The 112,776-nt window shown below is 69.1% G+C and carries 112 protein-coding genes and 1 tRNA gene (1 of these 113 cut by a window edge); 77 read left to right on the top strand and 36 right to left on the bottom strand.

Annotated features, from left to right (window positions below; all coding sequences use genetic code 11):
* Positions 1-5, bottom strand: partial view of a hypothetical protein gene (locus tag ACZ3HL_RS28585; RefSeq protein WP_465534708.1) — the beginning only. It extends 1,120 nt beyond the left edge of the window; only the first 5 of its 1,125 coding nucleotides appear in the window; its start codon is at positions 3-5; its stop codon lies off the left edge, out of view.
* Between the two features lie 145 nt (positions 6-150).
* Here ACZ3HL_RS28585 and ACZ3HL_RS28580 point away from each other — a divergent pair, with 145 nt between their 5' ends.
* From ACZ3HL_RS28580 to ACZ3HL_RS28560, 5 genes are all read left to right on the top strand, one after another.
* Positions 151-657 (top strand): hypothetical protein, encoded by a 507-nt coding sequence (locus ACZ3HL_RS28580; protein WP_465534707.1) that lies wholly within the window; start codon positions 151-153, stop codon positions 655-657.
* 75 nt (positions 658-732) lie between these two features.
* On the top strand, positions 733-1,341 hold the full coding sequence (locus ACZ3HL_RS28575) for a hypothetical protein (RefSeq protein WP_465414510.1): 609 nt from the start codon (positions 733-735) through the stop codon (positions 1,339-1,341).
* A 187-nt stretch (positions 1,342-1,528) separates the two neighbouring features.
* Positions 1,529-2,077, top strand: a complete 549-nt coding sequence (locus ACZ3HL_RS28570; protein ID WP_465534706.1) for a DUF2716 domain-containing protein — start codon at positions 1,529-1,531, stop codon at positions 2,075-2,077.
* Between the two features lie 10 nt (positions 2,078-2,087).
* Complete coding sequence (locus tag ACZ3HL_RS28565) at positions 2,088-2,489, top strand: immunity 7 family protein (protein ID WP_465534705.1); 402 nt, start codon at positions 2,088-2,090, stop codon at positions 2,487-2,489.
* 66 nt (positions 2,490-2,555) lie between these two features.
* On the top strand, positions 2,556-2,849 hold the full coding sequence (locus ACZ3HL_RS28560; RefSeq protein WP_465414516.1) for a YiaA/YiaB family inner membrane protein: 294 nt from the start codon (positions 2,556-2,558) through the stop codon (positions 2,847-2,849).
* A 227-nt stretch (positions 2,850-3,076) separates the two neighbouring features.
* On the opposite strand, the gene ACZ3HL_RS28555 is transcribed toward ACZ3HL_RS28560, so the two are convergent.
* Positions 3,077-3,149 (bottom strand) — tRNA-Gly (locus tag ACZ3HL_RS28555).
* Positions 3,150-3,346: 197 nt separating this feature from the next.
* Between ACZ3HL_RS28555 and ACZ3HL_RS28550 the strand changes: the two genes are divergently transcribed.
* From ACZ3HL_RS28550 to ACZ3HL_RS28540, 3 genes are all read left to right on the top strand, one after another.
* On the top strand, positions 3,347-4,903 hold the full coding sequence (locus tag ACZ3HL_RS28550; RefSeq protein WP_465534704.1) for a sigma-70 family RNA polymerase sigma factor: 1,557 nt from the start codon (positions 3,347-3,349) through the stop codon (positions 4,901-4,903).
* A 105-nt stretch (positions 4,904-5,008) separates the two neighbouring features.
* Positions 5,009-5,449 carry a DUF983 domain-containing protein gene (locus ACZ3HL_RS28545; protein WP_126732525.1) on the top strand — a complete coding sequence of 147 codons (441 nt, stop codon included), beginning with the start codon at positions 5,009-5,011 and terminating at the stop codon, positions 5,447-5,449.
* 32 nt (positions 5,450-5,481) lie between these two features.
* Positions 5,482-6,345 carry an Fpg/Nei family DNA glycosylase gene (locus ACZ3HL_RS28540; protein WP_465414520.1) on the top strand — a complete coding sequence of 288 codons (864 nt, stop codon included), beginning with the start codon at positions 5,482-5,484 and terminating at the stop codon, positions 6,343-6,345.
* Positions 6,346-6,422: 77 nt separating this feature from the next.
* Here ACZ3HL_RS28540 and ACZ3HL_RS28535 read toward each other — a convergent pair whose 3' ends face one another.
* The gene (locus ACZ3HL_RS28535) at positions 6,423-7,538 is read right to left on the bottom strand and encodes a serine hydrolase domain-containing protein (RefSeq protein ID WP_465534703.1); all 1,116 of its coding nucleotides are present in this window, start codon (positions 7,536-7,538) and stop codon (positions 6,423-6,425) included.
* Between the two features lie 169 nt (positions 7,539-7,707).
* Here ACZ3HL_RS28535 and ACZ3HL_RS28530 point away from each other — a divergent pair, with 169 nt between their 5' ends.
* From ACZ3HL_RS28530 to ACZ3HL_RS28480, 11 genes are all read left to right on the top strand, one after another.
* Positions 7,708-9,003: a histidine kinase gene (locus tag ACZ3HL_RS28530; protein WP_125679199.1), complete on the top strand. Its 1,296-nt coding sequence runs from the start codon at positions 7,708-7,710 to the stop codon at positions 9,001-9,003.
* Between the two features lie 19 nt (positions 9,004-9,022).
* Positions 9,023-9,868 (top strand): S49 family peptidase, encoded by an 846-nt coding sequence (locus ACZ3HL_RS28525; protein ID WP_034309569.1) that lies wholly within the window; start codon positions 9,023-9,025, stop codon positions 9,866-9,868.
* A gap of 173 nt (positions 9,869-10,041) precedes the next feature.
* Positions 10,042-11,445 (top strand): carbohydrate-binding protein, encoded by a 1,404-nt coding sequence (locus tag ACZ3HL_RS28520; protein ID WP_465534702.1) that lies wholly within the window; start codon positions 10,042-10,044, stop codon positions 11,443-11,445.
* A 144-nt stretch (positions 11,446-11,589) separates the two neighbouring features.
* Entirely contained in the window at positions 11,590-12,426 is an 837-nt protein-coding gene (locus ACZ3HL_RS28515; RefSeq protein WP_465415017.1) for a LytR/AlgR family response regulator transcription factor, read from the top strand.
* On the top strand, positions 12,423-12,938 hold the full coding sequence (locus tag ACZ3HL_RS28510; RefSeq protein ID WP_457958894.1) for a DUF485 domain-containing protein: 516 nt from the start codon (positions 12,423-12,425) through the stop codon (positions 12,936-12,938). Before ACZ3HL_RS28515 ends, ACZ3HL_RS28510 begins: the two co-directional genes overlap by 4 nt.
* 159 nt (positions 12,939-13,097) lie before the next feature.
* Positions 13,098-14,951, top strand: coding sequence for a sodium/solute symporter (locus ACZ3HL_RS28505; RefSeq protein WP_465534701.1), 1,854 nt, complete (start codon positions 13,098-13,100; stop codon positions 14,949-14,951).
* Positions 14,952-15,063: 112 nt separating this feature from the next.
* The gene (locus ACZ3HL_RS28500; protein ID WP_465534700.1) at positions 15,064-15,417 is read left to right on the top strand and encodes a DUF485 domain-containing protein; all 354 of its coding nucleotides are present in this window, start codon (positions 15,064-15,066) and stop codon (positions 15,415-15,417) included.
* A complete protein-coding gene (locus tag ACZ3HL_RS28495) occupies positions 15,414-17,045 on the top strand; it encodes a solute symporter family protein (RefSeq protein WP_465414532.1) in 1,632 nt (543 codons plus the stop codon). Before ACZ3HL_RS28500 ends, ACZ3HL_RS28495 begins: the two co-directional genes overlap by 4 nt.
* 47 nt (positions 17,046-17,092) lie before the next feature.
* On the top strand, positions 17,093-17,443 hold the full coding sequence (locus ACZ3HL_RS28490; protein WP_465414534.1) for a rhodanese-like domain-containing protein: 351 nt from the start codon (positions 17,093-17,095) through the stop codon (positions 17,441-17,443).
* A 35-nt stretch (positions 17,444-17,478) separates the two neighbouring features.
* The gene (locus ACZ3HL_RS28485) at positions 17,479-18,414 is read left to right on the top strand and encodes a DUF4328 domain-containing protein (RefSeq protein WP_465534699.1); all 936 of its coding nucleotides are present in this window, start codon (positions 17,479-17,481) and stop codon (positions 18,412-18,414) included.
* Positions 18,415-18,721: 307 nt separating this feature from the next.
* Positions 18,722-19,030 carry an antibiotic biosynthesis monooxygenase family protein gene (locus tag ACZ3HL_RS28480; RefSeq protein ID WP_465534698.1) on the top strand — a complete coding sequence of 103 codons (309 nt, stop codon included), beginning with the start codon at positions 18,722-18,724 and terminating at the stop codon, positions 19,028-19,030.
* A gap of 12 nt (positions 19,031-19,042) precedes the next feature.
* On the opposite strand, the gene ACZ3HL_RS28475 is transcribed toward ACZ3HL_RS28480, so the two are convergent.
* Together ACZ3HL_RS28475 and ACZ3HL_RS28470 are read right to left on the bottom strand one after the other, a co-directional pair.
* Positions 19,043-20,212, bottom strand: a complete 1,170-nt coding sequence (locus ACZ3HL_RS28475) for a cytochrome P450 (protein ID WP_465534697.1) — start codon at positions 20,210-20,212, stop codon at positions 19,043-19,045.
* A gap of 49 nt (positions 20,213-20,261) precedes the next feature.
* Positions 20,262-20,468, bottom strand: a complete 207-nt coding sequence (locus ACZ3HL_RS28470) for a hypothetical protein (RefSeq protein ID WP_465414540.1) — start codon at positions 20,466-20,468, stop codon at positions 20,262-20,264.
* 289 nt (positions 20,469-20,757) lie between these two features.
* Here ACZ3HL_RS28470 and ACZ3HL_RS28465 point away from each other — a divergent pair, with 289 nt between their 5' ends.
* The 4 genes from ACZ3HL_RS28465 to ACZ3HL_RS28450 all read left to right on the top strand — a co-directional run bounded on the left by ACZ3HL_RS28465 (position 20,758) and on the right by ACZ3HL_RS28450 (position 23,594).
* On the top strand, positions 20,758-21,639 hold the full coding sequence (locus tag ACZ3HL_RS28465; RefSeq protein WP_465414542.1) for a DUF5926 family protein: 882 nt from the start codon (positions 20,758-20,760) through the stop codon (positions 21,637-21,639).
* A gap of 72 nt (positions 21,640-21,711) precedes the next feature.
* Positions 21,712-22,065, top strand: coding sequence for a DUF952 domain-containing protein (locus ACZ3HL_RS28460; RefSeq protein ID WP_457958886.1), 354 nt, complete (start codon positions 21,712-21,714; stop codon positions 22,063-22,065).
* A 180-nt stretch (positions 22,066-22,245) separates the two neighbouring features.
* The gene (locus tag ACZ3HL_RS28455; protein ID WP_465415021.1) at positions 22,246-22,758 is read left to right on the top strand and encodes a SigE family RNA polymerase sigma factor; all 513 of its coding nucleotides are present in this window, start codon (positions 22,246-22,248) and stop codon (positions 22,756-22,758) included.
* Positions 22,755-23,594 (top strand): hypothetical protein, encoded by an 840-nt coding sequence (locus ACZ3HL_RS28450; RefSeq protein WP_465534696.1) that lies wholly within the window; start codon positions 22,755-22,757, stop codon positions 23,592-23,594. Before ACZ3HL_RS28455 ends, ACZ3HL_RS28450 begins: the two co-directional genes overlap by 4 nt.
* Before the next feature lie 75 nt (positions 23,595-23,669).
* Here ACZ3HL_RS28450 and ACZ3HL_RS28445 read toward each other — a convergent pair whose 3' ends face one another.
* The 3 genes from ACZ3HL_RS28445 to ACZ3HL_RS28435 form a co-directional block, all read right to left on the bottom strand.
* Positions 23,670-24,221, bottom strand: coding sequence for a ferritin (locus tag ACZ3HL_RS28445; RefSeq protein WP_465414547.1), 552 nt, complete (start codon positions 24,219-24,221; stop codon positions 23,670-23,672).
* Positions 24,222-24,378: 157 nt separating this feature from the next.
* Entirely contained in the window at positions 24,379-25,590 is a 1,212-nt protein-coding gene (locus tag ACZ3HL_RS28440) for an arginine deiminase (RefSeq protein WP_465414549.1), read from the bottom strand.
* A gap of 13 nt (positions 25,591-25,603) precedes the next feature.
* Positions 25,604-26,401 carry a CPBP family intramembrane glutamic endopeptidase gene (locus ACZ3HL_RS28435; protein WP_034309615.1) on the bottom strand — a complete coding sequence of 266 codons (798 nt, stop codon included), beginning with the start codon at positions 26,399-26,401 and terminating at the stop codon, positions 25,604-25,606.
* A 23-nt stretch (positions 26,402-26,424) separates the two neighbouring features.
* Here ACZ3HL_RS28435 and ACZ3HL_RS28430 point away from each other — a divergent pair, with 23 nt between their 5' ends.
* Entirely contained in the window at positions 26,425-26,886 is a 462-nt protein-coding gene (locus tag ACZ3HL_RS28430) for a PPOX class F420-dependent oxidoreductase (RefSeq protein ID WP_465534695.1), read from the top strand.
* Here the strand turns inward: ACZ3HL_RS28430 and ACZ3HL_RS28425 are convergent.
* Positions 26,883-27,674: a DUF2470 domain-containing protein gene (locus tag ACZ3HL_RS28425; RefSeq protein WP_410647186.1), complete on the bottom strand. Its 792-nt coding sequence runs from the start codon at positions 27,672-27,674 to the stop codon at positions 26,883-26,885. The genes ACZ3HL_RS28430 and ACZ3HL_RS28425 overlap by 4 nt on opposite strands.
* Before the next feature lie 94 nt (positions 27,675-27,768).
* On the opposite strand from ACZ3HL_RS28425, the gene ACZ3HL_RS28420 reads away from it, so the two are divergent.
* On the top strand, positions 27,769-28,776 hold the full coding sequence (locus ACZ3HL_RS28420) for a hypothetical protein (RefSeq protein ID WP_465414553.1): 1,008 nt from the start codon (positions 27,769-27,771) through the stop codon (positions 28,774-28,776).
* A 2-nt stretch (positions 28,777-28,778) separates the two neighbouring features.
* Here the strand turns inward: ACZ3HL_RS28420 and ACZ3HL_RS28415 are convergent, their stop codons facing one another.
* From ACZ3HL_RS28415 to ACZ3HL_RS28405, 3 genes are all read right to left on the bottom strand, one after another.
* Positions 28,779-29,519, bottom strand: a complete 741-nt coding sequence (locus ACZ3HL_RS28415) for a hypothetical protein (RefSeq protein ID WP_465534694.1) — start codon at positions 29,517-29,519, stop codon at positions 28,779-28,781.
* Between the two features lie 11 nt (positions 29,520-29,530).
* Positions 29,531-31,348 (bottom strand): substrate-binding and vWA domain-containing protein, encoded by a 1,818-nt coding sequence (locus tag ACZ3HL_RS28410; protein ID WP_465534693.1) that lies wholly within the window; start codon positions 31,346-31,348, stop codon positions 29,531-29,533.
* Between the two features lie 187 nt (positions 31,349-31,535).
* A complete protein-coding gene (locus tag ACZ3HL_RS28405; RefSeq protein WP_465414557.1) occupies positions 31,536-32,708 on the bottom strand; it encodes a homogentisate 1,2-dioxygenase domain-containing protein in 1,173 nt (390 codons plus the stop codon).
* Between the two features lie 85 nt (positions 32,709-32,793).
* Here ACZ3HL_RS28405 and ACZ3HL_RS28400 point away from each other — a divergent pair, with 85 nt between their 5' ends.
* Together ACZ3HL_RS28400 and ACZ3HL_RS28395 are read left to right on the top strand one after the other, a co-directional pair.
* Positions 32,794-33,648: a hypothetical protein gene (locus tag ACZ3HL_RS28400; protein ID WP_465415023.1), complete on the top strand. Its 855-nt coding sequence runs from the start codon at positions 32,794-32,796 to the stop codon at positions 33,646-33,648.
* Positions 33,645-34,286, top strand: coding sequence for an IclR family transcriptional regulator (locus ACZ3HL_RS28395; protein ID WP_465414559.1), 642 nt, complete (start codon positions 33,645-33,647; stop codon positions 34,284-34,286). The genes ACZ3HL_RS28400 and ACZ3HL_RS28395 overlap by 4 nt, the downstream gene beginning before the upstream one ends.
* Before the next feature lie 4 nt (positions 34,287-34,290).
* Here the strand turns inward: ACZ3HL_RS28395 and ACZ3HL_RS28390 are convergent, their stop codons facing one another.
* On the bottom strand, positions 34,291-34,953 hold the full coding sequence (locus tag ACZ3HL_RS28390; RefSeq protein WP_465534692.1) for a DUF998 domain-containing protein: 663 nt from the start codon (positions 34,951-34,953) through the stop codon (positions 34,291-34,293).
* An 88-nt stretch (positions 34,954-35,041) separates the two neighbouring features.
* Positions 35,042-35,629, bottom strand: coding sequence for a TMEM165/GDT1 family protein (locus ACZ3HL_RS28385; RefSeq protein WP_465415025.1), 588 nt, complete (start codon positions 35,627-35,629; stop codon positions 35,042-35,044).
* Positions 35,630-35,817: 188 nt separating this feature from the next.
* Here ACZ3HL_RS28385 and ACZ3HL_RS28380 point away from each other — a divergent pair, with 188 nt between their 5' ends.
* From ACZ3HL_RS28380 to ACZ3HL_RS28335, 10 genes are all read left to right on the top strand, one after another.
* The gene (locus ACZ3HL_RS28380; RefSeq protein ID WP_465534691.1) at positions 35,818-36,771 is read left to right on the top strand and encodes a S41 family peptidase; all 954 of its coding nucleotides are present in this window, start codon (positions 35,818-35,820) and stop codon (positions 36,769-36,771) included.
* An 81-nt stretch (positions 36,772-36,852) separates the two neighbouring features.
* Positions 36,853-38,364: a cytochrome ubiquinol oxidase subunit I gene (locus tag ACZ3HL_RS28375; RefSeq protein ID WP_465534690.1), complete on the top strand. Its 1,512-nt coding sequence runs from the start codon at positions 36,853-36,855 to the stop codon at positions 38,362-38,364.
* 333 nt (positions 38,365-38,697) lie between these two features.
* On the top strand, positions 38,698-39,705 hold the full coding sequence (gene cydB / locus ACZ3HL_RS28370; RefSeq protein ID WP_465414567.1) for a cytochrome d ubiquinol oxidase subunit II: 1,008 nt from the start codon (positions 38,698-38,700) through the stop codon (positions 39,703-39,705).
* Positions 39,702-42,938, top strand: coding sequence for a thiol reductant ABC exporter subunit CydD (gene cydD / locus ACZ3HL_RS28365; protein WP_465534689.1), 3,237 nt, complete (start codon positions 39,702-39,704; stop codon positions 42,936-42,938). Before cydB ends, cydD begins: the two co-directional genes overlap by 4 nt.
* A 14-nt stretch (positions 42,939-42,952) precedes the next feature.
* A complete protein-coding gene (locus ACZ3HL_RS28360) occupies positions 42,953-44,098 on the top strand; it encodes a GAF domain-containing sensor histidine kinase (RefSeq protein ID WP_465414571.1) in 1,146 nt (381 codons plus the stop codon).
* A 108-nt stretch (positions 44,099-44,206) separates the two neighbouring features.
* Positions 44,207-44,815: an excalibur calcium-binding domain-containing protein gene (locus ACZ3HL_RS28355; RefSeq protein WP_465534688.1), complete on the top strand. Its 609-nt coding sequence runs from the start codon at positions 44,207-44,209 to the stop codon at positions 44,813-44,815.
* A complete protein-coding gene (locus ACZ3HL_RS28350) occupies positions 44,812-45,447 on the top strand; it encodes a class F sortase (RefSeq protein ID WP_465534687.1) in 636 nt (211 codons plus the stop codon). The genes ACZ3HL_RS28355 and ACZ3HL_RS28350 overlap by 4 nt, the downstream gene beginning before the upstream one ends.
* 9 nt (positions 45,448-45,456) lie before the next feature.
* A complete protein-coding gene (locus tag ACZ3HL_RS28345; protein ID WP_465534686.1) occupies positions 45,457-46,065 on the top strand; it encodes a histidine phosphatase family protein in 609 nt (202 codons plus the stop codon).
* Positions 46,066-46,107: 42 nt separating this feature from the next.
* Entirely contained in the window at positions 46,108-47,361 is a 1,254-nt protein-coding gene (locus tag ACZ3HL_RS28340) for an HAD family hydrolase (RefSeq protein WP_465534685.1), read from the top strand.
* 73 nt (positions 47,362-47,434) lie between these two features.
* Positions 47,435-49,654, top strand: a complete 2,220-nt coding sequence (locus ACZ3HL_RS28335; RefSeq protein WP_465534684.1) for a hypothetical protein — start codon at positions 47,435-47,437, stop codon at positions 49,652-49,654.
* On the opposite strand, the gene ACZ3HL_RS28330 is transcribed toward ACZ3HL_RS28335, so the two are convergent.
* The 4 genes from ACZ3HL_RS28330 to ACZ3HL_RS28315 form a co-directional block, all read right to left on the bottom strand.
* Positions 49,644-51,248, bottom strand: a complete 1,605-nt coding sequence (locus ACZ3HL_RS28330; RefSeq protein ID WP_465534683.1) for a hypothetical protein — start codon at positions 51,246-51,248, stop codon at positions 49,644-49,646. The genes ACZ3HL_RS28335 and ACZ3HL_RS28330 overlap by 11 nt on opposite strands.
* A 48-nt stretch (positions 51,249-51,296) precedes the next feature.
* On the bottom strand, positions 51,297-51,923 hold the full coding sequence (locus ACZ3HL_RS28325; RefSeq protein WP_016330621.1) for a response regulator: 627 nt from the start codon (positions 51,921-51,923) through the stop codon (positions 51,297-51,299).
* 9 nt (positions 51,924-51,932) lie between these two features.
* Positions 51,933-54,455 carry a M14 family zinc carboxypeptidase gene (locus tag ACZ3HL_RS28320; RefSeq protein ID WP_465534682.1) on the bottom strand — a complete coding sequence of 841 codons (2,523 nt, stop codon included), beginning with the start codon at positions 54,453-54,455 and terminating at the stop codon, positions 51,933-51,935.
* Positions 54,456-54,540: 85 nt separating this feature from the next.
* A complete protein-coding gene (locus ACZ3HL_RS28315) occupies positions 54,541-55,371 on the bottom strand; it encodes a thermonuclease family protein (protein ID WP_465414588.1) in 831 nt (276 codons plus the stop codon).
* A gap of 187 nt (positions 55,372-55,558) precedes the next feature.
* On the opposite strand from ACZ3HL_RS28315, the gene ACZ3HL_RS28310 reads away from it, so the two are divergent.
* Entirely contained in the window at positions 55,559-57,085 is a 1,527-nt protein-coding gene (locus tag ACZ3HL_RS28310) for a 3'-5' exonuclease (RefSeq protein ID WP_465534681.1), read from the top strand.
* Here the strand turns inward: ACZ3HL_RS28310 and ACZ3HL_RS28305 are convergent.
* Positions 57,075-57,401, bottom strand: coding sequence for a nucleotide pyrophosphohydrolase (locus ACZ3HL_RS28305; RefSeq protein WP_465414592.1), 327 nt, complete (start codon positions 57,399-57,401; stop codon positions 57,075-57,077). The two genes, ACZ3HL_RS28310 and ACZ3HL_RS28305, sit on opposite strands and share 11 nt — an antisense overlap.
* A 121-nt stretch (positions 57,402-57,522) precedes the next feature.
* Here ACZ3HL_RS28305 and ACZ3HL_RS28300 point away from each other — a divergent pair, with 121 nt between their 5' ends.
* From ACZ3HL_RS28300 to ACZ3HL_RS28280, 5 genes are all read left to right on the top strand, one after another.
* Positions 57,523-58,413 carry a nitrate- and nitrite sensing domain-containing protein gene (locus tag ACZ3HL_RS28300; RefSeq protein WP_465534680.1) on the top strand — a complete coding sequence of 297 codons (891 nt, stop codon included), beginning with the start codon at positions 57,523-57,525 and terminating at the stop codon, positions 58,411-58,413.
* Positions 58,410-59,717: a hypothetical protein gene (locus tag ACZ3HL_RS28295; protein WP_465534679.1), complete on the top strand. Its 1,308-nt coding sequence runs from the start codon at positions 58,410-58,412 to the stop codon at positions 59,715-59,717. The genes ACZ3HL_RS28300 and ACZ3HL_RS28295 overlap by 4 nt, the downstream gene beginning before the upstream one ends.
* 166 nt (positions 59,718-59,883) lie before the next feature.
* Positions 59,884-61,440, top strand: a complete 1,557-nt coding sequence (locus ACZ3HL_RS28290; protein ID WP_465534678.1) for a DUF1841 family protein — start codon at positions 59,884-59,886, stop codon at positions 61,438-61,440.
* A 67-nt stretch (positions 61,441-61,507) separates the two neighbouring features.
* Positions 61,508-61,807 (top strand): type II toxin-antitoxin system Phd/YefM family antitoxin, encoded by a 300-nt coding sequence (locus ACZ3HL_RS28285; protein WP_465534677.1) that lies wholly within the window; start codon positions 61,508-61,510, stop codon positions 61,805-61,807.
* Positions 61,804-62,220: a PIN domain-containing protein gene (locus ACZ3HL_RS28280; protein ID WP_465414604.1), complete on the top strand. Its 417-nt coding sequence runs from the start codon at positions 61,804-61,806 to the stop codon at positions 62,218-62,220. Before ACZ3HL_RS28285 ends, ACZ3HL_RS28280 begins: the two co-directional genes overlap by 4 nt.
* A 92-nt stretch (positions 62,221-62,312) precedes the next feature.
* Here ACZ3HL_RS28280 and ACZ3HL_RS28275 read toward each other — a convergent pair whose 3' ends face one another.
* The 3 genes from ACZ3HL_RS28275 to ACZ3HL_RS28265 all read right to left on the bottom strand — a co-directional run bounded on the left by ACZ3HL_RS28275 (position 62,313) and on the right by ACZ3HL_RS28265 (position 64,666).
* Positions 62,313-62,483, bottom strand: a complete 171-nt coding sequence (locus ACZ3HL_RS28275) for a hypothetical protein (RefSeq protein ID WP_167551706.1) — start codon at positions 62,481-62,483, stop codon at positions 62,313-62,315.
* Between the two features lie 451 nt (positions 62,484-62,934).
* Positions 62,935-63,867: a type I pantothenate kinase gene (gene coaA / locus ACZ3HL_RS28270; protein WP_465414607.1), complete on the bottom strand. Its 933-nt coding sequence runs from the start codon at positions 63,865-63,867 to the stop codon at positions 62,935-62,937.
* 157 nt (positions 63,868-64,024) lie between these two features.
* Positions 64,025-64,666 (bottom strand): macro domain-containing protein, encoded by a 642-nt coding sequence (locus tag ACZ3HL_RS28265; RefSeq protein ID WP_465414609.1) that lies wholly within the window; start codon positions 64,664-64,666, stop codon positions 64,025-64,027.
* Between the two features lie 97 nt (positions 64,667-64,763).
* Here ACZ3HL_RS28265 and pheA point away from each other — a divergent pair, with 97 nt between their 5' ends.
* From pheA to ACZ3HL_RS28250, 3 genes are all read left to right on the top strand, one after another.
* Complete coding sequence (gene pheA, locus ACZ3HL_RS28260; RefSeq protein ID WP_465414612.1) at positions 64,764-65,672, top strand: prephenate dehydratase; 909 nt, start codon at positions 64,764-64,766, stop codon at positions 65,670-65,672.
* Entirely contained in the window at positions 65,669-66,289 is a 621-nt protein-coding gene (locus ACZ3HL_RS28255; RefSeq protein WP_465534676.1) for a histidine phosphatase family protein, read from the top strand. The genes pheA and ACZ3HL_RS28255 overlap by 4 nt, the downstream gene beginning before the upstream one ends.
* Before the next feature lie 236 nt (positions 66,290-66,525).
* Positions 66,526-67,164 carry a DUF4232 domain-containing protein gene (locus ACZ3HL_RS28250; protein ID WP_465534675.1) on the top strand — a complete coding sequence of 213 codons (639 nt, stop codon included), beginning with the start codon at positions 66,526-66,528 and terminating at the stop codon, positions 67,162-67,164.
* On the opposite strand, the gene ACZ3HL_RS28245 is transcribed toward ACZ3HL_RS28250, so the two are convergent.
* The 4 genes from ACZ3HL_RS28245 to ACZ3HL_RS28230 form a co-directional block, all read right to left on the bottom strand.
* Complete coding sequence (locus ACZ3HL_RS28245; RefSeq protein WP_465414622.1) at positions 67,161-67,598, bottom strand: hypothetical protein; 438 nt, start codon at positions 67,596-67,598, stop codon at positions 67,161-67,163. The genes ACZ3HL_RS28250 and ACZ3HL_RS28245 overlap by 4 nt on opposite strands.
* Positions 67,599-67,659: 61 nt before the next feature.
* Complete coding sequence (locus ACZ3HL_RS28240) at positions 67,660-68,919, bottom strand: MFS transporter (RefSeq protein WP_465534674.1); 1,260 nt, start codon at positions 68,917-68,919, stop codon at positions 67,660-67,662.
* Positions 68,920-69,130: 211 nt separating this feature from the next.
* Positions 69,131-69,481: a metallopeptidase family protein gene (locus ACZ3HL_RS28235; protein ID WP_034309691.1), complete on the bottom strand. Its 351-nt coding sequence runs from the start codon at positions 69,479-69,481 to the stop codon at positions 69,131-69,133.
* Positions 69,482-69,485: 4 nt separating this feature from the next.
* Entirely contained in the window at positions 69,486-70,466 is a 981-nt protein-coding gene (locus ACZ3HL_RS28230; RefSeq protein ID WP_465414627.1) for a septum formation family protein, read from the bottom strand.
* A 94-nt stretch (positions 70,467-70,560) separates the two neighbouring features.
* Between ACZ3HL_RS28230 and ACZ3HL_RS28225 the strand changes: the two genes are divergently transcribed.
* Genes ACZ3HL_RS28225 through ACZ3HL_RS28210 form a run of 4 tightly spaced genes read left to right on the top strand, consistent with a single transcriptional unit; the run spans position 70,561 to position 73,790 of the window.
* Complete coding sequence (locus ACZ3HL_RS28225; RefSeq protein ID WP_465414629.1) at positions 70,561-71,169, top strand: hypothetical protein; 609 nt, start codon at positions 70,561-70,563, stop codon at positions 71,167-71,169.
* Positions 71,170-72,336 (top strand): glutathionylspermidine synthase family protein, encoded by a 1,167-nt coding sequence (locus tag ACZ3HL_RS28220; RefSeq protein ID WP_465414631.1) that lies wholly within the window; start codon positions 71,170-71,172, stop codon positions 72,334-72,336. It abuts the gene before it with no gap.
* A gap of 48 nt (positions 72,337-72,384) precedes the next feature.
* A complete protein-coding gene (locus ACZ3HL_RS28215; RefSeq protein WP_192747454.1) occupies positions 72,385-72,837 on the top strand; it encodes a DUF350 domain-containing protein in 453 nt (150 codons plus the stop codon).
* A 47-nt stretch (positions 72,838-72,884) separates the two neighbouring features.
* Positions 72,885-73,790, top strand: coding sequence for a haloalkane dehalogenase (locus ACZ3HL_RS28210; RefSeq protein ID WP_465534673.1), 906 nt, complete (start codon positions 72,885-72,887; stop codon positions 73,788-73,790).
* A 52-nt stretch (positions 73,791-73,842) separates the two neighbouring features.
* Here ACZ3HL_RS28210 and ACZ3HL_RS28205 read toward each other — a convergent pair whose 3' ends face one another.
* Positions 73,843-75,126, bottom strand: coding sequence for an aspartate aminotransferase family protein (locus ACZ3HL_RS28205; protein ID WP_465414636.1), 1,284 nt, complete (start codon positions 75,124-75,126; stop codon positions 73,843-73,845).
* Positions 75,127-75,259: 133 nt separating this feature from the next.
* Between ACZ3HL_RS28205 and serS the strand changes: the two genes are divergently transcribed.
* Both serS and ACZ3HL_RS28195 read left to right on the top strand, forming a co-directional pair.
* Complete coding sequence (gene serS, locus ACZ3HL_RS28200) at positions 75,260-76,528, top strand: serine--tRNA ligase (protein ID WP_465414638.1); 1,269 nt, start codon at positions 75,260-75,262, stop codon at positions 76,526-76,528.
* Positions 76,529-76,555: 27 nt separating this feature from the next.
* Positions 76,556-77,548 (top strand): DUF3558 family protein, encoded by a 993-nt coding sequence (locus ACZ3HL_RS28195; RefSeq protein WP_465414640.1) that lies wholly within the window; start codon positions 76,556-76,558, stop codon positions 77,546-77,548.
* Here the strand turns inward: ACZ3HL_RS28195 and lhgO are convergent.
* On the bottom strand, positions 77,545-78,795 hold the full coding sequence (lhgO, locus tag ACZ3HL_RS28190) for an L-2-hydroxyglutarate oxidase (RefSeq protein WP_465534672.1): 1,251 nt from the start codon (positions 78,793-78,795) through the stop codon (positions 77,545-77,547). The genes ACZ3HL_RS28195 and lhgO overlap by 4 nt on opposite strands.
* A 14-nt stretch (positions 78,796-78,809) precedes the next feature.
* On the opposite strand from lhgO, the gene ACZ3HL_RS28185 reads away from it, so the two are divergent.
* Together ACZ3HL_RS28185 and ACZ3HL_RS28180 are read left to right on the top strand one after the other, a co-directional pair.
* A complete protein-coding gene (locus ACZ3HL_RS28185; RefSeq protein WP_465534671.1) occupies positions 78,810-79,406 on the top strand; it encodes a TetR/AcrR family transcriptional regulator in 597 nt (198 codons plus the stop codon).
* Positions 79,403-79,891: a nuclear transport factor 2 family protein gene (locus ACZ3HL_RS28180; protein ID WP_465534670.1), complete on the top strand. Its 489-nt coding sequence runs from the start codon at positions 79,403-79,405 to the stop codon at positions 79,889-79,891. The genes ACZ3HL_RS28185 and ACZ3HL_RS28180 overlap by 4 nt, the downstream gene beginning before the upstream one ends.
* A 63-nt stretch (positions 79,892-79,954) precedes the next feature.
* Here the strand turns inward: ACZ3HL_RS28180 and ACZ3HL_RS28175 are convergent, their stop codons facing one another.
* The gene (locus tag ACZ3HL_RS28175) at positions 79,955-81,505 is read right to left on the bottom strand and encodes an MFS transporter (protein ID WP_465534669.1); all 1,551 of its coding nucleotides are present in this window, start codon (positions 81,503-81,505) and stop codon (positions 79,955-79,957) included.
* Entirely contained in the window at positions 81,502-82,593 is a 1,092-nt protein-coding gene (locus ACZ3HL_RS28170) for a C45 family autoproteolytic acyltransferase/hydolase (protein ID WP_465534668.1), read from the bottom strand. The genes ACZ3HL_RS28175 and ACZ3HL_RS28170 overlap by 4 nt, the downstream gene beginning before the upstream one ends.
* 141 nt (positions 82,594-82,734) lie before the next feature.
* Between ACZ3HL_RS28170 and ACZ3HL_RS28165 the strand changes: the two genes are divergently transcribed.
* Both ACZ3HL_RS28165 and ACZ3HL_RS28160 read left to right on the top strand, forming a co-directional pair.
* Positions 82,735-82,932 carry a hypothetical protein gene (locus tag ACZ3HL_RS28165; protein ID WP_465414654.1) on the top strand — a complete coding sequence of 66 codons (198 nt, stop codon included), beginning with the start codon at positions 82,735-82,737 and terminating at the stop codon, positions 82,930-82,932.
* Positions 82,929-83,597: a hypothetical protein gene (locus tag ACZ3HL_RS28160; RefSeq protein WP_465534667.1), complete on the top strand. Its 669-nt coding sequence runs from the start codon at positions 82,929-82,931 to the stop codon at positions 83,595-83,597. The genes ACZ3HL_RS28165 and ACZ3HL_RS28160 overlap by 4 nt, the downstream gene beginning before the upstream one ends.
* Before the next feature lie 89 nt (positions 83,598-83,686).
* Here the strand turns inward: ACZ3HL_RS28160 and ACZ3HL_RS28155 are convergent, their stop codons facing one another.
* Positions 83,687-86,800 (bottom strand): AfsR/SARP family transcriptional regulator, encoded by a 3,114-nt coding sequence (locus ACZ3HL_RS28155; RefSeq protein ID WP_465534666.1) that lies wholly within the window; start codon positions 86,798-86,800, stop codon positions 83,687-83,689.
* 102 nt (positions 86,801-86,902) lie between these two features.
* Here ACZ3HL_RS28155 and ACZ3HL_RS28150 point away from each other — a divergent pair, with 102 nt between their 5' ends.
* The 4 genes from ACZ3HL_RS28150 to ACZ3HL_RS28135 are packed head-to-tail and all read left to right on the top strand — an operon-like array spanning position 86,903 to position 90,806.
* Entirely contained in the window at positions 86,903-88,033 is a 1,131-nt protein-coding gene (locus ACZ3HL_RS28150; RefSeq protein WP_465534665.1) for a DegT/DnrJ/EryC1/StrS family aminotransferase, read from the top strand.
* Between the two features lie 7 nt (positions 88,034-88,040).
* On the top strand, positions 88,041-88,970 hold the full coding sequence (locus ACZ3HL_RS28145) for an NAD-dependent epimerase/dehydratase family protein (protein ID WP_465534664.1): 930 nt from the start codon (positions 88,041-88,043) through the stop codon (positions 88,968-88,970).
* Positions 88,971-88,996: 26 nt separating this feature from the next.
* On the top strand, positions 88,997-90,193 hold the full coding sequence (locus tag ACZ3HL_RS28140) for a glycosyltransferase family 4 protein (protein WP_465414666.1): 1,197 nt from the start codon (positions 88,997-88,999) through the stop codon (positions 90,191-90,193).
* The gene (locus tag ACZ3HL_RS28135) at positions 90,180-90,806 is read left to right on the top strand and encodes an acyltransferase (protein WP_360958690.1); all 627 of its coding nucleotides are present in this window, start codon (positions 90,180-90,182) and stop codon (positions 90,804-90,806) included. Before ACZ3HL_RS28140 ends, ACZ3HL_RS28135 begins: the two co-directional genes overlap by 14 nt.
* A gap of 1 nt (position 90,807) precedes the next feature.
* Here the strand turns inward: ACZ3HL_RS28135 and ACZ3HL_RS28130 are convergent, their stop codons facing one another.
* Complete coding sequence (locus ACZ3HL_RS28130) at positions 90,808-91,398, bottom strand: hypothetical protein (RefSeq protein WP_465534663.1); 591 nt, start codon at positions 91,396-91,398, stop codon at positions 90,808-90,810.
* A gap of 148 nt (positions 91,399-91,546) precedes the next feature.
* Here ACZ3HL_RS28130 and ACZ3HL_RS28125 point away from each other — a divergent pair, with 148 nt between their 5' ends.
* The 5 genes from ACZ3HL_RS28125 to ACZ3HL_RS28105 all read left to right on the top strand — a co-directional run bounded on the left by ACZ3HL_RS28125 (position 91,547) and on the right by ACZ3HL_RS28105 (position 95,506).
* Positions 91,547-92,122, top strand: coding sequence for a Uma2 family endonuclease (locus ACZ3HL_RS28125; RefSeq protein WP_465534662.1), 576 nt, complete (start codon positions 91,547-91,549; stop codon positions 92,120-92,122).
* 77 nt (positions 92,123-92,199) lie between these two features.
* Positions 92,200-92,763: a copper resistance CopC family protein gene (locus ACZ3HL_RS28120; RefSeq protein ID WP_465534661.1), complete on the top strand. Its 564-nt coding sequence runs from the start codon at positions 92,200-92,202 to the stop codon at positions 92,761-92,763.
* Between the two features lie 91 nt (positions 92,764-92,854).
* Positions 92,855-94,195 (top strand): hypothetical protein, encoded by a 1,341-nt coding sequence (locus ACZ3HL_RS28115; protein ID WP_465534660.1) that lies wholly within the window; start codon positions 92,855-92,857, stop codon positions 94,193-94,195.
* A gap of 67 nt (positions 94,196-94,262) precedes the next feature.
* Complete coding sequence (locus ACZ3HL_RS28110) at positions 94,263-94,772, top strand: SigE family RNA polymerase sigma factor (protein WP_465415027.1); 510 nt, start codon at positions 94,263-94,265, stop codon at positions 94,770-94,772.
* Positions 94,769-95,506 carry a hypothetical protein gene (locus tag ACZ3HL_RS28105; RefSeq protein ID WP_465534659.1) on the top strand — a complete coding sequence of 246 codons (738 nt, stop codon included), beginning with the start codon at positions 94,769-94,771 and terminating at the stop codon, positions 95,504-95,506. The genes ACZ3HL_RS28110 and ACZ3HL_RS28105 overlap by 4 nt, the downstream gene beginning before the upstream one ends.
* A gap of 70 nt (positions 95,507-95,576) precedes the next feature.
* On the opposite strand, the gene ACZ3HL_RS28100 is transcribed toward ACZ3HL_RS28105, so the two are convergent.
* On the bottom strand, positions 95,577-96,536 hold the full coding sequence (locus ACZ3HL_RS28100) for a Gfo/Idh/MocA family protein (protein WP_465534658.1): 960 nt from the start codon (positions 96,534-96,536) through the stop codon (positions 95,577-95,579).
* Positions 96,533-97,639 (bottom strand): DegT/DnrJ/EryC1/StrS family aminotransferase, encoded by a 1,107-nt coding sequence (locus tag ACZ3HL_RS28095; protein ID WP_465414680.1) that lies wholly within the window; start codon positions 97,637-97,639, stop codon positions 96,533-96,535. The genes ACZ3HL_RS28100 and ACZ3HL_RS28095 overlap by 4 nt, the downstream gene beginning before the upstream one ends.
* A 158-nt stretch (positions 97,640-97,797) precedes the next feature.
* Here ACZ3HL_RS28095 and ACZ3HL_RS28090 point away from each other — a divergent pair, with 158 nt between their 5' ends.
* The 7 genes from ACZ3HL_RS28090 (at position 97,798) to ACZ3HL_RS28060 (ending at position 104,393) form a co-directional block, all read left to right on the top strand.
* Positions 97,798-98,529, top strand: a complete 732-nt coding sequence (locus tag ACZ3HL_RS28090; protein WP_465534657.1) for a UDP-N-acetylglucosamine acyltransferase — start codon at positions 97,798-97,800, stop codon at positions 98,527-98,529.
* 10 nt (positions 98,530-98,539) lie between these two features.
* Positions 98,540-98,776 carry an acyl carrier protein gene (locus ACZ3HL_RS28085; RefSeq protein ID WP_465534656.1) on the top strand — a complete coding sequence of 79 codons (237 nt, stop codon included), beginning with the start codon at positions 98,540-98,542 and terminating at the stop codon, positions 98,774-98,776.
* 40 nt (positions 98,777-98,816) lie between these two features.
* On the top strand, positions 98,817-99,542 hold the full coding sequence (locus ACZ3HL_RS28080) for an SDR family NAD(P)-dependent oxidoreductase (RefSeq protein WP_020632875.1): 726 nt from the start codon (positions 98,817-98,819) through the stop codon (positions 99,540-99,542).
* 148 nt (positions 99,543-99,690) lie between these two features.
* The gene (locus tag ACZ3HL_RS28075; RefSeq protein WP_465534655.1) at positions 99,691-101,097 is read left to right on the top strand and encodes an AMP-binding protein; all 1,407 of its coding nucleotides are present in this window, start codon (positions 99,691-99,693) and stop codon (positions 101,095-101,097) included.
* Positions 101,094-102,146: a LuxE/PaaK family acyltransferase gene (locus ACZ3HL_RS28070; protein ID WP_020632877.1), complete on the top strand. Its 1,053-nt coding sequence runs from the start codon at positions 101,094-101,096 to the stop codon at positions 102,144-102,146. Before ACZ3HL_RS28075 ends, ACZ3HL_RS28070 begins: the two co-directional genes overlap by 4 nt.
* Positions 102,143-103,384, top strand: a complete 1,242-nt coding sequence (locus ACZ3HL_RS28065) for an acyl-CoA reductase (protein WP_465534654.1) — start codon at positions 102,143-102,145, stop codon at positions 103,382-103,384. The genes ACZ3HL_RS28070 and ACZ3HL_RS28065 overlap by 4 nt, the downstream gene beginning before the upstream one ends.
* A gap of 34 nt (positions 103,385-103,418) precedes the next feature.
* The gene (locus ACZ3HL_RS28060) at positions 103,419-104,393 is read left to right on the top strand and encodes a lysylphosphatidylglycerol synthase transmembrane domain-containing protein (RefSeq protein ID WP_465534653.1); all 975 of its coding nucleotides are present in this window, start codon (positions 103,419-103,421) and stop codon (positions 104,391-104,393) included.
* Positions 104,394-104,454: 61 nt separating this feature from the next.
* Here the strand turns inward: ACZ3HL_RS28060 and ACZ3HL_RS28055 are convergent, their stop codons facing one another.
* Positions 104,455-106,398, bottom strand: a complete 1,944-nt coding sequence (locus ACZ3HL_RS28055) for a DUF6541 family protein (protein ID WP_465534652.1) — start codon at positions 106,396-106,398, stop codon at positions 104,455-104,457.
* Positions 106,399-106,648: 250 nt separating this feature from the next.
* On the opposite strand from ACZ3HL_RS28055, the gene ACZ3HL_RS28050 reads away from it, so the two are divergent.
* Genes ACZ3HL_RS28050 through ACZ3HL_RS28035 form a run of 4 tightly spaced genes read left to right on the top strand, consistent with a single transcriptional unit; the run spans position 106,649 to position 110,747 of the window.
* Positions 106,649-108,259: a hypothetical protein gene (locus tag ACZ3HL_RS28050; protein ID WP_465534651.1), complete on the top strand. Its 1,611-nt coding sequence runs from the start codon at positions 106,649-106,651 to the stop codon at positions 108,257-108,259.
* Between the two features lie 50 nt (positions 108,260-108,309).
* Positions 108,310-109,683: a glycan biosynthesis hexose transferase WsfD gene (gene wsfD, locus ACZ3HL_RS28045; protein WP_465534734.1), complete on the top strand. Its 1,374-nt coding sequence runs from the start codon at positions 108,310-108,312 to the stop codon at positions 109,681-109,683.
* Positions 109,684-109,736: 53 nt separating this feature from the next.
* Complete coding sequence (locus tag ACZ3HL_RS28040) at positions 109,737-110,471, top strand: lysophospholipid acyltransferase family protein (protein WP_126732442.1); 735 nt, start codon at positions 109,737-109,739, stop codon at positions 110,469-110,471.
* 9 nt (positions 110,472-110,480) lie between these two features.
* Positions 110,481-110,747: a DUF7683 domain-containing protein gene (locus ACZ3HL_RS28035; RefSeq protein WP_465414700.1), complete on the top strand. Its 267-nt coding sequence runs from the start codon at positions 110,481-110,483 to the stop codon at positions 110,745-110,747.
* Here ACZ3HL_RS28035 and ACZ3HL_RS28030 read toward each other — a convergent pair.
* Complete coding sequence (locus ACZ3HL_RS28030) at positions 110,744-111,544, bottom strand: HAD family hydrolase (protein ID WP_465534733.1); 801 nt, start codon at positions 111,542-111,544, stop codon at positions 110,744-110,746. The genes ACZ3HL_RS28035 and ACZ3HL_RS28030 overlap by 4 nt on opposite strands.
* 82 nt (positions 111,545-111,626) lie before the next feature.
* Between ACZ3HL_RS28030 and ACZ3HL_RS28025 the strand changes: the two genes are divergently transcribed.
* Positions 111,627-112,520 carry an LLM class flavin-dependent oxidoreductase gene (locus ACZ3HL_RS28025; RefSeq protein ID WP_465534650.1) on the top strand — a complete coding sequence of 298 codons (894 nt, stop codon included), beginning with the start codon at positions 111,627-111,629 and terminating at the stop codon, positions 112,518-112,520.
* Positions 112,521-112,776: the final 256 nt, after the last annotated feature.

The raw sequence follows: 112,776 nt of genomic DNA, 5'->3' as shown, positions 1-112,776 counted from the left end.
CTCATTCAGCCCCCTGCCGCTGGGTGTGGGCAGCCAGTGTCGCATGACCCGGACGGGTGGTTGATAGTGGTCTTTCCCATTCTTGCGTCCGTTTCGGCGCAGGTCCAGCACTGTCCGGAGCGGTACGGTGGCGGACGTGGGAAGTGCCGGGTGACGGAAATCGACGCGTGTCGCGGCGCGCTGCGCGAGCTGGCCATCGGCAGGCTCGCCGGACGTGACGTCCGCACCTCCCATCTGGTGGAGGCCGGCCTGGACGCGATCGTCGCCGGACTCGACACCCCGTCCCTCGCCTTGCTGGCCGGGCTCGAATCCTCCGCCGAAGCCGCCGTCGACAAGGCGTTCGGCCAGGTCGTCGACGAACTCGGGCTCGAACTGCCCGCCGACCCGACGGCCGCCCGCTGGCTGCTGATCCACGGTTGGCTCACCGCGATGGTCGAAGGCCGTCTTTCGCCCGCGTCCGGCGGCGCGCTGGTCAGCGAGGTGGGCGAGTTGCTCGGGTCGCCGCCGTCGCTGCGCGGGATCGCGCGGTGGTCGGCGATGCTCGACGGCTGGATCCCGACCGACCTCACCCCGAGAGACGTCTGCGAGGTGCCGATCCTCGAGGAATCGGCCGAGCTGCTCGATGGACCCTGGCCTCCTTCGCCGCGTCACCCGTAAAGCCCCGTTTTCTGTCGTACATGTGTTCTAAAATGGTCGTTGTACAGCAGGAACAGCGGCGAAAGGCAGACACGGATGGCCTACATCACCCTGCCCACGTTCGTGGGGTACAGCACGAGCTCGGGTCCTTCGCGTTCCTCGTTCGTCCGGCGCTGGCGTCGTCAGTACGAGGACCCGGCCCGGGGCGGCTTCAACTTCTACCTCCGCGCCGCGAACGCGATCCGTGCCGGGCGGATCTCCGGCCGGGATCGCGAGGTGCTGCGGGCACTGGTCGAGAACGCGGACGAGCGCACGCGGCCGCACTACACCGACATCGCCAACGGCTGGCTGCGTTACGTCGGGCGGCGTGACCTCCGGCTGGCTGAGGTCGGCCGGTCGCGATGGCGGCTCGGCTCGCTCGAGGTGGGTATCAATCCCCATCTCGGCCTGCGCAAGGGCGATGGCCCCGTGTACGTGACCTGGCTCTACTTCAAGGAGGAGCCGTTGAGCCGGGACGCCGCGCAGATGGTGCTGTGGTTGCTCGAACAGACGATGGACGAGCTGCGGCCGGGCGGGCGGCCGCTGGTGATCGACGTCCGGCGCTCGAAGGAGTTCGCGTTGTCGCCGCGTGATCGCGACAAGGTGCGGCCGTGGGTGCGGAGTGAGGCTTCGGCCTTCATGAGTCTTTGGGAGGCGGCCGCGTGATCGAACGACGGCGAGCCCGCGTTCGGTGGGCTCGCCGTTCACGCACCGTCATTCTCACGGTTCCGACGCCGACGCAAGACACCTGATCAGGTGACAGTTTCGCGGAGAATGCCCACGAGCTGGACAACTTGGGCCCCGAACACGAAGCTTTCCCAGTCTTAACCGGCCGAACCACCGAGGGTCGCTCGTGAACAACGCTTGGGAAGCCATCTCCAGGGTCGCAGATGAGCCCGCCTGGTACTGGGTCTACGACAAGCTCGCGTTCTGGCCGAGCACTTACGCGCACGCCTGGCCCGGCTTCCGTGAACCCGCGCCGTCCGTCGCGTGGGATCTCGCGCCAGGCGGCCTCGACCGTTCGTCGCCCGAATTCCGGCTCGGCCCGTACGCCGTCGAGCAGAACGACGTGGCCCGCGTCGCGCTCGCGGCGTTGAAGGACTGCGTCGCCGAGGACGAGTGGGTCTGGGTGCTGCACTGGCAGCACCAGTCGTACCGCTTCTACCCGCATCGGCACGCCGCGCTCGACCCGTGGCCGGTCCCGGTGTTCCCGCGCACGGACTACCACATGTTCCTGGCGAACGACTTCCGCTTCGGCACGCTCGGGCACCCGTGGGAACGGACGTTGTGCGTGTACGGCGAGAAGCTCGTGCCCGCCTTCGAGAAGCACGGCGGACAGGTTTTCAAGAACGTGCTCCGGCGAGACGGGGCGCCGGCCGTGATGGCGGGCGGACCTGCCTAAACTCAGGCGGGTGTTCGAATACCACGGGTGGGTGACCATCCAAGCGAGCCCTTCCGGCGACGACGACGCGGCGCTGCTCGAGCGCATCGTCGAGCGGGTGCACCGAGCGGTGCGCGACTTCGGCGACGCCGACCTGCTCGACCTCCGCTGGGCGGCCGGGGTGCCGGTGCTGCACCTGGGCGGCATGGACAAGCACGGCACCGCGATCGCGCCCGAGCTGGTGGACCTGTTCACCCGCGTCGGCGATCTCGCGCCAGGGTCCTACGGTCTCCTGCACGTCTGGGACGACCAGGATCCCGACCACGACAACGAGTTCAAGGTGTACCGGATGGCCCGCGGCCTGGTCACCGAACGCGGCGACGAGCACCTGTCGCCGGTCGCGCCGACCGTGCTGGACGGCTACGAGATCTGAATCGCAACACTTCTTGAGTAGCCGTACTCAAGACATCGCGGGGTGCTCGGCGCGACCTTGGTACGCATGACGAAAACCTCCGCAGCGCCGCCCACCACCGTCGCGTTCTTCGTCCAGGCCGCCCTGTCGTTCGGCCTGGCGCTGCTCGCGGTCGTCATCGGCATCTGGTACCTGCCGGTCGACGGCTGGGTCCGCGGCTTCCTCGCCCTCGGCATGCTCTTCCTGACGACCTCGGCGTTCACCCTCGCAAAATGCATCCGTGACCGGCAGGACGAGAACTCCGTCGTCGGCCGGGTCGACCAGGCCCGCGTCGACAAACTGCTCGCCGAGCACGATCCGTTCAAAACGCCCGCGCTCTGAGCCGGCCCAGATGGCCTCGGCCCATGCCCGAATCCGAATTACTACAGGCGTGTGACCCCACTCAGCGAACCTGTAGCACTTAGTAACCAAAAAGATCAACGTGCCCAATAACCCCATCGCAAAGGCGAGGGACAAGCACCGTGGGGGTCCGGGGGCTCGGGCCCCCGGGAATTATGGTGAGCAAGCCACGGTCCAGGCGTTCCCTGGACACACCGCGCCCACTTGCGAGCGGATGACGGGATTCGAACCCGCGACCCTCACCTTGGCAAGGTGATGCGCTACCAGCTGCGCTACATCCGCATGTGTTGCTCTGCTCCGGCACTCGTTTGAAGCAGTGGAACAACCATACACCGACCGTCTGTAGCGGTTTCGACCCACCCCTGCAGGTGCTTCGGTGTCACACCTGGCGTACAAGGGGTGACGACGGCTGCATACCTCCGTATGGTGTCCCCATTCGACCGAATGGTGAGTCCTTCGGGGAGGAGGTGCCTGGCCGGATGACCGAGCAGGGCACGGTGCCGCTTCAGGCGGCCTCGGAATCCGACGAGCAGGCATTGCTCCAGCGTCTCCGTGATGGGGAGGACGCCGCCTTCGGGGAGCTTTTCGAACTCCACGCCGCCGCCGTGCGGCGGCTGGCCCGCAGCCTGGCCTCCGACCGGTCGGAGGCGGAGGACATCACGGCCGAGACCTTCTTCCGGGTGCTTCAGGCGTTGCGCCGGGGTGCCGGGCCGCGGGATTACGTCCGGGCGTATCTGCTGACGGTGGCTCGCCGGGTCTCGTGGGAGTGGCACGGCGCGCGTCGTGACGTGCCGGTGAGCGACGACGAGCTGACCTTCCGGGCCGGGGCTGGGGCGGACACGCATGCCCGCACGGCCGAACATTCGCTGATCACGACGGCGTTCACGAGTCTGCCGGAGCGGTGGCGTTCGGTGCTGTGGCAGACCGAGGTCGAAGGCGAGCAGCCGGCGATGGTCGCGCCGCATTTCGGGTTGAGCGCGAACGCGACGGCGGCGCTGGCCCGTCGCGCGCGGCAGGGGCTGCGGGCGGCGTACCTCCAGGCGCATCTGTCGGTGAACCGCGGGCCGGATTCGTGCCGGGCCGTGGTGGAGAAGCTGGGCGGGTTCACCGCGGGCAGTGTCACCGGGGCCGAGGCCCGCCGGATCAAGACCCACCTGATCGGGTGCCAGTCGTGCCGGGCGACGCACGACGAGTTGCGTGACGTCTGTTCTTCGCTGCGGGCGCACGCCGGTGTCGTCGCCTTGCTGGTGCCGGCGGCCGCCGGTGCCCACGCGAGCGGGGCGTTGTCCGGGCTCGCCGCGTCGGTCAAGGGGCTTCTGCTCGGGTCGAAGGTGAAGGTCGGCCTCGCGGTGGCGTCGACGGCCGCCGCGGGCGCGGTCGGGATCGTCGCCGGTCCGGCCGTGTTCGGTACCGACGTGACGCACACCATCGGCCTGCCCGGGGGCGGCCAGCCGGAGCTGGCGTTGCTGCCGGAGCAGGTCGCGCCGCCCGCCGACGGCAGGCCGGTGGAGCTCCCGCCGCAGCGGATCGCCGAGGACCGGATGCACGGCAAGGGCGACCGGCCCGCCGTGAACGGGCAGGGCACGGGCACGGAACTCGGGGTCTCCGACCTGCCGAGCCTGCCGGGTGTGGGCACGTCGGGGAGGAAGGACGCCGGCGGCGGTGACAGTGGCGCCGACGGCGCCGATAACGCCGTGCAGCCGCCTGACGAGCAGAATCCGACGCAGGAGGAGACCTCGCCGCGGAACGAGGTCCCGGAACCGGGCACCGGCACGAACCAGACCACCTCGAAACGGGACGACATCCCGCCAGGGGAGTCGCTGAGCCCGACCACGACGACCTCCAGGGACGAGACGGACCCGTCGAACACGCCGGAGTCGACGACTGACCCGGAAGGGTCCACTTCGCCGGAGACGAGCACGCCCGAGAGCGAGACCGGGACCCCGTCCGGCGAGCCGTCGAAAGACGAGCCGAGCCCGGTCGAACCGACTTCCCACTATCCGGAACCGGGTATCGACTACCCGACGTGCCCATAACGCCCGAGCGGGCATATCACCTTCGAACTCTCGCGAATCCGGCTCCGGTCACGGTACGGTGGAGCTCGCTCACGACGAGCGAGCGGCCGCGCGGGAGGCGACTGAATGAACCGGCTGGTGCACGGCGAGGACGGCCGTGACTGGGTGGTCCGAGCCCAGATGGAATGGCGTGCTCCCGCGACAGCGGACGATTTCGAGCACGACGTGGCGGGCAGCTACGGCCCGGGTATCGCGATGATCGCCGTGACGGCGCTGCTCGCGATCGTGCTCATCATGTGGACTCCCGCCGACGTGAGAATCCCGTCCTGGGTTCCGCTGGCGCTCCTGCTGGTCGCGCTGTTCTTCCCGTTGCGGTGGATCCTGCGCCGCCCGTGGACCGTGGTCGCCGAGACCGAGGGCGATCTGGCGGGCGACCGGCCGTCGGAGCGCTGGGTGGGCACCATCCGCGGCATGTTCACCGTGCGCGGCGAGGTCTCGAAGATCTCCAAGACCATCCAGAAGCACTCGCTGCCGGATTTCGACGGCCCGTTGCACCCGGTGGAGTAGTCGCGGCGGCCTGAACGCGCGAGACTGGGCCCATGCCCGAGCTACCCGAGGTCGAAGCGCTCGCTCACCACCTGCGTGAACACGCGGTGGGCAAGACGATCTTCCGTGTCGACGTGGCGTCCCTCAGCGTGCTGAAGACGGCGACACCGCCGTGGACGGAGCTGCACGGCCGCGAGGTCACCGGTGCCGGCCGCTTCGGCAAGCACCTCGATCTCGTCGCCGGTGATCTCCATCTGGTCGTCCATCTGGCGCGGGCCGGCTGGCTGCGCTGGTCCGACGGGTTGGCGCCGGCGCCGCTCAAACCCGGCAAGGGGCCGATCTCGCTGCGCGTCCACCTCGACGCGGCCGCCGGGCCCGGCTTCGATCTCACGGAGGCCGGGACGAAGAAGGGGCTGGCGGTCTGGATCGTGCGTGATCCGGAGAAGGAGGTCGCCAGTATCGCGCGCCTCGGGCCGGACGCGCTTTCGCTGGACCGCACGGGTCTCGAGAAGTTGTTCGCCGGGCGCACCGAACGGTTGAAGACGGCGCTCACCGATCAGTCGCTGATCGCCGGCATCGGCAACGCCTACTCCGACGAGATCATGCACATGGCGAAGCTTTCGCCTTACGCCACGACCGGAAAACTGTCCGAAGGGGCGCTCGACGGGCTCTTCGAGGCCATCAGCGAAGTGCTGACCAGCGCCGTGACGCGGTCGGTCGGCCAATCCGCGGCCCGGCTCAAGGGCGAGAAGCGGTCCGGGTTGCGGGTGCACGCGCGCACCGGGCTCCCGTGCCCGGTCTGCGGCGACACGATCCGCGAGATCTCGTTCGCGGACAAGTCCTTCCAGTACTGCCCGACCTGCCAGACCGGCGGGAAGCCGTTGGCCGACCGGCGGATGTCGCGCCTGCTCAAGTGACCCGCCACTGACCGCTTTTCGTCCTCTGAATGCGGTACTTGCGCGGGCAACCACCGCATTCAGAGGACGAAACGCGGTCAGCAGAGGGCGGCGATCACCGCGGGCATCGGCGGCTTCGGCACCCGCTGCCCGCCGTGCACGTCCGCGGCGAGGTCGTACACGTTGAGCGCCAGCACGATCTGCTTGGAGCCGTCCGCGTTGCTCATCGAGACGCTGAAGAATCCCGGCCCGGCGCCGGTGTTGCCCCAGAACGTCTTCGTGACGTCCCCGCATTCCACGTCGAGCGTCTCGATCCCCGCTCCGTAGGCGCCGCCCTCCTCGTTCGGCACGAGCCGCTTGAGTTCGGCCTGCTGCGCGGGTGCCAAAAGCCGTCCTGCCAGCAATGCGCGGTGGAACGTCGCGAGGTCGTCGACGGTCGACACCATCGCGCCCGCGGTCCAGTCGTACGACGGGCTGAACACCGTCATGTCCTCACCCCGCATGTCGTAGCCGTGCAGATGCGGACCTCGCAGGAACGGCGACCACAGCGGGAAGTACGTCTTCCCGAGGCCGAGCGGGCCGAGGATCCGCCGCTGGATCTCCTCGCGGACGTCGTCGCTGGTGATCTTCTCGATCACCTTGCCCAGCAACAGATATCCGGTGTTCGAGTAGTCGACGCCCGTTCCGGGCGGGAACGACGGCCGGTCGGCGAGCGACCGCCGGATCACCTCCGACGGCGTGATGACGTGCGCCCGGTTCCCGTCGACCAGATACGGGTCGAAGAAGTGTGGATCGAGCGGGTCGTGCACGCCGGAGGTGTGGTTCAGCAGCATGCGCAGCGTGATCTTCTCCGGCTCGTAGCCCGGTCCGCGTACGACACCGGGCAGCCGTCGCTCCACCGGATCGTCGAGGGAAAGCGCGCCTTCGCCCGCCAGTTGCAGTACCACCGTGGCGACGAACGCCTTGGTGTTGCTGGCGATCCGGAACCGGTGGTGCGGCCCCGCGGGTTCGCGCGTTGCCTGGTTCGCGTATCCGGCGCCGAAGCGTGAGACCGCCTTACCGGTCCGGACCTGGACGACCGCTCCCGGGAATCCCCCTTCGCCGACCAGCTCGCCGACCGCCGCGCGCACCGGATCACCGGCCGCGGCCGCCGTCCCGCTCGCCAGCAGGACTCCCGCCAGCACCCCCGCCGCGAGTTTCCCCGATCCGCGCATTGTGTTCCTCCCCCGGAAGCGATTGCCTGCGCACAGTCTTCTCCGCACGACGGGGAGTGACCATGGGGACAACGCCCGGGTCTTGGGTAGGGTCGGCCCCACCCTCAGTTGTCACAACTCAACGGAAAGTGGGGAGCAGACCTTGCACCCGGTTGGTCGAGCGCAGAGCATGGACGCCGTGTCCGGGCTCGAGATCGCGCAGATCATCCCTTGGGGTGTGGCGCTGCTGCTCGCGATCCTCGTCGTCGTCCTCCTGATCAAACTGAGGCGGCCCGCGAGCATCGTGGAGAACGCGGTGCTGCAGGCCGTCCACCGGATGTCGAAGGCGACACCGGATCTCCGCGAGGGGCTCGACGAGCAGGTCGCCGACAAGATCACCAGCCAGCTGCTGGAGATGCTCGACTGCGTCGCCGTCGGCATCACCGACAGCGAAGGCACCCTGCTGTCCTGGGACGGCGAGGCCAACGACCACTACGTCGACCTCGTCGACGCCATCGGCAACGCGATCCGCAAGCACCGGCGCGAGGTCGTCGCGCACGACAAGATGCCGTGCAACCACCGCGGCACCTGCCGGATGCGGACGGCGGTGATCGTGCCGCTGATCGTCGAGGGCGAGACCGAGGCCGCGCTGCTCGTCGTCGGGCGCACCCGCGGTCGCCTGGTGCAGATGGCCGACGCCGTCGCGCAGTTCGTCTGCACCCAGTTCGAGCTGGCGCGCCTGGACGAATCGAAGAACCAGCTCCAGCAGGCGGAGATCAAGGCACTGCGCGCGCAGATCTCGCCGCACTTCGTCTACAACGCGCTCAACACCATCTCGTCGCTGATCCGGACAGACCCGGAGGAGGCGCGGGAGCTGCTTCAGGACTTCGCGGACTTCACGCGCTACTCGTTCCGGACGTCGGGCATGTTCACCTCGCTCGCCGAGGAACTGCGGAACATCGACCGCTACCTGACGATCGAGAACGCCCGTTTCGGCGGACGGCTCGAAGTGCGGATGAAGATCGCGCCCGAGGTGCTTTCGGTGGTCGTCCCGTTCCTGATCATCCAGCCGCTGGTGGAGAACGCCGTCAAACACGGCCTCGCGTCGAAGCCCTCCGGCGGGTGCGTCACGGTGATCGCCGAGGACTACGGCGCCGAAGCGCTGATCAGCGTCGAGGACGACGGCATCGGCATGGAGCCCGCCAAACTCGCGGATCTCCGCAGCCAGCACCGCACGGGCGCGCACGTCGGCCTCGGCAACATCAACCAGCGGATGCAGCAGGTGTTCGGCCGCGACTACGCGCTCATGGTCGAGACCGCGCCCGGCGCCGGGATGAAGGTGACCCTGCGGGTGCCGAAGTTCATGCCCGGCGTGCGGCCGAATCTGCCGGACTTCTCCGCCGACAGCGCGACCGTCCCGCCTCAGGGCGGGCCGAACGAGTCCAGCGGGGTGAGCGGTTCGCGCAGCGGCGTGCTGCCGTCGTGAACGTCGGTAACCTGGCGGTATGAGCGTTGCGGACAAGCTGACCTCCCGTCTCCCGATGATCGGCGATCGGGGTGAACGCAAGGACGTCGTCGCCGTGGTGAAGCTGCACGGGGTGATCACGCCGACCCCGTCGCCGCTGGCCAGGGGATCGATCAACCTCGCCGCCGTCGAATCGGCGCTGACGCGCGCGTTCGGGCACGAGCGGCTGAAGGCCGTCGCGCTGCAGATCAACTCGCCGGGTGGCGCGCCGACGCAGTCGGGCCTGGTCGCCGAGCGGATCCGCCAGCTCGCCGACGAGAAGAACGTGCCGGTACTGGCCTTCGCCGAGGACGTCGCCGCGTCCGGCGGGTACTGGCTGGCCTGCGCCGCCGACGAGATCTACGCGCACCGGACGTCGATGGTCGGTTCCATCGGCGTGATCAGTGGTGGCTTCGGGTTCACCGGTCTGCTGGAGCGGTTCGGCATCGAGCGGCGGCTGCACACCGCGGGGGCGAACAAGTCCCGGCTCGACCCGTTCAGCCCGGAGAAGCCGGAAGACGTCGAGTGGCTGAAGAAGATGCACGGCCAGCTCCACGAACTGTTCGTCGATTGGGTCACCGAACGCCGTGGCGACCGGCTGTCCGGCTCCGAAGACCTGTTCACCGGGGATGTCTGGCTGGGCGCCCGCGCGGTCGAGCTCGGTCTCGTCGACGGCGTCGGCAGCCTCCGCCAGGTGATCACCGAGCGGTACCCGGACGCCGAGATCGCGATCGCCGAACCGAAGAAGCCGCTGCTGGCGCGGCTCGGCATCGGCGCCCCCGCCGCGGCGAGCGCGCTGCTGGACGCCGTCCAGTCCAAGGCCGCCTGGAGCCGCTTCGGCCTCTGAGCACGTGCGATAAACGGCCCGGTCCTCGCGGATCGGGCCGTTCTTCGCGTTCGGGGCAGGTCGGATTCACCCGAACGGTGGTAGGCGTAAGTGGTTCAGACCAGGTCTCATATCGGACATACCGCTTTGTTGTGAACGGCAACAAACCTCGACAGCGTTGACGAGGAGGTCCGATGTCCGTTACTTCTCCCCGAACGAGCCGCTGGAAGATCGCGCTCGCCGCCACCGCCGGCGCGGCTCTGATCACCGTCCCCCTCACCCTGCCCGCTTCCGCCGCCGTCCCACCCCCGCCGTCCGGCTGGACCACCGTGTTCACCGACGACTTCACCGGCGCCGCGGGCTCGCTCCCGTCGAGCGCGAACTGGATCATCGACACCGGCCACGGCTACCCCGGCGGCCCGGGCAACTGGGGCACCGGCGAGATCCAGAACTACACGGCGAACCCCGCGAACCTCGCCCAGGACGGCTCCGGGAACCTGCGGATCACACCGCTGCGTGACGGCGCGGGCAACTGGACCTCGGCGCGGATCGAAACCCAGCGCACGAACTTCAAACCGCCCGCGGGCGGTGCGCTGCGGATCGAAGGCCGTATCCAGATGCCGAACGTCACCGGCGCCGCGGCACTCGGCTACTGGCCCGCGTTCTGGGCGCTGGGCTCGCCGTATCGCGGCAACTACTGGAATTGGCCCGCCGTCGGCGAGTTCGACATCATGGAGAACGTCAACGGGATCAACACGGTCTGGGGTGTGCTGCACTGCGGCGTCAACCCCGGCGGCCCGTGCAACGAGACGACCGGCCTCGTCGGCAGCCGCACCTGTCCCGGTGCCAGCTGTCAGAGCGCGTTCCACACCTACACCTTCGAATGGGACACCAGCGTCAGCCCCAACGTGTTCCGCTGGCTCGTGGACGGGCAGCAGTTCCATTCGGTCAGCCAGAACCAGGTCGACGCCACGACGTGGGCCAACATGACGAACCACGCCGGCTACTTCGTCCTGCTGAACGTCGCCATCGGCGGCGCGTTCCCGAACAACAACTCCGGCACCACGACACCGGGGCCGGGGATCGTGCCGGGACACCCGATGCTCGTCGACTACGTCACCGTCCTGACCCGCGGCGGCGGCACGACCCCCACCGCGCCCACGACCACCACGGGAAGTCCCGGCGGCGGCAGCGCGTACGGCACGATCCAGGCGGAGTCGTACGGCCAGGCGGCGGGTATCGCCAAACAGGCCACGTCCGACACCGGCGGCGGCCAGAGCATCGGACCCGCGGGCAATGGTGACTGGGCGTTGTACCCGGGCATCGACTTCGGGACGCAAACGGGCAGGCAGTTCCAGGCGCGCGTCGCGTCCGGAGCGGCGGGCGGCGTGAGCGGACTCGTCGAAGTCCGGCTCGGCAGCCGGTCCAACCCGCCCATCGGCAGCTTCGCCGTCGCGAACACCGGCGGCTGGCAGAGCTGGCGGACCATCCCGGCGAATATCAGCGGCGTCACCGGGAAACACGACGTCTACCTGACCTTCACGAGCGGACAGCCCGCCGATTTCGTGAGCGTCAACTGGTTCACCTTCACGCCGTGAAGGGATAGATGTGGCACGGCGAGGCGGTTCGTGTCACCGGAAAAGATGACGGCACCGGTCACCCCAGGCGCGGGGGTGCCGGTGCCGTCCTTTTCGTTCGACTTTCGTGAAGCGGGCTGGACAAGGAACCCGGCAATGGGCAGGATGCGTCTCACTGTGAGTGCTCACGATGACACCCGGAAGCTCATCGTCCTGGCGGTGGACGATGAGCCCAAAGGGCTAGACGAACTCGTCCACTGTCTCCGCAACAGCCCGCACGTCGCCCTGGTCTACCCGGCGATCGACGCTTCGGAGGCGCTGCGCCTGCTGTCCGCGGACGATCCGAGGCTGGCCGACCGCAAGGCGCGCGGCCTGCCGATCGTGGACGCGGTGTTCGCCGACATCGACATGCCCGGTCTGTCCGGTATGGAGATGTCGCGGGTGTTCGCCGCGCTGCGCCCGTCGCCGGCGCTGGTGTTCGTGACCGGGCACGCGGAAGAGGCCGTCAACGCCTTCGACCTCGGCGCGCTCGACTACGTGCTCAAGCCGTACCAGCAGGATCGGCTCGACCGCGCGGTCTCCCGCGTGATCGACAAACTCGCCGCCAACGCCGCGCCGAAGTACGGTCCGGAAGGCGGACTGGGGCAGGTCAAGAACGACGACGAGGTCATCCCCGTCGAGCTCGCCGGCACCACGAAGCTCATCCCGCGGTCTTCGGTCCGCTGGGTCGAGGCACAGGGCGACTACGCCCGGCTGTTCACCACCGACGGCAGCCACCTGGTCCGCATCCCGCTCGCCCAGCTCGAAGAACGCTGGGAGAAGGCGGGTTTCGTCCGCATCCACCGGTCGTTCCTGGTCTCCTTGCCGCTGATCACCGAACTGCGCATGGGGCAGGGCGGCTATCAGGTCGTGATCGGTAACGAGGAGAAGGTGCTGCCGGTGAGCCGCCGCCACACGCGCGCCCTCAAGGACAGGCTGGTCGGCGCCAACCGGTCGACGTGACCGACGACTACTACCGCCGCGTCAACGGCGTCCGCGAACCGGATCCGACGCTCGGTAAGAGCAGGAAACCGGCGGTCCCCGAGGGGGCCGCCGTCGAACCCGTTCCCGGCGCGCCGTCGGGCCCGAAGCACGAGGCCAAACCCGAACATCACGCGAAACCCAAGCGGCAGCGGGTGATCCTCGCCGATCCGCGGCAGGCCACCAGCACCCTGCGGGCCAGGGTCGAGCTCGAAGAACAGACCAGCTGGGGAAAGCTCCTGGTCCGGGATCTGGTGAAGATCCAGCTGCGGACGGCCTCCCTGCTGGCGCTGCTGGTGATGGTCACCCTTTGTTCGCTTCCGGTGCTCTTCTATCTGATCCCGTCCTTCGGCCGGGTGACCGTCGTGGGCATCCCGGTGCCCTGGCTGATCCTCGGCGTGGCGCCTTTCCCGTTCCTGTTCGGCATCGGTCTCTGGTACAACCGGCTCGCCGAACGACACGAACGCGACTTCGTCGACATGATCGAGAACTGATTGCGGAGCCGCACGTAGAGGAGGACCCATGACCGCGCGCCCTCTTGTGGCCGAAGGCCACGGAAACGCGGTGGCAGGGCGCCTCGATGCCTCCGCGACCGACCAGATTTCGCCGCGCCCTGGCAGCGCGTTTCCGTCAGCGCGCGATTAAATGACACCGTGCAGCTGAACTCTTGGGCCATCGCCGGCATCGTGCTGGTGGCGGTCCTGACCTTCTATCTGGGACATCGCTCCTCGAGGTCGGCCGTCAGCACGCACGATTTCCTCGTCGCCCGGCGCACCGTGCGGTCCCGCCGCAACGCCGCCGCGATCTCCGGTGAGTACCTGTCCGCCGCGTCGTTCATGGGCGTCGCCGGCATCGTGCTCAAGGACGGCGCCGACGCGCTGTGGTTCCCGATCGGCTTCACCGCGGGTTATCTCGCGCTGATGTTGTTCGTCGCCGCGCCGCTGCGGCGGTCGGGCGCGTACACGCTGCCGGACTTCGTCGAGATGCGGCTGGGTTCGACGATGCTGCGCCGGGTCTCGACGGCGTTCGTGGTGTTCATCGGGATCCTCTACATGGTCCCGCAGCTGCAGGGCGCCGGCCTGACCCTGGCGACCATCCTGCCCGTGCCCGCGTGGGCGGGCGCGATCCTGGTGACCTGTGTGGTCGGGTTCAACGTGATCGCGGGCGGGATGCGCGCCATCACCGTCGTCCAGGCCTTCCAGTACTGGCTGAAACTGTTCGCCATCGCGGTGCCGGCGTTCGTCCTGTGCATCGTGTTCCTCGGTTCCGGTGGGCCGGGCAGCGCGCGTCCGCTGGGGCAGCCCGCCCCGCCGACGTTCCCCGAGAACACCACGGTGTCGGTGCAGGCCGACGTCACGCTGAAGGTCACCTCGGTGACCGTGCTCGAGGCGTACGGACAGGTGGAAGGCGCGCGCGCCAACGGTTTCGCGGTGTGGACGCCGGAGGCCGGGCACAAGGTCGAGAAGGGCACGACCCTGAAGTTCACCGCGGGCACCCCGGTGCCGGTGGTCAGTGACGCGCCCGCGTCCAACGGCGACTGGCTCCGGCCGGGGTCGGGCGGTCTCACCGATCTGCTGCAGGTCTATTCGCTGATCCTCGCGACCTTCCTCGGCACCATGGGGCTGCCGCACGTCCTGGTCCGCTTCTACACCAACCCCGACGGGAAGGCCGCGCGCCGCACGACGGTGCACGTCCTGCTGCTGCTCGGGCTGTTCTATCTGTTCCCGACGCTGCTGGGCGCGCTCTCGCGGATGTACGTCCCGGAGCTGCTGGTGACCGGCAAGACCGACGCCGCCGTCCTGCTGCTGCCGTCCGCCGTCCTCCCCGGCCTCGGGGGGCAGATCCTCGGTGCGGTGACGGCGGCCGGCGCCTTCGCGGCGTTCCTGTCGAGTTCGTCCGGGCTGCTGGTGAGTGTCGCCGGGGTCGTGTCCACCGACGTCCTGCCCGGTCGCGTCCGCGATTTCCGGGTGGCGACGGCCATCGTGGCGGTCATCCCGTTCGCGCTGGCGGTCCTGCTGCCGTCGGAGGACCTCTCGCTTTCGGTCGGGATGTCGTTCGCGCTGGCCGCGTCGACGTTCAGCCCGCTGCTGCTGCTCGGGGTCTGGTGGCGCAAGCTCAGCTGGCCTGGCGCGCTGGCCGGGATGCTCGTCGGTGGCGGTTCGGTGCTGACCGCGCTGGTGGTCAACATCGTCAGCAAGTACACCGGTGGCTGGGCGCCGTGGTTCACGAACCAGCCCGCGCTGATCACCGTGCCGGCGGCGTTCCTGACCACCTACGTGGTGAGCCGCGCGACCGGATACGGGCGGCCGGACGACGTCCACGGCGTGATGCTGCGGCTGCACGCGCCCGATCCGCTCGGGTTCATGCGCGATCGCGCGGTCGCCCGGTTCGGGCAGGCCGAAGAGGACACCGCGAAGACAGAGAAGGCCGAGAAGGCCGAGAAGACACTGAAGACAGACAAGGCAGAGAAGGCCCGGACCACCGGCAAAGGCCGTCACCGGAAGTAAATCACTCTTTCGAGTCGCGAGCGTCTACTCAGAGTCGTACCGTTCACTCAAATGGATTGCTCCTCTTCGGCCCTGAGAGGGGCATGATCTTTCGTGACAACGAAGTCATCGAATGGTCGCGGTAGACGGGAGGTCCGACGTGAGCGATACCGATCCGGAATCCGACTGGGAAAAGGTGCAGGCGAGTCCGGACTTCGCCGAGCTGCGCCGCAGGCTCCGGGTATTCGTTTTCCCGGTCTCGGGGTTGTTCCTCCTTTGGTATCTGCTCTACGTGCTCCTCGCCGACTACGCGACCGAGTTCATGAGCACCAAGCTCTTCGGCAACATCACCGTCGGCCTGGTCTTCGGCCTGCTGCAGTTCGTGTCCACCTTCGTGATCACCGGTCTTTACGTCCGGTACGCGAACCGGAAACTCGATCCGCTCGCCGACAAGATCCGGCATGAGGTCGAAGGGACCGAGCGGTGAATACGCTGGCAGCGGGTGTACAGGGCAGCAATCCGGCCCTCAACATCACCATTTTCGCGATCTTCGTGGCGATCACGCTCGTGATCGTTTTCCGGGCGAGCCGGAATACGAAGACCGCGTCCGACTACTACGCCGCGGGGCGCGCGTTCACCGGTCCGCAGAACGGCATCGCGATCTCGGGCGACTATCTTTCCGCGGCGTCGTTCCTGGGTATCGCCGGTGCGATCGCGATCAACGGTTACGACGGTTTCCTCTACTCGATCGGGTTCCTCGTCGCGTGGCTGGTGGCGTTGTTGCTGGTCGCGGAACTGCTGCGCAACACCGGCAAGTTCACCATGGGCGACGTGCTGGCGTTCCGGATGAAGCAGCGCCCGGTCCGCGCGGCGGCCGCGATCTCCACGCTCGCCGTCTCGTTCTTCTACCTGCTCGCCCAGATGGCGGGCGCCGGCGGCCTGGTGAACCTGCTCCTCGGCATCGAAGGGAATCTCGGCCAGGACCTGGTGATCGCCGTCGTCGGCGTGATCATGATCCTGTACGTGCTGATCGGCGGGATGAAGGGCACCACCTGGGTCCAGATCATCAAGGCCGTCCTGCTCATCGCGGGTACGTTCGCGATGACGCTGTGGGTGCTCGGGAAGTACGGGTTCAACTTGTCCAGCCTGTTCCAGGCCGCCGTCGACAAGGGCGGGCAGACCGGGGAAGCGCTGCTCGGGCCGGGCAAGCAGTACGGCAAGACCGGCACGACGAAACTCGACTTCCTGTCGCTGGGCATCGCGCTGGTGCTCGGCACCGCGGGCCTGCCGCACGTGCTCATGCGCTTCTACACCGTGCCGACCGCGAAGGACGCGCGCCGTTCGGTGGTCTGGGCGATCGCTCTGATCGGCATCTTCTACCTGTTCACGCTGGTGCTCGGCTACGGCGCGGGCGCGCTCGTCGGCCCGGACGTGATCGCGAAGGCGCCGGGGACGACCAACTCGGCGGCCCCGCTGCTGGCGCTCGAACTGGGCGGCCCGATCCTGCTCGGGTTCATCGCGGCGGTGGCGTTCGCGACGATCCTCGCGGTGGTCGCGGGGCTGACGATCACCGCGTCGGCGTCGTTCGCGCACGACGTCTACGCCAACGTGATCAAGAAGGGCAAGACCGCCCCGGACAGCGAGGTCCGCGTCGCGCGCATCACCGCGCTGGTGATCGGCGCGGTCGCGATCGTCGGCGGGATCCTCGCGAAGAACCAGAACGTGGCGTTCCTGGTGGCGCTGGCCTTCGCGGTGGCGGCGTCGGCGAACCTGCCGACCATCCTCTACTCGTTGTTCTGGAAGCGGTTCAACACCCAGGGCGCGCTGTGGAGCATCTACGGCGGGCTGAGCGTGTGCGTCGTCCTGATCGTCTTCTCGCCGGCGGTCTCGGGCAAGCCCGTCGACCCGAAGACCGGGAAGAGCGCCTCGATGATCCAGGGCGTCGACTTCCACTGGTTCCCGCTGGACAACCCGGGCATCGTGTCGATCCCGGTCGCCTTCTTCCTCGGCTGGCTCGGCACCGTGCTGTCCAAGGAACACAACCAGAAGAAGTACGCCGAGATGGAGGTCCGCTCGCTCACCGGTGCCGGGGCGGAAAAGGCCGTCCAGCATTGAGTCGCTCTTCACGCGCGCGCAACGGGACGGGATGCGAGGATGGAACGGTGGTGAGCCCTGCTGACATCCCGACCGTCGCCGTCCGTGATCTGCCGAAGGACGGTGTCGCGCTGCTCGACGTCCGCGAGGACGACGAGTGGGCCGCCGGGCACGCCCCCGGTGCCAAGCACATCCCGATGGGTGAACTGCCCGCGCGCGTCGGCGAACTCGACGAGCTGCCCGACGACCAGCCGATCCACGTGATCTGCCGCAGCGGCGGCCGGTCCGCGCGCGCCGCCGCGTGGCTCAACGCGAGCGGCTGGGACGCGGTGAACGTCGCCGGCGGGATGGGCTCCTGGAAGCAGGAGGGGCGCCCGATGGTCGGCGATCATCCCGGCGTCGAACCCGAAGTGCTGTAACCGTGCAGCCCGGCCACTACCCACCGAGAGGACCGATGTCGTCACTGCCGCCGGTGCGTCCCGCGCCGATGCGGCAGCCGGTGCGGCATCGCGTCCGCTGGGTGGCTTCGCCGCCGCCCGGCGCCTTGCCGCAGCGTCGCAACCCCGTGGCCGAGCGCTATTCCGGTCCGCCGTCCTATCCGGTCCCGCCGCGATGGGGCTTCCCGAACCTGGTCTGGCGACGGCCGACCGCGGTCCCCGGGACGGCCTCCGGCGAGGTCACCGCGGGGGAACGGCTGCGGGTGATCACGCGAAGCCTCCTGCCGGTGCTGTGGACCTTCGCCGCTCTCGCCGTCGTGGCCTCGGCCGCCGAAATCTGGCGCTACGTCCTGCTCGTGCAGAGCCGCGACTCGGCGTTGTCGACGTCCGTCGTCTCGGTGTCCGACAGCTTCGTGATCACCGCGGGCCTGCTCACGACGATCCTTTCGCTGCTGCCGTCGGGGCTCGCCGTGTGGTGGCTGCTCGTGGCCAGGCAGGCCGCCGCGGACGCGTGCGGCGAGGTGCCGCCCCGGCGGCTGTGGCACGTGCTGGCGTTCGTGCTGGTACCGGTGGTGAACCTGATCATGGTGCTGCCGATCGTCGCCGAACTCGAACACGCCGTCCTGCGCCGGACCAGGGAAACCCGGCCGAAGCCGTCGCGGCTCGTGCTGATCTGGTGGGGCGTCTGGATGCTGAACTGGGTGCTGCTCGGGCTCGTCGTCGTCTGGCGGTTCCGTGACGGCGTCCAGGCCCTGGCCGACGGGGTCGTCCTGGTCGCGCTGACCGATCTGGCCGCGGCCGGGCTGGCGGTGGTGACGGCGCTGCTCGTGAAGCGCATGTCCGGCCTGCTCGCTCCTGTGGCGGAGAAGCGCCTTCGGCTGCTTCGCGTGCTGAAGGTGGATGGGGCTCCGGATCCTGAGCGGCGGGAGCGTCCGGCTTCTTCGGTGCGCTGACGCGGCTCGTGTCGTCCGTTCAATCACGCGTGTCGTCCGTCTGATCACGCGAAACCGCCGGAGAGCTTCGTCTGTCTACAAAGGCCATCGCGAGGTTCCGCGGTGGGTCGTGAGTGGTAAAGATGGTTAGAACGATCATTGCCACTCACGACCCCCGTGCAAAGCGCCCAAAGTGCCCAATGCGGGCTCGTTGGCCGGCGCTGACCTGCGGAAAGAGAGCAAGGGACCTTTGCTACCACCCCCGGTCGCAGGGGTGAGCCAGGTCACCGTTGACCTCCAGCTCACTGGAGGTTCCAGACTGCTGATCATGAGCGACGACGGCGTCACCTTCATCAACGTCTTCGAGATCCCCGCGGACCGTGTGGACGAGTTCGTCGAGACGTGGCGAGAGCGCGCGAAGCTGATGCGGGACGCGCCTGGCTTCCGCGACGCCAAGCTCCACCGGGCCCTGCTGCCGGATTCGCGCTTCCAGCTGGTCAACGTCACGCATTACGACAGCAAGGAAGCCTGGGAAGCGGCCGGCAAGAACCAGGTTTTCCAGGCGTCGACCGACCGCGCCGCGGAGATCGCGACCCCCAACGCCGCGCTCTACGAAGTGGTCGTCGAGTACCCCTAGGCCGGGACCGGCCTAACCCGTGGTGACCCGCAGCGAGCGCAGTCCCCGGATCACGAACTCGGGCCGCCGCTCCGGGGTCTCGGCGAGTTTCAGGCCCGGCAGCTTCGCGGCGAGGGAACTCAGCGCCGCCGCGATCTCCACACGCGCGAGCGGGGCGCCGACGCAGTAGTGGATCCCCATGCCGAAGCCGAGGTGCGCGTTCGGCGTGCGGCCGATGTCGAGGGTGTCGGGCCGGTCGAAGACCTTCCGGTCCCGTGCGGCGGCGCCGAGGAGCGCGCCGATCTTCTCGCCCTCGGCCACCCGGAACCCGGCGATCTCGACGTCGGCGGTCGCCGTCCGCTCGAAGAGCTGGAGCGGCGCGTCGAAGCGGATCAGCTCCTCGACGCACGGGTCCAGCAGCTCCGGGGAGGCCACCAGCCGCTCCCACTGGTCGCGGTGGGTCAGCAGCGCGTTGACGCCGTTCCCGATGACGTTCACCGTCGCCTCATGCCCGGCCATCAGGAGCAGGACGGCGGTCGCGACCAGTTCGTCCTCGGTGAGCTCACTGCGCAGAAGATCGCTGACGATGTCGTCGCCGGGGGAGTCCGCGCGCTGCTTCGCGACGTCGCGCAGGTACTCGACGAACTCCGCGGACGCGGCTTCGGCGGCGTCGCGCTTCTCTTCGGCGAGCCCGTATTCGTACATCTTCACGATGTGGTTCGAGAGGGTCACCATGCGCGGGCCGTCCTCGACCGGGACGCCCAGGAGTTCCGCGATGACCGCGACCGGCAGCGGCTGCGCGAGATGGGTCAGCAGATCGGCCGAGCCGGTTTCGGCGATTTCGGTGGCGAGGCGATCGACCATGCCGTCGGCGAGTTCGGCGACCATCGGCCGCAGCCGCTGGACGTGCCCGCGCCCGAACGCGCCCGCGATCACCCGCCGCAGCCGCGTGTGGGCGGGCGGCTCGTTCTCCAGCAGCGAGTTGCGGTGCAGCAGGTTGAACGACGCGAATCGCTCCACCGGCAGCGCGTCCTGCCAGATCCGGCCGAGTCCGCGATGCCGCAGGACGGCGGCCGACGCCGCGTGCGACACCGCCACGGCGATGCCCAGGCCGTCGTGCCGGTGGACTTCGCCGCGCTCGCGGAGGTCGGCGAAAAACGGGTACGGATTCGCGAGGAAGGCCGGGTCGGCGAGGTCGAACACGTGCCGACTGTAACCCGCGCCGGGGTGGCCGCCCCGGCGCGGCACGGAGCTACAGATGCAGCCAAAGCCCCAGGTGCAGGTGCAGGCCGTGGTGATGATGCCCGTGGTGATGGCCGCCGCACAGCAACAGGCAATGCCGGGCCTGGTCCGCTCTGCCGGACTCCGGCGCGGCCGAAGCCGTACCCGCCCCGGCCAGCATCAGTCCGAGTGCCACGGGGACCGCGGCCAAGGCGGCCCGGCGCTTCGAGGTGCTCATCCGTGTTCCCTTCTCCGCACTACGGCGCCGGATGGCGCCGTGATCGAGTATTCGGTGCGATACGGGGGAAACGGCAGGCTGATCACCCGCCATTCGATCGTCCGGATGATGACAACCGTTTTCAGTCATGTTTCCGTGGTACCCGGATGGCCGCTGAAACCCGCCGATCCGGTCGATCCGGTGGCCGGCCGGGTGTCGTCCGGGCTGCCTTCGTCACCAACCCCGGGGGCCTTACGAGACGCGCGCCTTCCCGCGATAGCGTTCCGAACCGAGCTTTGAGGAGGCTGACGTGGGCAAGGGTTCGCGCAAGAAGGGTCCCAAGACGACCTCGGACCGCAAGCCGAAGGTGCGCGACGTCTTCGTCGGCCAGCCCTTCGAGGGGCTCGCGGCGGAGACCGAGCTGATCGCGCTGCGCGAGTTCGTCCCGTCGGCGACGGCGGCGCTCACGCTGGGTTCCGGCGAGAAGGTCACCCTCGGCACGGTGCTGCCGATGGCGGCGGCCGCGTTCGTCCGGTCCGACGGCGAGCGCTACGTCGGGATGCAGGTGCAGACCCGGTCCTCCGACATCAGCCGCGACCTCGGCCGCGCGCTGAAGTGGGTGCTGGACGCCAAGGAGGGTGACGTGCTGTCCGTGCCGGACACCACGACGCCGCCCACCGCCGACGAGAAGGCCCGCCTGCAGGACCTGCTCGACGTGAACGCCGAACTCGACGTCACGCTCTACAACGACTTCGCCTGGTGGCTCCCCGAGGACGCCGACGCGAGCGGCGACGTCGCGCTGTCTCTCGAGCGCGCGAACGCGGCGATCATGCCCACCGAACGCCTCGGCGCGGGCGCGTACTGGGTGCTGGCCGGCGAGAAGGCGCACCTGCGCTGGGTCCGTCCGGAGCCGGAGAACCTGCTGCTGCAAGCGCTTGCGCGGCTGTCCGCGGCCGGCGAGCTGGGGCTCGGCGAGGGCTCCCGCTACGCCGGTTCGTTCCGCGCGCACGGGCTGCTCGTCCCGGTGTGGGATCTCGACCCCGAAGCCCACGCCCGCGAGTGGGCCGACGCGAAGGACCAGCTCGGCGTCCGGCTCGATGCCGCGCTGAAGTCGCTGGACACCGAGCCGCTCAACGCCGTCGAGCGGCGCTCGCGCGACGGCCTCATCGGCCGCCAGCTCACCATCCGCTGACCCCTCCCGCGCGTTTCGTCCTCTGGATGCGGAGCCCCGCATCCAGAGGACGAAATGCGCGAGGATGGGCGAGTGATCCTCCATATCTGCCCCAAGGGCGACTGGGCCGCGGTCCCCGAAGGCGGCGTCTACACCGCCGCGTCGCTCGGCTCCGACGGCTTCATCCACTGCTCGGACCCCGGGACGGCGCATATCCCGGCCAACGCCGTGTTCCCCGGCCGCACCGATCTGCTGCTGCTGGAAATCGACCCCGCGCTCGTCGGCGCGCCCGTCGTCTGGGAGGACGGCGACCCGCCGCATCCGGCCGGTCTCCAATTCCCCCACGTGTACGGGCCGATACCGCGTAACGCCGTGGTGGCCGTCCACGAATTCCCTGTTCAGGGGGACGGTACGTTCAGAATTCCCGACTCCGTGTCGAGGCGCTGACCAGGCGCCCTCGAACTGGTTCGCGGCAAGGGACAACCTGTGGGGGCGGTCATGCGTTTCGGGAGAGGAGAGCCAGGCGAACCTGGCCGGGTGACCCCGGGAGGAGGCGATACGGTGACCGCTGCCGCGACGGTCGTACCGGGGGACGTCTGGGGGGCCGGCGAGAGCCGGAAGAGCGACGTGCCGGGTGAACTCATCGACTTCGGCGACTTCGTGAGGACCAGTCTCCCGGGCCTGCTGAGGTACGGCCACGCCCTCACCGGAAACCCGCACGACGCCGCCGACCTGGTCCAGACCGTGCTGGAGAAGATCGGTTCCCGCTGGTCGTACGTCCAGCACAAGACCGGCGACCCGATGGCCTACATCCGCCGTTCGATGGCCAACGCGCATATCAGCCGCTGGCGCCGGACCAAACGTGAGAACCTGGTCGCCGATCCGCCGGACACCCGGCCGTACAGCCCGGCCGACCCGTTCGAGCACGAGCCGCTGTGGCAGGCGTTACGCGCGCTGCCGCCGAGGCAACGCGCGGTGATGGTCCTGCGCTACTACGAAGGACTGTCCGAAGCCGAGATCGCGGATTCGCTCGGGGTCAGCCAGGGCACCGTCAAAAGCCAGGCGAGCAAGGCGATCGCGTCGCTGCGCACGAAGCTCGCCTTGATCGAGCCCAAGGACGAAGGGAGGGAAGCGGGATGAACATGTCCGAAGAGGACGTGCAGCGGAAGCTGCGTGACCTGTTCTCTGATGAGCGGCTGGGCGTGGGACCCACGCTGAATCCCGAGACGATCGTCGCGGGCGCACGCCGTCGCCGTCGCCGCCGTCAGCTGATGCAGACCACCAGCGGGATGGCCGCCGCGGTGGTCCTGCTGGCCGGTGGGGTCACGGTCTTCACGATCCACGACAGGGACAACGGCGCGGCCTTCCCCGGAGGCGACCAGCTCACCATGGGGGCGGCCTCGTCGAGCTTGGTGCAGCCTGGGCCGGGGAGTTCGGCGCCACCGGTCTCGTCCCCGGCGCCGACGCATCCGACGTCCGCGCCACCGCACTCGACATCTCACGACGAGCCTGTACCACCGCCGAAGAGCACCGTGTCCACGAAGCCGCCGACACAGCGCAAGGTGACCACCGGCGCGCTGCTGACCCCCGCCGGTTTCGGCAAGCTCCGGCTCGGGATGAGCGAGGAGGAGGCAGAGGCCGCCGCCGGTCCGCTGCGCGCGAAGGATTGGCGGCAGTCCTGCGTCTACGGGTATGTGGAAGGAGCCGCCGTTCCGGGGCCGACGTCGGTGTCGCTGACCGAGGCCGACGGGATCACCGTCATCAACCCGGCCGGGACGGTGCACACCCCGGAGGGGATCGGGGTCGGTTCGACCGAGTCGGACATCCTCGCCGCCTATCCCGGCAGCACCAAGAACGGCAGCGCCTACTTCGCGCCGGCCGGCGCGGGGAGCGCGTACCGGATCTCACTGGCCGACGACGGGTCGGCCATCGGCATCCTGCTGACCCGCGTCGACCAGAGCTGTCAGTTCAGCTGACGAGAACGAGAAAACCCGGGCTTCTCCAAGGGGGAGAGCCCGGGTTTTCCCGTGGTGGGAGCGTTGGTCAGTGCGTCAGAGCGCGCCGCCCGCGACCGGGGGCATCCCCGAGTCGGCGCCGCCGTCCCCGACGGATTCGCGATGCAGGTGGTTCTCCACCTCGAACAGGTTGCCGTTCGCGCGTTTGACGATGTTGAGCAGCGTGGACATCTGGGAGATCTCCTCGACCTGCTCCTTGAGGAACCACTGCGTGAACTGCTCGCCGATGTAGTCCTCTTCGGCGCGGGCGGCCTTGGCCAGCTGCTGGATGTCGGTCGCGACGTCCTTTTCCTGCTGCAGCGCGAGCTCGATGAGCTCGGTGACGTCGGAGAATTCGTTGCGCACGTCGCCGGTGCCGGGGATCTCCACGTGGTGGTCGGTGTCCAGCATGTACTGGACCAGGGCCATCGCGTGGTTCCGCTCCTCGACGGACTGCTTGTAGAAATGCTTCGCGAGCTGCGGCAGGTCCTCGGCGTCGAACCAGACCGCCAGCGCGATGTACTGCTGGGAGGCGTTGAACTCGTTGTGGATCTGCGCCTGCAGCAGTTCGTAGAACTTCGAGCGCGGTTGCTTCTTGAGGAGGGCCATGTGTTCGACGATACGCCAACTCCTTATTCGATTTCCACTTTTGCCTGGTGATCTACCCCCTATTAGGTTAGTATTCCCAATAATAGGTTCACCTCAATTAAGTAAGCCTTCCCTAATCAATTGAAATCGATTAGGGAAGGCTTACTTTATTTCCGGGTCAGATGCTTTCGCGCCGGATGGGGCACGACATGCAGCGCGGTCCGCCGCGGCCGGAGCCCAGTTCGGAGCCGGTGATGGCCAGTACTTCGATACCCGCGTCGGCCAAGCGCGCGTTGGTTTCCACATTACGTTCGTACCCGACGACCACACCGGGCGCCAGCGCGAGGGTGTTGTTCCCGTCGTCCCATTGCTCGCGTTCCGCGGTGACCGGATCGAGCCCGGTGTCGATGACCCGGAGCCGGTCGATTTCCATTGCCTCGGCGGCCGCGGTGAGGAATGGGGCCGGGCCCTCCACCTTCACGGAACCGTCGTCGGTCGGCCGCATCGTGAAGGCGGTCAATGAATCGCGGGAAAGCGGATACATCACGACGGCGTCGGCGTCGACCATCGTGCAGACGGTGTCCAGATGCATGGTCGCGCGGGTCTGCTGGATGGGCACGGCGAGCACGGTGTGCGCGATCCCGTCGGCGAACACCGACCGCGCCAGGGATTCCGCGCCCGCCGCGGTCGTCCGCTCGCCGACGCCGATGGCCAGGACTCCCGGCGAGAGCAGCATGACGTCGCCGCCCTCGATGGGCGCCGAATGCGCGCCGTACGCGCGGGCCGCATGGCGGAACCACGGGTGGTAGGCGTAGATGAGGTCCAGCACCGCGGTCTCGCGGACCCGCGCGGGCATCGTGAGCGAGGAGACCGCGACGCGGTCGCCGATCCACGCCGACGAGTCACGGGTGAACAGCAGGTTCGGCAGCGGATCGACGGCGAAGTCGTTCGGGTGGTTCATCAGCCGGACCAGTGAGGCGCCCTCGGCGGCGGGCAGTTCTTCGAAGGTCATGCCTGCCATCAGGACCTCGGCCAGCGTCGCCGGGGTGACGCTCGACAGATGGGAGCGGAGCGAATCGGCGAGGTCGGGTCCGAGCCGCCGCTCGTCGACGGCCGCGTGCACGCCCGCCGCGTGGGCGCGCGCGTCCGTGAGCGCCGTGCGCAGCGCGTCGGCCAGCAGCAGCACCTCGACGCCTCGGCCGCGCAGCACCTCGGCGAACGCGTCGTGCTCCTCCTGCGCGCGGTCCACCCAGGGGATGGAATCGAACAGGAGCTGGTCGTTGTTGCGAGGCGTGAGCCTTTTGAGCTCGTTGCCGGGCCTGTGCAGGAGCACCGCACGGAGGGGGCCGACTTCGCTGTCAACTCGGGGTGGAGTCGTCTCGTCAATCACTGCTTCACACTAGCTAGGGAAGCCAGGAAACTCGCCCTTTGAGCAGCGCGTATCCGACGAAGGAAACGAAATCCAGCGCGGTGTGCGCGGCGATCAGCGGCCACAGCCGGTTCGTCTTCTGCCACAGCCTGCCGAACACCAGGCCCATCACGACATTGCCGACGAAACCGCCGAAACCCTGATACAGGTGATACGACCCGCGAAGCACCGAAGACGCGACCAGCGCGGTGTTCTCCCGCCAGCCGAGCTGCCGGAGCCTGGTCAGCAGGTACGCCACGACGAGCACTTCTTCGGCGAACGCGTTCCCGAAGGCCGACAACGTCAGCGTGATCGGCCGCCACCACGTCTCGCCCAAAGTGGACGGTTGCACCGACAGGCTGAACCCGAGGCCGTAGGACAGGAAGTACAGCCCCAGGCCAGGAATCCCGATCACCGCGGCGAGCAGCAGCCCGTGGACGACGTCGCGGCCAGGGCGCTGTTTGTCGAGGCCGATCTGGGCGAGCTTCATCCCGCCGCGCCACAACAGGTACAGCCCGAGCGCGCCCCACCCGACCAGCTGACCGGCGCTCAGGAGCTGCTTGAGCAGGTCGACCAGGCTCAGCGTCGCCTGCGGGACGTTCAGCTGGGCCTGCTGCTGCGCCAGCGGCACCGGCTGCAGCAGCGAGTCCACAAGGGACAGCAGGCTGCGCAGCCCGGACAGGCCGAGGGTGATGCCGAAGACGACGACCAGTTCGATGACGATCGCGCGGCGGCGCGCCGGATCTTCCACGAATTCCGGCAGCGCCGGGCGTTCGGGACGCAGCCAGCTCATCGGCCGCACGTTACCGTCGGGTCATGCCAAGGAGCATCGCGACCAACGAAATCGTCGACCGCGCCGCGCTCGTCGACTTCCTGTCCACCCGTCACCGCGCCATCCTGATGACCACGAAGGCCGACGGCGGCCCCCAGCTCTCCCCGGTGACCTGCGGAGTCGACGGAGAAGGCCGTCTGGTCATCTCCACGTACCCGAAACGCGCGAAGGTCGTCAACATCCGGCGCGAGCCCAAGGTGTCCGCCTGCGTCCTCTCCGACGAGTGGAACGACCAGTGGGTTCAGCTGAACGGCACCGCCGAGGTGCTCGACCTGCCCGATTCGGTCGAGCCGCTCGTCGACTACTTCCGCGCGATCTCCGGCGAGCACCCCGACTGGGACGAGTACCGCGAAGCGATGGTCAAGCAGGGCAAGAGCATCATCCGCGTCACCATCGAGTCGTGGGGCCCGATCGCCAAGGGCGGCTTCCCGGCGGAACTCGCCTAACCCTGCGGAAAGTACGGGCAGCCGACGAGACGGCGGATCTCGCCGCTCAGCTGCTGCGGCCCCTCGACCGGACGCGAGAACGCGAGCCGGACGTCATGGTCGCCGGAGTCGGCCTCGACCCGCAGCCGCAGCCCGTAGCGGTCCAGCCCGAGCGGCCGGATCCACCCGCCGCGCAGTTCGGCGGGCACGTGTTTGGCGAGCTGCTGGACGACGTCGGCGTGGTCGGTCTCCAGATGCCGCAGCCACGCGGCTTCGTAGTCGTGGAACGGATCCGGCGGCGCGGCGCTGAACATGTGCGGCCGCAGCGAATGCGTGCCCTCGGCGTCGGCGAGCACCAGCGACGCCGGGGTCAGCCGTAGCAGCGTCAGGCCATGCCCGACGTCCAGCAGTCGCTCGTCCGGCCGGGTCTCGGCGATGGAGACCGCGCGGGCCCGCGCCGAAACCTCGGAGAGCGGGCGGAGCCAGCCCGTGATCCACAGCAGCCCACGGATGGGTTCCCGCAGGTCGACCGGGGCCTGATCGGTCAGTTCGACCATCACCGCGAGCTCGCCGCGCTGGGCCTCGTGCGCGCGTTTCACCAGGTGGTGCTCGTCCGGCAGCAGGATGCTGACGCTGCCGCTCGTGTGCACGTGGTGCAGCTCGGGGATGACCCGGCCGCACTGTCCTGGCTGGTCACGCTGTTCCGCGGTCGGCATCAGCGTCGCCGGCCCGTTGCGGGTGGCGATCGTCTTCGCGCGTTCGGCGGGGTTCGGCGCCGGCGGGCGGCGGATGGACGTCGGTGTGGTCACGGCTCACCTCCTAGTTAGGTGAGCCTAACCTGATCTGGCCGCCGAGTGGAAGTAGTCTGGATCACGTCTCACCGCGCCCGTATAGGTTGACCAGGTGGAAGCCCACAGAATCCGGGTGCTCGAACCACCCGAAGGGATTCCGGCGACGAACATGCCGGTCCTGGCGCCCCTTCTCGATCGCAACACCGTCACCGCCGGGACGATGACCATCGCGACCGGACTGCTCGTGGCGCTGGGCGTCGTGCTCGCGGTCGCCGGGGGACACGGGATCGCCGTGCCCCTGGCCCTGCTGGTGTTCATGACACCGTCTTCGCTCTACTTCGGCTACTCCGCCCTTGCCGGATCCTCCTCGATGCGGAAGCTCACCGGCAAACCGTTCCGCCTGGTGAGCGGGCTGGACGGCGCCGTCGTCGCCGGTTCACGGGTGAGCGTTCCCCTGGACGGGCGGTGGCTCGTCGTGCGGCTCCCCATCCCGCTCCGGGCGCAACTCGCGGCCCAGCGACGGCTCTGGGTGCTCGGCCCGTTCGTCGTGCTGCCCGGTGTCGTCGTCCCGCGCCGTGGCGCGTTCCGCGACGCCCCGGTGAAGGGCTCGGTCCCGTTCGCCTTCGAACCGGTGTCGCCGGGCCGGATGCTCGCGACGCAACGGCGTCTTCTCTCGGCGTACTACTTCATCAGTGTCGTGATGCTGCTCGTCATGAGCGCGTTCGGCTTCTGGACGACGGCGGACTATCCGCGGCGGGACAGCGTCCTGGTGAAGTCCACGCCGTTCTTCGGCTACGGCTGCGCGGCGGGCGCGCTCGGCCTCGCCGTCGTCGCGGTGGTGCTGCTCAGGAAGCTGCCCGAACCGCGATGGACCGAACTCGCCGTCGTGTCCGGGCCGGCGTCGGTCAACCACTTCGGCATCGTGACCGTGAAGGGCCGGACCGTCCTGCCCGGCGGCCGCGAGGTCGCCGTCACCGCCGGTGGTTCGGATCCGTCGCTGGCCGCGAACATCGCCGCGACCGGACGGCTGTGGGTGCTCGGTGTGCCCGCGGCCGGGAAGACGGCGAAGGCCGGAGTGCCCGGTCACGCGGTGTTCGGGCCGGTTCGCTTCGGCCGGTGATGTCAGCCGAGGGAGCGCCGCGTCGCCTCCTCGGTCTCCACGACACCCCGCCGGATCCCTTCCAGTTGTTCGCTCAGCTCGCCGATGGTCGTCGTGTCGAGCAGTGAATCGCCGGTGGCGGCCGACAATTCGGCCGCCCTGGCGACCAGGCCGTCGAGCCCGAGCGCGCCGGATCGCAGCTGTGCCAGCAGTTTCCGCTGCGCGCTCGAAAGCCGCGCGTGCACGTCCTCCTGTGCCTGCACGGCTTCGAGCGACTGGAGCAGGTCGCCGCGGATGTCGTCGTCGGCGGTCTTCAAGTCCTTCCGCAGCCGGGCTTTCTCGGCCGACACCGCGCCGAGGTCCACGCGCGCCAAGGCCTTCCCGGTGGCGGACGTGCGGGCGGCCAGGCGCCGGAGGGTGTCGACGGTTTCCCGCACCACCGGTTCCATGTCGGCCACCCGGTCGGCGAGCGGTCCGGTGTCGAGCGAGGCGGAAATCGACCCGAAACCGTCGGACGCGGCTTCCGCGCGCCGCAGCCAACCCGCCTCCGGCGAACCGGGCTCGACGTCAGGGAGTGGCCGTTCCTCTGGCTCTGGCAAGGGTTTCGGCCGCGTGGCCGCGGCGACGCCGGCGCGGGCGGCCAGCACGGTCACGCCGACGCCGAGCGCGGCGAGCACCGGCAGCTGCACCGCCCAGGCCGCACCCGCCGAGGTCGCCGCGAGGAGCAGTCCCCACGGTTCGGCTAGTTCACGGACGAAACGCATGGCCGAGGATCTCAGAAATTCGAGATCACGGCGGTGAAGACCTGGTCGATCGAGTCCGGTTTGGACGAGTCGTACCCGACGCCCTGGGTGGCCTCGGCGATCTCCTTGAGGATGTCCAAATCCGCGTCGGAGCCGTAGGCGATGGTGAACAGCCGCACCGCTTCGCCGCCGCCCTCGGCCCGCAGGCGGCCGACGAGGTTCGCCAGGTCGATCCCGCCGGGATCCTCGTTCCGGCCGTCGGTGAGCACGACGACGGCGTTGATCGCGTTCGGATCCAGCCGCTGCTTCATGAACTCGTAGGCGGCGAGCGACGAGTCGTAGAGTCCCGTCCCGTTCTGCGGGGTCAGCCCGTTCAGCCGAGACGCCAGCTCCTGCCTGCCCGGCTCACCGCCGATCGGCGACACCGGCCGGAGTTCGACGAAGTCCTTGTCGCCGTCGAGTTTCGTCGAGAACATCCACAGCCCGACCTTGTCCGCGTCGCTGAACTGCGGCAACGACGCCACGGCGGCCTGCTTCGCGAGATCCATCTTGTTCTTCCCGGTCCCGCTGACGCCGTCGCCCATCGAACCGGAGACGTCGACGACCAGCAGCACGTTCGCCTTCTTCCGCAGGTCCTTCCACGACTTCAGCACCTCGGTCAGCACCGGCGGGCTCGGCGGGCGGATCAGATTCAGCTTCGAGTCCGGCTCGGCGCCGTTCTCCTTCGTGGTCTGTGAGCCGGGCTTCCCGTCGAACGTGCGGAAGCCGATGTCGCTGAACTTCTGCTGCGCCTCGGCGCCGCGCAGATGCGCGAGGAAGTCCGCCGCGACCTGCTTGTGGACGTCGTCCGCCCAGTTCAGCACGGTGAACGGGTGATCGGAGTTGAGCGTGCCGTCACTCGGGTAGATCCCCACGAGCGGCACCTTCGGCGGCGCGTGCTGCCCGCGTTTCTCCGGGTCGTTGGTGGGATTGCCCTGGTTGTAGCCGACGAGCGAGTTCTCCTCGACCGTGACCGCCGAGATGTACGACATCGCGGCGCCGCGGTCGTCGGCCTTCTGCAGGTTCGTCAGGAACGTCAGCGTGTTGTCGCCGTAGTGGACGATGGCCTGCTCGACGTTCTGCACGAACGTCCGCGCCTCCGGCTTCGCGAGCGCGTTCGCGGTGAGGTCCGAAGACGTGCCCGTCGCCGCGTAGTAGGCGCCGATGGTGGCGTTGAGGCCGGACGTCGAGATGTTCGGATTCGTCTTGCCCAGCCGGAACTTCCCCCACTCCGGGTGGCCGTACTTCGCCCAGCCCTGCGGATCCGTGGCCAGCGCGGCGAGGTCCGTCCAGCCGATGCCCTTGCCCGGCCAGCCGAGCGCCTCGGCCATCGGCTTCGGCATCGCGACGACCAGCGGCGCGTTCGCGACCGATTCCGGGTCGCCCTCGGGTACCAGCGCGGGGTGGTCGGAGCCGGTGAGGTTCTGGCGCAACAGGTTCACCCAGCCGGACGCGGCGGGCGTCCAGACGTCCGGACGGGGGCCGTCCACCGCCTCGTTCCAGCCGCGGGACAGCGCCTGCATCGCGGTGCCGGACGACTTCGACTGCACGAGCACGTCGACGCAGCGTCCGGCCACCGTGCGGCCGCTGTAACCCTTGGCGATCTCCGCGACCACGCCCGCCTTCTCCGGCGAAGACGACACCTGGAGCTTGACCGCGTCGCCCGTCGTGCATTTCGCTTCCGCGGCTTCCTCGCCGGAATCGCTCGTGAGCGCGCGCAAACCGATGATCAACCCGATCGCGACCACCGCGGCGGCCACGAACGCCAGGACCTTGCGGCCGCCGCGGGACTGCCCTGGATTCACGACCATGGAGAACCTCCCGGTGAGAAACACCGATTATCCGGAGGTTTCGCCTTGCCAGGCTCGGCGTTGCCGAACCGTTGCGGCCATGGCGGTACTTATCCCGCCACCCCTGCGGCATTTAGTCCTCTAAATGCGTGGGCACCTACTCGCGCCTGTTGTTGATCTACGCATTTAGAGGACTAAATGCATGGCGTCAAGCGCCGGGGCCCCGGCCGGACCAGGTCCACGCGTAGCCGTGGTCCTCCGACGCGTCGGCCGCCTCACCGAGGTCGAGCGGCGCGAAGGTGTCCACCATGACCGCGGTCTCGTCGAAGAACTGAGCCCCGATCGACGCCTCCGCCGCCCCGGGCTGCGGCCCGTGCGTGAAACCGGACGGGTGCAGCGAGAGCGAGCCGACCTCGATCCCGGAACCCTTGCGCGCCTCGTAGTTCCCGCGGACGTAGAACATCAGCTCGTCCGAATCGACGTTCGCGTGGTTGTACGGCACCGGGATCGACTCGGGGTGGTAGTCGACCTTGCGCGGGCAGAACGAGCAAACCACGAAGTTCGGGCCCTCGAACGTCTGATGCACGGGCGGCGGCTGGTGCACGCGGCCGGTGATCGGCTCGAAGTCGTCGATGTTGAACACCCACGGGTACAGGCAGCCGTCCCAGCCGACGACGTCGAACGGGTGGGTCGCGTAGGTGTAGCGCGTCAGCCCGGCGCGGTGCCGCACGAGGACCTCGACGTCGGTGCCGTCGACGACCAGCGGCTCGGACGGGCCGCGGATGTCGCGTTCGCAGTACGGCGAGTGCTCCAGGAACTGGCCCTTCGCCGACAGGTACCGCTTCGGCGGGCCGATGTGGCCGCGCGCCTCGATGGTCAGCAGCTTGACCCCACCGTCGTGCGGGAGCACACGGTAGGTGCACGACGTCGGGACGACGAGGTAGTCGCCGTCGCCGACCTCCAGGGTGCCGTAGATCGTCTCGACGGTCGCGCCGCCGCCCTGGACGTAGAACAGTTCGTCACCCGCGGCGTTGCGGTACAGCGGCGACGGCTTGGTCGCGTGGACGAAGCCGATGGTGACGTCGGCGTTGCCGAACAGCCGCCGCCGGTCGGTCACCGCGTCGGCGTCGCCGAACTTGAGGTCCTGGGTCTTGAAGGCGCGGGGTTTGAGCGGGTGGTTCGGGGCGATCGGGCCGCGCTCGTCCTCGATCGCGACGGCGTCGACGATCGCGGTGGGCAGCCCGCGGTGATACAGCAGCGCCGAGTCCGCCGAGAAGCCCTCGACACCCATCAGTTCCTCGGCGTACAGGCCCCCGTCGGGCTTGCGGAACGCCGTGTGGCGCTTGTGCGGGATCTCGCCTACCTGCCGGTAGTAAGGCATCGGAATCTCCCCGGAACGTGTCCGTTGTGCGAACGATTTTGTCCTGATGTCGTACGCTACTAGCGTGTCAGTCGTGTCAAGCGCTGTGGAACTCACGCCACCCGGCCCCCGAGGAATCCCTCCCCTGTTCGCGCGGCTCGTCGACGACTCGGCGTTGTTCCCGCCCGGCGAGGCGTCCATGCCCGAAGCGCTGCGAGCGCACTTCGCGTCGAGGGCCGGTGAGCACTCCGGCGTCCTCGGTGTGTTCCTGTGCCAGGCGTCGCGGCTGCCCGAGCTCATCACGGAACTCATCAAGATCAAACCCAAGGAACCGCTGCCGCTGTCGCTCATCATCGACACCGGCCTCGGCGGGGTCCCGAAGGCGATTTCGATCGTCGAGTCGCGCAGCGAGATCCTCAGCCTGCGCATGGTGGAGATGCCGGCGCCGTCGGACGTCGACGAGGTCTGGCTGGAGCGCGTCTCCGAGTTCGTGCCCGAAGACGTCATCCGCGTCGTCGAGCCGCGGCGTGGTGTCGGCTGGCTGGACGGCGTGCGGAAGGTGATCGAGCACGGCAGCTGGCCGAAGATCCGCTGCGGCGGCAAGGCCGGCGAGAACTTCCCCAGCGTCGACGAGGTCGCCGACTTCCTCGCCGTGGTCAGCGGCTCGACCGGGGCGTCGTTCAAGGCGACGAACAGCCTGCACCGCGCCGTCCGGCACACCGAGGAGTCGAGCGGTTTCACCCATCACGGGTTCCTGAACCTGATCGTCGCGTCCGCGCGCTGCCTTTCGGGTGGTGACGTGCGCGCCGCCCTCGAATCCACCGACGGCGCCGCGCTGGCCGCCGAGGCCAAGGGGATGCCGGACGAGGCGGCGAAGGCCGTTCGCGGGCTCTTCGCCTCGTACGCGGCGGCCTCGTTCGACGAGCCGGTCGCCGACCTCGGGGAACTCGGGCTCTTGTGACTCGTGAAGGGTCGCTGACTCTGGACCGCGGGCTCGCGCTGCTCCAAGCGGTCGCGGACGCGGGCGGCGAGGCGGCGACGATCTCCGAGCTCGCCGTCGCCATCGGCGCGAGCCGGGCCGCCGTCTACCGGCTGCTCGTCCCGCTGTCCGAGCGCGGCCTGGTGTGGCGCGACGGCAACAAGGTGCGGCTGGGGGTCGGCCTGCTCCGGCTCGCCGGGCAGGTCCTCCCGCAGCTGCGCGAGGCCGCGAGGCCGGTCCTGCGTGAGCTGGCGGAGAAGGTCGGGGCGACGGCGCATCTGTCGGTCGCGCAGGGGGACCAGGCGCAGGCCGTCGCGGTCGTCGAACCGTCGTGGACGAGCTTCCACGTCGCCTACCGCGTCGGCACCCGGCATCCGCTGTCCGCCGGCGCGGCGGGCAAGGCGATGACGCTGCGTCCTGGCGGCGGCGAAGGCTGGGTCACCTCGTCGGGCGAGCTGGAGGCGGGCGCCTCCGGGGTCGCCGCACCCGTCCGCGGGGTGCCGGGGTTGAAGGCCAGCGTCGGCGTCGTATCCCTCGAACCGCTGGACGCCTCCGTGGCGGGGCCCGCGGTGGTGGCTGCCGCCGTCCGGCTGGCCGAGGTGCTGAAACAGCCCGAGTAGCGGGTCAGCGGCGGCTGAGCAGCGGGCGCACCATGGTCGCCAGCAGCGTGAGGTCGACCGCGAACAGCAGCCGCTCGAACAGGCCGAGCGTGACCTCCTGGTGCGACGGGCCGGTGAGCATCGTCCAGACGAAGCCGCCGAGCACGATCACCACCGCGGCGAAGCTGGCCACCGAAAGCCGCCGGATCGTCGTGCGGCGCGGCTCCCACGGGCATCGCGCGCGGCCGGGGCGGGTCAGCACCCAAGCGGCGCCGGGAAGCGCGAGGAAGGCCGCCAGCGCGGCGTAGTTGTGGATCTGCCCGGCCAGCGAGCGGGCCTGGCCCTCGGGGTCGACGGGGACGAGCGCGAGGACGAACAGCCCCGCGCACCACACGCCGAGCAGGACGAGAACCGACTCGTAGCCGCGGCGGTGCGCTTTCGCGATTCCGCCCAGCAGCGCGAGCGAGCCGAAGCCCAGCGCCAGGCACATCGCGCCGAACAGCGGCGCCGCCGTCGAACCGGGCGAGAGGTAGCCGTAGACGTACTCGGACAGCGTCTGCCAGATCGGGCTGACCTGACTGGAGAGCCGCAGGTGCAGGTCGATCGAGATGGCGACGGCGACGGCCATGCCGAAGACCGCGAGCCTGCCGTGCACAGGAGAGACGGCGAGTGTCTTCGGCGAGGTCACGACCGGTTTCTCCAGGCACGTCGGGGCGGGTGTTCACCTTTTCGTTCCCGAAAGGTTACCCGGCGAACCTGTGAAGACCCCGTGCGCCTCAGAAGACGAGCTGGGCCAGTGCGAACAGCGAGAACCCGGCGAAGACGAAACCCGCCACGCGCTGGATGAGCTTGGGGCGGATCCGGCTGCGGACCTTCGCGCCGATGAAGACGGCGAGGCCGGCGACGGCGACAAGCGCGACGAAGGAGCCGAGGGCGACCGCGAACGGGTTGCCGAAGCGGGCCGTGAGACTGGCCGTCGCGAGCTGTGAGGCGTCACCCCATTCAGCGGCGAACAGCACACCGAACGACGTCAGCGCGGAGCGGAAGAAGGTCGCGGGGCTCGGCCCGGAACGCGACGCGTCCTCTCCGCCGTCCTGTCCGGGACTGAACCCTTCACGAAGGAGCATGAACGCGCCGATACCGAACATCGCGGCGACGATCACGGTCACCAGTGTCTCCGGCAGCAAAGTGAGCACACTGCCGAAGGTGGCGGCGATCGCGGATTGCACGGCGAATGCGGCGGTAACCCCGGCGAATACCGGCCACGCGCGGAAACGGGTGGTGAGAACCAGGGTGGCCACGAGGGTCTTGTCCGGTAGCTCCACGGCCAGTACCAGGCCAAACGCGCTGATCAGCGCCAACATCGAGCTCGACATGACAGTGCTTCACCCCTTTCACTGCAACGATAAAGGGGTGATTCAGAGAAAGGCAAGCTGATGGCTTTTCCGAATCGCGCGGCATGCGCGGGCGAATTGTATTCCTCGGTCAAACGGAATTGAGTTTTCGGCAAACCGAATTCTTTTTTCCGGCTCCGCTGGTAGCGTCCGGGCGCATGGACGGGAGAGCGCGGATCGAGGACGTGTGCCAGCGGCTGAAGGAGCACTACGTGTTCCCCGACGTCGCCGAGAAGCTGACCGTGTTCCTGCGGGCGAGGCTGAGTGACGGCGCGTACGCGGGCCTCGACGATCAAGCGTTCGCCGACGCGGTCACCCAGGACCTGCAGTCGGTCAACGGGGACAAACACCTCCGGCTACGGCATCACGTCGACCCGCTGCCCGAGGTGGATGGGGAGTCGTTCGATCCCGAGCAGTTCCGGCGCGAGGCGGAGCTGAACGGTCATGGCATCGCGACGGCGCGGCGGCTGGCCGGCAACGTCGGCTACCTGGAGACCAAACTGCTCTACGGGCCGGATATCGCCGGCGAGGCGCTGGCCGCGGCGATGACGCTGCTCGCGACCACCGACGCACTGATCGTCGATGTCCGGGAGAATCGGGGCGGGGATCCGATGGCGGTCGCGCTGCTGATCAGCTATCTGGTCGACGAGCCGACGCATTTCAACAGTATCTATCTGCGCGACGGCGACGTGACCAACCAGTTCTGGACGCTGCCGTACGTACCCGGCCGAAAGTTCGGCGCGGACAAGCCGGTGTGGGTGCTGACCGGGCCGACGACGTTCTCCGGCGCCGAAGATCTGAGCTACTCGTTGCAGCAACTGGGGCGGGCGAAGACGGTGGGCGCGGTCACCGGCGGCGGGGCGAACCCGCGGAGACAGTACAAAGTGGACACCCATCTGGATGTCACCGTCCCGGGTGGACGGGCCGTGAACCCGGTCACGGGGACCAACTGGGAAGGCGTCGGCGTCCAGCCCGATATCGCCGTCGCGGTCGAGGACGCTTTCGACACGGCGTACGCGTTGGCGCTGGCCCACGTGCTGACGCTGGGGGATTCGGGCGTGCGGCGACAGGTCGCCGACGAGGCGCGGCTCACGCTCGCCGCCCTCGGCTGACCTGGGCGCGGGACCTACGTCCCGGCGAGATCGGGACCACTTGAACTGGCGGGCGCATCGGGCGTTGAGCAGGCTTGAGGCGTGGAGGTTCTCGATCTCGCTCGGTGGCAGTTCGGCATAACCACCGTCTATCACTTCCTGATGGTCCCGCTGACCATCGGGCTTTCGGTCCTGGTCGCCGGGATGCAGACGGCGTGGGTCCGCACGGGTGATCGGCGGTACCTGAAGATGACCAAGTTCTGGGGGAAACTCCTGCTGGTCAACTTCGCGATGGGCGTGGTCACCGGCATCGTGCAGGAGTTCCAGTTCGGGATGAACTGGAGCGCGTACTCGCGGTTCGTCGGTGACGTGTTCGGCGCGCCGCTGGCGATGGAGGGGCTCGTCGCGTTCTTCGTCGAGTCGACCTTCCTGGGGCTGTGGATCTTCGGCTGGGACAAATTGCCGAAGAAGGTCCACCTGGCGTGTGCGTGGGCGTATTCGCTGGCGACCGTGGCGTCCGCGTACTTCATCCTGGCGGCGAACTCGTGGATGCAGCATCCGGTCGGGGTGGAGTTCGTCGACGGGAAGCCGACGATGAACTCGATCTGGGCGGTGCTGACGAACAACACCGCGCTGGCCGCGATCCCGCACACGCTCGCGGGCGCCTTCTCGGTGGCGGCGGCGTTCCTGGTCGGTGTCGCGGGCTGGCAGTTGTGGCGCAAGCGTTCGGAGGACGACGAGCACCGCGCGGTGTGGCGTTCGTCGTTGCGTCTCGGCGGCTGGACCGGTGTGGTGGCGTTCGCGGTGCTGGCGATCACCGGCGACTTTCAGGGCAAGCTGATGTTCGAACAGCAGCCGATGAAGATGGCGTCGGCGGAAGCGTTGTGCCACACGGAGAAACCGGCGAGCTTCTCGATCATCGCGATCGGCGACGTCCGGAACGCGAACTGCGAGGACGTCAAGACGTTCAACGTGCCCGCCCTGCTCTCGTTCTTGGCGCACAACGACTTCTCGACCGAGGTCAAGGGCGTGGAGAACCTGATCACCGAATACCAGGCGAAGTACGGCACGAACTACCCGGACGACCCGCAACTCGGTTCGCTCGCGGGCAAGCCGATCGATTACGTGCCCAACCTGCCGGTGACCTACTGGGGCTTCCGCGCGATGATCGGCTTCGGCGCCATCTCGGCCGGGATCGGGCTGCTCGCGCTGTGGCTGACCCGGCGTGGGCGGATCCCCGGGCAACGCTGGTTCCCGTGGCTCGTGCTCGGCGGGATCGCGACCCCGTTCATCGGCAACAGCGCCGGCTGGATCTTCACCGAGATGGGCCGTCAGCCGTTCGTGGTGGTGCCGAACCCGACCGGCGTCGACGGGGTGTGGATGTTCACCGCGCAGGCGGTCTCGAAGTTGTCCACAGGCGAGGTCTGGACGTCGCTGATCGCCCTGACGACCGTCTACGCGGTGCTCGGCGTGGTCGAGGTCTACCTGATGCGGAAGTACGTCCGCGGCGGCGTCGACGCCGTCATGCCACCCGAGAAACCGGTCTCGACCAGCAAGAACGACGACTCGAAAGGCGGTGACGGCGATGACGACGCGCTGGCCTTCGCCTACTGACCGCCTCTTTACGTCACCTACCCAGCCCCCCGCCCTTCCCGGGGGACGGCCCCGCACCCAGCGTATCGGGGGTATCGCTCAGGCGGGTTACCCACAGCCGATCTGTGGACAACTTGGGCGGTTGTGGATAACTCAGGGCGACCGGGCCTGGCGGGGGCGGTTTGGGCGGCCTCGGGCGGTCAGGACGGGTTGCGAAAGCCACTTTCGCAACGCTCAAGGTTGCGAAAGTGGCTTTCGCAACGCTCGGGTCGGCTACGTGACGGGCGAGGTGACCGGACAGCGGGCTGAAGGCGTCCTTCAGCCCAAGCCCAAGCCCAGGAAGGTGAGCAACCGATGACCCTCGAAACGATCTGGTTCTGCGTCATCGCCCTGTTCTGGCTCGGTTACCTCTTCCTCGAAGGCTTCGACTTCGGCGTCGGCATGCTCATGCCGGTCCTCGCGAAGGACAACACCGAGCGTCGCGTCATGGTCAACACGATCGGCCCGGTCTGGGACGGCAACGAGGTGTGGCTGATCGTCGCCGGCGGCGCGATGTTCGCCGCGTTCCCCGGCTGGTACGCGTCGCTGTTCTCGGCCGCTTACCTCCCGCTCCTGGTGGTCCTGCTCGCCCTCATCGGCCGCGGCGTCGCGTTCGAATACCGCGGCAAGGTCGACTCGGATCGCTGGCGCCGCAACTGGGACCGCGTCATCGGCATCGGTTCGTGGGTCCCGCCGTTCGGCGTCGGCCTGCTCCTCGCGACCACCGTCCTCGGCCTCCCGCTCGACGCCGACGGCAACCGCGTCGGCGGCCCGTTCGCCGCTCTCAGCCTCGAAACACTGCTCGGCGCGATCGCGGTCGTCGGGTTCTCGCTGGTCCACGGCGCCGCGTTCCTCGCGCTCAAAACCGAAGGCGACCTCCGGCATCGGGCACGGAACCTGGCCACGCGCCTGCTCCCGGTCGCGCTGCTGCCGTTGCTGGCCTTCCTCGTCGTCGTGCAGTTGCGTTCGGGTGACCTGTGGACGCTGTTCCTCATCGGCGTCGCCGTCGTCGCGGCGGTCGTCGCGTGGTTCAGGATCCGCATGGGCCGCGAAGGGCAGGCGTTCGCCGCGCTCGGCGGGGTCATCGCGGCTTCCGCCGTCGCGATCTTCGTCGCCCTGTACCCGAACGTCCTGCCGTCCACTTTGGACGCGGCGAACACGCTGACGATCGCGGGCGAGGCGTCGAGCCCGTACACCTTGACCGTGATGACCTGGGTCGCGCTGTTCGGCGCCCCCGCCGTCCTGATCTACCAAGGCTGGACGTACTGGGTGTTCCGCAAGCGCATCGGCACCCGGCACATCCCACCGGTGCACGCACCATGACCGAACTTCCCGGCCGCGACACCCTTTCCGCCACGGAGTCCACAATGGACCCAGCGCGACCGGGGAAGGGTCCGCTCGGCGCGCTGGCTCCACTTTCGAGTGCGGCGCGCCGGGCGTTGATCCTCAGCGGGATCCTCTCTTTTGTCAACGCGATCTTGCTGGTGGGGCAGGCTTTCCTGCTTGCCGACGTCCTCTCCGCGGTCGTCCGCGGAACACCGGGGGACCGCACCGCCCAGCTGGCCGTGCTGCTCGCGCTCGTCGCAGGGCGCGCGCTGACCGGCTGGGCGGTGCGGATCGTCTCCGTTCGCGCGGCCGCCCGCGCGAAGGAGGAGCTGCGCGCCAAAGCCCTCGACCACGCCTTGAAACTCGGCCCGGAGTGGATCGCGCGCCGCGGTCACGGCGAGCTGACGTCGTTGACCACCAGGGGACTGGACGCGCTCGACGCCTACTTCACCCAATATCTCCCGGCGCTGGTGACCGCGGCGATCGTGCCGCTCGCCGCCGGCGCCGCGATCCTGTTCGCCGACTGGCCGTCGGCCGTACTCGTCGTGATCACCGTGCCGCTGGTGCCGCTGTTCGCGATCCTGATCGGCAAGCACACCGCCGAGCGCGTCGCCGAAGCCGCCGACGCCGAACAACGACTGTCGGGTCACCTGCTGGAACTCGTCCGCGCACTGCCGATCCTCAGTGCGTTCCGCCGCGCCGGGGCGCAGGCCGAGACGGTCCGGAAGATCTCCGAACGTCATCGCCGCACAACGCTCAAGACGCTGAAGGTCGCATTCGCGTCGGCGTTCGCGCTGGAACTCATCGCGACGCTTTCGGTCGCGCTGGTCGCGGTCGTCATCGGTGTCCGCCTGGTCTCCGGCGAACTGTCGCTGGCCATCGGGCTCGGCGTGCTGATCCTCGTGCCCGAGTGCTACCAGCCGCTGCGCGCGGTCGGCGCCGCGTTCCACGCCAGCGAAGACGGCGTCGAGGCCGTCCGCCGTGTCGCGGACGTGCTCGCGGAACCCTTGCCGCCCAACGGTTCCGGGGCACCCGCCAAGGGCGAGATCGACGTCCGGGGACTGCGCGTCGCCAGGCGGGGAGGATTCGCGCCCGACGGTGAAACGTTCAGCGTCCGGCCAGGCGAGATCACCTGGCTGCGCGCGCCCAGCGGTGGCGGCAAGTCGACGACGCTCGCCACGTTGCTCGGTTTCGTGCAGGCGCACGACGGGGCGATCACCGTCGGCGGTACCGATCTCGCCGACGCGGACCTGGAGCGCTGGCGCGAGAACGTCGCCTGGGTGCCGCAGTCGCCGGTGTTCGGCGGCGGCACCGTTCGCGAGGAGGTCGGCGGCGATGACGTCCTCGGCGAACTCGGGCTCGCCGGCCTCGCCGAGCGGCCGGTTTCGAAGCTGTCACAGGGACAACGGCAGCGTGTCGCGGTGGCGCGGGCGCTGACGCGGGTCCGGTCGGGCGCGTGGCTGCTCCTGCTCGACGAACCCACCGCCCACCTCGACGAGGCCAACGCCGCGCTGGTCATGACCGCGGTCCGCAAGGCCGTCGATGACGGTGCCGCGGCGATCATCGCCGAACATGAGCGCTCTTCCGGTATCGACATGTCGACCATGGCGACCGCTGACTCCGGAACCTTTGAAGACGTACAGACGGTCAAACCGTTGCCCTGGCGCGACCTGCTGTCCCCGAGGTTCTTCGGTGGCGCGTTGCTCGGCGCCGCCGCGTTGCTCGCCGGGGTCGCGCTGACCGCGCTTTCGGGCTGGCTGATCGCCAAGGCGTCGCAACAGCCGCCGATCCTGACCCTGACGGTGCTGATCGTCGGCGTGCGGACGTTCGGCCTCGGCCGCGCGGGGCTGCGCTACCTCGAACGGCTGGTCACGCACGACGCCGCGTTCCGGATCGCCGGGAGCCTGCGCGTCCGGCTGTGGGAGTCGCTGGTGCGGCTCGGGCCGGCTCGCGCGCTTCGGGCCGGTGAGGAACAGCGGCGGCTCGTCGGCGACACCGACACCGTGCGCGACCTGCTCCCGCGCGTGATCACGCCGCTGGTCGTGGTCGCGCTGGTGGCCGTCGGCGCCGTCGCGGTCCAGGCCGCCGTGCTGCCCGAAGCCGGACTCACGCTGGCCGCGGCCGTGCTGGTCAGCGCGTTGGCGCCGCTGCTCGCGCTCCGGGCGGAGCGCCGTGCGACGAGCGCGCTGGCGGCCGGACGGCGCTCGGTGTCGGCGCAGGTGCTGAGCCTGTTCGAAGCCGCCGCCGAGCTGATCGCGTACGGGGCCGACAAAGAGCGACGTCGCCGAATCGCCACCACCGACGCCGCGCTGACCGCCGAAGCCCGGCGACAGGCCTTCGGCGCCGGAGCGGCCGACGCCCTGATCATCCTGGCGACAGGGGCCGCCACCGTCGTGAGCACCGGGTTCGCCGTGAGCGCCGTCGCCGCCGGCGCGCTGAACCCGGTCCTCGCGCCCGTGGTCGCCTTGGTGCCGCTCGCCCTGGCGGAGGTCCTCTCCCTTCTTCCGCCCGCCGCGCAGCACTGGGACACCCTGCGCCAGGCCCGTCTGCGCCTCGCCGCGTGCGACGAAGGCGTCCTTCATGAAGGGGCCTTGCATAGCACCGGCGGGGTGCGGATCCGGAACGCCGACCTCGGCTGGCCCGGCACCGAGCACCCGGTCCTCACCGGGGTCGACCTCGACATCGCGCCCGGCACGCACGTCGCCGTCGTCGGCCCCAGCGGCGCCGGGAAGTCGACGCTCGTCGCGGCCCTGCTCGGATTCCTCGAGCCGGCCAAGGGCGACGTCGCCGTTCCCGAGAACGTCGCCTGGGCGCCGCAGGAACCGATGCTGGTCTCGACCACGGTCGCCGAGAACCTGCGTCTGGCCAAGCCGGCGGCTTCCGAGGCCGACCTGCGAAAAGCCTTGTATCAGGCCGTTCTCGAGGACGTCGAGCTCACGACGATGCTCGACAGCGCCGGCGCCGGTCTCTCGGGCGGGCAGGCGCAGCGGGTCGCACTGGCGCGGGCCGTGCTCGGGGCCGCGCGGGCCGATCTCGTGCTGCTCGACGAGCCCACCGCCCACCTCGACGAGCCGACCGCGCGCACCGTCCGAGAACGGCTCGGCGAGGCACTCGCCGGGAAGACCGTCGTCCACGTCACGCACAACGCCGCCGAAGCCGACGGCGCGGACGTGGTCCTGGAGGTGCGGGAGGGCCGCGTCACAGCGCGCGCGATGGCCGGAGCCGACTAATGTCGATAGCGCTCATGGATCCCACGCTTGCCGCGCGCGCATTGTCCGCCGCCACCGAGATCACCGGCACCGCCCTGTCCGGTGAAGACCCGGGCGACGTACTGGAGACCGTGGTCGCCCGCGCCGTCGAACTGGCCGAGGCCGACCTCGGTCTCGTCATGGTGCGCGCGGACGACGGTCAGGTGGTCGCCGAGGCCGCGCACGGGGACACCACCCAAGGCCTTCGTGGGCTGGCCTTTTCCGCCGATTCCGCCGCGGGTCAGGTCGCCAGGGGCGGGAAACCGGTGGTCAGCGAGGACTTCACCGTCGATCCCCGCACCGCGCCGTTCGTGCCGCCGGAACTCCGGGGTTTCGGGCCTTTCGCCGCGTCGGCGTTCGGCGCCGGCGGGCGCGTCCTCGGCGCGCTCACCGTGTACCGCCGCCACGGCGGGGAACCGTTCTCCGCCAGCACGGTCGAGGTGCTCACGGCGTTCGCCGCGCAGGCGGGTGTGGTGCTGGCGCTGGCGGAAGGCGCCAACGCCCGGCACCGCGTGACCCTCTACCAAGAGCGCGAACGCATCGCGCGCGAGCTGCACGACGTCATCGTGCAGCGCCTCTACGGCGCCGGGATGCAGCTCGACCGCGTCCGCAAGAACATGCGGAAACGCTTCGCGCAGGCCGACGGCGCGCGGCTGTCCGAGGCGATCGACCAGCTCGACCAGACCATCGAAGAGATCCGCGGCACCGTGCGCGCCCTGCGCAGCCCGGAGCCCGCGAACCAGACGGTCACCGCCACCGATCTCGCCGAGTCCGCGCGGGGCGAGGTGCGTATCGCGGGCGAGCTGCTCGGCTACCCGCCGACCCTCGAACTCTCGGGTGAACTGGCCGACATCCCCGCCGAACAGGCGGACCACATCCGCGCCGCCCTGCGCGAAGCACTGTCCAATGTGGTCAGACATTCCGGGGCGAGTGAGACCCGCGTGACGCTCAGCCGTGACGCGGAAGGCGTCAAACTCCGGGTGCGGGACAACGGATCCGGTGTCCCGCAGGGAGTGGCCAAACGCGGTCTCCGTCATCTCGCCGAACGCGCGACGACGTCCGGTGGGCGTTTTTCGATCAATTCTTCGCCGAGTCTCGGGACTTTGGTCGCTTTCGACGTTCCACTCGATCAAACCGTGTGAAAGTAACGGTTCGTCAATTCCGATTAATCCGTAACAGCTGGGGCCGGTGCGCGACTGTAAGTGCATCGAACGCGCTCGGAGCGCGAAATCCCAGTGAAAGGACTCCCCATGTCCTCGGTTCGTCGCGCCATCGGCACGGCCATCATCCTCGCCGGATTCTCCTTGTTCGGCCCCGTTTCCGTGGCGTTCGCGCTGGCGGAAGCGCCCGCGATCGCCGATCTGAACTGCAGTGACTTCAAGTACCAGGAAGACGCTCAGGCCGAACTCCAGAAAGATCGATCCGATCCGCACAACCTGGACGACGACAACGACGGAATCGCCTGCGAAAGACTTCCCAAGCGCGGAACGGCGCCGAGCGGAACGAGTACGCCCACCGCACCGCCGATCACCACGGAAACGCCGGCACCGCGATCCACCGACAAGGATTGCGCCGATTTCCGCTCGCAGGCCGCCGCGCAGGCCGAGCTAGAGAAGAACCCGCGGGACCCGCACAAACTCGACGGTGACCGCGACGGGTATGCCTGTGAATCCCGGTTCGGCGAGCCCGCGAAATCGGGACAGGTCAAGGTCAAGCCGGTCGGTGGCGTCGCGACCGGTGGCGGGGAGGCCAACGGCGGTCCCCTGGAGGTCGCCGCGGTCGCGCTGACCGGCGCGGCACTGCTGACCGCGACGGCGGCGGGCGCGTCCCTGGTGCTCCGGCGGCGTGCCGAACGATGACCGGGCCGTTCTGGCGCCGGTGGCCGTTTCCGCTGGTCATCGGCGCCCTCATCGGGGTGGTGTGCGCGGCCGTGCTGACGGGCTGCGCGGTTCCGCCGCCGGGCAAGGTCGCGTCGCCCGCGCCACCACCCACCACGGCGTCCACGGCGGCGCCTTCGTCCACGGTGGTCTCTGCGCTCGCGCCCGCGCGGCCCGCGAAGCTCGAGATCCCGGCGATCGGGGTCCGCACCGGCGAGATCATCGACCTCGGCCTGGCCGGTGACGGCACCCTGGAAGTGCCGCACGACGCGATCACCACCGGCTGGTTCACGGGCGGCCCGGCACCCGGTGAGATCGGGCCCGCCGTTCTCGCCGGGCACGTCGACTACAAGAAGGTCCCCGGCGTCTTCGTCCGGCTCAAGGAACTGAAGGCCGGCGACGAAGCCCTCGTCCACCGTGAGGACGGGACCACCGCGGTGTTCACCGTGTACGCCGTCGAACGGCATGCGAAGGCGTCCTTCCCCACGGAGAAGGTCTACGGCGACACGACCGGGCCCGAACTGCGCCTGATCACCTGCGGCGGGGATTTCGACTCCTCGACCGGCAACTACCTCGACAACGTCATCGCCTACGCGAAACTGACCCGCGGCTAGGTTCGGAGGATGCGCACCGTCTACGTCGTCACGCATCCGGAGGCCACGCACCACGTCGACCGCTTGGTGGGCGGATGGTTCGACTCCGAACTCACCCCGGACGGTGAACGCGTGGCCGCGGCCGTCGCCGAGTCGCTGCGGGCGGAAGTGCCGGACGAGGTGGAGCTCTACTCCTCGGATCTGCGCCGCACCGCGCGGACCGCGGAACTGATCGGCGAACGGCTCGGTGTGGCCCCGACCCTGGACCGGCGGCTGCGCGAGAAGTCGTACGGGGAAGCCGGTGGCAAACCGCGGGAATGGCTCGACAGCAGGTTCGTCCCACCGCCGGCGACCGGCGAGCGGCTGGGGCACGACGAGGGAATTCCCGGCGCCGAAACCAAAGGCGCGATGGCCGCGAGGGTGTACGCGGCCATGGAGTCGATCCTGGAAAGCCGCTGCGAGCACCAGATCGTCGTCACGCACGGTGGCGCGCTCACCTTCGTGATCGCCGCGTGGATCCGGATGCCGCTCGAATCGGCCGGGTACGTCGACTTCCGCGGTTCACCCGGCAGCGTCACCGTGCTGCGTGAGGACGATTACTTCCACAACCGGCAGGTCGTGACCCTCGCCGGGAAATGACAGGATCTCCCCGGACAGCCGACGATCATGTGGGGAGATGACATGCCGAGGTTCCTGCGAGCCGTGGCCCTTGCCGCCGCCGTGGCGGTCGTACCGGTGACCGTGCCGGGCACGGCATCGGCTGTGTCGATAACGTCAAGCTGCCCGCAGCTGCGGCTGGCCGACCACTGGTACGGCGACAACGCGGCGAAGATCCAGCAGGTCATCTGCGGTACGAAGCGCGGCGAGCGGCCCATCGCGGTGTTCGATTGGGACAACACGGTCATCAAGAACGACATCTCCGACCAGACCGTCTTCTGGATGATCCGGCACGACAAGGTCCTGCAGCCGCGTGACAAGGACTGGCGCACGACCAGCCGGTACATGACCGACGCCGGCGCGAACGCGCTGAGCAAGGCGTGCGGCACCGGCACTCCGGCCGGGAAACCGCTTCGGACCAGTAAGAACGTCGCCTGCGCCGACGAGCTCCTTTCGGTACGGAAGAGCGCGAAGACGACCACCGGCGAAGAGGTCTTCGCGGGGTACAACCGGCGGTACATGGAGGCGGCGTACGCCTGGGTCGCGCAGATCAACGCCGGATACCGCCCGGACGAGGTCCGCGCGATCGCCCGGCAGGCCAGGGCCGCGGCGCTGCTGGCGCCGATCGGGGCGACCCAGAAGGTCGGTTCGAGCACCCAGGTCGCGTGGATCCGGTACTACCCGGAGATCAAAGACCTGATCGCGACGCTGAACAAGGCGGGCTTCTCGACGTGGGTCGTTTCCGCCTCGCCCAAGGAATTCGCGGACGTCTGGGGTTCCGCCGTCGGCATCCCGCCGAGCCGCACGCTCGGGATCTACTCGCAGACCACGAACGGCCGGATCAACGGACACCTCGAAGGCTGCGGCGGCCACGCCGACGGCGCCGACGAGATCATGACCTACATCGACGGCAAACGGTGCTACATCAACGAACGCATCCTCGGGATCCGCGGCGCGAAGGCGATGGAACCGGCACCGGCGGACAAGCGGCAGGCGCTCGCGGGCGGCGACGCGACCACCGACGTCACGATGCTGCGCGACGCCACCGGAGTCCGTGTCACGCTCAACCGCAACAAGGACGAGCTGATGTGCCGCGCCTACGACAACGCCGACGGGAAATGGGCGGTGAACCCGATGTTCATCGAGCCCTTCCCGGCGCTGAGCCGCACCTACCCGTGCTCGACGACGGCGTACGAAAACGCCGACGGCACACATGGTCCGGTGCTGCGCGACGACGGCACGGTCATCCCGGACCAGCGCGACACCGTGCACCCCTGACCGGGTTCACGGTGAGTGACGTGCATGATCCGCGCTGCTAGCGTGTCGGATACAGCTGTGAGGGGGTTTACAGGTGACCGATCCGTTTCAGGCGGAGCTCGTCAAACAGAGCGTCGCGCTGGTGTTCACCGGTGGGGGCAAGGTCGCCGAGTACCTCTGGAAGAAGCTGTCGGGGCGGCGGGACGAGAAACGCCTGCGTTCCGATCCGGCCGCGCTGGAGGCCGCCGTCCGCCGGCTGGCCGCGGAAGATCCCGCCGTGGCGGGGGAATTGCGCGAGCTGGTCGGAAGCATGCTCGCGATGGGTCACGACCGCCCGCGGATCGTGCCCCGGTCGCCGAACCTGTTCGACCGCGTCGGCGCACAGGCTCAGCTGGGTGGCACAGGTGTCGTGCTGCTCTCGGGGCCGTCCGGAGTCGGCAAGACGACGCTCGCCGAGCACTACGGGACACGCTCCGGCGGGGCGTATCCCGATGGCGCGCTGCTGATCGACCTCGCGGACCATCGCGACGGCCCAGGCGCGCCGTTGAGGATCAGCCAGGTGCGGGAGGCCGTGCTCCAGGCGCTGGGCGTGGAGCCGAAGCTGATCACGCCGGGCGCCGGCGAGCTGAAGACCCAGTACCACGACGTCCTCGGGCCGTTGCGCCTGCTTCTGGTCTTCGACTCGGTCGACAACGTCCGTGATCTCCAGGCGCTGGTGCCTCCGGCGCCGATGAGCCTGGTGCTCGCGTTGACGGAAGGGCCGTCCGACGAGCTCGTCACGCAGTATCCCCGGCACGTACCCCTCGGCAGGCTCGAAGAGGGTGCTGATCGGATGCTTTTCGAAGCGATCGCGGGGACCGAACTGCTCGCCGCCGATCCCGAAGGCGCGCTCGAAGTCCTCGTCGAATGTGACCGCTTTCCGGCGACGGTGGTCGCCGCCGCGATCGCGGCGAGGCAGCGGGCGGCCTTGGCGGCCCGGCCGCTCAAACTCCTCGCGAAGGAGCTGAGCAGTGGGCGCGCGCTCGGCCCGGTGAGCGCCGCCTTCGACCGGGTTCTCGCCGGGCTTCCGCGGCGTGAACAGGACCTTTGCCGGACGCTGAGCGGGATTCCGGGACCGAGCTTCACGCACGAGGCGGCAGCCGCCGTCGCCGGTTGCGAACCCTTCGAAGTACTCGACGGGCTGGTGCATCTCCAGTCCGTCTTCTTCGTGACCGAGGAGCCCGGCAAGCGGCTGCGGCTGACCAAACAGGCGAGGCAGGCGCTCACCCGCGCGGGTCTTGTGCCAGACGGGGAAGGATTCCCGCGGCTCGTGCGATTCCACCGCACCCGGGCGGTGCAGGCGGATCAGTGGAAGATGGGCAGCAGAAGGCTGAGGCTGTACGACCAGACACTTCCGGCGGACACCGAGCCGTTGGCGCTGGCTCCCGGACAGGACGCCATCGACCTGCTGGTCGCCGAAATCCCGGTCTACCGCGCGCTGGCGAAACCGGCCCACGACGCCGGACTCCATCGCGAGCTGACGCAGATCTGCGGCGCGCTGGAAATCGTCGGGCTGCATCGGGGGCATCTGCGTGAACTCGCGGAGATCAACGAACAGGGGGTCGCGAGCGCGGAAGCCCTCGGCGACGTCCCGCTCCGGTTGAGGGCCATCGCGCAGCAGGCACGGTTGTACTCGTTGCTTCAGGAGTTTCCGCGGGCGGAGAAGGAGTTCGGCACGCTGGGTGAGCTGCTGCAACGGCTCGAGGCACCCGAAACCGAAACGAATCGGCAGCTCCGGGCCTCGCTTTGGGAGTTCCGCGGGCTCTTCCACCGGGAACGAGGCCAGTACAGCGAGGCGTCGGCGTGCTTCTTCGAGGCGCTGAAGATCAGCCGGACGTTGGGTGGGCTTCCCTTCCGAGGGCAAGGGCTGCACGCGAGGATGCTCGCCAACGTCCAGGTGCTGCTCGGCGACCTCGCCGGGGCGTTCCAGCTGCTGGAAGAGGCAGAGGCGAACACGGACCCCGAGAACAAGCGGGACCTCGCCCAGGTTTGGCTGGTGCGGGCGAAGGCGCTGAGCCGGTCGGGTACGGCGGATGCCGCGCGGCGGGCGCTCGATCTGGTGCCGGAAGTGTGGCGCATGGTGGCTCCGACGGGGAGCGACCAGTACGACCTGGAGATCGCCGAGGCACTCGGGGACGCCGCTTGGTCCAGTGGAGACTTCACCAAGGCACGCGAGTACTGGTCCGGCGTTTGGCAGCGGCTGCAAGCGGTCAAGCATCCGCGTGCCGACGCGGTGCACGCCAAGATCTACACCCAGGAGCCACTCATCCGGTGAGCACCGAGGCGACGACGTCCCGGACGCCGTGGCCCTCTCGCACGCGGAACGACCCGGTCACCGGGAGATTTCGGTTCCTGCGCCAGTAATAGGCGGAAATCGCGGGCAGCGGCTCACCGCGCGTGGTGAGTTCGACGACCGGTTCCCCGGCGCTCCAGAGCAGGCACCGGTCCACGCCGATCCCGGCGACGAGCCCGGCATCGGGACGGCGACGGGTGATTTCCCGTGCCCAGCCGTCGAATTCGGCGTCCTCGCCGGTGAACTCGCAGTAGACCACGGCGGCACCTTCGAGTTCGTCCAGAGTGGACAGTTCCTCGTGGGCGACGACATGGCGATCGGGAGAGCCGGGCTGCCCGGCCTGTTCGGTGGGGAACCGGGAGACCACCAGATGATCCGCGTGCTGCCGAACCTCGACGGAAAACGTCGCGGGCTCCGTGACGTCCGGCACCGGATCGGGAACGGGGAGGAAGACCGCCCGGGTGTCCGGCTCCGTGAGACGCATCAGTTCGTAGAGAACAGGGCGGAGAAGCTCCGCGCATTTGCCGGAGAACTCGACCGCCTGCGCCGCGACCTCGGTGAGCGGTCCCGCGGCGCACGCCTGGTCGACCTGTGCGCGCAGATCGTCTTCCTGATCGAGCCGCGGGGCCCTGGTCAGTAGCTCCGCGAGCGGCGAGTCCGGCACCACGGTGGCGGGTTCCCGGCTGCCGATCAGCACCGGGATCTTCGCGGCGGCGGCGTACAGCGCGATGGAGCCGCCGTCCGAGATCAGGCAATCCGCCGAAACGACGGTCGCCTGCCAGCCACGTTGGGGCGGGATCACGGCGAGGCCCGCTCGCAGCGCCCGCGACAGCCACGCGCGGATCTGCCAGGGACTGTGCGCGGCCCAAGCGCCCGGATGCGCGATGAGGCTGAACTTGTACTCGTCGACGGGGAGCTCGGTGAGCAGCCGCGCGGGCAGGCCCGGATCGGTGCCCAGCAGGGAATCGGGCCCCCAGGTGGAGGCCAGCACGACGTGCTTGCGGTCACGGACGTCGAGCAGGCGCCGGTAGCGGGCCGCGCGATTGAGACTGGCGAGCATCCGGTCGTGGCAGGGGTCGCCGACCACGACGGCGTGTGGTTCGGCTTGGGGACAGTTCTGCCGGATGTACCGCAGCTGGTTGCTGTGCGACAGACCGATCCGGCTGGGGACGACCTGACCGTCCCGGACCAGCCGTGCCGGGTTCAGGCCGGAAATGACCGTCTGGTGCGGGTAGTGCTTCTGGTGTCCGATGCCGTGCGGCACGAGCAGGACGGGCGCCTCCACCCGGTGGAGTTCGTCGTTCTCGCTGGCGGCTATCGCCAGGTCGAACCGGGTCGCGACGGCCTGCTCCCACGGGATGACCTTCGCGTCCAGCGAGGCGAGGAACTCACCGACCCCGGAGGACAGGATCGCCGGTTCGCGCTCGTTGTGGGTGAACACGATCTGGACCCGCGGATCGTCCTTGAGCAGCGAGACGACGTCGAGCAGCCGCGTCAGCGTGGTGACGGTGCGGACGACGACCAGAACGCGGTGGGAGAACCGGACCGTGAGCCACTGGTCGAACTCCGGATCCACCGGGACCTTCGCCCAAAACGACGGGGGGGGGGGTGCCTTTTTCGCGCACTACCTGTCCCGGCGCGCGATCCACGCCGCGGCCTGCGTGCGGCGCTGCATGCCCAGCTTCGCGAGGACCGACGTCACGTAGTTCTTCACCGTCTTCTCGGCGAGGAACAGGCGCTCCGCGATCTCGCGGTTGGACATGCCCTGCCCGATCAGGTCCAGCACCTCACGCTCGCGTTCGGTGAGGGAACCGAGTTCGTCCTCGGGCGGATGCCGCAGCTTGTCGAGCACCCGCGCCGTCGACAGCGGGTCGAGCAGCGACCGGCCCGCCGCGACCTCGCGGACCGCGTTGACGACGTCCTGGCCGCGGACCTGTTTCAGCAGGTACCCGGCCGCGCCCGCCATGATCGCGCCGACCATGGCCTCCTCGTCGTCGAACGCGGTCAGCATCAGGCACTGCGGCGGGTTCGGCTTCGACCGCAGCTCGCGGCAGAGCGCGATGCCGTCGCCGTCGCCGAGCCGCACGTCGACCACCGCGACGTCCGGCTCGACGTGCATCGCCACGGCCAGGGCCTCGTCGACGCCGCTCGCTTCGGCGACCACCTCGATGTCGGGCTCGTCGGTGAGGAGGTCACGCAGACCGCGCCTCACCACCTCGTGGTCGTCGATGAGCAGCACCTGGATCGGCATACCCCCACGTTACTTCGCGGCGGCCCAGTAAATCGCCTTGGCCACCTGCGAGTACAAGCCCTTCGGGTGATCGCGGAACAGCGGTTCGGTGCCGAACAGCACCGCCCGTCCGCCGAGCCCCGAGGTCCCGGACACGACGGCGGCCTGGCCCGCCGCCTGCAGCGGCCCGCCCGTCCCGTCGTCCCGGGTCCGCCAATGCCCCGCGACCAGGGGATTCCCGCTCGCGTAGCGCTGCTCGACACTGACCGAGGAGCCGAGGCCGGTGAACCAGAACGGCCCGTAGACGAACGAGTCCGGCAGCGCGCCGCCGCCCACCGGGCCGGTCCCGTTGACGACCGAAACGACGCCGTTGCCGTCTTCCCAGCCCGCCACCGGACGTGCTTCGAGAAGCCCCACGTCGGTGTTGAACCGCGCGCCCGTGGCACCGCGCGTGACCACACCGCCGCGAGCGAGGAAGGCGCGCATGGCGTCCTTCGCGGCCGGGTTGAGATCGGTGTACCGCAGTCCCGACGAGACGAACAGCAGGTCCACCCGGGACCAGTCGAAGCCGGCGTTGAGCACCGCCGCCGACACCGGCCGCACGTCGAAGCCCATGTCCCGCAGCGCTTTCAGCTCGTCCGATCCGACGGCGGCCGCGATGGTCTTCCGCGTCAACGGCGTCGCCGTCCCGCTTGCTTCGGTGAACCGGACGCCGTAGCGGTCCGCCACCTCGGCGGCGGCCTGCCGGGCCGACGCGGGGACGACGATCGTGCCGTCGCCGGTACGGCCGAGGGCGAGGCCGCGGTTCAGCAGGTCGTTGGCGGCGCTGACGTCCTTGCCGTCGACGAGCTTCAGCGCGAGGTCACGGCCGGGCGCGGCATCGACGCCACCGGTCGGCGAGGCCGCGACGACGTCGTGCGTACGGACGTCGAGGCGGCCCTGCTTCACGATGTCGACCGACGCGCCCCACAGCAGGCGATGGCTCCAGCCGGAGATGTCGTACATGACCGGCACCTTCGCCGAGATGTCGCTGCCCTGCTCCAGCATCACGTTCGCGAGGCCGCGTTTCGGCTGGTGCATGTCGACCACGTACGAACCGGCCGGATACCGGCGCCCGGCCAGCGAGAACGGGCGATCCGCCTGCCGGACGCGGACGTCGTTGGCCACCAGGTGGTCGACGAGACGCGAAGCGGCGACGGCGGAACGCTGGTCCGCGCCGGCCGGGATGACGTACGCGCGCGGGAACTCCGTGCGGTAGCGGTCTTCCGGCCCGAAACCGGGCACGAACCCGTCGGGGATCTCGCGCTGTGCCTCACCCGCCGTGCCGCGGCGGAACATCTCGATCTGGTTCGCGATGAGCTCGCCGCGGTTGCGGTCGACGTAGTTCAGCGTGCTGCCGATGGTGGCCTCGACGACCTCGGTGTTGATCACCGCACGCCGCTGGAGCTCCGCCACCGGCTGCGTCTCGTAGTCCGCGTTGTTGACCCGCATCGGGATCTCGATCGTGAAGGACACCGCGCCGTGGTACATCGCGTACTGGGCGGTGTAGATCGGCGCCCAGCCGTCCCAGCTGCCGGGTTCGTAGTCGCGGAACGGGATTTCGGGCTTCGCCGTCTCCGGCCGCCCGAGCGCCTGGACCGCCTTCTCCATGCCGAGCCCGTTGGCGTACCCGTGCTTGATGTAGAGGTCGAAGTCGTAGTTCTGGCCGTGCGGCGGAGTGGTCGGCTCGATGAGCGTGTTCGCGACGTAGCCGTGCTCGTCCAGCATCATCAGCGGCTGCTTGCCGATGGCGATCCCGCGCATGGCCCGCACCTCCGGCTGCGACGCGGTGACGAAGTCGCGGTTGGGGTCGAAGCCCTGCGACGTCTGCCGTGTGCCGGCGACGCGACCGTCCGGATTGGCCGTGACGTTGAAGTAGAACCGGTTCCGTTTCAGCAGGTCGGCGGTCTTGCGGTCGTTCGACGTCGCCAGCTTCTCGATGACGCGGAGCGCGCCGTCGGTGCCTTCCCATTCGTTGCCGTGGATGTTGTTGTTGATCCACACCGGGGCCTTGTAGCCGTGGCGCAGGAACGGGTCGCGCGCGGCGCGGGCGGGGTCGTTCTCGATCAGCGACCGCCAGGCGTCCTGCCGCCGCGTCTCCGACGGGCTCTCCGGCGCGGTGATCGTCACCAGGTAGAGGTCCCGGCCGAGCCCGGACTGCCCGGCGATCTCGACGGAGATCCGATCGCTGCGCGCCTGCAGCGCGTTCAGCTTCGGCGCGATCGCGTGATACGGCGCGAGCCCGAGCTTGATCGACTTGTCGGCCGCGTTCTCCGGGTACACGCGCAGCTTGGTCTTGCGCGGATAGCCGGAACGGTCGCCCGCGAGGTTCTCGCCCGCCGCGGCCCGCGCGGCGCTCATCGGCTGGTCGGTCGCGGCGATCTCATTGCGTTCCGGCCCGTTGCCGGGGTCGCGATGCGGCGAGGTCGGCGGTGGTGCCGCGTACGCCGGCGCGGCGACCGCGCTCAGGGAAAGCACGAGGGCCAGGAACACGGTGCGAGCCGAACGCGACAAGGGCCACCTCCAGGGACGTCGGCACAGTGTTTCCGCCGAACGAACGCCCCACAAGACCCGAAAGGCGGCTAACCGGGCGCCGGAACTACTTCTTCCGCTCGCAGGCGACGCCGTCGCCGTCCCGGTCGAGTTTGCGGCTGTAGCCGGGCTGGCCCGCGTACAACGGCGCCGCCCCGGCCGCCCGCACGGCGTCACAGTTCGCGTAGGAGACCGACTTGGGCGGATCCGGCTCGGCCGCCGCGGGCGGAGGGGTGGGCTTCTTCGTGGTGGGCTCGGCCCGGGTGACCGGCGGCGCGACCGGCTGCTGCGGTGGCGCGACGGAGGTGGGAGGAGTGTCGATCTTGCCGAAGCAGGGCGGGCCCCAGAGCCCGTTCCCCGCCGCTCGCGCGGTGTCTTCGGCGGCCTGCAGCGCGGTACCGACGGTCATCTCGACCGCCTTGCTCGCGAATTTCGCGTACCCCGCTTCGAGTGCGGTGGTGGCGTAGTCGCCACCGTTCACCAAGGCCACCGACGCCAGCGCGACACCGGCTTCATCGGATACGGATCGAAGAACGACCTCTTGGCCGGCCAGTGTGTTCTTCGCCCACGTGAGGCTTTCCGCGGCGAAGCACCCGTTCGTGTTCGGCGGGGTCGTCAAACCGAGGACCCTGACGATTTTTTCACCGTCGGGACCGGTCACCTCGACCGTGCCGGCGTCCACGATTTCGGCGACCCGGTAGGCACTCGGAGCGGTGGACGAGGACGTCGGCGGGGTCGACGTCGCCGGGATGGAACTCTTGGCCGCGACGGGCTGCTCCTGTTGTGGCTGAGGGGTTTTCCCGAAGACGGCGCCGAGAACGAAAAGCACCGAAAAGGCGGCGAGGACGATCATCATCCAGCGGGGCATCCGCTTGTCACGGGAGGGACCGGTGTGCATGGGCGTCCTCGGAATTCTCGCATCGGGATGAGCTTCGCCGATTTTTGTCGTTCATTCGGCGAATGTCGTTACAAGCCCGGATTTTCCGTCACGAAGCGGCCACGAACGGGTCACCGTCGGCATTCTGCTGTTACGCGGACGGCGACGTCACGATCCACCGGTAGACGCTTCGAGAAAAGGAAACGAAATGGCGGAGACAGTCGAAAATCTCGCGTTGACTCCGGACGGCCGGTTCGCCGTGGGGACGACCGAATTCACCGCCATCGACTTCGAGACCACCGGTCTGCACCCAGGGCACGTGGTCGAGGTCGCGGCCGTGCGCGTCCGGGCGGACGGCACGGTCCTGCGTGAGTTTTCGACGCTGGTCAACCCGGGACCCGGCGTGGATCCCGGCCCCGCCCACGTGCACCGGATCACCCGCCGAGAGCTCGACGACGCTCCCTACCTCGGCGAAGTGCTGGGCGATTTCCTCGATGTCTGTCAGGGCAGTGTCCTGGTCGGACACAACCTGCCCTTCGAAGCGCGATTCCTCGACGGTGAGTCCGGCAGGTTGGGCGCGCGGCTCCCGGCGATGCCGGGGGTGTGCACGCTGGCCGCGGCGCGGCGCGCGCTGCGGTTGCCGAACTATCGCCTGGCCACGGTGGCCGCGGCGGTCGGTGTCGGCGAGTTCGCGGCGCACACGGCGCTCGCCGACGCCTACGTATGCGCCCGGATCGCGACGACGCTGGTGAACACGCACGGCCTCAGGTTCGCGGAACGGCCGGTGTTCCCGGAACTGCCGCGGTTCGCGCCCGCCGCGCGCCTGTCGCCTCGTCGTGTGGTGGCGCCGAGCGGTGGCACCTGGATGGCGGATTTCGTCGACCGGGTACCCGAGGCCGCGTTCGGAGCAACTGGCTCGCTGCAGGACGCCTACGTCGAACTGCTCGGGAACGCCTTGGCGGACCGGCATATTTCCGACGCCGAAGCGCGAGCCCTCGGCGCGGCGGCCTCGGCGGCGGGGATGTCGGACGCCGATCTGCACCTCGTGCACACCGGCTTCGTCAAGGCGATGCGGGAGCTCGCCGAGAGCGACGGCGTCATCACCGCGGAGGAAGAACGGGATCTGCGGGCCGTCGCGGCGGCGTTGCGGGTGCCCGAAATAGTGCGCGGACTCCGGGCCACGGGAGCCTCATCCGGTGCGCGTCGCCGGGTCCTCGTTCTCGGCGAGGGGCTGGCAGAGGACGATCTGCGCGCCGCCGTACTCGAGGCGGGCCTTCAGCTCGCGAAGAAGCTCACCGCTTCGGTGACCCATCTGGCCGTGGGCTCCGGAGTGCCCCCTTCCGAGCCACGGATCGCGAGGGCGGGTGAGCTCGGCGCGAAGGTGCTCGGAGTCGCCGAGGCGCGCGTAGCGCTCGGTCTCGCCCAGCGGCCGGCGGCCGCGCCCGCCCCGATCCCGGCTCCGGTGCACCGGCCGGTCGGCGCCGTCGAACAGCGGACCGCCGCCTTCGTGCCCTATCCGCAACCACCTGTTCCGCACGGGTACCGACCGCCTGTGCCGTCCCCGCCGTCGGTGATGCTGTGGGGCGGCCGGGTCCTCATGGGGTTCGGGATGCTGCTCATGTTCATCACGGTGCTCGCGTTGTTCGGCGGCGCGGGGCTCGCCGCGGGCATTTTCGTGGGTGTGCTGGGCGTCGGTGGCCTGCTCGGCGGCTGGCAGATCGCCCTCAGGGCTTGACGTCGGGCGCCGGGAAGCGGATTTCGTTCCGATCGATCTTGGCGTTGGCCGCCTCGATCAGGTCCACCCCGAGGCTGTTCGCCAGCTGGAGGAGGTACAGCGTGACGTCGGCGATCTCGTCGACCACGTTGTGTGCCAGCTCAGGGTCGGAGCGCCACTCCGCGGACTCCTCCGGCGTCAGCCACTGGAACAGCGAAGTCAGCTCGCCGACTTCGCCGGACAGCGCCATGACCAGGTTCTTCGGTGTGTGGAACGGTTCCCAGTCCCGTGCCGCGGCGAAGTCGCGGAGGCGCTGGTTGAGGTCGTCGAGTGTCACGTGCCGTGCCTACCAGATCGTCACGGTGCGCTAACGGCCGTATGGCGGACGAACGTTGACGTGCAATTTGCAAATTGCATAACGTCGCTCGGCGTCGGGAGACCGATCCGGAAGGAAAGCCTTGACGTACCAGCGAAGCCTTCGCTCTCGCGTGCTCTCCATCGCGTTCGTGCCGAGCGCGGCCTTGGTGCTCGTCGCGTTGTTCATCGGCGGATTCCTCGTGCAGCAGGCCATCGAGGACCGCGACGACGCAGAGAACGGGGCGGTCACCCTCGCCGAGGCGAGCCGCGGGATCGCGTCGTTGCAGCGGGAACGAGCGGTCGCGTTGAAGGCGCCTGGCAGTCGCTCCGCCACCTACACCGCGTACGCCGATCGCATCGACACCTCGCTTTCCTCCCTGCGCGAGATCGCGCGGGCCGCCCCCGACGCCGAGGTCGGCTACCAGCAGACGATCGCCGTCGAACTACTCACCGCCGTCGAAGGCATGGACCGCAGCGATTCCCTCGCGGTCGCCGGGATCGACGACGCGGGGCGGCGCGACTACGCCGCCGCCGTGGGCGCCTACCGGTCCAGGCTCGACGCGATCGCCGGAAAACTGACGGAAAGTAGCCGCCGGACCTACCGGGAGCTCGTCGGGAGCGAGGACTGGGGCCGGTTCGGGGCGGTCGAAACCGCGTTGAGCGCGGCCACGCCGCCGCCCGTCGGCCAGGACGCCTGGCGGGTCGCGGCCGGCGTCGTCGGCCGGACCCTCGGCGACCTCGCCGCGCGCCAGATCGAGTACTCGGCGCAGCTCGCCATCGACGGCGGGCGCCGGGTGCTGAACGGCGCCCTCGCCGCCGCCGCGGCGATTTCGCTGCTCGCGGGGGTGGTGATGGCGATCGTCATGCAGCTCGCCCGGCGGCTGCCGATCCCGATCCCGGCCTGGTCACACCTGGTGAGCGATTACGCCGAAAAGAGCACGCGGTTGGCCCACACGAGTCGGCGAAGCGGTCGGGCAGACTTGTCCGGGTGAGTTCCCCGACGGATCTGCGCCCCTACCTGCGTACCTTGGACGCGGAAACGCTGGCGGACCTGCTGCATGCGCAAGCCGAGCGTGACCCTGCGTTACGGCACGCCCTGGAGATCCGCTTCGCCACCCAGGGGAGTGACGTCGCCGAGGCGCACCGCCTCCTCGACACCGCCGTCCTGGCGGGCAACGTCGAGTACGCCGCGAAGGTCGGCTCCGTCCTCGACACGCTTCAGCGTCTTCTCGACGCCGGCAGCCGGGCCGACCTCGCCCCGCTCGCCCGCCGGACCGTGGACGACATCAGCGAGATGCTGGAGCAGATCGACGACGCCTCGGGCGAGGTCGCGGACCGGCTGGACCGGGCCGTCGAGCTGTACGCGCGGGCCTGCGTGGCGCATCCGCCGGATCCCGAAAGCCTGGCCGCGTGGATCCTCGAAGTGGAGTTCGACGGCCCCGGCTGGCCCGTCATCGAGCTGGCCGACTTCGCCTCCGCGTTGGGGGACAAGGGAATAGCGCGAATAAAGTCCACAGTGGACAGCGTGCTCGCCGAGCAGTCGTCCGGTGCGAAACGCGAGACCGCCGAGCGCCTGCGCGAGGAGCTGGCGGAGGTGTCCGGCGACGTCGACGCGCTCGTCGCGATCCTCGCGGCCAAGCCGCCGCGGGTGGACGTCAGTCTCAAGATCGTGCGCGTGCTGCGCGCGGCGGGGCGGCACAGCGAGGCCATCGCGCACGCGGCGCGGGCGCTCACGCACGACAAGAAGGAAGAAGCGCCTCCATCGGAGAAGGATCCTTTGTCGCGCAAGGACTTCGACGAGAATCCCACGGCCGCGACGTACCTCGCGCTGCGCGAGGAGTCACTGGAATCGGGGCAGTGGGTCGCGCAGCGGAAGACCGCGCTGGCCCGGTTGCGTGAACTCGCCGCCGGCAGCACGGAGGCCGCCGACGAGCTCGTCCGCGCGTTGCTCGGCGAGGACCGCGCCGACGAGGCATGGCGGGCGTGCGTGCGTTTCGAGGCCTCGTTGCCGGTGCGCGTCGAACTCGCGGATTCCCGTTCCGTCGCCCATCCGGCCGAAACCATTCCTGTGTACCGGGACCATGTCGAAGAATTGATCACGCGGAAGGATCCGAACGCCTACCGCGAAGCGGCCCGGCAACTGCGCAAACTGCGCACGGCGCACAAAAAGGCCGGTACGGCTGAAGAATTCAGCTCGTACCTCGGCACATTGGTGGAAATACACAAACGCAAGACGCGGCTGATCGCCGAGGTCAAAGCGGCGAGAATCGCCATTCCGAAATCGGTGCGGGCGTAACCGGGGGCGCGGCCGGTCGTTGTTCGAAGCGAACCGAGGAAACCCGGCGACGAAGGTGAAGTCGCGGTGGTCGGTGAACCGGTGCCCGTCCGCGTCCTGGGCTCCGGGTTCCGCGCCCAGGACCACCGCGACGAACCTGGCCGGGTCCGCGTGAAAACATGTCGCCATGAGTCCGGTCAGCCGTGCCCGCAAAAAGGCAGCCCAGCCCTCCACCCCGAGTGTGACGGGCCTCTTCAAGGACGTCCTCCGGGACTTCTCGACCCTTGGTGCCGAGCCCGAGGTGCTCGACGTCGAGCTGCTGACCTCCGAGGTGCTCGGCCAGTGGTGGGAGATCGAGCTCGAAGAGGACGAAACGCCGCTGGGCCTGGAACTCATCGCGTTCGCCGAGCGGAAGATCACCCCCGCCGCGGCCGCGCTGCTCGCCGGGCTGCGGGTCTTCGCCGAGACCGAGGAGGAGCGCGAGGCGGCCGCTTCGGCGCTGAACACCGTGCTGGGCCGCGGCATCCCGGAACCGGAATGGGTGGCGGACCTGGCCGCGGTGACCGTCGGGGAGTGCTGGCGGACCGGTGACGTCTTCGGCGACGAGTCCTCCCTTCTGTGCGTCTTCTCCCGTGGCGGTGCCGAGCACGGCTTGCTCGCGCTGGTCGACTTCACCGAGGGTGGCCGGATCCGCGACGTCGTCGTGGTCGACGAACCGCAGGACGTGCTGGCCGAAATGCGGCAGCAGGCCGCCGACGACCCGGAGCTGGTCACGCTGGAGCGGGTGCTGCCCGAGCGCGCCCACCAGCTGCTCGCCGACGGGCTGGCCGCGACGGACGTCGTCGAGGAGCCCGACGTCAGCGAGGACTACGCGCGGTTCCACGCGCTCGCGCTGGCCTGGATCCGGACGCTTCCCGCTCCGGAGCCGTCGCCCGAGATCACCGAATGGCCCGAGCAGGTCCGCGAAGAGGTCGTCGCCGACTTCATCGGCTCCGGGCTCGTGGAGGACACCGAGGCGACACGGTTCTACGCGCGCCTGCTCGTCGATCACGGCTGTGAGACCGAGCCAGGCAGCCCGCTGCGGGTCGGCCCCGAGAAGCTCGCCCGGTTCCTCGAGTCGCTGCTGGACGGCGAGTTCGAGATCGACGAGGCCTACGAGGACGCGCTGGAGCCCGCTCTGCTCGGCTGGGTCACCTGGGCCGCCGACCGCGCCGGTCTCCCCGAGGCCGCGCGTGTCGCGCTGCTGGAGAGCGCGACCGAGTTCCTGGAGGAATTCGCTCAGGACGAGGACTCCACGCTCGACGTCTACTTCGACGGCTCCGAGGGGATCGAAGACCCGGCGGAACTCGCGGACGCCCTGGCGCGCCGGATGTTCGCCGTCCCGACGGTCTACGCGGAAATCGGGGACGAGGAGCTGGAGCTCGAACCCGCCGACCCCGAACAGCGCCGTCTGCTGGTGATCGGCGAGCACCCCGAGTACCACGAGGCGCTGGCCGAGGAGACCTTCGACGGCGAACCGCGGATGCGGCTCGCGCTCAAGACCACGATCGTCGACCAGCTCTGGGCCGACGAGCCCGCCGAGGTGTGGCAGGCCGTGCGGCGGCTGAGCGAGACGGGGCAGGAGCGCGAGGAGATCTTCGACCGCCTCATCGACGCGCTGTCCGCTCAGCTCACCGAATCGGGCGAACACGAGATGGACTACGACGTCGACGACTACCGGAAGGCGCTCGACGAGCTCGCCTGACCCCGTTTCCCCCGGTCACCCCTCTCCCTCCCTTGCCAACCCACCCCATTCTGTCTAGTCTGTCTAGATGGAAGCAGCAACCTGGCAAGTGCAGGACGCCAAGCAGCGGCTGAGCGAGCTGCTGCGCCGCGCCGCGTCCGATGGGCCGCAGTTCGTCACGAAACATGGGGAGGAGGTGGCCGTGGTGCTGGACATCGTGGATTACCGCAGGTTGACCGGAAGCGGTGAAGCCGTCGATTTCAAGTTCGTGCTCTCCGGGGAGCACCACCATCCCGAGTACGGGGAGGCGCTGGCCGACGTACTGGAGGAGATCGCCGCCGAACGCGCGGAAGACCTGCCGAGAGATGTCGTGGAGGTGAGCGGGTGAGCTTTCTGCTGGACACGAACATCGTGTCCGAGGCTCGGCGCCGCACGCAGAACCCGGGTTTCGCCCGGTGGTGGGGTGGAGTGTCGTCGAGCAGGCTCTATCTGAGCGCGCTGACGGTGGGGGAGATCGAGAGGGGGATAACGAAACTCAGGCATCGAGGCGAGCGGGACAGGGAGCGTGCGGAAGCGCTGACCGAGTGGCTGGCCGGGCTCACCGCGCAGTTCTCGGAACGGATCCTTCCGGTGACCGCCGAAATCGCGGCCGAATGGGGCAGGCAGTACGCGCCGCGGAAAGTGCCGTCCATCGACGGGCTGATCGCCGCGACCGCCCGGGTCCACGAGCTGACCCTGGTCACCAGGAACCTCGCCGACATGGCCGGGCTCGGCGCACAGGTGCACGATCCGTTCGACTGAGCGGACCTCCTTGGGATCAAGACGTCCGGACGCCTTGATCGGCCGGAGGTCAGGCTGCCGCAGTTGCCTGCCGAAGTTCAGCCCGCCGAAGTTCAGCCCAGAGGCGCCGCGGGAGTGCCCTTGCTCTCCGTGACTTGCGGCTTCTTCCGGCGGCGGTCCCCACGGGCGTCGTCGAAGTCGACGACGAAGGCGCCGGCGGCCATGGCCACCAGGAGTGCGAGTCCGAGAATCGAGCCGACCCAGGTCAGGATGATCGAGAACATCGTGAGCCTCCTCCCTGCTCAAGGTCCTTTTCGAGACCTCGTGAACCCCTGAGACAAGGGTCGCCTCGGGGGGCCGTAGCCGGTATCGGCCAACCGGTTACACGTACTGAGCGTGGATCGGCCGATCGGCCGAGGAAAGCCGCCGGCCGACAGCGGTGCGCGACCAGCGGCCCCCACCGGCTCTCCGGTGGTGCGAAGGCTGGTCCTTGTGAGGGAACCGCCGGAAGTCGCCCGTGTGATCGGGGTCCGGCGAAGTGATCTTGGAACTTGCCGTGCACGCTCGCCGTGAGTAGAGAATCCGTGCTTGCCCGGTTACGCCGTGTCGCCTTCCGGCCGGCCCGTTTCGGGTGCCGTCCATCCAAGCACGCGTGTCGTCCGCCTGATCACGCGTGTCGTCCGATCGATCACGTGACATCGCCGGTATCGAACCTCGTGAGCCGCCGTGACGGCCTCAGAGCTTGCGCAGCCGGACCCGGTTGATCGCGTGGTCGGCGTCCTTGCGGAGCACGAGCGTCGCCCGCGGCCGCGTCGGTTTGATGTTCTCCATCAGGTTCGGCTCGTTGATCGTGCGCCACAGGTGGCGTGCCTCGGCGCGGGCCTCGTCGTCCGGGAGGCCGGCGAAGTGGTGGAAGTGCGACGCCGGGTCCGCGAAAGCGGTGTGCCGCAGCTTGAGGAAACGCTCGATGTACCAGCGTTCGATGTCGGTCGTCGGCGCGTCCACGTAGATCGAGAAGTCGAACAGATCGGAGACGGTGAGCCGTGGGCCGGGCTGAAGGACGTTCAGCCCTTCGAGGATCAGGATGTCGGGCCGCTGAACGACCTGTTCCTCGTCGGGAAGGATGTCGTAGGCGAGGTGCGAGTACACCGGAGCGCTGACCCGTTCCGCGCCGGACTTCACCTCGGTGACGAACCGCAGGAGTGCCCGCCGGTCGTAGCTTTCCGGGAAACCCTTGCGGTGCATGATCCCGCGCCGCACCAGTTCCGCACGCGGGTGGAGGAACCCGTCGGTGGTGACCAGGTCGACCCTGGGGTGATCCGGCCAGCGGGCGAGCAGGGTGCGCAGGATGCGCGCGGTGGTCGACTTGCCGACGGCGACGCTGCCGGCGATCCCGATGATGTACGGCACCTTGGTGCCCCGACTGTCTTCACCGAGAAAGGTGGTGGTGGCCTCGTACAACCGTTGCCGGGCGGCGACCTGGAGATTGATCAGCCGGGAGAGCGGCAGGTAGACCTCGGCGACCTCGGCCAGGTCGACCTGCTCGCCGAGACCGCGCAGCCGCAGCAGTTCCGCGGCGGTCAGCGGCAGGGGAGTCGACCTTCGCAACTCGCGCCACTGCTCACGGTGCAGCTCGACGTAGGGACTGAGCTCACGGACCCGCGGCATCGCACACTCCTCGCCCGTCGCCTGCGCTGGCGCCGTACAAAACCGTGTTGACGAGTTCTCGGCGGGTGAACGTGCCTCGAACCGGATGAAGCCGCTTTAACGGTAGGGCTTACGGCTCGTGAACGCGCTGCGATGTGATGTACCCCGCTTCGGGGCGTTACCGTCCGTTACGGGTACGGCCCGGCGTGAAGACCTCGTTCCACGCCGCGGCGACCTGGCGTGCGCAGGACGCGGGTGCGACCCCGCCGAAGCCGGTACCGAGTCCGGGCATCGCGATCGTGTGCACGAGATCACGGATCCGGCCCTGGTCGAGCCTGCCGTCGCGCCATTGCCGGAACACCGCCCGGGCGGCCAGGTACGGATGCACGGTGTCACGCGGGAGGTGTTCGCCGGGTTCCCGCATCGTCGGCGCGCTGATCAGCCAGGCTGGCTCCGCCTCGCCGGTGGGCACGACCACCGCTTCGCCGATCGGGAGCTCCCCGCCGTGATAGGCGAGCACCGCGCTGCGCACGTTCTGCTCGACCTCGGGATAGGCGCGGGCGTACACGGCGTCGATGCCGCCGCGCATCCAGCCGTAGGAGTTCGCGGGGCTGACGACGGCCTGCGCGACGACGTCGAGCACCGATCCGCGGTGCACGAAGACCCGGCCGTCGACAGTGTCCGCGACGGTCGTCCAGGCTTGTGCCAGCAGGTCATCGACGGCGCACAACACCAGCTCCGGAGCGGGGCGGTCCGACAGGGGAGGAAAGGAGGAGCCGGCGTCCTCGTGGCCGGTGCGCGTGCCCGGTTCGGCGGTCACGCCCTAAGCATGACAAAAAAAGCCACCCGGCGTAACCGGTGCGCGTACCGGCTGTCCGAGTGAAAGTCGCCACCCGCGCCGTGCGTAATCTGGCGGGGTGTCACGGATCGCCTACTTCGGCCCTCAGGGAACCTTCACCGAACAGGCCGCGCGCCGGCTCGCCCCCGGGGAGGAGCTGATCCCGGCGGAGACCATCCCGGCGGCGCTGGCCGCGGTGCGCTCGGGTGCGGCCGACGCCGCGTGTGTCCCGATCGAGAACTCCGTGGAGGGCGCGGTCACCGCGACCCTCGACAGCCTGAGCGAGGCCGAGCCGCTCGTCGCGGTGGCGGAGGTGCTGCTGCCGGTCCACTTCAGCGTGCTGACCCGGCCGGGCACCACCGAGATCCGCACCGTCGCCAGCCATCCGCACGCGCTCGCCCAGGTCCGCCACTGGGTCGAGGCGAATCTGCCGGGGGCGCGTCCGGTCGCGACGTCGTCCACGGCGGCGGCCGCGGTCGCGGTGGACGCGGGCGAGTTCGACGCCGCGGTGACCGCGCCGGTCGCCGCCGAGCACTACCCCCTGGAGGTGCGGGCCACCGAGGTCGCCGACGTCCGCGACGCCAAGACCCGGTTCCTGCTGGTCCGCGCGCCCGGTGAGCTGCCGGGGCCGACGGGGGCGGATCGCACGTCGATCGTCGCCGCCGCGACGAACCGGACCGGCGCCCTGGCCGAACTGCTCACCGAACTGGCGGTCCGCGGGATCAACCTGACCAAGCTGGACGCCCGCCCGACCAGGAACAACTTCGGTGAGTACCGCTTCTTCATCGACTTCGAGGGGCATGTGGCCGAGCCCCGGATCGGCGACGCGCTGGCCGCGTTGCGCCGCCGGTGCCGGAACGTGCGGTTCCTCGGCTCCCACCCGCGCGCGGACAACGGCACGACCGAGATCGAGCCGGGTGCCGCCAACGAGGATTTCACCGACGCGATCGGCTGGGTCGAGTCGGTACGGAAGGGAGCACAGGCGTGAAACTTCTCCTCGTCCGCCACGGCCAGACCGAAGGCAACGTGCGTGGCGCGCTCGATACCGCGCTGCCGGGGCCGCCGCTCACCGAGCTGGGCCGCGAGCAGGCTCAAGGCCTTGTGACGCGGCTGGACGGCGAGCCGATCGTCGCGGTCTACGCGTCGCAGGCGGTTCGCGCCCAGGAGACCGCCGCGCCGCTGGCGGCCGAACGGGGCTTGGACGTCCAGGTCCTCGACGGCGTGCACGAGGTCGCGGCAGGCGACCTCGAAGGCAAGACGGACAAGGATTCGGTCACCACCTACATGAGCGTCGTGCGCCGGTGGACGCTCGGCGAGCTCGACCCACCGATCCCCGGCGGCGAGACCGGCGCGCAGGTCCGCGCCCGCATGCTCGACGCGGTCGCCCGCCTCCGCGCCAAGCACGAGCAGGCCGACCCCGACGGCACGGTGGTGCTGGTGAGCCACGGCGGTGCGATCCGCCTCGGCGGCGAATGGCTCGCCGGGAACGTGACCGCCGAGGTCGCCAACCAGGGGCTCATTCCGAACACCGGGATCGTCGAACTCGTCGCGACCTCCGCCGGCTGGACCTGTCTCACCTGGGCGGACGCCTCCGTCGAACCCTGACGCCGGAGCTCCACGCGGGCTGAAGGACGCTTTCTCACGTGGGGAAGCGTCCTTCACCGCGTCTCGTGCGGCGATGGCTCCTATCAGCTCGTTTGCCTCCACCTCTACCGGGGAATACACCCACAAGATCGATTAACACCTTGTGGGGAATTAACCGATGGAGCGCAACCCCCACGGCGGACAACACGTCTACTGAACGGTGGGTCACCCGGCATTGTCCGGTCACAGGGAGGCGAATGACCATGATTCGTTCGAAACTGATCTCCATCGGCGGTCTCGTCGCGGGTACCGCCGGGCTTCTGCTGCTCAGTGCCTGCGGTACGGAAACCGCGCCCGTCGCGCAGAACACGTCCGCGTCGCCGTCGAGTTCGGCGCCGGACACCTCCGCGGCGCCCAGCGCGAGCTCTTCGAGCCCGGCGCCCGCCCAGCCGCCCGCACAGGAACCGAAGAACGACGGGCTGTGCAAGGCCGGCGACGTGAAACTGTCCATCAAGGACGGTGACGCCGCCGCGGGCACGGTGTACCGCAAGCTCGTCATCACCAACTCGAGCGGGCATCCGTGCACCATCCAGGGTTTCCCCGGCATCTCCTACGTGACCGGCGCGGACGGTCACCAGGTCGGTGAGGCCGCGTATCGCGACGGCACCAAGGGCGGCCCCGTCCAGCTCGCCAACGGCGAGAGCGCGATCGCCGACGTCGGTTTCGTGAACGTCCGCAACTACGACGAGGCGGTCTGCAAGCCCACCGAGACCCGAGGGCTGCGGGTGTACCTGCCGCAGGAGACGGCCTCGAACTTCGTTCCGGTGCAGGGACTCGGCTGCGCGGGCAAGATCCCGGGCAATCAGCTGACCGTCCAGACCGTCCACAAGGGTTAGAGCTGGGTGCAGAGCTGTTCTGCCTGCGCCAGGTGCCGCTGGCCCGAGAGCTGGTTGAAATGCAGGCTGAACACCATCCGGCTGACACCGTCGATGTGTTCGGCCAGCGGCCGGTAGGTGTCGTTGGCGGCGGCCGCCGCGGCGGAGAGTTCGCGTGCGGCCGTCATCCGATGCAGGATTTCGGGGGCGAGGACGGCCACGGTCCGCTCGCCGGGTGCCGAATCGGTGGTGTCCGGGATCGTGCCGACCCTGGCCAGCGCCGAACAAGCGTCTTGCGCGTCTTCGAGGGCCCCCGCGTCGACGCCCGAAAGCGCCCACAGCATGCCGATCACGCCACCGCCGATCACGAACCCGGCGACGGCGGTGAGTACTTGCGGACGTCTCGAAGGTTCTGTCGTCCCCACGCCGCCCTCCGGCACCAGTGTCTGCTGCATCGCGGACCTCCCCGTCACCCGTGGCGGTGATGGGCTATTTCAGCACCAAAGACCTTTGTTTTCACCGGTCTTGGTGGAGAACCCGCTCCTCCGTGGCCGATTCGTCATCGAAGGCTCCTCGCCGTAACGAGACGAACGCGAAACCGGCTACTCCGAACAGCAGAAGCCCGGACGTGAGGAAGGTCCGGGCCGGGGAACCGAGGGCGTGGGTGAGGACGCCGCCGAGCAGGGCGCCGATCGGGATCGCTCCCCAGACGACGGTGCGCCACACGCCGAGGACCCGGCCGAGCAGGTCGCCGGGGACGAGCGTGTGCCGCGCCGTCCCGAGCACGATGTTCACCGCGACCACGGCGGCCGCGAACAGGCCGAACAGTGCCGCTCCCACCACCGGCGAAGTCGTCAGGCCCATGCCGGTGAACGCCGCGCCGCAGCAGGCCGTGCCCCCGACGAGTACCGCGCGACGGCTGGTCGCCTTCACCAGTCGTGGGGCGGCGGCCGCGCCGAGCAGACCGCCGATGCCGCCGACGAACGCGAAGAGCCCGAAGGCCGCTTCGCTGAGACGCAGATACTCGATCGCGTAGAGCACCAGCTGAGCCTGCGCGAGTTCGCTGACCAGGCTGATCAGCCCGGCGACGACGACCAAGCGCAGCACCAGCCGGCTGTGCTTCAGCCAGCGGAAACCCTCCGCCAGTTCGGTGCGGAGGTTGGCGGGCGCCTTGCCGGTGGCTCGCGGCCGATAGCTTCCGGCGAGGCCGATCAACACGGCGGCCGCGATCGCGAAGCCCACCGAGTTGAGCAGGAACGGGAACGTCGCGAAGAGCGCGAAGGTGGCGCTGCCGACCGGCCCGCCCAGGAAGGTCTGCCCCACGATTTCGCAGGCCTGGAGCTTGCTGTTCGCGCTGTCGAGCGAGCCTTCGCCGACGACCGCCGGGATGAGCACGTTCGCGGCACTGTCGGCGACCACCTCCGCGAAGCCGATGAGCAGGGCGGCGGCGTAGACCAGCCAGATCGTCACCCCGCCCGCCGCGACCAGGGCGGCCGTCCCGCCGACGACGACCGCGCGGACGCCGTTCGCGAGGATCATCGCCCGCCGCCGGTCGACGCGGTCCAGCAGCGCGCCCGCCGGGAGCGCGAACAGCAGCCACGGCAGGAACTGGGTCGCCGAAAGACCGGCGATGAGCAGCGGATCGCGGGTCAGGGTGACCGCGAGCAGCGGAAACGCGACCTTGCCGATCCCGTCGCCGAGGTTCGACGCCGCGCTGGAGGCGAGCAACCAGCGCAACCGCCGGTCACCCCTCCCTCGTGCCGCCGATCCGGCCATGTCCGCCTCCCCGGGCGTTCGCCGGCGCCGGCCGACGACGTGTCGAAAAAGTTTAGCGGGGCTGTCGCCCAAAGTGGCCGGGTTGTTACACCCAGTTAAGAATCCGGAGAACCCTTGGTGCTCCACGCACAAAAATCACCGACCATGCCACCTCCGGCGCGGAATCCGTCGCGGGGGAGCGAGGGACCTTTGCTATCGCCTGTCCGGCGGGTCAGCCCCACCCGAGCTCGTGCAGACGCGCGTCGTCGATGCCGAAATGGTGGCCGACCTCGTGGATGACCGTGATCAGCACCTCCTCGACGACGTCCTCCTCGGTGTCGCACATCTCCAGCAGCGGGCGCCGGTAGATCGAGATCCGGTCCGGCAGCACCCCGCCGTACTCGTGGGTCCGCTCGGTCAGCGCGACCCCGTGGTACAGGCCGAGGATCGTGGGCGACTCCTCGTTGAACTCCTCAACGAGTACCACGACGTTGTCCATGGCGTCCGCGAATTCGGGCGGCAGCTCGTCCAGCGCCTCCGAAACCAGCTCCTCGAACCGCTGCTGCGTCATCTCGACGGGCACGCGATCACCCTCCGGTCTTCGGCGGGGAGGAGGACGAGGGCGGCGGGGCCTCGCCGGTGCCGACCTTGACGCTCCCGGTGACCGGCGCCAGCCCCTTGTTCTCCGGCAGGACCGCCGCGACCTTGCAGTTCACCAGCGTCGACCCGGCGTCCCAGCTCTCCTGCTCGCGCACGTCCCAGCTGGTGATGAGCTTCTTCGCCGCCAGGTCCGCGTTGCCGGTGTACTCCTGTGCGGCCGTCGCGCATTCGGTGTCCAGCCAGGTGTTCTGCTGGTCCTGCGAGGGGTAGCCGTCCTTGAACTTCGTCGCGAGGTCGATCGTCGCGATCATCTCGTACGAATGCGGCTGGGCGCAGTCGACGGGGTCGCCGAAGCTGTTGTTGAGCAGCGCGAGGCAGGTGCCCGGCTCCCACACCAAGGACTGGTTCTGCTCCTTCGCCGGCCCCTTGATCGGCTGGAGTTTGCCGCCCTGGCCCGCCCATTGCAGCCCGCACCGCAGCTGCCGGTCGCCGTCCGCCCACTGCACGGGCGTCGGCCGGAGGAGGTTCATGCTCAGCTTGCCGTAGGGATCGAGGTTGCGACCGAGATACGGCTTGACATCGATCATGCAACGCGATCGGGAGATCTCCTGCCACTGCTCCAGGTTCGGGCTCGGCGTCCCCGGCGGGTACTGCGCGCCGATGTCGACGATGCTGGTGACCTCGAACAGATGGGACTCGGCGCACGGCACGCGCCGCGCGTCGGTGGCGTCCGGATTGTTCCAGGTCAGGCAGGTGCCCGGGGGAGATTGGAACGCTTCGACCGCGGCTGGGGACAGTTTGGGGGCGCCGCCGCCCGCACCGCCTTCCGGGCCTACATTCCACGAGAACGCCACACTCAGCGAAAGCGCGATGATCGCGCCCACGAACACACCGGCCATGACGAGCCGGGTGCGCAGGGTGCTCAGCGCGTTTCGCGGATCACGGAACCGCTCGGCCTGTTGAGACATCCACTCCATGATGCCCGCGCCGCACGTAAGGTGCGCGTACCGGGTGGTTAGTGTGGACGCGGGGACTTGGCGGGCCGTCGATTACGGAGCTTCGATGACGCAGGATGACAACCAGGGGGCAAACCCGCCCCAGGAGCCGCCGCGGCGCGGTGCCATGCGCTTTCAGGACGAGACGACGCAGGCGCGGCAGCCGTCGCTCGCCGAACAGCGGGCGCGGCAGCAGGCGCTGGCCGAGCAGGAACGACAAGAGGCGCTCGCCGCCGAAGCGGCTCGCGCCGCCGAGAAGAAGGCTTCGACCAAGAAGAAGATCCTGATCGGAACCGGTGTGACGGTCGGTCTGGTCGGCCTGGTCGCGACGTTCTACACGGTGGCGAAGCCGGAAGAGGTCACGGCCGTCTGCGCCGCCAAGGACACCGAGATCGTTCAGGACGACCGGAACTGCGACGAGAACTACGTGCGGTCGCACGGCGGTTACGTCAGCGGCGGGTTCTTCTTCCTCCCCATCGGCGGTATCGGTGGGCCGATGCAGAGCTACCGCTACAACTACGGCGGGACCGGGCAGATCGGGCAGCGCGTGTCCGGCGGCTCGTACACCGCGCCGTCGAACGCGAACGTCAGCACGAAATCGGGCAAGTCCGTCCAGCGTGGCGGGTTCGGCATCAGTGGCAAGAGCGGCGGCAGCGGCAAGAGCGGGGGCTCGTAGGTGTACCGGGATTCCAAGCCGCCCCGGCGGGACTGGCAGAACATCGTCGAGGAGCAGGGCCTGGTCTTCGGCACGCCCGCCCGCGACGGCTCCGGAAAGTCCCGGCCGTACTGGGACGAGTCGGTCCACTACGTCTTCGACATGGACGAGATCCTGTCCGTCGAGGCGGACGTGGAACTGCTGCACTCGATGTGCCTCGAAGCCGTCGACAACGTGATCACCACCGAGCAGTACCACCGCTTCGGCATCCCCGAGTGGGTCTGGCCGCATATCGCCGAGTCGTGGAAGCGGCAGGATCCGCACGTCTACGGCCGGTTCGACCTGCGGTACGACGGCAAGAGCCCGGCGAAGCTGCTCGAGTACAACGCCGACACCCCGACCTCGCTGCTCGAGGCCGCGGTGCTGCAGTGGCACTGGAAGACCACGGTCTTCCCGGAGGACGACCAGTGGAACTCGATCCACGAGAAGCTGGTCGAGCGCTGGGGCGAACTCGCCGACAAGCTGCCGTCGAACGAACTGCATTTCACCTGGTCGTCGGCCGATCCGTCCGGTGAGGACCACGTGACGACGGCGTATCTGCAGGAGACCGCGGCCGAGGCCGGGCTCGACACCGTCGGCCTGTCGATCGAGGAGATCGGCTGGGATCCGGTGCTCAAACGGTTCGTCGACCTCGAAGAGGCGCAGATGGCGACCGTGGTGAAGCTCTACCCGTGGGAATGGGTGGTCGACGAGGAGTTCGGCCGCTTCGCCGTCGAGACCATGCCGCGCACGCTGTGGGTCGAGCCGCTGTGGAAGATGATCCTCTCCAACAAGACGCTGCTCGCGATCCTGTGGGAGAACTACCCGGGGCATCCGAACCTGCTGCCCGCCTTCGCCGACGACCCCGGTCTGCTGACCGAGTACGTCCGCAAGCCGAAACTCGGCCGCGAGGGCGCGAACGTGCAGATCGTCGCCACCGGGTACGAGACGCAGACCGACGGGGTCTACGGCGCGGAAGGGTTCGTCTACCAGGCGTTCGATCCGCTCCCCGAATTCCAGGGCTATCGGCCCGCGCTCGGCGCGTGGATCGTCGGGGACCAGGCCGCCGGCCTCGGGATCCGTGAGACCGCGGGACTCGTCACCGACGACGGTGCGGCGTTCGTCCCGCACCGCATCGTCGAGTCGTGATAGAAGCAACCGCACAAACCTGACATTCCTGACTTCTGGAGAACCCCTGTGACCACCACCCTTGCGCTGTCCGACACGTTCGGCTCCGACCTCGTGCGAGGGATCGGCGCGATCCTGCTGTACGGCGTCGTCGGCCTGCTGATGATGTTCGCCGGGTTCTGGGCGATCGACTGGACCACCCCGGGCAAGCTTTCCCAGCTGGTCACCCGCGGCCTGCCGAACGCGGTCATCGTCACCGCCTCGGGCCTGCTGTCGATGGCGTTCATCATCGTCGTGGCCATCGCGAACTCCGCCAGCGACCTGACCGAGGGCCTCATCACCTCGCTGGTCTACGGCGTGCTCGGCATCATCGTGCAGGTGCTGGCCGTCCGGCTGCTGGAGTGGGCGACCCGTATCGACATCCGCTCGACCATCGAGAGCGAGAAGTTCGCGCCCGCCAGCGTCGTGGTGGCCTCCGCGCACCTGGCCCTCGGCCTGATCGTGGCCGTCGCCATCTCGTGAGTTCCTGAAAACGGCATCGGCGCACGATTCCCACTAACGTGGGGGTCGTGCGCCTTTTAAGGACACCGGACGACCGGTTCTCGGACCTGCCCGATTTCGACTTCGAACCGCGCTACGCGGAGCTCGTCGACCTTCACGGCGGCATGATCAGAGTGGGGTACGTGGAGGCCGGACCCGAGGACGGGCCGCCCGTCCTCCTGCTGCACGGCGAGCCCACCTGGTCCTACCTCTATCGCAAGGTCATCCCGGTGCTCGCCGACGCCGGGCTGCGCGCCATCGCGCCCGACCTGGTCGGCTTCGGCAGATCCGACAAACCCGGCGACATGGTCGACCACACCTACCAGCGGCACGTCGAGTGGATGCGCGCGTTCGCCTTCGACGTCCTCGACCTGACCGACGTCACCCTGGTCGGCCAGGACTGGGGCGGCCTGATCGGCCTGCGCCTGGTCGCCGAAAACCCCGATCGCTTCGCCAGGGTCGTCGCGGCCAACACCGGCCTCCCCAGCGGCGACACCGACATGCCCGAGCTCTGGCACAGGTTCCGCGACACCGTCGAGAACGCCCAGGTGCTCGACGTCGGGCGCTTTGTCCAGTCGGGCTGTCAGACCAAGCTGTCCGAGGAGGTCCGCGCCGCCTACGACGCGCCCTTCCCGAACGAGATGTACAAGGCCGCGCCGCGCGCGATGCCTTCGCTGGTGCCGATCACCCCGGACGACCCGGCCTCGGCCGCCAACCGGGCGGCGCTGAAGGTGCTTTCGGAACTGGACAAGCCGTTCCTGGTCTCGTTCTCCGACGGCGACCCGATCACCGCGCCGTGGGGTCTCGAACTGCGGGGCTCGATGCGCGGAGCCCGTGAACTCGAACATCCGACGATCACCGGGGCCGGTCACTTCCTGCAGGAGGACGCGGGCGGACGGCTGGGCGAGGTCATCGCCCGTTTCGCCCATTCTTGATCCTCGTGAGTGGCAAGGACGGTTCTAACCGTCCTTGCCACTCACGAGGGTGTCAGGAGATGGCAGCCAACGCGTCCACGATGACGCCCAGGCCCTCGGCGGCCTCTTCGGCGGTGAGCGTCATCGGCGGCGCGATCCGCAGCACGTTGCCGTGCAGCCCGCCCTTGCCGATCAGCAGCCCACGCGCCTTGGTCTCCTCCATCATCCGCGCCGCGGCGCCGGGGTTCGGCGTCATCCCGCCCGGCTCGACCAGCTCGACGCCGATCATCAGGCCCTTGCCGCGCACGTCCCCGATCAGCGGGTTCCCCGTCGCGCGCAGGCCTTCGAGCAGTTCGTTGCCGCGGGCGAGCGCGTTGGCCTGCAGATCGTGGTCGGCGATGTGGTCGAGCACGGCGGCCGCGCCCGCCATCGCGACCGGATTGCCGCCGAAGGTCGAGATCGAGTTCGCGGTGAGGCAGTCGACCAGATCGCCGCGTGCCACGAGACCGCCGATCGCGAGACCGTTGCCGAGACCCTTCGCGAAGGTCATCGCGTCGGGGACGACGTCGTGCGCCTGGATCCCCCAGTAGTGTTCCCCGGTCCGCCCCCAGCCGGTCTGCACCTCGTCGGAGATGAACAGGATCCCGTACTGATCGAGGACCTCCTTCATCGCCTTGAACAGGCCGTCCGGCGGTGAGCTGAAGCCGCCGACGCCCTGGATCGGCTCGGCGATCATGCAGGCGACGTCGCCCGAAGTGCCCGTCTCCAGGACGTCGACCAGGTCCGCGACGCAGGCGTCGATGTACTCCGTGTCCGAAAGCGCCCGGAACGGGCTGCGATACCGGTAGCCGCCGTGCACGTAGCTCACCTTCACCGGGCTGAGCGACGACGCCGACCAGCCGCGGTTGCCGGTGATGCCGACCGTCGCGAACGACCGCCCGTGGTACGAGTTCCGCATCGCCAGCACCTGGTTGCTGCGCCGGTACTGGGTGGCGAGCATGAGCGCGGTGTCGTTGGCCTCGGTCCCGGAGTTGGTGAAGAACACCTTCGCGTCGGGGATGCCGGAGAGCTTCGCGATGCGTTCGGCGAGTTCGACCTGCGACCGGATCAGGTACAGCGTCGACGTGTGCAGGATGCCGGTGTCGAGCTGCTTGCGCACGGCGTCGCTGATCGCCGAGACGTCGTAGCCCATCGAGTTCGTCAGGATGCCCGCGAAGAAGTCCAGGTAGGTGCGCCCGGTCGAGTCGATGACCCGGCGGTCCTGCGCGTGCACGATCTCGATCGGCTCGTCGTAGTAGAGCGCCAGCCACGACGGGAGTACCGCCTTGTGCCGCGCCAGCAGGTCCGCATCGGTCATCGGGTTTCTCCGTCCGCAGCAGGGAGATCTCAGTATGGGGACGGCCCGAAACGGGCGGCAACGATCAGACTGTCGGGTTATCCGCGCGGACCCGCACATTTTGTGCGGTCGGCACGGACTACTCTCAGCACTCGTGATTGACCCCAGGACTCTGCGCGATGACCCGGACGTCGTGCGCGCTTCGCAGCGCGCCCGTGGCGAGGACGAAGGAGTGGTCGACAAGCTGCTCTCCCTCGACTCCCGTCGCCGGTCCTCCATCGCCGCCGCCGACAAGCTGCGCGCCGAGCAGAAGTCGCTGGGCAAGCTCATCCCGAAGGCACAGGGTGACGAGCGGGCCGAACTGCTCGCCAAGGCGAAGGATCTCGCCGCCCAGGTCAAGACGGCCGAAGTCGAGCAGACCGAGGCGTCGGAGGAGTTCGAGCAGCTGCACCGCCTGGTGCCGAACCTCGTCCACCCCGACGCGCCCGAGGGCGGCGAGGACGACTACGTCGTGCTCAAGCACGTCGGCGAGCCGAAGAAGTTCGATTTCGAGCCGAAGGACCACCTCGAACTCTGCGAGGGTCTCGGCGCGCTCGACATGGAGCGCGGCGCGAAGGTCTCGGGCTCGCGGTTCTACTTCCTCACCGGCATCGGCGCCCAGCTCCAGCTCGGCCTGCTGAACATGGCGATCGCGCAGGCGACCGCGAACGGGTTCACCCCGATGATCACCCCGACCCTGGTGCGGCCGGAGATCATGGCGGGCACCGGCTTCCTCGGCGCGCACTCGTCGGAGGTCTACCGGCTGCGCGACGACGACCTGTACCTCGTCGGCACCTCCGAGGTCCCGCTCGCCGGCTACCACGCCGACGAGATCCTCGACCTCGGTAACGGCCCGAAGCGGTACGCGGGCTGGTCGTCCTGCTACCGCCGTGAGGCCGGTTCGTACGGCAAGGACACCCGCGGCATCATCCGCGTCCACCAGTTCGACAAGGTCGAGATGTTCGTCTACACGCGTCCCGAGGACGCCGAGGCCGAGCACGCGCGCCTGCTGGACTGGGAAGAGCAGATGCTCGCCAAGATCGAGGTCCCGTACCGGGTGATCGACACCGCCACCGGCGATCTCGGCACCTCCGCGTACCGGAAGTTCGACTGCGAGGCGTGGGTGCCGTCGCAGGAGACCTACCGCGAGCTGACCTCGACGTCGAACTGCACGACCTTCCAGGCCCGCCGCCTCGGCATCCGTTACCGCGACGACGACGGCCGCCCGCAGACCGTCGCCACGCTGAACGGCACGCTGGCCACCACCAGGTGGATCGTCGCGATCCTGGAGAACCACCAGCTCGAAGACGGTTCCGTCCGGGTGCCGGAGGCGCTTCGCCCCTTCCTCGGCGGAACCGAGGTGCTCACGCCGACATCGAAGTAGCGGTCGGCGGTGAGGGGAAGAGGACGTATGCGGTATCGGAATTCGCTCGCGATCGGGCTGGCGGTGCTGACGCTCGGCGGCTGCACGTCGGTCGTCGGTGGTACGGCCTCGCCGGTGCCGGGACAGGGGCCGGTCATCACGAAGGCCGAGCCGTGCAAGCTGCTCTCGCAGGAGCAGGCGGAAGCCATCGGGGTCACCTTCCCCGGCAAGGAGCGTCCGGCGGACAAGGCCCGGAAGATCCCCGGGACCTGCCGATACCCGGAGCTGGAGGACGCGCCCGACGGGGTCACGCTGGAGGTGTCGCAGAGCTTCGACCTCTCGCTGGTCGACTACGTCAGCGGCGCTCTCCCCGGCGAGAAGTTCGGCATCGGCGGGTTCACCTGGACCCGGTACGCGTCCATCTTCGGCCCGAGCCACTGCTCGCTGATGACCGAACTCGATCCGAAGACGTTCATCGAGATCACGAGCGAAGCGCCCGGCGACGACGTCAGCAAGGCCTGCGACCTGGCGAAGGCCGCGGCTCCCGCGGTCGCGTCCCATCTGCCCGGTGGACAGCCGAGCCCGCCGCTCACCGCGCCCCCCGGCCAGAAGCCGATCGAGCCCTCCGGCCCGCTCATGACCGTCGATCCGTGCTCGCTGCTCAAACCGGAGCAGGTGACGCCGTTCAACCTCCAGGCCGCGCGGCCGATGAACGGTTCGTCGAGGGATCCGAAGAACGGCTGCCAGTGGGACGACAACGACGGCGACAAGGGCAAGAAGGCGCTCGACCTGTGGATCTACACGGCGACGAAACTCGAGGACGTCCCCGGTCTCGACGGCACGCCGGTCGAGCAGATGGTGGCGGGCAAGAAGTGGTTCGTCTACTCGAGCCCGGACAGCCCGATCTGTGTCGCGATGCTGCCGGTCACGGAAACGTCCTCGGTCAAGGTCGACACCGGTGACCTCAGCGACAACGCCAAGGCCTGCGAAATCCCGCAAGCCGTGATGCCGCTGGTGACCGGGAACATGCCCGCCTTCTAGCCGGTCAGTTCGTCGGCGATGTGCTTCGCGATCTCCAGCGCGCTGGTCGCCGCCGGTGAGGGCGCGTTGAGGACGTGCACCTGGTTCCGCGCGGTCTCGATCAGGAAGTCGTCGACGAGCGCGCCGTCCGGGCGCAGCGCTTGCGCGCGGACGCCGGAGCCGTGCCGCACGATGTCGTCCTCGGTGACGGCGGGCACGAGCCGCGCGAGGCTTTCGGCGAAGCGGCGGCGCGAGAACGACCGGCGGACCTCGTCGAGCCCGGTCGGGTACGCGTACTTGCGCGCGAGCCGCCAGACGCCGGGGAAACGGGCGACTTCGGCGAGATCCTTCGCCGAGATGTCGCGCCAGGTGTAGCCCTCGCGGCGAAGCGCGAGCACGGCGTTGGGGCCGGCGTGCACGCTGCCGTCGAGCATGCGGGTCAGGTGCACGCCGAGGAACGGCAGCGACGCGTCCGGGACCGGGTAGATCAGGCCGCGCACGAGATGGCGGCGTTCCGGCTTCAGCTCGTAGTACTCGCCGCGGAACGGCACGATCCGCGCGCTCGGGGTCAGCCCGGCGAGCCGCGCGACGCGATCGGCGTGCAGGCCCGCGCAGTTGACGAGCGCGTCCGCGTGGATCACGTCGTCCCCGGTGGCCACCTCGACGCCGCCGGCGCGGCCGGGCCGGATCCCCAGCGCGGGCGTGCCGAGGCGCAGGTCGGCGTCGGCTTCGTCGAGCAGCCGCACCAGGGCGGCGCAGACGCCCGCGAAGTCGATGATGCCGGTGGACTCCACGCGCAGCGCGGCGACGCACGAGACCTCGGGCTCGTACTCGCGCGCCTCGCTCGGCGTGATCAGCTTCGCCGGGACACCGTTCGCCTCTGCGCGTTCGGCGAGCACCTTCAGCGCCGGAAGCTCCGCCTCGGAGGTGGCGACGACGAGTTTTCCGCAGACCTCGACCGGCACCCCGTACTGCCGCGCGAAGTCCACAATGGACCGGTTGCCCGCGCTGGCCATCCTGGCCTTGAACGAACCCGGCTTGTAGTAGAGCCCCGCGTGCACGACGTTCGAGTTGTGCCCGGTCTGGTGGGCCGCCCAGTGGTCCTCCTTTTCGAGCACCGTGACGTCCAGACCACGTTTGGTCAGCTCCCAGGCGGTGGCGAGACCGACGATCCCGCCCCCGATGACTACGACTGTGCGCACGATCGACCAGGTTACCCGGAGCGCTACCTGACAGCTGTCAGGTTCGGTGGTACGGTACCTAACCAATGTCAGGTAAGCGTTTGAGCAGGGAAGAACGCCGGGAGCGGATCCTCGCCGCGGCGGCGCGGGTGTTCGCCGCCTCCGGCTACGACGCGGCCGGGATGCGCGAGGTCGCGACGGCCGCCGGCATCAGCACGCCCGTGCTCTACGACCACTTCCCGGCCAAGGCCGCGCTCTACGCCGGGCTCCTGGAGTCCGAAGTGGACAGTCTGCTGGCGGGCTGGGCGGAGCTGCCGCCTTCGGACACCGCCGAGGAGCTGCTGCGCGGCCGGGTGGCGGCGATCTTCGCCTGGATGGAGACGAACGAACGCGGCTGGCGGATGATCTTCGCCGAGACGCCGTCCGACGAGGCGGTCGCCGAGGTGCACCGGCGCGGTCAGGCCAGGGCCACGGGGCGGCTGACCGAGGTGTTCGCCCAGGTCCCAGGCCTGGCGCTGACCGCGGACCTGCCGCGTGACCGCGCGAACGAAGCGCTCGCCGAAGCGGCGAAGAGCGCACTGAACGCCATCGCCACCTGGTGGTGGAGCAACCGCGACATCCCGCGGGAGCACGTCGTCGCGCTCACGACGGATCTGTTGTGGCACGGGCTGGGGAACCTGATCCAGGAGGACAGATGAGCATCGAAACCGCCGGGCGGTACCGCCGCGCTCTCGAAACCCGGGACGTCGAACTCGCGCTGAGCGCCTTCGCGCCGGACGCCGTCGTGCATTCGCCGTTGACGAGCCGGGTCCGGTTCACCGGGCACGCGGAACTCAGGCCACTGTTGGAGGTCGCGTACGCGCATCTGCGCGATGTCCGGTTCCACACCGACACCGGCGACGAGGCGACGCGGGTCGTCGTCTACACCGCGCGCGTCGGCGGCGAGGAGATCGAAGAGGCGGCGGTGCTGAAACTCGGCGAAGACGGGCTCATCGCCGAAGTGACGCTGTTCGTGCGGCCGCTGCCGGGGCTCGTCGCGCTGATGGACGCCTTCGGCCCGGACATCGCGCGCCGCAACGGCCGCACTTTCGCGGCCCGGCTCCTGGCGGTGGCCGCGAAACCCTTGCTGGCCATGGTCCGGTCCGGCGACAAACGCGCCGTCCCGCTCGCCGGCCCGCGCTGACGATCGCGCGTGAAGGCCCCCTTCCTTCGGCTCAACCGAGGGGAAGGGGGCCTTCACGCGCGATCAGGACACAGCCACAGGAGCCGGGGCCGGGGCAGGCTCGTCTTCAGGGTCTTCGAGGACCTTCGGCACCCCGCGCAACGTGAACAGCGCGCTCACCGCCAGCAACGCCATCAGTCCCGCCGAGCACAGCATCGTCACCTGCAACCCGTCGACGAACGCCGACTTCGCACTCGCCAAGACCAGCGCGCCTTGTTCCGGCGGCAGCTGGGCCGCGACCTGCACGGCGCCGCCGAGGGTGTCCGAAACCGCCGCCGACGCCTCCGGTGGCACGCCGGCCGGGAGGACGAGCTCGTTCCGGTACAGCGCGCCGAGCACACTGCCGAGGACCGCGATCCCCAGCGCCCCACCGAGTTCGGTCGCCGTCTCGGAGATCGCCGACGCCGCGCCCGCCCTGGCCTTCGGGACGACGCCGAGCACCGTGTCCGTCGCGACGGTGAGGATCAACGCGAGGCCTACGCCGAAGACGATCATCGCGGCGAGCAGATCGGTGTAGACGATCGTCACGCCGACGCTCGCGTACAACGCGAAGCCGACAGCCGACAGGGCACAGCCGAGCGCGATCGTCGCGGCGCGGCCGAAGGCCTTGATCCCCAGCGGCGCGAGCACACCGCCGAGGATCGCGCCGCCCATCCCGGGCAGCCCGGCGAGCCCGGACTTCAGCGGCGACCAGCCCGCCACCAGCTGCAGGTACTGCGCGAACATCAGTGAGACCGCGAGCTGCGCGAACATCGCCAGGATCGTGGTGCCGACGGTCGCCGAGAACGCCCGCTGGGCGAACAGCTTCAGGTCCATCAACGGTTCGGCCAGCCGCGGCTGCCGCAGGACGAACGCCAGCAGGCAGCCGAGGCCGAGCACGGCGGCGACCGCGACGTCCCAGTGTTCCCAGCCCTTGTACGCGATCTCCTTGATCGTGTAGACGATCCCGACCATGCCGACGAGCGAAAGCAGCACGCTGGGCACGTCGATGCGATGGGGCACCGGGTTCTTCGACTCGGGCAGGATCAGCGCACCCGCGATCACCATGACCACCACCACCGGCACGTTGACCAGGAACACCGAACCCCACCAGAAATGGTCGAGCAGGAAACCGCCGACGAGCGGCCCCATGCCGAAACCGAGGATCGTCAGCCCGCTCGAAACCCCGATCACGGCCGCGCGTTCCTTGCCGGTGAACACGTTCCGCACGATCGACAGGGTCGACGGCATCAGCGTCGCGGCGGCGATCCCGAGCAGCGCGCGGGCGGCGATCAGGAGTTCCGCCGTCGGCGCGTACGCCGTGACCACCGAGGCGACCCCGAACAGCGACGCCCCGATCAGCAGCAGCTTCTTCCGCCCGATCCGGTCGCCGATGTTCCCCATCGTGATCAGCAGCCCGGCGAGGGCGAAACCGTACGCGTCGGCGATCCACAGCAGCTCCGTCGTCGACGGGTGCATCTGCTCCGAAAGCGACGGCAGCACCAGGTGCAGCACGGTCAGGTCGATCGCGATCAGCAGCTGCGCCAGCACGCAGACCGCGACGGTGCCGATCTTGCGGCCCTTGCCGATGGTCACCGCGAGACCCCGAAGGTGAGTTCCGGCGTGTGCCGCGCGGCGCCGTTTTCGCCGTCACCCAGGTAGAACCGGGTGCTCAGGGTGCGGGCCGCGGGGTCGAGGACGCTGCGCCACAACGTCCGCCACGGCGCGCCGGGCTCGACCGCGAAGGACACCGCGTCGAGCGCGTCGCGCGGCCCGGCGTCCGCCTCCTTGGTGATGGTGCGAAGCCGCTCGTAGGTGCGCATGGTCTCGGGGGTGTCCTCGGGCAGCGCGTCGAGATCCGGATGACGGTGCAGCAGGTGGTTCGTGACGCACAGCGGACCGTCGGCCACCTCGACGAAGTACTCGACGTCGTGCGCTCCGCGTTCGTACACGAAGCCGCGGCCGGAGGCGTCGGCGACGATGTAGTGACAGGGCGCGCCGTGCGCGTACTGCTTGGCGAGCATCAGCGCTTCCTTGGCCTCACCGACGGTTTCGCAGGTGTCCAGCAGATATCGGCACACCTGCAGCACCGAGAGGCCAGCCTGCGGACCGTGGTCCAGCGGCATGGCCGTCTCGACCTCGGCCATCAGCAGGGTGACGACGAGCCCCGCCTCGTTGACCCCCTCCGTTCCACCGTCCATTGTGGACATCGATAGGGAGGTCGAGGCGATGCCGTCGTCGGGGATCGTGGTCAGGACGTAGGGCCGTGACGCCATCGGCACGGTCCCGTCGTCGACCGGCTCCTCCCCGGCCAGCACCGCACCCAGCTGAGTCCAGCTCATGGTGAAGAAGTCGTAGTTGCGGCCGAGCTCGCTGCCCGTCCAAAGCGCCGAACAACCCGATCCGGCGGGCAAGGCACTCGCGTCGTCGAAGGAGACCGCCGCGTCGGCTGGGAATCCGTGCGCCTCGGCGAACCCGGCCGTGCGCGCCGCGTACTGAGGCCAGTTCCGCGCGAACCAGGCCCGCCGCGCCTTGGCCACGATCGGGTCGAGCGACGGCGGCGACCAGTCCGAGCGCGCCTTCACTTCGGCGCCGAGGGCGTGGCCGATTTCGGCCTGGGAGCCGCGCAGCGTCAGATGCCGCACGGCGAGGAAGTCTTCGGGAGATCCCGCTACGTAGGTCATGCCCCGGAGGGTGTCCGCCACCGCTGACCGTCCACGCACCAAGCGCTGTCAGTCCGCTGCCAGTGTCGGTGCTTGTCATCGGAATGTCATGTGCCCCGCGCGAAAGTGGTCCCACCAGGCAACGACAAACGAGGGAAACCCATGCTCAGCAACAAGGTGTACATCATCGGCGGGGCCGTCATCAGCGTCCTCTTCGTCGCGCTCGCGCTGGTCGAGTTCTCCACCGGCTACCCGGACGACGGCCTGCAGGACCTGCTCTACGCCGCCGTCAGCGCCGGCGCCGGCGTGCTGCTGTACGTCCTGGACCGTCGTCAGCGCGCGCGGCGTGATGCCCGATGAGGAACATCGACGGCGGCTTCCTCGCCGCACCCGACCAGGCCTCCCTCCAGCGCCGCGAGCAGGACGTGCGCAAAGGCAAGCTCGCGCTGATGCTGGCCGTCGTCGGCGGGTTCGTCGCGCTGATCGCCGGCTACAACGTCGTCGCCGACTTCTCCCCGGTTTCGCTGGTGGTGACGATGCTCGGGCTGGCCGCCGCGATCGGCGGCGGGCTGCTCACCAAACACCTGATGCGCGCCGTACGGTTCCGGGTGCACAAACCGAACGCGGGCCTGGTCGGCGCCGCGAAACTGACCGGGATGGTGGTGGTCGTCCTCGGCTTCATCGCACTGGTCGGCTCGCTGGAAGGGCCCGGGGTGCTGCGGATCATCGCGATCGCCGTCGGTTGCGCGGCCATCGGCTACGTGAAGTCGCTGCACGACCAGCAGTGGGTGCTCTTCGAACTGGACGCGGTCGGCGTCCGGATCGAGCGGACGGTCGTGCCGTGGCGGGACGTCACCCGGCTCACCATCGATCCGGTCGGCCCCGGGATGACCCGCCTCGGCGCGGTCCCGGCCAACGCGGCGCCGCTGTACGTCGCGGTCCAGGACACCGAGTTCGACCAGCGGCTCCTCGCCGAGGCCGTCGGCCGCTTCGCGCCGCAGGGCACGCAGCTGACCCGCGCTTAGGCGCCCGACGCGGCTACGACCGTCCGCGGGTGCCGGCGGCGAGGTGGTCTTGCGCGGCCCGGGCCTCACCTCTCACCGGCTCACCCCGCTCAGGCCAGCTGAGCGGCACCCCGCAGGCCGAGCCCGCGGCGGTAGGCCCGGTCGAAGTCGTCGCCGAGCCGCTCCCGCACGGTCGTCCTGAGCAGGGCGGCGTCCAGATCGACGGCGAACGGGGTGCCCCGGATGGTCACCGCCGCGCCGATCAGGACGGCCGCCCGCTCGGCGTCGCCCCGCATCAGCGCGACCCCGGCGAGACCCTCGACGGCGCAGGCCATGGTGGTGCTGTCGTGCCAGCGGTCCGCCGAAACCAGCGCCAGCCGGTGCAGTTCCTCGGCGCCGTCGATGTCTCCCTCGGCGGCAAGGACCCAGCCGAGGGAGATCCGCGCGCCGGCGCGCACCCCTTCCGCCGCGAACGAACCACCGGAACACTCCGCGAGCGCGCGTTCACTCAGCGCGCGGGCCGCCACCAGATCGCCCTCGTGCCGGGCGAGGAACGACAGCCCGACGTACCCGGCCGCCCGGCTTTCCGGCATCCCGGCGCGGCGCGCGATCTCGATGGCGAGTTCGAAATCCGCCCGCGCGCCCGCCGCGTCGCCGTGGAGCAGCTTGCTGCCGCCGCGACGGCACAGCAGATCCGCGTTGTCGTCGGACGCGCCGAGTTCCCGCATCAGCCGCAGGGCCTCGTTCATCGTTTCGAGCGCTTCGGCCTGCCGGTCCGTCCAGATCAGGATCTGTGACAGATGGTCTAGGGCCATGGAAAGGCCCCAGCGTTCCCCGATCCGGCGGAACGCCTCCGCCCCTTCGCGCAAGAACTGCTCCGCCGTTTCGAGGTCGCCCTGCATCAGCGCGCGGAGGCCGTAGCCGGTCGGCGCGAGGGCGAGACTCCAGGCGTCGCTGTTCGCCAGCAGCATCCGGCTGCGTTCGATCAGCGCGTCGTCGTCACCGGGCGGGCCGGTCACGACACCCATCAACAGCAGCAGCGCCGGGTTCCGGGGTGCCTTGACCAGGCTCAGCATGAGCCCGTCCACCAGCGGCAGGTGCCTGTCGAGTGCTTCGTGGCCCCGCAGTCCGGCGGCGGCGGTGAGCACGCAGAGCTGGTACTCCTCTTCGAGACCGTCCGGTGCCCGCTCGCCGAGCCGTTTGACCACTTCCAAGCACAGCGTCGAACCCTCGAAGCGGCGACCGCGCATCCACCAGTAGGTCACCAGCGAAGCCGAAAGCCGGAGCGCGATCCGCACGTCGGATTCTTCGGCCCAGCGCAACGCGGCCAGGAGATCGTCGTAGGCGGCGTCGAGCCGGGCGAGCCAGACCAGCTGGTCCCCGGTGCGCAGCAACGGACCCGCTTCCTCGGCGAGGGCGAGGAAATGCTCGGCGTGCGCGCGCCGCAACCGGTCGGTTTCGCCCGCTTCGGCGAGTTTTCCGGCGAAGAAGGCCCGGATGGTTTCGAGCATCCGATACCGGTCGCCGGTGCGTTCGACCAGCGATCTGTCCACAAGGGACGGAAGCAGCTCCGCGACGTCCGGCACGGCGCAGACCGCTTCGGCGTCGGCCAGGGTCGTGCCGCCCGCGAAAACGGTCAGCCGCCTGGCGAGCAGGCGCTCGTCCTCGTCGAGCAGGTCCCAGCTCCACTCGACGACGGCGCGCAGCGTGCGATGGCGGCTCTCGGCGACCCGGCTGCCCCGCGAGAGCAGCCCGAACCGGTCGTCCAGCCGGGACGCGATCTCGCCGACCGGCAGGGTCCGCACCCGCGCGGCGGCGAGCTCGATGGCCAGCGGCAACCCGTCGAGCGCGGCGCAGACACGCTGGACGTCGCCCGCGGTGTCGTCGTCGACCGCGAAACCCGGATCGCCCGCCCGCGCGCGGTCGGCGAACAGCCGGACGGCGGCGAATTCCAGCGACCGGGCGGGCGCCGTGCCCGGCGGCGGCACGGCGAGCCGCGGTACGGGGGAGACGACCTCGCCGGTGATGCCCAGCGGCTCGCGGCTGGTGGCGAGCACCCGCAGCGCGGGGGCCGCGCCGAGCAGCCGGGCGGCCAGCTTCGCGGCGGCCTCGATCAGGTGCTCGCAGTTGTCGAGCACCAGCAGCACCGCGCGCTCGGCCAGCGCGCCGATCAGCCGCTCCACGGGCGAACCCTCCACCGGGGTGGTGACCGTCCCGAGCGGGACCGATCGGAGGCCGAGCGCGGTCAGCACGGCGTGGGCCACGTCGTCGTCCTCGGTGTAGGGCGCGAGTTCGACGAAGACCGCCGGGAGGTCCATCGCGGCCGCGGTCTCGATGGCCAGCCGGGTCTTGCCCGCCCCGCCGGGACCGGTCAGGGTCACCAGCCGCGAGCGGTCCAGCCGGGCGAGCACGTGCCGGAGGTCGCCTTCGCGGCCGACGAAGCTGGTGAGCTGCGCTGGGAGCGCCGCGGACGTGGCTTTGGCAGGCGGCGCTTCACCGCGAAGCACGGCCAGATGCGCGGCGGCGAGGTCCGGCCCGGGGTCGGCGCCGAGTTCGTCGGCCAGGACGCGGCGGCCGTCCTCGAACGCGGTGAGCGCGTCGGCCTGCCGTCCCGCGGCATGCAACGCGCGGATCAACAGCGCACGGGGCCGTTCCCGCAGCGGTTGCTCGTCGACGACCTCGCGAAGCTCGGCGAGGACGTCTTCGTGCTTTCCCAGCTTGAGCTCGGCCTCGACGCGGTCCTCGATCGCCGACGTCTTCAGCTCGTTCAGCCTGGTGACCTGCGGATCGCGGAACGGCGCGTCGGTAATGTCCGCGAACGCCGGACCGCGCCAGAGCCCGAGAGCGTCACGAAGCAGTTCCGCCGCCTTCGCGGCGTCTCCCGCCGCGAGAGCGCGTCGTCCCTCGGCGGCGAGCCGCTCGAACCGGTGCACGTCGACGTCGTCGAGATCCACGGCGAGCCGGTAGCCCGCCGGGCTGAACTCGACGGGCGCGAGCTCCTTCAGCGCGCCCCGCAGCCGCGAGACCTGCGATTGGAGCGCGTTCGCCACACCTTCGGGTGGTTGCTCGCCGTAGAGGCCGTCGATGAGACGCTCCGCCGGGACGACCCGGCCGGCCTCCAGCGCGAGCAACGCGAACAGCGTCCGGACCCTGGGCCCGCCGATCGGAACGGTGGTGCCGTCGTCGCGGCGCACCTCCGTCGCCCCCAGAACGCGGAATCGCATGGTTAGAGGTTAGGGGTCGTTTACCTGGGTGGATCCAGCCCGCCCGAGATCGGCCGAATGGCGTCTATACACTTCGCCGGGTCCCCACGCAATGGGAGAGGTATGTCTGAGCAGGAACCCGTCGTTCTGGGTCAGCCGACCGTCGGCGACGAAGAGCTCGCCGCGGTGGCGGAGGTGTTCCGGTCCGGCTGGCTGGCCGGCGCCGGCCCCGCGTGCCGCCGTTTCGAGGAACGCTTCGCGAAGACCGTCGGCACCGCGCACGCCCTGACCACCAGCAACTGTGGCTCGGCACTCTTCCTCGGGCTGCGTGTGCTCGGCGTGAAGCCGGGCGACGAGGTCATCGTCGGCGACTACACGTTCCCCGCCACCGGCCACGCCGTGCTCCAGGCCGGCGCGACTCCGGTGTTCGCGGACATCCGCCCGGACGTCTGGAGCGCCGACCCGGCGTCGATCGAAGCCCTGATCACCCCGCGCACGGTCGGCATTCTCGCCGTCGACGTCGCCGGGCAGCCCGGGGACTTCGACGAGTACCGCGCCATCGCCGACAAGCACGGCCTGTGGCTGTTCGAGGACGCCGCCTGCGCCGCGGGCGCGACGTACAAGACCCGCCCGGCAGGCAGCCTCGCCGACCTGGCCGCGTTCTCCTTCCACGGCCGCAAGGGCATCACCGCGGGCGAAGGCGGCGCGCTGGTCTCGGACCGCGAAGACCTCATCGAGCACGCGCGCAAGCTGCACACCTACGGCATCGAGCCCGCCATCACCCGCGAGGGTTCCGGCGCGCTGCCGATCCCGGAGTTCCACGAGCTGGGCTACAACTTCCGGCTTTCGGACGTGCAGGCCGCCATCATGAACGTCCAGCTGGACCGCCTCCCCGACCTGCTCTCGGCCCGCCGTTCGGTGGCCAAGCGCTACCACGAGGCCTTCGAAGACCTGTCCGGTCTCGACGTGCCGGTGGAACTTCCGGACCGCGAACACCCGTGGCAGGCCTACATCCTCACCGTGGCCCCGGAGATCGACCGCGACGCGCTCGCGCTGCGGATCCGCGAGCAGGGCGTGCAGTGCAACTTCGGCACCTACGCCTCGCATCTCCAGCCCATCTACGGCAAGAAGCAGACCTTGCCGGTTTCGGCGGACCTCTTCGCCCGTCATCTCGCCATCCCGATGCACGCCAACCTCACCGATGCCCAGGTCGACCGGGTCATCGGGACCGTCAGCGCCGCACTGCCGAGCTAGGAGAGAAATGCCCGACAAGAAGGTCCTCTTCACCGGGGGCGGCGGTTTCATCGCCGCGCACGTCATCCCCATGCTGATCGAAGGCGGCTACACCGTCCGCGTCTTCGACAACATGACGCGTGGTGACCGCGCCCGGATCAACGAGTTCGTCGCCACCGGCAAGGTCGAACTGGTCGAGAAGGACGTGCGCTACGGCGGCGCCGTGCGCGAGGCCATGCGAGGCTGCACCCACGTCATCCACTTCGCCACCGTGTCGATCAACAAGTCGGTCGCGGACCCGCACGAGTCCATCGACATCAACATGGTCGGCAACCACAACGTCTTCGCCGCCGCGGCGGACGAGGGTGTCGAGCGGCTCGTGTTCGCCTCGACCGCGTCCGTCTACGGCGACCCGAAGCGGCTGCCGATGCACGAGGACGACGAGCTCAAGCCGCTCACGCCGTACTGCATCTCGAAGCGCGCGGGCGAGGACATGCTCGGTTTCTACGAGCGCACCAAGGGCCTGTCCTGGAACGCGCTGCGCTTCTTCAACGTGTACGGCCCCGGCCAGAAGATCGAGGCCTACTACACGTCGGTGATCAACCACTTCATCCAGCGCCTGCGCGCCGGCCAGCCGCCGATCATCGACGGCCGCGGCGACCAGTCGATGGACTTCGTGCACGTCACGGACCTGGCCAGGGCCGTCGTCGCGGCGCTCGAGTCGGAGAAGGCGAACCTGCCGATCAACATCGGCACCGGGATCGACACCTCCGTCGCGACGCTGGCGAAGATCCTCATCGACGCCGTCGGCGTCAACGTCGAGCCGCTGTTCAACGAGCGCGACGTGCTGGTCTCGCGGCGCGCCGCGGACATCACCCGTGCCCGCGAGGTCCTCGGCTGGGAGCCGACGATCTCCGTGGAAGAGGGTATGTACGAACTGGTGAAGGCCTCCGAGTGACCGCCGGGCCGGGGGAGAGCCGCCCCATGCGTATCGCAGTCGTGAACAACTTCTTCCCGCCGAGGGTGGGCGGAAGCGCGCACATGGCGGCTTCCCTGGCCGAGCAGTACGCGGCGCGCGGGCACGAGGTGCTCGCGATCACGGCCGCCTACGCCGACGCCCCGGCCGACGAGACGAAGGACGGCTACCGCGTCGTCCGCCTGCCCGCGGTGAAGATGCCGCAGCTGGGCCTGTCGATCGACTTCGACATGAGCTTCGCCTCGCTGCGGCCGGGGAACTGGCGGCGGCTGTGGAAACTGCTGGACGAGTTCAAGCCGGACGCCGTCCACCTGCACGGGCAGTTCTTCGACCTGTCGTGGCTGGCCGGGCTGTACGCGCGGCGGCACAAGCTGCCGATGCTGCTGACCATCCACACGCTGCTGATCAGCGACAACAAGCTGTACGGCGGCGTGTTCCGGTTCCTGGACGGCGTGCTGGTGAAGCCGATCCTGCGCTACCTCAAGCCGCGGTACGTCATCCTCGACAAGCTCGGGGTCGACTACTGCGTCGAGCGCTACGGCACCAGCGACGCGAACTCGGACTACTTCCCGATCGCCGTCGACACCGGGAACTTCGAGAAGCCGCTGACGAAGGACGTCCGGGCGGAGCACGGGCTGGGCGACGGCCCGGTGATCGTCTCGCTCGGGCACGTGATCCCGCTGCGCAACCGGCTTCCGCTCGTCGAGGCACTGCCGTCCATTTTGGACAAGCACCCCGGCGTGAAGGTGGTCGTGGTCGGCCGCGTCTACCACGACGTCTTCCTGAAGCGGGCGGAAGAACTGGGCGTCGCGGACGCCATCATCGTCACCGGCGCCGTGCCGAAGGCCGACGTGCCTTCGTACTTCGCCGCCGCCGACATCGTGACGCACGACCTCAACGGCGGCTGCGGTACCGCGTCGCTGGAGGCGATGCTTTCGGGTACCGCGACCATCGCGTCGGTCACCGAGGACAACTACCCGGGCATCGAACTGCGCAACGGCGAGAACATCCTGCTGGTGCGGCCGGACGACAGCGAGGCGGTGGCGCGCACCGTCATCGAACTGCTCGACGACCCCGAGAAGCGGGCTTTGGTGGCACAGCGGGAAAGCGCGATGGTGCGGGCCAACTTCGGTCTCGACGTCGTCGCCGAAGAACACCTGCGTACCTTCGAGAAACTGGTGACCGAGGCCGATGTTCTTCGATGACGAGCGCAGCAACCGGCTGCGCCCGCAGATCCTGACCGAACTCGTCTCGCAGTACATGAACGACGCCGAGCGCGCCCGGTTCTACGGACTGCCGGAGTCGACGAGGGTCCGCGAACGGGTCAAGATCATCAGCCCGGAGAACCTGAAGATCGGCGAACACTGCTGGATCGGCGAAGGCGCCGCGCTCGACGCGAGCGGCGGGCTGGAGATCGGCGAGCACACCAGCATCGGGCTCAACACGCTGATCTTCACGCATTCCAGCTGGCTCGCGAACATGACGCTGCAGAACCACTCCGGCAGCGACCTCATCGAGCGCAAACCGGTGAAGATCGGCAAAGGCTGTTTCATCGGCGGCCTCGTGGTGATCATGGCCGGCGTCACGATCGGCGACTTCGCCACCGTGCAGCCGAATTCCGTGGTCGCCAAGGACGTCCCGCCGCGCACCCTGGTCGCGGGCAACCCCGCGCGCGTGTTCCAGAAGTACGACGACGAGTACATCCAGTCCGAAGTGGAGCGGGTGCGCGCCGAGAACGCGCGGCGGCGCGCGCTGGCGGAGGAACGCGGCGACGCGGCCGGGTCTTGGGGTGCTCCGGCGGGCGACTTCACGGAGTAGGTCAGAGACGTTCGGCGAGCAGCTTCGCGATCGCTTCGTAGACGTCCGCGCGGGACTTCCGGAGGTCGACGAAGGCGAGCCGGACCTGCCCCTCGCTGAGCTTGCCGACGACGATGTACGCCCTCGTGAAGTCCGTGCCGTGCTCGCAATGGACGGTCTTGTCGCCCACGCCGCCGACGGCCGTGATCGGTTCACGGCAGAACGCCTTCGCCGTGTTGTCCACCGCCGCGGTACTGTCCGCGCCGATCTCCGGCGCGACGGTGATGTGCAGCCGCGGCGCGTCGTCGATCGACTGGTGAATGTCTTCGTAGATGCAGCTGTACCGCTTCTCGGTGCCTTCCACGTCCGCGGGCTGTTCTCGCGCTTGGATCTCCGCCGAGGTGCCGAGGATCTGCGCGAGTTCGCCGACGGCGATGAACGGGCACGCGTCGGTGACCGTGGCGGGCGACGCGGGGATCGGCGTTGTCGGCGTGGGGGCCTTGTACGAAGAGGTCGGAGTCGTCTGCGAGCGGATCGGGATCACGATCTCGACCGAACAGGCCGTGGCGAGGAAGAGCAGGCCGACGGCCAGGAACCCCCAGGTTCTTCTCATCCCTGAAATGTAGCTGACCTGCGGAAACTCGGGGTCGCTTGCGGCCTCGCAACTCCTCACCGTAATGATTCACTACTTTCCGTGTTGATACGGTTCCGGGGAAACCGTGGGAAGATGGTCTGGTGATCACCGGCGAAGGAGGAGTTCGATGAGTGTCGTGGAGTGGCCTCACCGATTCCTGACGCTCGACGACTGGGCCGCGTTGCCAGAGGACCCGGAACACCGGGTCGAAGTTGTCGAAGGGGTCCTCGTCGTGTCGCCGCGTCCCTTGCTGGTCCATCAGTGGGCCGTCACGCGTTTGGGCTTTCTGCTCCATGACCAGCTGCCTGCTGGCTTCAGCGCCTGGAGCGAAGCCGAGATGATCATCGGTGCCGCTCCGCTCACCGTACGAGTGCCCGACGTGGTGGTCGCGAGAACAGAGATCATGGAAAGCAGCCCGGCTCGCGTTCCGGGCGAGTCGGCACAGCTGGTCATCGAGGTGCTCTCCGAGGGAACCGTCCGCACCGACCGGGTCACCAAGTTCTCCGAATACGCCGAAGTCGGCATCGAGCACTACTGGATCGTCGACCTCGACGATCCGGCGAGCATGATCACTTATCGCCTGGTCGACGGCGAGTACGAGAACTTCGGCGAGCACACCGGCAAGGTGAGCCTCGACTTCGACGGCGCTCCGCTCACTCTCGACCTCGACGCGCTGACCACCCGCCACGCGCAGCGCCCCTGATCGCCCTCGGAACCACCGCACCACCGAGCGCGGCTACTAGGCTCGACGGGGAGTTCCCCGGGTGAGAAGGGTGTCAGATGAGGTTCAAGCGGTTCGGTGCGTCGTTGCTGGTCACCGGGTTGGCCCTGCTGGGCGCCGCTTCCCCGGCCATGGCCCACTCGGAGCTGAAGAGCAGTGATCCGGCGAGGGGCGCTTCGCTGGCGACACCGCCGACGCAGATCAAGCTGACCTTCTCGGGCCCGGTCACCCTCGCCGACGACAACCCGATCCAGATCACCGGACCCGAGAACGCGTCGTGGACGGTCGGCCGGGCGGAGGTCGCCGGATCGGTCGTCACGGCGCCGGTCAAGGCCGTCGGGCCCGCGGGCGAGTACACCCTCCGCTACAAGGTGACCTTCGACGACTCGCACGCCGCGAGCGGCTCGGTGAAGTTCAACCTCAGCGCCCCGGCGGCCGCCCCGAGCCCGTCGAGCCAGGCCCCGGCCAGTAGCCAGGCTCCGGCGAGCAGTGCCGCCCCGGCGCAGCAGGCAGGCGAGACCACTCCCGAAGACCTGGTGCCGTCCTGGGTGTGGATCGTCCTCGCGGTCGCCGTGGTCGCGGCCGGGGCCGTCGTCGCGCTTCGGTTCATTCGTCGGAAGTGAAGCTTCCGCTCGGAATGAATCGTCTCTGAACCGGTGATGAACCGGTGCCTGTCAGCGTGGGGTGTTCCGACCAGCTGAAAGGACGGTTGGCATGACGGGAAACGCACCCCGAGTCGTGGGACAGGTACTGACCGGCGCCGCGTTCACGGTTTTCTTCGGCCTGGTGGGCGCGGGCGCGGCGACAGCCGATCCGTGCACGAGGCTCGCGAGTACCGGTGGCGGTTGCGGGCCGGACAGTGGCGGGAAGAAATTGGAAAGCAAGGCGGAGTTTCGCCCTGCGGCGCCTCAGAAGCAGGAGAAGAAGGCGCCGGCGAAGAAACGTGTGACCCATGTCCGGCCGGACAAGGACGACAAGAAGTCCCACAGGTCGAAGGACGACAAAGACGACAAGAAGGATCGCGACGACGACAAGAAGGACGACCGGAAGAACCGCGACAAGGACGATGAGCGGAAAGGTCGCGACAAGAAGGACGAGAAGCGCGACGACAAGAAGGATCGCGACGAGGACAAGAAGGACGAGAAGAAGGACCGCGACGACGACAAGAAGTCCCACAGGTCGAAGGACGACGACAAAGACGAAAAGAAGGATCGCGACGACGACAAGAAGGACGACAAGAAGGACCGCGACGACCGCAAGGATCGCGGCGGCGACAAAAAAGACCGCAAGGATCGCGACAAGGCCGAAGCCAAGGACGACGACCGAGCCGACGACAACCAGGTCCGCCGCGAGCCCGAACCAGAGCCCGTGGCAGAGCCCGAACTCGTGACCGTCCCCGCGACCCAGCCCGTCCGAGCCGCGACGGTAGCCCCGACGGTCCGGCCGGTGACGGCGACCTCTGTCCCGACCGTCAAACCGGTGAGTCTGAAGAAGCAGGCAACCCCACCGCCGTGGGGCGGCTACGACATCGTCGCCCCGTCCTGGTGCAACGACGGGTGCAAGATGGCCATGAAGTACCTCGAGCCCGTCGTCAAGGCGTTCAACGACGCGATCACCCCGAACAGCACTGAGCTGAAGGTCGAAGGCTTCGACGGCAAGGGGAAGATCTTCTCGATCGAAGGTCACCGGTTCTACGCGCAGGGAACCTGGTACCTCCCGGACGGGACCGCCGGCGGTGAGTACAGCGTCGGTGTCGACGGGAAACTCGAACTGAAGTTCTCGAAGATGCTGATTCCGGAGTTCGAGGCCTCCGCGCTGCTGGGAGCGAAGATCTCCGGTCCCGAACACGAGGCGGACCTGGGTCCGCTGCTGACCAAGGTCAAGCCCGAGGTGTCGGTCGGGGTCGGGGCGAAGGTCGGTGCGGGCTTCGCGCGCGGTGACGACGGCAAGATCCGTTTCAAGGCGGAGGGCGGGCTCACCGGTCCGATCGGGCTCAGTTCCGGCTTCGCGGTCGAGCCCAAAGACGATGTCTTGAGGCATCTGGGGCCGAGGTAGCCTTCCTTCATCGGTGGCCGAGGCAACCTTTCGGCTGGTCAACCGTCGAACGGAGATGAGGAGCAGGGTGGCTCGCGGCGATGACGAGTTCGTCGAGTTCGTGCGGAACTCGGCGACGCGTCTTCAGCATGCGGCCTACCTGCTCACCAGCGACCGTCATCAGGCCGAGGACGCCACCCAGACGGCGCTCGCGAAAACCTATGCGGCCTGGTCGCGCGTACGCCGTAAGGACGCTTACGCGTACGCGCGACAGGTCCTCGTCAACCATGTGATCGACGGCTGGCGGCGCCCGATCCGCGAGAACGCCACGGAGGAAATCCCCGAGCAGCCGAGCGGCCTGGACGTCGCCGGTGCCGTTGTCCAGCGGAAATGGCTCCTTGACGCGTTGCGTACGCTCACAGACCGGGAAAGGGCCGTCGTGGTGCTCAGGCATTTCTTCGACTTGAAGGAATCCGACGTGGCCGGCGAACTGGGTGTCTCGATCGGCACCGTGAAGAGCACCAATTCCCGCGCCCTGAGCAAGCTGCGGATCACCGCGGAGGACGGAACGGAACTGATCGGGGGGCTGGGACGATGACCGACCTCGAGACCCTGCGTTCGGCCTTGCGGGAGCCGCTCGCCGAGGACTTCGCCGAGCCCGACCTCGACGCGATCATGACCAAGGGAAGGCGGATCCGCCGTCGTCGCCGTCTCGCGACGGGCGGGGGCGGGATCGCCGCCGCCGTGGTGACGGTGCTGGTCATCGTCGGCGCGGTCGCGCTCAAGGGCTCCTCCGCCGAACAGCAGCCGCTTCCGCCCGCCGCGAGCGCGCCCACGCCACCGTCGGCACCGGCCCCGGCGCCGACGACCACCGAAGCCCCGTCGGAACAGCCTTTCGGTGCGGCGATCCCGCTCGGGATCAAGGGTGAAGGCGGCCGTGAGCTGGTGATCCACGCCTTCGCGATCGACGAGCCGCAGATGCCGGACGTCAGGTTCGGCCTGCAGGTCGCGTACCGGAACGGGACGGGCGACTACGAGGCGCTCCTGGCCGCCAACGAGTTCAAGGGATCCGACCGGTCGTTCGGTTTCCACGCGGTCGACGGCGGCGACCTGATCCGGGGCACGTTCGTGCCCGTGTTCGGCTACTTCTCGGGTCCGGCGGTGCGGATCACCAGCACCGTCCGCGGGAAACCGGTCGAGGCCACGACCATCCCCTGGAGCGAAGACCCGTCGGTCGTCATCTTCTGGTTCGACCCGGACCAGGTGGAGTCGCCGTACGTGCTGACCCCCCTCATCGCTTACGACGCGAAGGGCCAGCGCCTCACCAAATAGCGCATTTAGTCCTCTGGATGCGGTAGTTGCCGTGGGCAATTACCGCATCCAGAGGACTGAATGCGAGAGATCAGGCCGCGGCCTGCGTCAGCACCTGGTCGACGACGGCGTGCGACGGCAGGATCAGGTCCCGCTCGGTGTCGGCGTCAATCTTGCCTTCGAGCAGGTCGACGAACCGGTCCAGCTGCGTCGCGAGCGGCTCGCGCGCGGTCACCAGTTCCGGGATCTCGATGACGGTCTGCTGGCGGTAGCCGAGGCCGTCCTCGGTGACCGAGTCGTGCGAGACGTGCCGGTAGATGGTGACGTCGCGGCGAAGCAGGTCGATCTCGATCATGCGGTCCAGTTCGGACACCCAGAGCGAGCGGACCTTGCGCTGGCCGAGGCGCGACGCGGAAACCGTGGCGAGCCCGGATTCGAACGACAGGACCGTCTCGATGGTGTCCTCGGCGCCTTCGACCGAGCTCGGGTGGAAGTAGCCCGCGCCGGAGGCGACCCGCTGCGGGGTCGCGCCGCCGAAGAACTGGATCGCCAGGTCGACGTCGTGCACCAGCAGGTCCCACGCGACACCGGTCTTGATCCGCGGCGCGTACGGGCCATGGCGGCGGGCCATCAGGTGGATCGGCTCGTTGACCAGCGCCCGCGCGGTCATCACGGCCGGGTTGTAGCGCTCCAGGAGCCCGCACATCAGCGGGACGTCCTTCTTCGCCGACAGCCCGACGATCTCCTGGGAGAATTCGAAGCCGTTGCACACCGGCTTCTCGACCAGCATCGGCTTGCCCTGGCCCAGGATCTCCTGCGCCAGCTCGTAATGCGCCTCGGTGGCCGAAGCGAGCACGACGGCGTCCACATCGGACAGAGAGCCGATTTCGGGCGTCCACTGGGTTTCGTAGCGTTCGGCGACCTTGCGGCCCGCCTCTTCACGCGGGTCGATCACGCGGACGAGGTCCACGCGCTCGTTCGCGGCGAGGACACGGGCATGCAGCGAACCCATGTTCCCGGTGCCGATGAGGGCGATCTTGTGGGTGCTCATGCGCCGAGTACCTCGCGAACCGTTTCGATGATGGTGTCCAGGTCGGACTCGGAAAGGTGCGGGTGCACCGGCAGGGAAAGCGCCTGCGCTGCGACGGAAGCGGCCACCGGGAAGTCCTCGACCTTCGCGTCGGGGATCAGCGGGTTGTTCCGGTAGCAGTCGTAGTCGAAGACGATCTTCGGGTAGTAGATCCCGTTGCCGATGCCGCGTTCGGTGAGGGCGGCGGCGAGTTCGTCCCGCGAGAGGAAGGCGTGCGGGCCGACCAGCACGGTGTACTGGTGCCACACGTGCTCGCGGCCCGGCAGGACCTGCGGGAGGTCGAGGCCCGGAGTGCCGGCGAGGCCTTCGGTGAGGCGCTTCGCGTTGGCCTGGCGGGCGGCGGTGAGCTGGTCCAGCTTCTCCAGCTGCGGGATGCCGACGGCGGCGTGCAGGTCGGTCATCCGGTAGTTGTGCCCGGCGACCTCGTACTGGTACCGGGCGCGCATGCCCTGGTTGCGCAGCACCCGCAGGCTGTCGGCCAGTTTGTCGTCGTCGGTGGTGATCACGCCGCCCTCGGCGGTGGTCACGTTCTTGGTGGCGTACAAGGAGAAACAGCCGATGCCGAAGGATCCCGACGGCTTGCCCTCGAACGACGCGCCGACGGCCTGCGCCGAGTCCTCGATGACCTTGAGACCGTGCTCGGCGGCCAGCGGCGCGAGCTTGCCCATGTCCGCGGTCTGCCCGTAGAGGTGGACCGGCATGAGGACCTTGGTGCGGTCGGTGATCGCGGCGGCCACGGCGTCCGGGTCGATCGCGAAGTCGTCTCGCCGGATGTCGGCGAAGCGGACGGTCGCGCCGGCTTCCAGGATCGCGTTCAGCGTCGCCACGAAGGTGAACGGCGAGGTGACGACCTCGTCGCCCGGCTTGAGGTCGAGCGCCTGGATGGCGGCGACCAGCGCGGTGGTGCCGTTGTTGACGGCGATCGCGTGCTTCGTGCCGGAAACGCTCGCGAACGCGTCCTCGAAGCGCTTGACCATCGGTCCCTGTGCGATGGCGCCGGATCGCAGCACCTCGACGACGAGGTCCTCCGCGTCGCGGACGTCGACCACGGTAATGGGGATCATCTGCAAGTCTCTCTCGACTGGGCGTTCTGGTGCGTCCGGTACAGTGAGCCGCCGGTTCTGCGCCCGGCCGCCCTCTCTGGCGCGGGCCACACGTTACCGGGACCGCCGAAGCGCCCATTACCCCAGGCTGTCTCCAGCCATGACGAACGGATCTTCACGTGGTGAACCGCATCCACCCGACAGCAGTCATCGGCGAGGGTGTCGAGCTCGGCGAGGACAACGTCGTCGGACCGTTCACGGTCATCGTGGGCCCCACGCGGATCGGGGACGGCAACTGGATCGGCCCGCACGTGACCATCGGCACCCCGGGTGAGGATCGCGGCCGCGAACACCCCGCCGCCTGGGAGACCGCGCCGAACGGTGACCCCGATCACGATGGGCACGGCGTCGTGATCGGCAGCCGGAACCGGATCCGCGAGTACGTCAGCGTCCACCAGGGCACCTGGCGCACCACCACCATCGGTGACGGCGGCTACTTCCTCCGTGGCTCCCACATCGCCCATGACTGCCTCGTCGAGGACGCCGTCACGGTCGCTTCGAACGTCATCACCGGCGGCCACTGCCACATCTGGTCCGGGGCGAACCTGGGCATGGGCGCGATCCTGCACCAGCGGGTCGTGGTCGGCCCAGGCGCGATGGTCGGGATGAGCTCCGCGGTCCGCAAGGAGGTGGGCGCGTTCACCATCGCCGTCGGCAACCCCGCACGGGTGACCGGCGTCAATACGGTGGGGCTGTCCCGCCGCGGCCTGGACGAGGCCGCCATCGAGGCATTGGGACCATGGCTGAAGGGTAAGGCCGGTCTCCCTGAGGACGGGCTGGCCGACCGGCTGCCCGGCGACCTCTCTACCTTGGTGAAGGCGTGGGACGCCCGTCCACGCGACGATCATTAGGAGTACGGACATGGCGGATGTCGCCGGCAAGCTGCGTGAGGTCTTCGTCGAGGCGCTGGACCTCGACGGCGAGGTCGATGTCGAGAACCTGAAGTACCGCGACATCGAGGCCTGGGACTCGGTCGGTCACATGGCGCTGGTCGCGGCCATCGAGGACGAGTTCGACGTGGAGTTCGACACCGACCAGGTGATCGACATGTCCAGCTTCAAGGTCGCCGTCGACATGGTGACCGAGCTGAGCAAATGATTCCTCGCCGGGAAGAAGTACCTCGAAAAGAGTCCAAGTGATGCTGGACGGGAAGGTCGCCCTGGTCACCGGGGGCACCCGGGGGATCGGGCTGGCCACCGCGCGGGCGCTCGCCGAGGCGGGCGCCACCGTGGTGCTGACCGGACGCGACGAGGCGAAGGCCAAGGAAGCGGCCGCCGCGGCGGGGGCCGCGAGCGGGCTCGCCCTGGACGTCACCGACGCCAAGGCCGTGTCGACGCTGGTCCGCGGCGTGGCCAAGGAGCACGGCAAGCTCGACATCGTGGTCGCCAACGCCGGGATCATGGAGGACGCGCTCCTCGGCATGATCCGCGAGGAACTGGTCGACACCACGCTGAGCACGAACGTCGCCGGCACGCTGCACACCGTCCAGGCCGCGGCCAGGGCGATGATGCGCAAGAAGACCGGTGCCATCGTGGTGCTGGCTTCGATCGTCGGTGAACACGGAAGCGCTGGTCAGACGGTGTATGCGGCCTCGAAGGCGGCGGTGGCGAACATCGCGCGTTCGGCCGCGAAGGAGCTCGGCCGCTCCGGGATCCGGGTCAACGCGGTGGCGCCCGGCGTCATCGACACCGACCTGACCTCGGGCCTGACCGAGGACGCCAAGGCCGAGAACATCGGCAAGACCCCACTCGGGCGGCTCGGCACGCCTGAGGACGTGGCGAACGCGATCCGGTTCCTCGTCAGTGATGACGCTTCGTTCATCACCGGGCAGGTGCTGGGTATCGATGGAGGATTAGTTCTGTAATGAGGGCGCGACGTGCGGCTGCCTGCGGCCGGCCGAAGGCCCCGCTATCGGGGTGGCAGGGCAGCCGGTCGGTGAATCCGGCGGGTCAACGCACGACAGCCCTGCCGGACCGATCGCGGTCGGATATCGGTCGGAGGATTGAACAGTAATGACCCTTCTGGGTGTGGGTGCGCGACTGATCGACGTCACGAGCGGAAGGACGCTCGAGGGCGAGGAACTCGACACCGAGGTCACCCGCGTGGGTGCCGCGTTGTCGCTGCTGCCGCCGGGCGCGCTGTTCGCGCGGATGTCGGTGGACCTCCCGAGCGTCCTGAACTACCTCGGCGCGTTCGAGGCCGGCCGCGCGATCGCGCTGATCGACCCGGCGCTGGACGCCGACGTCCTGGCGGGGCTCATCGAGCGGTTCCGCCCGGCCGCCGTGCTGTCCGCGCCGGACGCGCCCGCACCCGAGGGATACGGCGTTTCCGACGGGCTGGGGTCTGACTGGGTCCGGAAGTCCGCCGAAGGTGTCGAGCCGCATCCGCAGCTCGCGATCCTGCTGCCGACCAGCGGTTCCACCGGCAACCCGAAGCTGGTCCGGCTTTCGCGTGGCGCGGTGTTCGCCAACGCCGACGCGATCGCCGAGGTGCTCGGCATCGACCGCCACGAGATCGCGCCGACCAGCCTTCCGCTGCACTACAGCTACGGGTTGTCCGTGCTGAACTCGCACCTCGTCCGCGGCGCGACCGTGGTCATCGAGCCCTCGGGCGTGCTCGGGCGCGGGTTCTGGGACGCGGTCAACGAGCACAAGGTCACCTCGCTCGCGGGCGTGCCGTACCACTACGAGATGCTGCGGCGCCTCAAGTTCGACCCGGCGAAGTACCCGACGCTGCGCACGCTGACCCAGGCGGGCGGCAAGCTCCGCGACGACCTCGTCGCCCAGTTCAACGACAAGATCCGCGAGGTCGGCGGGCGGATGTTCGTCATGTACGGGCAGACCGAGGCCGCCCCGCGGATGACCACCGTCCCGGCGGAACGGCTCGCGGAGAAGCTCGGTTCAGCCGGGCCCGCGCTGCCCGGCGGCTCGTTCGCGATCCGGCGCGAGGACGGTTCCGAGACGACGCATCCGAAGATCGTCGGCGAGGTCGTCTACCACGGGCCCAACGTGATGATGGGCTACGCCGAGGACGAGGCCGGGCTGGCCGCGGGCGACGAATACGGCGGCGTGCTGGCCACCGGCGACCTCGGCTACCTCGACGAGGACGGGTTCCTCTACATCACCGGACGGCTCAAGCGGATCGGCAAGGTCTTCGGCAACCGCGTCAGCCTGGATGATCTCGAGCACGCCGTGCGTTCGGCTTCGGTGGGGATCGACGTCGTGGCCGCCGTCCCGGCCGGGGACAAGGTCGTCCTGTTCGCCGAAGGTGCCGACAAGGACATCTGCAAGGACGCCGCGAAGGCGTTGTCCGAGCGGCTCCACCTGCACACCAGCGGGTTCGACGTCCGCCCGATCGACACCGTGCCGCTGCTGGCCAGCGGCAAGATCGACTACCGGTCGCTGGAGGCCCAGGTATGAGTGTGTTCACGCTTTCGCAGGCTGAGCGCGAGAAGCACTTGCTTCCGCAGCTCGCCGAACTGACCGCGCATCACCGCGAGAACTCCGAGGGGTACGAGCGCATCCTCTCGTCGCTCGGCATCGCGCGGGACGCGGAGTTCGCTTCCATCGCGGACCTGCCGTGGCTGCCGGTGCGGATGTTCAAGACGCACGACCTGCGCAGCATCCCCGAGTCCGAGATCTTCAAGACGCTGACCTCGTCGGGCACCACCGGCGCGGGCGCGTCGCGGATCTACCTGGACAAGGCCGCCGCGGGTGCGCAGACCAAGCAGCTCGGCGCCACGTTGCAGGAGGTCCTCGGCAACGAGCGGCTGCCGATGCTGATGGTCGACACCATCGGCATCATCAAGAACCGCCGTTCGTTCTCCGCGCGCGGCGCGGGCGTGCTGGGCATGGCGAACTTCGGCCGCAAGCACACCTACGTGCTCGACGAGAACGACCAGCCGGACGTCGAGGCGGTCAAGACATTCCTGGCGACGTACGGCGACAAGCCTTTCCTGATCTTCGGCTTCACCTTCATGGTGTGGCAGTACCTCTACGAGGTCGCCCGCGAGCACAAGCTGGACCTCTCCAACGGGATCCTGATCCACTCCGGCGGCTGGAAGAAGCTGATCGACCGCGCGGTGGACAACACCGAGTTCCGCCGCCGGTTCAAAGAGGACACCGGGCTCACCCGGATCCACAACTACTACGGGATGATCGAGCAGATCGGCACCGTGTTCCTCGAAGGCCCGTCCGGGAACTCGTTGTACTGCCCCGATTTCGCCGACGTCGTGATCCGGAACCCGGAGACCTGGGAAGAGCAGCCGGTCGGCGAACCCGGCGTGATCGAGGTCGTCAGCACGCTGCCGCATTCGTATCCGGGGCACGTCCTGCTCACCGAGGACCTCGGTGTCTACAACGGAATCGACGACGGCGACTGGCCGGGCAAGCACTTCTCGGTCATGGGCAGGCTGCCCAAGGCCGAGGCCCGCGGCTGCTCGGACACCTTCCAGGGAGCGGCGGCATGAGCCTGAACCAGCGTTTTCCGCTCGCGGACGCGATCGAGGTCGACAAGCTCGTCGAAGAGCTGCGTGCCGAGCCCGTCGGCGGACGGCTGCGCGTGGGCGACCCGCGTGTCGTCGAGTTCCTGACGAAGTTCGCGCGCAAGCTGCTCGCCCCCGCGACCGCCCGTCGCTTCCCGGAGCTGGCGTCCCTCGGTTTCTTCCTGCGCAAGGGAGAGATCGCCAAAGCACTATCCACTTTGGAAACTTCCGGTGACGCGCTGCGCTTCCCGCGCGGCCTGGTCTTCCACGTGCCGCCGGCCAATGTCGACACGATCTTCGTGTACTCGTGGGCGCTTTCGGCGCTGGCCGGTAACCACAACGTCGTCCGCGTGTCCTCGCGTTCGGCGGGCGCTGCCGAAACGGTGCTGGAGGCGCTGAACGCCGCACTGTCCGAAGTGGACGCAGACACCGCGGCCGCGATCACCGCGACCCAGCGCATGGTCACCTACGACCGCAGCGACGCGATCAGCAGTGCGCTTTCGGTCGCCGCGGACCTGCGGGTGATCTGGGGTGGTGACGCCTCGGTGGCGGCGCTGCGCAAGTACCCGCTCGCGCCGCACGCGCGTGACCTGACCTTCCCGGACCGGTCGTCGTTCGCGGTCGCGTCGGTGCGCGGCTGGCAGAACGCTTCCGAAGCCGAACGCCGGGGCGCGGCCGAGGGCTTCTACAACGACTCGTACTGGTTCGACCAGGCCGCCTGCTCGTCGCCGCGCGCGGTGTTCTGGGTCGGTGACGAAGACGGCGCCCGCGAAGCAGGCCAGGAGTTCCGGCGGCTGCTCGCCGAGGTGCTGGCGACGAAACAGCACGTCACGGAGCCCGCCATGGCCGTGCAGAAGCGGGTCTCTGCGTACGGCGCGGCCGTCGATGGGCTCGTCGACGGCATCGAGTTCCAGGGCAACGGCATCGCGACCCTCGAACTGACCGACCCCGCGATCCTCCCGCGCGAATGGCTCGGCGCGGGCACTTTCGCGAACGCGCGCGTCGACACGCTTTCCGACCTCGTCCCGATCGTGCTCCGCAAAGATCAAACCGTCGGTCAATTCGGCTTCAGCAAAGAAGAATTGACGGAATTCGTGACGGAATTGGCGGGCCGCGGCGTCGACCGGGTCGTTCCGTTCGGCTCGGCCCTGACGTTCTCCGCGATTTGGGACGGCTACGATCTGCTGACCGAGTTCAGCCGCTTGGTGACCGTACAGGCCTGACCTGCGGTGACGAGGTAGCAGCAGAGGAGGTTCAGTGACGACCGTCGAAACGCCCGAAGAGGAGTCTTCGGTTGCTGTAAAACAACCGAAATCCACCAAGGCGAAGATCCTCGACGTCGTCCGCTGGGTCGCCATCCTGCTGGTCGTCGGTTTCGCGGCGAAGACGCTGGTCACCAATTGGGGTGAATTCTGGCGGACCTTGTCCGAGGTCGCGTGGGAATCCTCCACGTTGAGCCTGCTCGCGCTCATCGCCGCGATCATGGTGTCGACCTACGGTTGGCAGGCCATGGTCGACGACCTCGGCAAGCCGATCGGCTACGCCCGCGGCGCGCAGATCTGCCTTGTCGGTTCGCTCGGCAAATACGTGCCGGGTTCGGTGTGGGCGTACCTGCTGCAGATGGAGCTGGGGCGCAAGGCCGGGCTCGCGAGGGCCCGGATCTTCACCGGCTCGCTGATCCAGCTCGGCGTCGGCGTGGTGTCCGCGCTGGTCGTCTCGCTGCTCGCGGCCCCCGCCGTCTTCAGCAACAGCCCGCGGGCACTGTGGCTGTTCGTGCTGATCCCGGTCGGCCTGGCCATGCTGCACCCGCGCGTGCTCACCTGGGGCACGTCGCTGGTGCTGCGGATCCTGCGGCGCCCGCCGCTGGACCACCGGCTGAGCTGGTCGGTCGTCGGGAAGGTCTTCGGCTCGTCGACCGCCGCGTGGGCGCTCCAGGGCGTGCACCTGTGGCTGCTGGCGAACTCCGTCGGCACACCAGGGTTCAGCGGGTTCGTGCTGTGCGTCGGCGCGATGGCCGTCGCGATGACCGTCGGGACGTTCGCGTTCATCCTGCCCAGCGGCGTCGGCGTCCGCGAGGTCGCGCAGGTCGCCGTGCTGACCGCGTCGGGACTCACCGTCGTCCAGGCGACGGCGTTCGCGATCGCCTCCCGGGTGATGTTCACCGTCGCGGACCTGATCACCGCCGGTGGCGCCGCCCTCTCGGCCCGCCTCGTGATCAGCCCCCGCAATTAGTCGACTAATTGCGGCCGTTACGTCTGAGACCGACGCGAGTCGGTAACCCGCAATTAGTCGACTAATTGCGGGGGGTCAGCCGGTAGATCACGGCGTCGGGGTTGCGGTACACCTCGGTCACGAAGTTCAGCCCCTCCAGATCGCGGAGCCCGGCCTGGCGCGGGGCACCGGTCGGGTAGCCGTACTGCCCGAGGATCACCCACCGCACGTTCAGCCGCGCCACCGCCGCCCGCACCTGGGCGTTCGACGGGTACTCGCGGAAGTGCCACTCCAGCAGCCGCGCGTCGGACGGTGACAGCGTCTCGTCGAAATGCCCGGACGTCGTGCGGACGCCGGAGAGCGCGTAGGTCCACACCGTCCCGTCCAGCCGGTCGTTCAGCACGCGCTCGCCGGGTTTCACGAACTCGGCGAGCTTCTCCATCGCGACGACCTCGTCCGGGCTCACCGGCAGCTTGTGCGGATTCACGCCGGGCGTGTTCGCGTAGCCGGGTGCGACCTTCTCCGCATTGGACCGTGCGTAGAAACCGTCGCTCAGGTAGGCCAACGCGCCGAACACCACCACCGCGACGGCGAACGCGGGCACCTTCCGGTGCGCCACGCTGTCCCGGAGCCACGCCTGCGTCTCGGCGAGACCGTGCGCCGCGATGATCGCCAGCGGGATCGCCGCCATCGACATGAACCGGTACGGGTCGTTCCACCACGGCCGTGACAGCGCCAGGACGAGCGGCTGCTCGGACGACGTCACCGCGATGTAGGCGAGCCCGGTGACCAGCGCCGTGACGCCGATCCAGCGCAGCCCGCCCAACCGCGAGAAGAAGATGAAGCCCAGCAGCAACGCGGCCGACAGCCAGACCTGCGGATACGGCTCGTGGTGCTGGAAGCCCAGCAGCGCGCCGAGCGCCGTCGTCGCCCGCCATTCGACCGGCCAGCTGCGGTAGGGCACCTCGCCGTTCGCGAGCCCGATCGCGCCGAACAGCTGCAGCCACGCCACGAAGACCGCGAGGACGCCGACGATCGCCAGCGCGCGCAGGTCCCGGCCGAACCGCCGCCACCGTTCGCCCGGCGCGATCCAGCGTTGCAGCAGGAGCGGCCCGGCGAACAGGATCGCGCCGAACAACGCGGACGAATGCACGCACAGCAGCCCGACAGCGGCGGCCAGCAGCACGAAGCCGGTGTCGGGCGCGGGCCGGTCGAGGTACCGCTTCACCGCGACGGCGGCCAGCGGGGTCAGCGCGAGACCGAGGAGGAACGGGAGCAAAGGTCCCCTGCTCATCGATTCGTACAGGCCCATCACCGGCGCGATGGAGACGAGGGCGACCGCGCCCGCGAACACCGCGCGCCCCCGGAACACGCGCACCATCGTGACCAGCGACAACGCCAGCAGCGCGGGCAGCAGCGCGGTGTTCACGTCCAGCGTCAGCGGGATGGTCGCCGGGCTGAGCAGGTACACGACCGAAGCGAGCAGGTGGTACGCGTTGGGGTAGAACACCGGCGCCGCGTCGCCGTACCAGTTGACCTCGCCGGTGCCGAACAGGCCGCCGTTCCCGGTTTCGGCGATCTGCCGGACACCGTTGGCGTGATAGACGGCGTCGAACCCCTGCGGGATGGCGTCCAGCCTGCCCATCCCGCGCACCACCGCGTACATCCCGACGGCGGCCGCGAGCAGCAGGCACGCCCCGACGGCGAGGTGCCCGGAGCGTCCCCACAGTGGCTCCTCCGGCGCGGGCGGCCACCGGCGCAGCGTGAGCCGCCGCAGACCGAACGCGACTCCGGCGAACAAGGCCGTCGCCACCGCGTACGTCACCGGGTCGAACGGGAGCCCGAGCGCCGCCGCCCACGGCCCGGCCAGGCCACCGATGGCGTAACTCAGCAACGGCGTCATCCCCGCGAGCACCCAGCCGCGAAGGCCGGCGGCGAGCCCGGTGAGCAGACCGGGGAGGCCGATGACGAGCAGCGCGACGTACAGCGTGACGACGTCTGCCGACAGGGAGGTTTGGGTGGGCACGGGCTACCTCGGATGGGGGGAATCCGCACAGAACCCCCGAGGTGCGGAACGGAATGGGCAGCCAGATTAACCGCCGGGGGCCGTTACCCGAAGGAGTCACATCCTGCGCGGCGAAAGGGGGGAAGGTTGCCTACTTTGTGCACACTTGCTGGCCCATTCGTGTCAATTGACTGCGCCGAAAGAAACGCACCGGCGTGGTGATCGATACTTGACCGTAGGTTTTCGCACAGCCCGGGAGAGTGGGGATCAGGTGGTGATCGCGCTTGTCGTCGCCTGGTTCCTGGTCGCGATCTTCGTCCTGGCGGCCTGGCCGAAGATCGGCGCGGACAAGGCATGGCGCGCCTGCGCGCTGATCTCGACCCTCGTTTTCTCGCTGGTGCACCAGCTGATGTTTTCGACCATCGCGGAGGACGCGTACGTCACCTTCCGCTACGCCCAGAACATCGCCGACGGCAACGGCCCGGTGTTCAACCCCGGCGAGCGGATCGAGGGCTACGCGAATTTCCTCTGGATGATCGTGATCGCGTTGCCGAAGGCCGCTTTCGGTGCCGACATCGAGACGTCGGCGATCGTGCTCGGCGTGCTCGCCACGCTCGGCGCGGTCCTGCTCGCCCATGTGACGGTGAACCGGGTGGTCGCGCGGGCGGCCGGTGAGGCGCGCCCGGCCTACGGCGTGGCCGCCGCGGTGCTGGTCGCGGGCGCCGGAGGGCTCGCGGCGTACGGCGGATCCGGTACCGAGACGCCGTTGTTCGTGCTGCTCGTGTTCGGTGTCTTCGCCTCGCTCGCGGCCAGGCGGCCGGTGGTCGCGGGGGTGCTCGTCGCCTTCGCGACGATGACGCGCCCGGCGGGGTTCCTGTTCGCGGTACTGGTCGGGATCTGGCTGGTCATCGCGGCCCTGCGCGGCCGCTACACCTGGTGGTCACCGGTGGGATGGCTGCTCGGCGGGCTCGTCTTCGCGGCGCCGTGGACGGCCTGGCGGGTGACCTACTACGACCATGTCCTGCCGGCTTCGGTCGTCATCCCCTTCGACCTCGAGCTGCCCGCCCGGATCGACGCCGGGTGGCGGTATCTGTCGGGTTTCTCGCTGGTCCACCAGGGATTCCTGCTGCTCGGCCTGATCTCGGCGGTGGCCCTGCTGCTGCGCCGCACCGGCCGGACGCCGCACGAGGCCGAAGCCAGGTCGCTGACCTGGCTGATGCTGGCCACCGCCGTCGCGCTCACCGGTTTCGTCGTGTTCTTCGGTGGCGACGCCGGGCCCGCCTGGCGACTGCTCGCGCCGATCCCGCCGCTGCTGTCGGTGGCGGCCGTCTCGGTCTACGGCCTGCTCGTCGCGAACGCGAAGCCGAGCCCCCGGCCGCGTCCGCCGGTCCAGCGGCTGATGCCCGCCGCCGCGGTGGCGTTGTCCGGGCTCGCGGTGCTGGTGTCGGTGTTCAGCCCGGAGATGCTGGCCCGCGTGCGTGCCTGGCACGATCACGGCGCGCAGATGGAGGAGATCGGTCGCTGGCTCGACGCCTACCTCCCGCCCGGTTCGGTCGTGAGCACCTCCGCGCCCGGCGTGCTGTCGTATCACGCCGGGACGCGACTGCAGATCGTCGGCGTCCGTGGCCAGACCGAGGAAACGGGCGAGGCCGTCGTCTTCCGGCGGCATCCGACGATCGCCGTCGTCACCGACAGCGGCTACTCGGCGAAGCAGACCTGCGTCATCGACCCGGCGTACGCGTCCAGGTACCGCGTCTCGACCTTCGCGCGTGTAGGAACCTCATCGTGGATCACGGTGTTCCCGCGAGCGGACGTCGAGCGCGCGGTCACGTCGGCCCTCGACCGCTCGCCCGATTTCCGCCACGTACCGTGCCCTTCGTGAGTGTCGTTTCCCCCAGCAGACCGGCCGCGCCTGAGACGTCCTCGCGCCTGATGGGCCTCGGTGTGTTCGCCGCCGCGCTCACCGTGCTCCTGGTTCGTTTCCTCGTGCCGCGGCCGGTCGCGATGTCCGACAACGGTGACGGCTTCCGCGTGCTGTGCGGCGCGGGCATCCCGTGGAAGGGCAAGCCGGAGGGATTCGTCCACCTCGCCTACACCGTCCCGGCCGGCGAATGCGACGCCACCTATCTCCTGACCCAGAGCTGGTTCGCGCGGATCGCGCGGTCGATCGGCGGGCTGCTCGGCCTCGAATCGACGCTCAGCCTGGTCGTCCTCGGCGTGCTCACCAGCGTTCTCGCCGCCGCGGCGGTCGCGCTGATCGTCGTCGGGCTGCCGTACTCGCGCCGCGTCCGCGGTTTCGCGGCCGCGGGGCTGCTGCTGGTCGTCGCGGACTCCGCGTTCTTCGGCTACTTCGCCTCGGTGCTCGGCGAAGGTGCCGCCTTCCTCGGTCTCCTGCTCGCCGTCGGGGGCTTGCTGCTCGCCGCGCGGCCCGGCTGGTGGCGCTACGCGGGCCTTGCCGTGCTGCTCTTCGGCGGCCTGATCGCGGTCAACGCGAAGGTCCAGACGCTGATGATCCTGCCGTTGCTCGCGCTCGCCGCGCTGCTCGTCCGTCCTGCGGGCGTCCGCGGTCTGAAGCGCTGGCTTCCCGTGGTGTTCGTCATCGGCGCGCTCGCCGGCGGCACGGCCTACGCGCAGCAGACCGTCGAACCGGCGAAGCTGCCCGATGGCTCGCTCGCCGCGCGGCCGGGCGACGATTCACGTGAGATCAACATGTTCAACACGATCTTCCTGACCATTGTGGACGGTCGGCACGACACCGGGGCCGACCTCGCCGCGCTGGGGCTGCCCGCCTCGTTCGGCCAGTACGCGGGCAACGGCTGGTGGCATCCGAACCCCGCGACGCAGGACCCCGAGTACCCGAAGTACCGCGAACAGATCAGCAGACGCAACGTCGTCGAGTACCTCGCGACGCACCCTTGGCGCACCGTCGAGATCCTGGACCGCGCGGCGGGCGATCTGCTGACCGCGAGGCCGCCCTACCTCGGCAGCTTCGACCGGTCGGCGGGCTTCGCCCCGGAAACCCAGGAATACCGCGTCCCGATCGTTTCGACCGCGACGAAACTGCTGGCACCGCTGGGTTTCTTCGCCCTGCTGCCGATATGGGCGCTGATCGCCTGGCGTGGCTGGAAGACCCGGCGCGCCGCGCTGGGGGTGGTGCTGGGCTTCCTGCTCGCCGTCGCCGCCGGGCAGTTCGTGCTTGCCGCGCTGGGCGACGGCTTGGAAAACGTCAAGCACCAGGTGATCGCGCTGTACTGCACGGTGCTCGGCGTCGCACTCGCGTTGGTGACCTTCGCGCGCTCGGAGTGATGTGACCTACGCGACCGTAGGTTGGTTACCCTACGGTAGCGTAACCTGAACGAATGGCTGAGCTCGTTTACCCGCCCGTCATCATGGCGGCGAAGTTGATGTTCCGGGTGCTGGACAACCGCATCCGGGTGGAGGGGACCGAGCACATCCCGTCGACGGGCGGGGCGGTCATCGCCTGCAACCACGTGAGCTACCTCGACTTCATCTTCTGCGGGCTCGGCGCGCAGCCCGCGAAACGCCTGGTCAGGTTCATGGCGAAGAAGGAGATCTTCAGCAACCGCATCGCCGGACCGCTCATGCGCGGTATGCACCACATCTCCGTCGATCGCGGCGCCGGTCTCGCGTCGTACCGCGAAGCCGTCGAGCGCCTGAAGGCCGGCGAGGTCGTCGGTGTGTTCCCCGAGGCGACGATCAGCCGGTCGTTCACCGTGAAGGACATCAAATCCGGCGCGGTCCGGATGGCCGCCGAGGCGGGTGTCCCGGTCGTGCCGATGGCGCTGTGGGGCACGCAGCGGCTGTGGACCAAGGGCCGCCCGAAGGACCTCACCAAACGCCACGTCCCGATCTCGATCCTCGTCGGCGAGCCGATGCACCCGAAGGCGGACGAGGACGCCGAAGTCCTCTCGAAGGACCTTCGCGTGCGGATGTCGGCGCTCGTGGACCGCGTCCAGGCCGGCTACCCGGAGAAGCCGTCGTCCGACGACGAGCGCTGGTGGCTGCCGGCACACCTCGGCGGCACCGCTCCGACGCCTGAAGAAGCCGCGAAGCTCGACCGCGAAGGCCGCTAACCCGCGTCTATGGACAGGTACGCCGACGGTCGCAACACGGCTTGGCGATTGACCGGTTTTTCGAAGCGGACCGAGTTCCTGGAGACCGAGTTCTCGATCACTCGTGAGCAGATGATCGAGATCCGTCCCCTCTTCGACGTGGGCGACGATCACTGGATGGCCCTCGGCTACGAGGTCACGCCCGCTGTCTGGCCGGACATCGAGCGGGTGCTGCGATGTGGCCCGCCGGACCCCGGCCTCGACTACTTCGTCGAGGGATACGCCACGGACCGCTAGAACCAGCGTTCGAGCACCTGCGCGACGCCGTCCTCGGAGTTCGGCGCGGTCACCTCGTCGGCGGCGTCGAGGGCGTAGCGGTGCCCGTTGGCCATCGCGACGCCGTGCCCGGCCCAGCCGAGCATCTCGACGTCGTTCGGCATGTCCCCGAACGCGATCACCCGCTCGGCCGGGACGTCCAGCCGCTCGGCGACCTCGGCCAGGCCGGTCGCCTTCGTGATGCCGTGCGCGGCGATCTCGATCAGGCCGGTGTTGGTCGAGTAGGTGATGTCGACCGAGCCGTCGAGCACCTCGCGTGCCGCCCGCGCCATCTCGTCGGAGTTCATCCCGCGCCTGCTGATCAGCAGTTTGATCGCCGGATGGCCGAGCACCTCGGCCCGCGGTGCCTCCGTGCCCTCGTGGTTGCCCCACGGGTTGTGGTAGTCCGGCTCGATCACGAAGTTGCGCATCTCCGGGTCGAGCGCGGACTCGCCGACCCGCTCCGCGGCGAACCGGCAGCCGGGCAGAGCGTGATCAAGAGCACTCACCGTGTCGTGCAGCAGCTGAGGTTCGAGCAGGCCGTGGACCGCCACGATCCGGTCCGTCCCGATCTCGTACAACACCGCGCCGTTCGCGCACACCGCGTACCCGGTCAGGCCCAGCGGGTTCGCGATCGGGGCGATCCAGCGCGGCGGGCGGCCGCTGGCCAGCACGAACGGCACTCCGGCTTCGGCGACGCGCCGGACGACGTCGATCGTGCGTTCGGACAGGACCTCCAGCGGGCCGAGCAGGGTTCCGTCGACGTCGGAGGCGATCAAGAGGGGCTTTTCCACCGGCACATCATCCCCGATGATCCGCCCATCGGGCGAAGTGTCGGTCTGGACCAGTACCTTCCCGGGTGTGCGCGTAGGCATCGTGATCCTTCCGGAAGATCGTTGGTGGGCGGCCGAGCCGAAATGGCGGGCCGCCGAGGAATACGGCTTCGACCACGCTTGGACGTACGACCACCTCGGCTGGCGGACCCTCGTCGACGGCCCGTGGTTCAGTGCGATGCCAACGTTGACGGCGGCCGCGATGGTGACGTCGCGGATCAGACTGGGCACCTTCGTCGCCTCACCGGTCGCGCGGCATCCCGTGCCGTTCACCCGCGAGCTGACCACCCTCGACGACATCTCCGACGGCCGCTTCATCCTCGGCGTGGGCGCCGGCGTCACGAACACCAGCTACGACGCCGTCGTCCTCGACGGCCCCGAGCTGTCGGTCAAACAGCGCACGGATCGTTTCGCCGAGTTCGTCGAAGCGCTCGACGGGCTGCTGATGACAGACGGCTTCGACTTCGACGGCGAGTACTACCGGGCCAAGGGCGCGCGGAACCAGCCCGGCTGCGTGCAGCGGCCGCGCTTGCCGTTCCTGGTGGCCGCGAACGGTCCGCGCACGATGACGCTCGCCGCGCGGTTCGGCGCGGGCTGGGCCACGACGGGTGGCAAAGCGGACACCCAGGACGAGTGGTGGAAGGGCGTCGCGGAGCTCGTGAAGACCTTCGACGAGCGGCTCGACGTCGTGGGCAGGGACAAGGCGGGCGTGCAGCGGTTCCTGAGCCTCGACTCGGCGCCGGTCTTCTCGCTCTCCAGCGCGGGCGCGTTCGCCGACGCCGCCGGGCGGGCCGGGGAGCTGGGCTTCACCGACATCGTCACCCACTGGCCGAGGTCCGGGGACTACTACGTCGGCCGTGAGTCGACCCTCGAAGAGGTCGCGAGCGACGTACTCCCGGTACTCCAGGGAAGAAGTTCTTAGGCCGATCGGGTGACATCGGCGGGCCGGGTAAACCGGTTCCGCCCAGTGGTCGTCTGACAGACGAGTACAGCGAGTGGGTGTGGCCGACGACGGCTGCCCCTCATGGGTCACCCCGGGGGTGAATGGGGGACCGAGGCTCGGGGGGGGGGGGGGGGGGGGGGGGGCCCCCCGCCCCCGCCGGGGGGGGGGGGGGGGGGGCCCGGCCGACTGGGGGGGGGGGGGTGAAAGAGAGGCCCGGGGGGGGGGTGGGGGTGAG

Source organism: Amycolatopsis sp. NPDC000009 (assembly GCF_055563465.1).
This window is presented reverse-complemented; position numbering and strand designations above follow the sequence as displayed.

Coding starts and splice junctions, on each gene's coding strand:
- ACZ3HL_RS28575 (WP_465414510.1), top strand. CDS start 733: ATGGCCTACATCACCCTGCCCACGTTCGTGGGGTACAGCACGAGCTCG.
- ACZ3HL_RS28560 (WP_465414516.1), top strand. CDS start 2,556: ATGACGAAAACCTCCGCAGCGCCGCCCACCACCGTCGCGTTCTTCGTC.
- ACZ3HL_RS28550 (WP_465534704.1), top strand. CDS start 3,347: ATGACCGAGCAGGGCACGGTGCCGCTTCAGGCGGCCTCGGAATCCGAC.
- ACZ3HL_RS28545 (WP_126732525.1), top strand. CDS start 5,009: ATGAACCGGCTGGTGCACGGCGAGGACGGCCGTGACTGGGTGGTCCGA.
- ACZ3HL_RS28540 (WP_465414520.1), top strand. CDS start 5,482: ATGCCCGAGCTACCCGAGGTCGAAGCGCTCGCTCACCACCTGCGTGAA.
- ACZ3HL_RS28535 (WP_465534703.1), bottom strand. CDS start 7,538: ATGCGCGGATCGGGGAAACTCGCGGCGGGGGTGCTGGCGGGAGTCCTG.
- ACZ3HL_RS28530 (WP_125679199.1), top strand. CDS start 7,708: ATGGACGCCGTGTCCGGGCTCGAGATCGCGCAGATCATCCCTTGGGGT.
- ACZ3HL_RS28525 (WP_034309569.1), top strand. CDS start 9,023: ATGAGCGTTGCGGACAAGCTGACCTCCCGTCTCCCGATGATCGGCGAT.
- ACZ3HL_RS28520 (WP_465534702.1), top strand. CDS start 10,042: ATGTCCGTTACTTCTCCCCGAACGAGCCGCTGGAAGATCGCGCTCGCC.
- ACZ3HL_RS28515 (WP_465415017.1), top strand. CDS start 11,590: ATGCGTCTCACTGTGAGTGCTCACGATGACACCCGGAAGCTCATCGTC.
- ACZ3HL_RS28500 (WP_465534700.1), top strand. CDS start 15,064: ATGGTCGCGGTAGACGGGAGGTCCGACGTGAGCGATACCGATCCGGAA.
- ACZ3HL_RS28485 (WP_465534699.1), top strand. CDS start 17,479: ATGTCGTCACTGCCGCCGGTGCGTCCCGCGCCGATGCGGCAGCCGGTG.
- ACZ3HL_RS28480 (WP_465534698.1), top strand. CDS start 18,722: ATGAGCGACGACGGCGTCACCTTCATCAACGTCTTCGAGATCCCCGCG.
- ACZ3HL_RS28470 (WP_465414540.1), bottom strand. CDS start 20,468: ATGAGCACCTCGAAGCGCCGGGCCGCCTTGGCCGCGGTCCCCGTGGCA.
- ACZ3HL_RS28450 (WP_465534696.1), top strand. CDS start 22,755: ATGAACATGTCCGAAGAGGACGTGCAGCGGAAGCTGCGTGACCTGTTC.
- ACZ3HL_RS28445 (WP_465414547.1), bottom strand. CDS start 24,221: ATGGCCCTCCTCAAGAAGCAACCGCGCTCGAAGTTCTACGAACTGCTG.
- ACZ3HL_RS28435 (WP_034309615.1), bottom strand. CDS start 26,401: ATGAGCTGGCTGCGTCCCGAACGCCCGGCGCTGCCGGAATTCGTGGAA.
- ACZ3HL_RS28430 (WP_465534695.1), top strand. CDS start 26,425: ATGCCAAGGAGCATCGCGACCAACGAAATCGTCGACCGCGCCGCGCTC.
- ACZ3HL_RS28415 (WP_465534694.1), bottom strand. CDS start 29,519: ATGCGTTTCGTCCGTGAACTAGCCGAACCGTGGGGACTGCTCCTCGCG.
- ACZ3HL_RS28410 (WP_465534693.1), bottom strand. CDS start 31,348: ATGGTCGTGAATCCAGGGCAGTCCCGCGGCGGCCGCAAGGTCCTGGCG.
- ACZ3HL_RS28405 (WP_465414557.1), bottom strand. CDS start 32,708: ATGCCTTACTACCGGCAGGTAGGCGAGATCCCGCACAAGCGCCACACG.
- ACZ3HL_RS28385 (WP_465415025.1), bottom strand. CDS start 35,629: ATGTTGGCGCTGATCAGCGCGTTTGGCCTGGTACTGGCCGTGGAGCTA.
- ACZ3HL_RS28380 (WP_465534691.1), top strand. CDS start 35,818: ATGGACGGGAGAGCGCGGATCGAGGACGTGTGCCAGCGGCTGAAGGAG.
- cydB (WP_465414567.1), top strand. CDS start 38,698: ATGACCCTCGAAACGATCTGGTTCTGCGTCATCGCCCTGTTCTGGCTC.
- cydD (WP_465534689.1), top strand. CDS start 39,702: ATGACCGAACTTCCCGGCCGCGACACCCTTTCCGCCACGGAGTCCACA.
- ACZ3HL_RS28360 (WP_465414571.1), top strand. CDS start 42,953: ATGGATCCCACGCTTGCCGCGCGCGCATTGTCCGCCGCCACCGAGATC.
- ACZ3HL_RS28355 (WP_465534688.1), top strand. CDS start 44,207: ATGTCCTCGGTTCGTCGCGCCATCGGCACGGCCATCATCCTCGCCGGA.
- ACZ3HL_RS28350 (WP_465534687.1), top strand. CDS start 44,812: ATGACCGGGCCGTTCTGGCGCCGGTGGCCGTTTCCGCTGGTCATCGGC.
- ACZ3HL_RS28345 (WP_465534686.1), top strand. CDS start 45,457: ATGCGCACCGTCTACGTCGTCACGCATCCGGAGGCCACGCACCACGTC.
- ACZ3HL_RS28340 (WP_465534685.1), top strand. CDS start 46,108: ATGCCGAGGTTCCTGCGAGCCGTGGCCCTTGCCGCCGCCGTGGCGGTC.
- ACZ3HL_RS28325 (WP_016330621.1), bottom strand. CDS start 51,923: ATGCCGATCCAGGTGCTGCTCATCGACGACCACGAGGTGGTGAGGCGC.
- ACZ3HL_RS28315 (WP_465414588.1), bottom strand. CDS start 55,371: ATGCACACCGGTCCCTCCCGTGACAAGCGGATGCCCCGCTGGATGATG.
- ACZ3HL_RS28310 (WP_465534681.1), top strand. CDS start 55,559: ATGGCGGAGACAGTCGAAAATCTCGCGTTGACTCCGGACGGCCGGTTC.
- ACZ3HL_RS28290 (WP_465534678.1), top strand. CDS start 59,884: ATGAGTCCGGTCAGCCGTGCCCGCAAAAAGGCAGCCCAGCCCTCCACC.
- ACZ3HL_RS28285 (WP_465534677.1), top strand. CDS start 61,508: ATGGAAGCAGCAACCTGGCAAGTGCAGGACGCCAAGCAGCGGCTGAGC.
- ACZ3HL_RS28275 (WP_167551706.1), bottom strand. CDS start 62,483: ATGTTCTCGATCATCCTGACCTGGGTCGGCTCGATTCTCGGACTCGCA.
- coaA (WP_465414607.1), bottom strand. CDS start 63,867: ATGCCGCGGGTCCGTGAGCTCAGTCCCTACGTCGAGCTGCACCGTGAG.
- ACZ3HL_RS28250 (WP_465534675.1), top strand. CDS start 66,526: ATGACCATGATTCGTTCGAAACTGATCTCCATCGGCGGTCTCGTCGCG.
- ACZ3HL_RS28245 (WP_465414622.1), bottom strand. CDS start 67,598: ATGCAGCAGACACTGGTGCCGGAGGGCGGCGTGGGGACGACAGAACCT.
- ACZ3HL_RS28240 (WP_465534674.1), bottom strand. CDS start 68,919: ATGGCCGGATCGGCGGCACGAGGGAGGGGTGACCGGCGGTTGCGCTGG.
- ACZ3HL_RS28230 (WP_465414627.1), bottom strand. CDS start 70,466: ATGTCTCAACAGGCCGAGCGGTTCCGTGATCCGCGAAACGCGCTGAGC.
- ACZ3HL_RS28225 (WP_465414629.1), top strand. CDS start 70,561: ATGACGCAGGATGACAACCAGGGGGCAAACCCGCCCCAGGAGCCGCCG.
- ACZ3HL_RS28205 (WP_465414636.1), bottom strand. CDS start 75,126: ATGACCGATGCGGACCTGCTGGCGCGGCACAAGGCGGTACTCCCGTCG.
- ACZ3HL_RS28195 (WP_465414640.1), top strand. CDS start 76,556: ATGCGGTATCGGAATTCGCTCGCGATCGGGCTGGCGGTGCTGACGCTC.
- ACZ3HL_RS28180 (WP_465534670.1), top strand. CDS start 79,403: ATGAGCATCGAAACCGCCGGGCGGTACCGCCGCGCTCTCGAAACCCGG.
- ACZ3HL_RS28170 (WP_465534668.1), bottom strand. CDS start 82,593: ATGACCTACGTAGCGGGATCTCCCGAAGACTTCCTCGCCGTGCGGCAT.
- ACZ3HL_RS28165 (WP_465414654.1), top strand. CDS start 82,735: ATGCTCAGCAACAAGGTGTACATCATCGGCGGGGCCGTCATCAGCGTC.
- ACZ3HL_RS28160 (WP_465534667.1), top strand. CDS start 82,929: ATGAGGAACATCGACGGCGGCTTCCTCGCCGCACCCGACCAGGCCTCC.
- ACZ3HL_RS28155 (WP_465534666.1), bottom strand. CDS start 86,800: ATGCGATTCCGCGTTCTGGGGGCGACGGAGGTGCGCCGCGACGACGGC.
- ACZ3HL_RS28150 (WP_465534665.1), top strand. CDS start 86,903: ATGTCTGAGCAGGAACCCGTCGTTCTGGGTCAGCCGACCGTCGGCGAC.
- ACZ3HL_RS28145 (WP_465534664.1), top strand. CDS start 88,041: ATGCCCGACAAGAAGGTCCTCTTCACCGGGGGCGGCGGTTTCATCGCC.
- ACZ3HL_RS28140 (WP_465414666.1), top strand. CDS start 88,997: ATGCGTATCGCAGTCGTGAACAACTTCTTCCCGCCGAGGGTGGGCGGA.
- ACZ3HL_RS28135 (WP_360958690.1), top strand. CDS start 90,180: ATGTTCTTCGATGACGAGCGCAGCAACCGGCTGCGCCCGCAGATCCTG.
- ACZ3HL_RS28130 (WP_465534663.1), bottom strand. CDS start 91,398: ATGAGAAGAACCTGGGGGTTCCTGGCCGTCGGCCTGCTCTTCCTCGCC.
- ACZ3HL_RS28125 (WP_465534662.1), top strand. CDS start 91,547: ATGAGTGTCGTGGAGTGGCCTCACCGATTCCTGACGCTCGACGACTGG.
- ACZ3HL_RS28120 (WP_465534661.1), top strand. CDS start 92,200: ATGAGGTTCAAGCGGTTCGGTGCGTCGTTGCTGGTCACCGGGTTGGCC.
- ACZ3HL_RS28115 (WP_465534660.1), top strand. CDS start 92,855: ATGACGGGAAACGCACCCCGAGTCGTGGGACAGGTACTGACCGGCGCC.
- ACZ3HL_RS28105 (WP_465534659.1), top strand. CDS start 94,769: ATGACCGACCTCGAGACCCTGCGTTCGGCCTTGCGGGAGCCGCTCGCC.
- ACZ3HL_RS28100 (WP_465534658.1), bottom strand. CDS start 96,536: ATGAGCACCCACAAGATCGCCCTCATCGGCACCGGGAACATGGGTTCG.
- ACZ3HL_RS28095 (WP_465414680.1), bottom strand. CDS start 97,639: ATGATCCCCATTACCGTGGTCGACGTCCGCGACGCGGAGGACCTCGTC.
- ACZ3HL_RS28085 (WP_465534656.1), top strand. CDS start 98,540: ATGGCGGATGTCGCCGGCAAGCTGCGTGAGGTCTTCGTCGAGGCGCTG.
- ACZ3HL_RS28080 (WP_020632875.1), top strand. CDS start 98,817: ATGCTGGACGGGAAGGTCGCCCTGGTCACCGGGGGCACCCGGGGGATC.
- ACZ3HL_RS28075 (WP_465534655.1), top strand. CDS start 99,691: ATGACCCTTCTGGGTGTGGGTGCGCGACTGATCGACGTCACGAGCGGA.
- ACZ3HL_RS28070 (WP_020632877.1), top strand. CDS start 101,094: ATGAGTGTGTTCACGCTTTCGCAGGCTGAGCGCGAGAAGCACTTGCTT.
- ACZ3HL_RS28065 (WP_465534654.1), top strand. CDS start 102,143: ATGAGCCTGAACCAGCGTTTTCCGCTCGCGGACGCGATCGAGGTCGAC.
- wsfD (WP_465534734.1), top strand. CDS start 108,310: ATGGGCCTCGGTGTGTTCGCCGCCGCGCTCACCGTGCTCCTGGTTCGT.
- ACZ3HL_RS28040 (WP_126732442.1), top strand. CDS start 109,737: ATGGCTGAGCTCGTTTACCCGCCCGTCATCATGGCGGCGAAGTTGATG.
- ACZ3HL_RS28035 (WP_465414700.1), top strand. CDS start 110,481: ATGGACAGGTACGCCGACGGTCGCAACACGGCTTGGCGATTGACCGGT.